Below are 115,343 nucleotides of genomic sequence, written 5' to 3'. Positions count from 1 at the left end.
CCATCGCGGCGACGGCGTCGTGCGGCAGCGTGCGCAGCAGCTCCGGGTACTCGTGCGCGGCGAGGCCGTGGCTGCCCAGGACGTCGAGCTCGCCCGCGATCACGGCGTCCATCGAGACGTGCGCCCCGCCCGGCAGCAGGCCGATCTGCACGTGTCTGCCGCGACGTCGGAGCGCGCGGATCGCCGCGTCGGCCAGGCCCGGGTGGCCCGAGCACTCCAGCGCGACGTGCATGTCGGGCACGGCGGTGCCGGCGGTCCGCGCCGCCCCCAGCCGCGTCGCGAGCTCGAGGGCCTGCGGCGAGGCGTCGACGGCGGTCACCTCGGCGCCGGCCCGCGAGGCGATGATGACGGCCGACAGGCCGAGGCCGCCGCAGCCGTAGACGGCCACGCGCTCCCCCGCCACCACGCGCGCCCGCCGGTGCACGGCCCGCCACGCGGTGGCGTAGCGGCACCCGAGGGTCGCGGCGACGTCGAACGAGACCTCGTCGGGCAGCGCGACGAGGTTCGTGCGTGCGTGCCGGATCGCGACGAACTCGGCGAAGCTCCCGTCGTGCGTGAAGCCCGGCTGCTCCTGGTGCGGGCACACCTGGTGCTCACCCGCCGCACAGGTCGGGCAGGCGCCGCACGCGCAGACGAACGGCGCCGTGACGCGGCGACCGATCCAGGCGCGGTCGACGTCGGAACCCACCGCCACGACCGTGCCCGCGAACTCGTGGCCGGGGACGAAGGGGAGCGGGACGCCGTCGTCGTGCCCCTGCCAGGCGTGCCAGTCGCTTCGGCAGACGCCCGTGGCCTCGACCTGGACGACCGCCCCGTCCGGGGCCGGGTCGGGGCGCGGCACCTCCCGGACCTCACCGGGCCGGCCGAACTCCTCGATCACCAGTGCGCGCACACGACAGGTGTATCAGCACGGGGCCACACTGGTGGGATGAGCCCGTCATCCAGCACCGAGGTCACGCACCGCACCGAGCGCAACCGCTACGAGATCAGCGTCGACGGCACGTTCGCCGGCATCGCCGCCTACGAGGTGGTCGACGGCGTGACCGTCTTCTCCCACACCGTCATCCAGGACGCGTTCGAGGGCCAGGGGCTCGCGGGCACGCTCGTGGACGAGGCGATCGCCGACGTCGTCGCCCGCGGCGGCACGTTCGCCGCCACCTGCTCCTACGTGGAGCACTGGCTGACCAAGCACCACCAGCACGACGACGCGCTCGTGGACGTGCCGCAGCCCTGAGTCGCACCGTCGTCAGAGCGAGAAGCCGCCCCGCGAGACACCGGCAGGTGTCTCGCGGGGCGGCTTCACCGCCCTCCGCGGGTCAGTCGAGACCGGTGGTGCGACGGCGTCGCACCACGAGCCCTGCACCGGTCCCGAGCAGGACCAGCGCGCCGATGGCCACGGGGAGGATGCCGGCTCCGGTGGTCGCGAGGCCCCCGCCCCTGCCACCACCCGTGCCGCCGCCGTTGCCGTTTCCGCCACCGGTTCCGCCGCCGGGTGCCGCGACGATCTCGAACGTCACCTCGCGGACGACGACCTGACCGTTGCTCCGCGTCTGCGTCGCCTGCACGGTGTGCGTGCCGACGGGCAGGGCGGTCGTGGCGAACCGGAGCTCGAACGTGCCGTCCGCGAGCGGGAGCACGGTGCCGAGCTGGAGGGGCGTCGAGAACGCGACGAGCGCGACCTCGGTGCCCGGCTCCCAGGAGGTGCCGCGGACCGTGTTGGTCTCCTGGGCACCACGCGTCTGACGAGCGTTCGCGATCGTCAGGGCCGGGGCCACGACGTCGACCGCGACGACGGTCGAACCGCCGGTCTCGTCCGTCACGACGACCTCGTACTCACCCGCCGGGACGTCCGTCCCGATGGGAAGGTCGACCTCGAACGTGCAGTCCTCGCCGGTCACGACGGTGACGGGAGCGCCGACGGCGACGCCGTCCTTCGTCTGCAGCTGGACCGTCACGGTCACGCCGGGGGGCCAGCACTCGCCGGTCACGGGTACTGATCCACCCGGGACGCCCGGCCCGTCCACGACGACCTCGCGGTCGACGTAGGTGAAGGGCAGTGGCTGGCTCGTGCCGTCCTCGGTCGTGACCGTGACGCCGACCGCCCCGGCCTCCTCGACCGCCGGCGTGAGGAACGTCAGGCTCGTACCGTCCTCCGCCACCTGCAGCGGGTCGACGTCGATGCCACCGATCGTCACGACGCTGCCCGCCGCGAAGTCGGAGCCGGTGACGGTCACCTCGGTGCCGCCCTCGACCGGGCCGAAGCCCGGCGTGAGGCCGGCGGCCGTGGGGCCGTCGTCGTTGCCGTCGTCCTCGAGGTAGGTGAACGTCTGCGGGGCGCTCTCGCCACCCGACGTCGTCACCGTGACGTCGACCGGACCCGGCTCGCCACCGGGCGTTGTGAAGACGATCGTGGTGCCGTCCTCGCTGACGTCAGTCGGCGTGACCTCGTCATCACCGATGGTGACCACACTCGCGGGCGAGAAGCCCGTACCGGTGACCGTCACGTCCGTGCCGCCGGCGGCCGGGCCCTCGACGGGGTCCAGGCCGGTGATGACGGGCACGACCGGGGCGTCGACGTAGGTAAACGTGAGCGGCTCGGTCGAACCGTCGTCCGTCGTGACGACGACGTCCACCGGACCGGCTGCGTGCTCCGGAGTGGTGAAGGTCAGGGACAGGCCGTCGAGGGCCACCTCGGCGTCGACCTCGACACCGTCGATCGTGACGACCGACTCGGGCGTGAAGTCCGTCCCGACGACGGTGACGATCGTGCCACCGGCGACCGGACCGAACTCCGGCGAGAGGGACTCCGCCGTCGGCGCCTCACCGTTGTAGGTGAAGCCCAGCGGGCCGGACGTGCCGCCCGCCGTCGTCACGGTGACATCCACGAGCCCCGGAGCGTGCGGGGGCGTCACGAACAGGACCACCGTGCCGGCCGCGACGATCGGGGTGACCTCGACCCCCCCGATGACCACCGTGGTGCCGGAGGCCGCACCGAGCCCGAACCCGAGCTCGGAACCCGTGATCTGCACGAGCGTGCCGCCCGCGGACGGACCCTCGATCGGATCGATCGTCAGCGCCACCGGCGCAGCGACGTAGGTGAACGTGAGCGGCTCCGTGGAACCACCCGGCGTCGTCACCACGACATCCACCGGACCGGCTGCGTGCTCCGGAGTGGTGAAGGTCAGCTCGGTGCCCTCATCATTCACCGTCGCGGGAACCTCAACACCGTCGATCGTGACGACCGAGTCGGGAGTGAAGTTCTCACCCACGACCGTCACCACGGTGCCACCCGTGACCGGACCGGCAACCGGAGACAGCGACTCCGCCGACGGGGCGTCGACGTAGGTGAAGACCAGCGGCTCCGTGGATCCACCCGACGTCGTGACCACGACATCCACCGGACCGGCTGCGTGCTCCGGAGTGGTGAAGGTGACCTCTGTGCCCTCGTCGTTCACCGTCGCGGGAACCTCGACGCCATCGATTGTGACGACCGAGTCCGGAGTGAAGTTCTCACCCACGACCGTCACCGACGTGCCACCAGCCACCGGACCGGAGACCGGAGACAGGCTCTCGGCAACCGGGGCGTCGACGTAGGTGAACGTGAGCGGCTCGGTCGCACCACCCGGCGTCGTGACGACCACGTCCACCGGACCGGCCTCGTGGGCCGGAGTGGTGAAGGTGATCTCAGTGCCGTCGTCGTTGACCGTCGCGGGAACCGTGACGCCATCGATCGTGACGACCGAGTCGGGGGTGAAGTTCTCACCCACGATCGTCACCACGGTGCCACCCGCGACCGGGCCGGCAACCGGGGACAGGCTGTCCGCAGTGGGCGCGTCGACGTAGGTGAAGACCAGCGGCTCCGTAGAACCACCCGGCGTCGTGACCACGACATCCACCGGACCGGCCTCGTGGGCCGGGGTGGTGAAGGTGACCTCGGTGCCCTCGTCGTTCACCGTCGCGGGAACCTCGACGCCATCGATCGTGACGACCGAGTCCGGAGTGAAGTTCTCACCCACGACCGTCACCGACGTACCGCCAGCCACCGGACCGGAGACCGGAGACAAGCTCTCGGCAACCGGGGCATCCACGTAGGTGAACACCAGCGGCTCCGTGGAACCACCCGGCGTCGTGACCACGACATCCACCGGACCGGCTGCGTGCTCCGGAGTGGTGAAGGTCAGCTCGGTGCCGTCATCGTTCACCGTCGCGGGAACCGTGACGCCATCGATCGTGACGACCGAGTCGGGAGTGAAGTTCTCACCCACGACCGTCACCACGGTGCCACCGGCAACAGGGCCGGCCACCGGCGAGAGCGACTCCGCCACGGGGGCGTCGACGTAGGTGAAGACCAGCGGCTCGGTCGAACCGCCCGGCGTGGTGACGATGACGTCCACCGGACCGGCCTCGTCGGCCGGGGTGGTGAAGGTGACCTCGGTGCCCTCGTCGTTCACCGTTGCGGGAACCTCGACGCCATCGATCGTGACGACCGAGTCGGGGGTGAAATTCTCACCCACGATCGTCACCACGGTGCCACCCGTGACCGGGCCAGCAACGGGCGAGAGCGACTCCGCCGACGGGGCATCCACGTAGGTGAACGTGAGCGGCTCGGTCGAACCACCCGGCGTCGTGACGACCACGTCCACCGGACCGGCCTCGTGGGCCGGGGTGGTGAAGGTGATCTCGGTGCCGTCATCGTTGACCGTCGCGGGGACGGTCTCGCCATCGATCGTGACGACCGAGTCGGGAGTGAAGTTCTCACCCACGACCGTCACCGACGTACCGCCAGCCACCGGACCGGCCACCGGCGAGAGCGACTCCGCCGACGGGGCGTCGACGTAGGTGAAGACCAGCGGCTCCGTAGAACCACCCGGGGTCGTGACCACGACGTCCACGGGACCGGCCTCGTGGGCCGGAGTGGTGAAGGTGACCTCGGTGCCCTCGTCGTTCACCGTCGCGGGGACGGTCTCGCCATCGATCGTGACGACCGAGTCGGGAGTGAAGTTCTCACCCACGACCGTCACCGACGTACCACCCGCGGTCGGGCCGGCAACCGGGGACAGGCTGTCCGCGGTCGGGGCGTCGACGTAGGTGAAGACGAGCGGCTCGGTCGAGCCACCCGGGGTCGTGACGACCACATCCACCGGACCGGCTGCGTGCTCCGGAGTGGTGAACGTCAGCTCAGTGCCGTCGTCGTTGACCGTGGCCGGAACCTCAACACCGTCGATCGTGACGACCGAGTCGGGGGTGAAGTTCTCACCCACGACCGTCACCGACGTACCACCAGCCACCGGACCGGAGACCGGAGACAAGCTCTCGGCAACCGGGGCATCCACGTAGGTGAACGTGAGCGGCTCGGTCGAACCACCCGGCGTCGTGACCACGACATCCACCGGACCGGCTGCGTGCTCCGGAGTGGTGAAGGTGACCTCGGTGCCCTCGTCGTTCACCGTCGCGAGGACGGTCTCGCCATCGATCGTGACGACCGAGTCCGGAGTGAAGTTCTCACCCACGACAGTCACCGACGTGCCACCAGCCACCGGACCGGAGACCGGAGACAAGCTCTCGGCAACCGGGGCATCCACGTAGGTGAAGATCAGCGGCTCGGTCGAACCACCCGGCGTGGTGACGATGACGTCCACCGGACCGGCTGCGTGCTCCGGAGTGGTGAAGGTCAGCTCGGTGCCGTCGTCGCTGACCGTGGCCGGAACCTCAACGCCATCGATCGTGACGACCGAGTCGGGAGTGAAGTTCTCACCCACGACCGTCACCACGGTGCCACCCGTGACCGGGCCAGCGACCGGGGACAGGCTGTCCGCGGTCGGGGCATCCACGTAGGTGAACACCAGCGGCTCCGTAGAACCACCCGGCGTCGTGACGATGACGTCCACCGGACCGGCTGCGTGCTCCGGAGTGGTGAAGGTGATCTCGGTGCCGTCGTCGCTGACCGTGGCCGGAACCTCAACGCCGTCGATCGTGACGACCGAGTCGGGGGTGAAGTTCTCACCCACGACCGTCACCACGGTGCCACCCGTGACCGGGCCAGCGACCGGGGACAGGCTGTCCGCGGTGGGGGCGTCGACGTAGGTGAACGTGAGCGGCTCGGTCGAGCCACCCGGCGTCGTGACCACGACATCCACCGGACCGGCCGCGTGCTCCGGAGTGGTGAAGGTCAGCTCAGTGCCGTCGTCGTTGACCGTCGCGGGAACCTCAACGCCATCGATCGTGACGACCGAGTCGGGGGTGAAGTTCTCACCCACGACCGTCACCGAGGTGCCACCCGCGGTCGGGCCGGCAACCGGGGACAGGCTGTCCGCGGTCGGGGCATCCACGTAGGTGAACACCAGCGGCTCCGTGGAACCACCCGGGGTCGTGACGACCACGTCCACCGGACCGGCTGCGTGCTCCGGGGTGGTGAAGGTGACCTCGGTGCCCTCGTCGTTGACCGTGGCCGGAACCTCAACGCCATCGATCGTGACGACCGAGTCGGGAGTGAAGTTCTCACCCACGACCGTCACCGACGTGCCACCCGCGGTCGGGCCGGCAACCGGGGACAGGCTGTCCGCGGTCGGGGCGTCGACAAAGGTGAAGACCAGCGGCTCGGTCGAGCCACCCGGGGTCGTGACGATGACGTCCACCGGACCGGCTCCGTGGGCCGGGGTGGTGAAGGTGACCTCGGTGCCCTCGTCGTTGACCGTGGCCGGAACCTCAACACCGTCGATCGTGACGACCGAGTCGGGAGTGAAGTTCTCACCCACGACCGTGACCGACGTGCCACCAGTCACCGGACCGGAGACCGGAGACAGCGACTCCGCCGACGGGACGTCCACGTAGGTGAACGTGAGCGGCTCGGTCGAACCGTCGTCCGTCGTGACGACGACGTCCACCGGACCGGCTGCGTGCTCCGGAGTGGTGAAGGTCAGGGACAGGCCGTCGAGGGCCACCTCGGCGTCGACCTCGACACCGTCGATCGTGACGACCGACTCGGGCGTGAAGTCCGTCCCGACGACGGTGACGATCGTGCCACCGGCGACCGGACCGAACTCCGGCGAGAGGGACTCCGCCGTCGGCGCCTCACCGTTGTAGGTGAAGCCCAGCGGGCCGGACGTGCCGCCCGCCGTCGTCACGGTGACATCCACGAGCCCCGGAGCGTGCGGGGGCGTCACGAACAGGACCACCGTGCCGGCCGCGACGATCGGGGTGACCTCGACCCCCCCGATGACCACCGTGGTGCCGGAGGCCGCACCGAGCCCGAACCCGAGCTCGGAACCCGTGATCTGCACGAGCGTGCCGCCCGCGGACGGACCCTCGATCGGATCGATCGTCAGCGCCACCGGCGCAGCGACGTAGGTGAACGTGAGCGGCTCGGACGTGCCGCCCACCGTCGTCACCGTGACGGGGACGGGACCGGCCGCGTGCGCCGGCGTGAGGAACTCCAGCGTGAGCCCGTCCTCGGCCACCGTGGTGGGAGCGACCTCGACGCCGTCGATCGTCACCACGGACTCCGGGGTGAACCCCTCACCCGTAATGGTGACGGTCGTGCCGCCGTCGGTCGGACCGGCCACGGGGGCCAGGCTCGCGGCGATCGGGGCGTCCACGTAGGTGAACGTCAGCGGCGCCGTCGAACCACCCGGCGTCGTGACGACGACGTCGACCGGTCCCGCGTCGTGGGCCGGCGTCGTGAACGCGACCTCGGTGCCGTCCTCGTTCACCGTGGCGGGCACCTCGACGCCGTCGATCGTGACGATCGAACCCTCGACGAAGTTCTCACCCGTGACGATCACGTCCGTGCCACCCGTCGCCGGACCGAGGTCGGGGTCGAGCGTCGCAGCGGTCGGGGCGTCCAGGTAGGTGTACGTCAGCGGGTCGGTCTCGCCACCGGGCGTGACGACCACGACGTCGACCGGGCCGGCGTCGTGCGCCGGCGTGAGGAAGACCAGCTCGGTGCCGGTCTCGTCGATCACGACAGGCACCTCGATGCCGTCGATCACGACGACGGTGCCGGGGACGAAGTTCTCGCCGACGACGGTGACCGGGGTCCCGCCCGCGACGGGGCCGGACTCGGGCGTCAGGCTCTCGGCCGTCGGCGCGTCCACGTAGGTGAAGACGAGCGGCTCGGTGCTGCCGCCCGCCGTCGTCACGACGACGTCGACCGGACCCGCGTCACCACCGGGGGTCGTGAAGGTGATCTCGGTGCCGTCCTCGTTCACGGTGCCGGCCACGACGTCGCCGTCGATCGTCACGACGGAGTCGTCCGTGAAGCTCGTCCCGACGATCGTGACGAGGGTGCCGCCCGCGACCGGTCCGGAGACCGGGCTGAGGGAGGCCGCCGTCGGCACGTCCACGTAGGTGAACACCAGCGGACCGGTGCTACCACCCGGGGTCGTCACGACGACGTCCACCGGCCCGGCGTCGTGCGCCGGGGTGGTGAAGGTCAGCTCGGTGCCCTCGTCGTTGACGTCGGAGGGGACCTCGACGCCGTCGATCGTCGCGATCGAGCCCGGGACGAAGCCCGTGCCGGTGACCGTGACGACCGTGCCACCGGCCACCGGACCCGCGACGGGGTCCAGCGACGCGGCCGTCGGCGCGTCCAGGTAGGTGAAGACCAGCGCGTCGGTCGACCCGCCGAGCGTCGTCACGACGACGTCGACCGGGCCGGCGTCGCCACCGGGGGTGGTGAAGGCGACCTCGGTGCCGGTCTCGTTGACGACACCCGAGACCTCGAGCCCGTCGATCGTCACGACCGAGTCGGGGGTGAACCCCGTGCCCGTCACGACGACGGCGGTGCCACCGGCCACCGGGCCGGAGACCGGCGCGAGCGAGGCGGCGGTCGGAGCGTCGAGGTAGGTGAAGACCAGGGCCGGGGTGCTCGTGCCGCCCGCGGTGGTGACGACGACGTCCACCGGACCGGCCGCGTGGGGCGGGGTGGTGAAGGTCAGCGAGGTGCCCTCGTCGTTCACGAACGACGGCACGACGTCCTCGTCGTCGATCGTGACGACCGACTCCGGCGTGAAGCCGGCGCCCGTGACGACGACCTCGGTGCCACCGGCGACAGGCCCTGCCGCAGGGGCCAGGGTGGCCGTCGTCGGGGCGTCGAGGTAGGTGAAGATCAGGGCCGGGGTGCTGGTGCCACCCGCGGTGGTGACCGTGACGTCCACCGGACCGGCCTCGTTCGGCGGGGTGGTGAACGTCAGAGAGTCGCCCTCGTCGTTCACGGTCGGGACGACGTCGACGCCGTCGATGGTCACGACGGTCTCGGGCGTGAACCCGTCACCGGCGATCGTGACGACGGTGCCGCCCGCGGTGGGGCCGGACGGCGGGGTGAGCGACGCCGTCGTCGGCGCGGCCACGTAGGTGTAGGTGAGCGGGGCGCTGGTCCCTGCCTCGTTGGTGACCGTGACGTCGACCGGTCCGACCGCGTGGGCCGGGGTGAGGTAGGACAGGGTGGCCGAGGACTCCACCGTGACGTCGGCGGCGGGGACGGGTGTCCCGTCGACCGTGACGGTGGTCGCACCGTCGACGAAGCTCGTGCCCGTGACGGTGACGGTCTGGCCGCCGGTGGTCGGACCCTCGCTGGGCGTGAGGGACAGGACGGTCGGCGCCACGAGCGGCAGGACCACGTTGGGTCCGACCTGGGCGCTGCCGAGGTCGACCTGGGCGAGGGCGCTGCCCAGCAGCGAGAGCCGCAGCGCGCTGACGCGGTGGACGCCGGCGACGGGCTGCTCCTGGACGTTGGCCTGGAGCGAGACGATCGTGTTCAACGCCTGCAGCGGGCCCGAGAGCGTGCCGATGACGCCGGTCACGGCGAGCGTCAGAGGTGACGTCGATCCGGTCACGGTGGCGACGACACCGGTCGTGGGGTTGAACAGGGCGGCGGTGATCGGGGCAGCCAGGGCGCCGAGGAGGGCGCTGACCGACACCGGGATGGTGAGGCCGGCGGCCTTGAGCGTGATCGTGGCGGGTGCGGTGCCGGCGATCACCTGGCCGAGGGTCCCGTTGACGTTGATGTTGATGCCGGTCCCGATGTCGACGATCGGGGTCGAGCAGGACGCGCCGCTGCCGACGAGGCACACGTTGCCCGTGATCGTCAGCGTGGCCGCGTTCAGCGTGGATGTCAGGAGCGTGCTGACCAGGGTCGGCACCTGATTCAGGAGGCCGCTGACCTGGCTCACCAGCGTGGCGAGCACCGGCCCCGAGAGGATCTCGGTGCCGGGCGCGAGGTTCGAGAGGCCGGAGCCGTCCGTCGCCGCGAGCAGAGCGTCGAGGTCGGCGGTGATCTGGCCCGTGCGCAGGTTGATGCTGACCGCGCTGCCGTCCTGGGTCAGCGGGGTGTCGAGGAACGTGTTGAGCGCGCCGGTGACGTTCGTCGAGACGGCGATGTTCAGGCCGGTGTTGCCCAGGAGCGGCGTCAGCGCCGCGTTCAGGCCCGCGAGGGCTCGCGCGAGGGAGCCGTTCGGTCCGGCGAGGCCGTTCACGACGCCGTCGACCGTGCTGGCCACGCCACCGGTTCCGGTGAGCGTCGTGGTCAGTCCGGCGATGGCCGGCACGGAGGCACGCAGCTCACCGCCGGCGATGGAGTAGTCGAGGCAGTGCTCGGGGTCGGCGAGCGAGTCGCACTCGGCGACGGGAGCGGTGCCGACGGCGTCGTCGAGGGCCGCGACGCCCGTGATCGCCTCGAGGTCGATCTGGAGATCGCCGACGACGGTGGAGAGCCCGCCGAGGAGCGGCTGGAGCCGGAGGCCGGCCGAGGCGGGGAAGTCGCCGCCACCACCGACGGACACGGCGCCGTCGTCGCTGACGGCCCCGGAGGCGGCGCGCGAGACGCCGAGGTCCGAGGCCTCGGCGTACTGGTTGACGGCCCCGAGAACGAGGACCTGACCGAGCGGCAGGAGGCCGACGCCGCCGGGCACCTGCACGTTGATCGCGCTCAGCGCGGTGACGTCGAGCCCGACCCGGTCCACGTCCGTGTCGGGTGACCCGGCGTTGCTCGCCGAGGCCCCGCCCAGTCCGGCGACGCTGCCGACCGGGACGGCGGACAGCAGGCTGCCCGAGAGGAACTGCGCCGAGGCGTTGGACGAGTCGCCGGGCCCGGCCATGGCCGAGGATCCGCCGACCAGCACGAGGGCCGCGGTGGCGACCGCCGCGGAGGCCACCCGGACGCCGTCGCGCCACCGCGACCGCCTCCCGGGTGGCACGTTGAGGGAGAGAGATCGCATTGTCCACCTTCGGGGGGTCCGTGTTTCGTCCACCGCTGCGCGAGGCACACGACAGGGCACGTTCGTGCCTGATCACGCGACACGTTAGCGACCGCTTTGCGTTTTCGCATCTATTCGTTTTGTGACCTGATTGTGACTCGTTTTTCCCTTGCGAAGCGGGTACATTGCGCCGCCCGCTACACATGTAGAGCCAGAGCGCGCCACGCGGCGCGGCCGGATCGGCGAAGATGCCGGGGTGACGAACCTCGACGCGCGACCCACCGAGCAGGACTGTCCCGCCGACGCCGCAGGCGCTCCGGTCCTGGAGAGGTACGAGGCGCGCACCGTGCCCCTCGGGGGCCTGCGGGCCGCCGTCGTCTCCCGGACGCTGCCGCACCGCGCCCTCTCGACGGTCGGAGCGTGGTGCTTCCTCGACGCGTTCACGCCCGGCGAGGTCCCGATGAACGTCCTACCGCACCCCCACATCGGGTTGCAGACGGTCACGTGGCCGTTGGCGGGGTCGATGCTGCACCGGGACTCGCTCGGATCCGAGCAGCTCCTCGTCCCCGGCGAGCTCAACATCATGACGAGCGGTGACGGCGTCGCCCACTCGGAGTTCATGGTCGATGACGCGGGTGCCCGAGGACTTCAGCTGTGGGTCGCCCTGCCGGACGCGTCGCGGTTCGTCCCCCGCGCCTTCGAGCACGTCGCGGACCTTCCGGTCCGCGAATTCGCCGGTGCTCGGGCCACGGTGTTCGTGGGCGATTACGACGGCGCCGTCTCGCGGGCGTCGATCCACTCGCCTCTACTCGGGCTGCAGATCGAGGTCGACCCTGGCGCCGACGTCGAGATCCCGCTGCGAGGAGACTTCGAGCACGCCGTGCAGATGATCGACGGTGCCGCTCGCGTCGCGGGCGAGGACCTGCCGCAGGGGCCGCTGCTCTACCTGGGCCGGGGCCGCGACAGCCTGCGCGTGGAGCACCTGGCTCCCGGGGACGACGGTCTCACCCGGCTCCTGCTGCTCGGCGGCGAGCCGCTGGGCGAGGACCTGCTGATGTGGTGGAACTTCGTGGGCCGCACCCACGAGGAGGTGGCCGCGGCCCGCGCCGACTGGGAGGACCGCGATCTCCGCGCGGCGCGCTTCGGCGTCGTGCCGGCGCACGGGGAGGACCGCATCCCCGCACCGGCCCTGCCGAACGTGCGACTCACCCCGCGACGGCGACGGCGATGACCGCCGCCGCGAGGCGGTCCGGACGTGCCCGGCGGGTCAGCTCGCGAGGAAGTCGATCAGCACGCGGTTGAACTCCTCGGCGTGACTGACGTTGCACCCGTGCGGCGCCCCGGCGATCACGTGCAGCTTGCTGGCGGGCAGGGCCTTGTGCGTCCGCGCGCCCGAGCCCTCGAACGGGACGGTGCCGTCGCCGTCGCCGTGCAGGACGAGGGTGGGCACCGACACGAGCGACTCGAGGTCCGTGCGGAAGTCGGTGGTGCCGAACGCCTCCATGCAGTGCAGCGCGGCGCGCTGGTCGGCCTGCGCGCACAGAGCGATCGCCTCCTGGCGCTGCGCCTCGGTGACCTTCAGCTCGCCGTCGACCGAGAAGAACTGGGTGGTGAAGTCGTCGAAGAACGCGTCGCGGTCGCTGCGGAGATCCTTGGCCATCTCCGCGGCGGCGCCCTTGGTCAGCGGGCCCTCGGGGTTGTCACCCGTCTGGAGCAGGTACGGCGGCACGGCCGCGGCCAGCACGACGCTGCGCAGCCGGTCGGCCCCGTGCTTGGCGACGTAGCGGACGACCTCGCCCCCACCCATGGAGAAGCCGACCAGCGTGACGTCCGTGAGCTCGAGCCCCTCGATCAGCGCGTGCAGGTCCTCGGCGAGCGTGTCGTAGGTGTAGCCGGTGAGCGGCTTGTCGCTGCGGCCGAAACCGCGCCGGTCGTAGGTGACGACCCGGTACCCGGCGGCCTGCAGGGCGGGGACCTGCTCGCTCCAGGACTCCCCCGACAGCGGCCAGCCGTGGATGAGCACCACGGCACGCCCCGGGCCGCCCGTGTCGTCGACGTGCAGCTGCGTGTCCTTGAACAGGCCGTGCTGGGCGGTGATCTCCATGGGGGACGACTCCTCGTCTGGGTGCTGCTCGGCAGGGATGGCCTTCGTCACCACGGTAGGCACGGGCCTCGAGGGATGACCAGGATCCTGATGCACCGCCGGGTCGCGGCGCGGTCCCCCCGCTCGGACACCGTCAGGCCAGGACGGCCGCCGCGACCAGCACGACGGGCACCGACAGGATGGTCGTCACGAGCACCGACTCCCGCGCCAGGACGACGCCGCGGTCGTAGCGGACGGCGTAGGTGAAGACGTTCTGCGCCGTCGGCAGGCCGGCGATCACGACCGCCGCCAGGAGCGCCTCCCCCGTCAGGCCGACGGCGGCGCCCAGTCCCCAGGCGAGGGCCGGCTGAACGAAGGACTTGAGCACGACGACGAGACCGAGCTGCGCTCGGACCGGCGAGCGGCCGGGCAGCGGCGACCCCCGCAACGAGATGCCGAACGCGAGCAGCATCGCCGGCACGGCGACGCCGCCGAGCGTCTCGATCGGGGCCATCACGATCGTCGGCGGCTCCCAGTGCGTGGCCGCGCTGACGACGCCGGCGACCGAGGCCAGCAGGATCGGGTTGCGCAGCGGTGCGAGCGCGTTGCGCAGCCGGCGCCCCTGACCCCGGTTCTCCAGCAGGTCCAGCACGATGAAGGACGCGGGCGCGAGCAGCACGAGCTGGAAGATCATCGTCGGCGCCGCGGCGGCCGCACCGCCGAGCGCGTAGACGGCGATCGGGATGCCCAGGTTGCCGGCGTTGACGTAGCCCGCGCTCAGGCCGCCGATGACGGTCTCGCCCGCGGGTCGACGCATCGCGAACCGAGCGACGAGGACGTACACGACGATCATCGCCGCCGACGTGCCGTAGGAGACGAGCGAGCGGGCGTCCACCAGGGCGCCGACGTCGGAGCGGGCCAGCGTCACGTACAGCAGGGCGGGCGCGCCGACGAAGAAGGACAGGCGGGACAGGACGGAGCTCGCGTCCTCCCCCAGCACGCCCGAGCGCCCCACGAGGTAGCCGACGGCGATGATCGCGCCGATCAGCGCGAACCCCGCGAGCACTCCCGTCACCCCTCGAACCTAGCGCGTCGGCCGACCCGGCCCCGCGGCTAGCCTGACCGCATGAGGCTTCCCCGGGTCGGCGCACCGCCCCCCTCCCGGGCCGAGGCGATCGCAGCGGCCGTCGACCACCTCGCGCGCGGAGGCCGGGCGACACCGCTGCGCACGGCTCGCGCGGAGCTGGCTCGCCTCGAGCCCTCGGCCGGCGAGTGGGCGTCGCACGTGGCCACGCTGCTCGGCCTCGCCCGCAGCGACGACGGGCCCACCGTCACCCTCGCGCAGCGAGCGCTCGGCGCTCTCGACGATGCCGGGCTCGTCCCCCTCCCCGACCTGCTGGACGCCAGCGCCGCGATCCTGCGCCGCCCCGCCAAGGGCACCGCGCGCACGGCGCTCGCGCGACTGGCGACGCTCGCGCGCCGCGACGACCTCGCCGGCGAGGACGTGGCCGCCGTCCTGCTGACCGCGTCGGCGGCGTTCGACCATCCGGCGATCGACGTCGCGGAGCGGGCGCTCGAGCTCGTCGGGAGCAAGGCCGGCGACGTCCCCGACGACGTGCGGGCGCACCTGGTGCAGCTCGCCGGCGCGCTCGATCCGGCGCTCCGCGCACGTGCGCGCACCCTGCTGGGCCCGGGGCCGCTCGAGGCGGTGGCGACAGCGGCCACCGGGCACGACACCGCGCCCACCGCACCTCGCGCCTCCTGGCCGGTGCAGGACGCAGCTCCCTCCGCGGTCGTCGACCTGCTGCGCGGCCGCGCCGGGACGCTGCTCGCGTGGGAGTCGGGGCTGGCCGCCGTCGTGCACCTGCGGGCCGCCGATCCCGGGGGCCTGCGCGACGCCGTCAGCGGGCTCGGGGGCCGCGACCTCGGGGGGACGCCCCAGGCGCGCGACCTCGCGCACCGCCTGCTGCGGACGATCCGGTCGACCGGCGACGGCGATCCCGGCCCGCTCGGCGCCGTCGTCTCCTTCCTGGCGCGACTCGTGCGCGGGGGCGACACCGCCGAGGACGACGTCGGCCCCGGCGGCCCGCCCGACTCGCCCCTGCCCCACCTGGCGCGCCTGGGCGAGGTCGGGCGGCTGCTGGGTTCCCACCCGGTCCCGCTGCTGCTGGCGACGCCGAGCCGGACCGACGGCACGATCGAGCTCGAGGTGCTCGTCGAACGCCTGGCGCGGGCCGCGCGGGAGAGCTGGGAACCGTGGCCGCTCGACCTCGAGCAGGCGCTGCTGCGGGTCACGGTTCCGCTCGAGGAGGCGGAGCTGCGGCACGCCGTCGCCGGCGCGCGCTCGCTCGGGACGCCGGCCGGGACTCGACTGGCCCACTGGCTCGAGGAGGGCGGGCTGGCGGAGCCGCGGTTCGCCGTCGTGCGCGTCGAGACCGGGTCCCGGACCCCTCGCGTCGGCGAGCCGTCCCGCCCGTGGTCGGCGGTGACGGCGGAGGCGCCCGCCGTCGTGCCGGGCACGCCGGGACCGCTGACGACGCCCCTGCTCCATCCCACGCTCGCGGGCGACCTCGACGGCCGCTACCGCTCGGGGACGCCGTCGGGCGACGTCGGGTGGCTCGCGCTCCTCCCGCTGCCGCACCACCCGGAGCTGCACGCCGCGTGGCTCCTCCCGCACGTCGCCCGCCACCGCGGCTCAGCCCTCGGCGAGACCCGAGGCGCCCTCACCTCCTTCGACGGGCGGGTGGGCGACGCCGTCGGGGCCGTGCTGGCCCATCAGCTCCTCGGCGTGCCGGACGCACGCGCCGCGGCGGTCGAGGTCGCTCTCCACCTCAGCGGGCGCGGGCAGCCGTGGGGCGCCGTCACGGGCGCTGCGCTCGCGAGGGTCGCGGTCGCACCGGAGGAGGTGCTGGCGCGCGCCGTCGATCCGCTCCGACGGATTGCGGCGGGCGGCGGGGCGCGAGAGGCCCTGGTCCTGCTCGTGACCTCGCTGCCGCCGCTGGCGCTGGCGGGCGTGCGCGGGTTGCCCGATCTCCTGGCGCTCGCATCGGCGCTCGTCGTCGAGCACGGTCTGCCCGAGCACGCGGGCCCCGAGCTGCCGGATGCGCTCGCCGCCATCGGCGAGGGCGACGCCCGCACCGCCCGAGAGGCTCAGCGTCTTCGTCGCCTGACGGTTCCCTACCGGCCCTGAGCGCCCCTAAAAGCGCTCGACGGTTCGATTGACAAACAGTTTCCTTGACGAACGACTCCGGACCGATCACCGTAGACGCAGGGCCTGCTGATCCAGGTTCACTCGTATTCGTAGAAGGAGCAACATCATGGGCATCATCGGTTGGATCGTCCTCGGACTCATCGCCGGCGCCATCGCCAAGGCCATCCTCAAGGACCGCGCCCCGGGCGGCATCCTCGCCACCCTGATCCTCGGTGTCGTCGGCGCCCTCGTCGGCGGCTTCCTCGGCCGGCTGCTGTTCGACGCCGACCTGCAGGAGTTCTTCAGCATCCAGACATGGGCGCTCGCCATCGGCGGCTCCCTCGTCGTCCTGCTGGTCTACGGCTTCGTCACGGGCCGCAGGGGCACGCGCCGCTGATCTCAGCGTCACGCATCACCCGCAGCAACGAACGGCGGCCACGCTCCCTCGGGAGCGTGGCCGCCGTTCGTCGTCCGACGCCGGACCTGGGCAGCGGGGGTCGCTACTCCGCGGCGTCGAAGCTGAGCGAGACCGAGTTCATGCAGAACCGGTCGCCCGTGGGCGTCTGCGGCGCGTCGTCGAAGACGTGCCCCAGGTGCGAGCCGCAGTTCGCGCAGCGCACCTCGGTGCGCAGCATCCCGTGGCTGCGATCCTCGATCAGCTCGACGGCGTCGCCCTCCTTCGGCGCGTAGAAGCTCGGCCAGCCGCAGTGGCTGTCGAACTTCGTCTCGGCGGTGAACAGCTCCGCCTTGCACGCGCGGCAGGAGTAGGTGCCCGAGCGCTTCTCGTCGAGGAGCTCACCGGTCCACGCCCGCTCCGTGCCCGCCTGCCGCAGCACCGCGTACTCCTGCGGCTCCAGCAGACTGCGCCACTCCTCGTCGCTCTTCCAGACCTGATACGTCACTGCCGACTCCTCTCCGATGGTCCTGCTCTGGTATCAACCATGCCCGCTGCTCCCCTGTTCCGGGGAGTCGGCGGCCGATCGGCGAGACTCGCGCCCACCGCTGGCAGGATGCAGCCATGACCCTCGCTGACGCCGTCGTCGACCTGGTGGGAACGTTCGGACGCACCGGTGACCGCGGCAGCCTCACGCTGACGGGGGAACCGTCGCCCGGCAGGACGGACCCCGGCACCTCGAGCGCGCTCGAGGACTTCCTGGCCACGGTCGACATCGAGCGCGGCACCGCGATCGGCGGGGTCCTGGCGCTCGAGCTCGCCGGCCGGGACGACCTGCCGCGCCTGCAGGAGGGTCGCGCCGTCGTCCACGTGCACGGCGAACCACGCGCCGACACCTCCTGGCCCGGGTCCTGGGTGGTCATCGCCCTGACCGGGGAGCACGGGGTCGCGGTCGACACCTCCTCACCGGAGTGCCCGGTGAGGGGAAGCGTCGCCGGGACCTACCTGCCCCTGGCCGACGCCCTCGAGGACTGGCTGCGCGGCGTCGCCGCCGTGATGCGGGTGGAGCGCGAGCACGGCGACCACGTGCGCGACGCCGACCTCAACCTCACCACCGCCTTCCTCGACGACGCTCGCGAGGCCCTGCTGCCGGTGCTCGGGGAGGACTGCCTCGACGGCTTCACCGAGCTCCACCTGGCCTGAGACCGGCAGATCCCGGGCAGACTGGGAGGGTGAAGCTGCTCCTCCCCGACGCCATGCCCCTCGACCTCGACCTGCCGGAGGGCGTGGAGACGGTCCTCTACTCCGTCCGTGACCCGCTCCCGGACGAGCACCACGACGCCGACGCGATCGTGCTGTGGAGCATCTCGCCCCGTTGGCTGAAGCGAGCGGCGACCGATCTGCACGCGGTGCGCTGGGCCCAGACCCTGACGGCCGGGACCGACGTCGTCGAGCAGGCGGGCTTCGCCGACGACGTCGTCCTCACGTCCGGCACCGGTCTGCACGACGGGCCCGTCGCCGAGCACGCGCTCGCGCTCATCCTCGCCGCCGCGCGACGCCTCGACATCGCCGCCGAGGCCGTCCGCACGCACCGCTGGGCGCGCGAGCTGACCGTCGACCAGCCGCTCGACAACGCCGAGCGGTTCACGATGATCGACGGCGCCCGCGTGGTCGTCTGGGGCTTCGGCGGCATCGGGCAGCGGCTCGCCGCCCACCTGCGCGCTCTCGGCGCCGACGTCGTGGGCGTTGCGCAGAGCGCCGGCGAGCGCGCCGGGTTCCCCGTCGTGACGCCGTCGTCACTGCCCGACGTGCTGCCCGGGGCCGACGTCCTGGTCAACATCCTCCCGGCCACGTCGGCGACGGCGGGTGTCGTCGACGCCGAGACCCTCGCGCTGCTGCCGCGCAAGGCCTGGTTCGTGAACGTCGGCCGCGGCGCAACGGTCGACGAGGACGCGCTGCGCACCGCGCTGTGGGACGGCCTCATCGCCGGCGCCGCGCTCGACGTGACGGCCACCGAACCGCTGCCCGAGCAGGACCCGCTCTGGGACGCGCCCAACCTCATCCTCACGCCGCACTCGGCCGGCGGACGCCCGCTGGGGTCGGAGGAGCTGATCCAGGCGAACGTCGCAGCGCTGCTCGCGGGCGAGGAGCTGCGCAACGTCGTCGCCCGCTGAGGGAGCCGCCGCTCCCCCGCGGTCACGGCGTGCGGCGGCCCGTCCCGGCGGCCCGACGGCCGGGACCGGTGCGACGGCGTCGTCCGGGACCGGGTTCCGGCGCCTCCTCGAGCGTGGCGACCACGAGCGCGTTGCCGTCGCCGCCCCGCAGCTGCCGGACGCTGTCGGGGATCTTCTTCGGCTCCCGACCCTCGAGGGCCACGGCGGGGATGATCTGCGCGAGGTCGTCCGGCGCCATCGGGTGACCGGCCGTGACGAGGTGCTCCGCCGGCGTGAGCGTGCGGATAGCCACCGTGTGGACCTCCTCGGGGAACTCCGCCGCGAACTCGGAGTAGATGGCCGGGTCGTGCTGGCCGTCGTCGCCCACGAGCGTCCACCGCAGCTCCGGGAACTCCTCGCGCAGGCGGCGCAGCTGGGTGCGCTTGTGCTCGACGCCGGAGCGGAACCAGCGCTGCGTGGACGGCCCCCAGTCGGTCATGATCAGGGCGCCCGACGGGAAGCCGTTGCGCTGCAGGAACTCGCGGATGACCGGGGCGTAGTTCCACGCACCGGTCGAGAGGTAGACGAGGAACCCCTGGTTCTCGCGCTCGAGGAACGTGGCCATGCCGGGGACGGCCCGGCGCTGCCCCTCGTGCATCACGAAGGTGTTCCAGAACGCCTGCACGGGCGAGGGCAGGAGCGTGATCATGGCGGTGTCGTCGATGTCGCTGACCAGGCCGCGGCCGATCGAGGGGTCGACGACGTCGACGCGTCCACGACCCGCCTCGGCCCCGCCGGGAACCTCGACGTAGACCTCGTGCCGGCCGGGCGTGAGGTCCACGGGCAGCTGGACGTCGATGTAGCCGCCGGGCTCGGTGCGCACGCGGTGGACGACGTCCCCGATCCGCACCCGGACCGGGAGGTCCGGCGCCGAGACGGAGATGTACCGGCGCCAGCCGCGCGAGCGGCCCTCGGCGCTGCGACGCGACGTCGGCGGCATCACCAGCACGCGGCAGAAGAGTCGGATCCAGCCCGGCTGGCCGTCGACGGCGGCGCGACCGTAGCTGTCGAACACCAGCGGGGTCGGGCGCCAGCCGCGGCGGGACACGAGGTTCGCCGCGCGCTTCTCGAGCTTGCGCTCGATCGCGGCGGCGATGGTCGGTCCACGTGAGGTGTCTGCTCCCATGCCTCTACCCTGCCCGATCCTGGTCGCCGCTCGGCACACGGATCGATCCGTGGCGCGGCGGGGTCCCGTCCGGCGGTCCGGGTGTCCCGTCGGACTCGCTGGACGGCACACCTGTCGACGGGACGGCCGTACCGCCCAGAATCCGGTGGAACGACGACGGCGGCGGCGGACCCTCGGGTCCGCCGCCGCCGTCGCTGTGGTGCTGTGGTGCTGTGGTGCTGTGGTGCTGTGGTGCTGTGGTGCTGAGCAGCCTCGTCAGTGCCGGATCAGCGCTGCGTCATCGGCACGAAGCCCGCGCCGCCGCCCGAGCTGGTGCTGTACGTGACGGGGGCCGACCCGCGGCCGCCGCCGCGCGCGCTGCCGCCGCGAGCGCCGGAACCACGCACGCCGTCACCGCGGGACTCGCCCTTCGGGCCCTTGGCCGCGGAGCGCTGCCCGCGGCGCGTCTGCTGGTTGGCGGCCGCGCCGCCGCGCCCGCCCTCGGCGCCACCGCGGCCCTCGGAGCCGCCCCGACCACGGCCACCGCCGCCACCGGAGACGGCCGCCGCGGGGCGCTCGGAGCGCTGCTCGCCACGACCGGCAGCCTGACGACCGGGACCGTTCGAACCGGCGGCAGCCGGCGCACCGGCGCCGCCACGGCCGCGACCGCGACCCCGGCCGCCGGGCGCACCCGCGCCACCGGCGGGCGCGCCGCCGGAGGCCTTGCGGCGGACCGGCTGGGGCTCGGGCTTGGTCGCGGCACCCGCGGGCATCGCGCTTGCGTCGACGCGGTCGGCGAGCTCGCCGACCAGGTCGCGCACGGCGGCGTCGGTCGCGCGGACACGCTGCGGCGTCGCGGTGATCTTGGCGGCGCGCGTCAGCTGACGCACGTCGCCGCGCTGCTCGGGCAGGACGAGGGTGACGACGTCGCCACCCGCGCCGGCGCGGGCCGTGCGGCCTGAACGGTGCAGGTAGGCCTTGTGCTCGGCGGGCGGGTCGACGTGCACGACGAGGTCGACGTCGTCGACGTGGATGCCGCGCGCCGCGATGTCGGTGGCCACCATGACGCGCACGTCACCGGAGTGGAACGCGGCGAGGTTGCGCTCGCGCGCACCCTGCGACAGGTTGCCGTGCAGGTCGGTCGCGGGGATGCCGACCGAGGTCAGGCGACGCGCCATCTGGCGGGCCTGGTGCTTGGTGCGCATGAAGAGGAGACGACGGCCGCGGCCGGCGGCGAGCGCCTCCACGACGTCCTTCTTCTCCTCCGCGTTGCCGACCTCGAAGAGGTGGTGGGTCAGCGCGGCGACCGGCGAGCTGGCCGGATCGACCGAGTGCGTGACCGGCTTGTCGAGGAAGCGCTTGACGAGCACGTCCACGCCGTTGTCGAGCGTGGCCGAGAAGAGCAGACGCTGCCCGACGGCGGGCGTGGCGCGCATGATGCGCGTGACACCGGGCAGGAAGCCGAGGTCGGCCATGTGGTCGGCCTCGTCGAGCACGGTGATCTCGACGGCGTCGAGCATGACGTGCTTCTGACCCATGAGGTCCTCGAGGCGGCCGGGGCACGCGACGAGGATGTCGATGCCGCCGCGGAGCGCGGAGACCTGCTTGCCCTGGGCCACGCCGCCGAAGATCGTCGTGACGCTCAGGCCCATGGCCTTGGCGAGCGGCTGCAGCGTGTCGGTGATCTGGTTGGCGAGCTCGCGCGTCGGTGCGAGCACGAGGGCTCGCGGACGGCTCGGGGCCGCGTGACGGCCCTTCGCGATGCGCGTGATCAGCGGCAGCGCGAAGGCGAGGGTCTTGCCGGAGCCCGTGCGGCCGCGGCCGAGCACGTCGCGACCGGCGAGCGAGTCGGGAAGCGTCGCGACCTGGATCGGGAACGGGGAGGTGATGTCGCGCGCCTCGAGGGCGGCGATGATCGGCTGCGGGATGCCGAGATCGGCGAAGGAGGGCGCAGCGGAAGGAGTAGAAGACACGTGGGTCCAGTTCTTGTTCTGCGGAACGAGGCGCCTGGGGCGCCCACGTCTCGCGGCCGGGGCCGCGGAAGGATGCGATCGCCCCTGCGTCCCGGGCGCTCCGACCAGCTGGGTGCTGGGGCGGGCCCACGGGGAGGGCGGAAGATCTCGCGGCACGACGCACCGGAATGGGCGCATCGTCGTGACCATGGTCCCACACGGCCGCCCGCCGGGCGCGCTGAGGTGACCGGCGTCACCCGCGCGCGCCGCCGAGATGCGTCGAACCCCGTCGCCGGAGCCCGTCGCGAGGGGGCGACGGGACCGAGCCGGCACGGCGCGGCAGCGGCAGCGGTACCGTCGTGCGAATCACGCTGCCGGTCGCGTCCTGACCGCGGCCACGTTCGAGAATGTCCGAACGTGGTAGTTTGTGATCGAAATCCGAACGAGCTGACGACGCCCCCGAGGGGCACGAGGGAGTCCAGAACCATGGCGTGGATGGTCACCGGCGGAGCGGGCTACATCGGATCGCACGTGGTGCGGGCCTTCGGCGAGGCGGGCATCGACGTCGTCGTCGTGGACGATCTCTCGAGCGGGCACCGGGACTACGTGCCCGCGGGCGTCCCCCTGGTGGAGGCGACCCTGCTCGACACCGCGGCCGTCACCGCGGCGCTGCGCGAGCACGCCGTCACCGGCGTGGTGCACCTGGCCGGCTTCAAGTATGCCGGGGTCTCCGTCAAGCGGCCCCTGCACACCTACACGCAGAACGTCACCGCCACGATCAGCCTGCTCGAGGCCATGGTCGAGGCCGAGGTGCGCAACCTCGTCTTCTCCTCCTCCGCGGCGACCTACGGCACGCCCCGCGTCGACCTCGTCACCGAGACCACCCCGACGACCCCGGAGTCGCCCTACGGCGAGTCCAAGCTGATCGGCGAGTGGCTGATCGCCGACGCCGGTCGCGCGCACGGCCTGAGCCACACCTCGCTGCGCTACTTCAACGTCGTCGGCTCGGGCACCACGCAGCTGGCGGACACCTCCCCGCACAACCTCTTCCCGCTCGTCGTCCAGGCGCTCGCCGAGGGTCGGACACCGCGCATCAACGGCGACGACTACGCGACGCCGGACGGGACGAACGTGCGCGACTACGTGCACGTGGTCGACCTCGCGACGTCGCACGTCGCGGCCGCGCAGGCGCTCGAGGCGGGCCGGGAGCTCGAGCGGGTCTACAACCTCGGCAGCGGTGACGGCCTGTCGGTGAAGCAGATCATGGACGCGTTCGCCGTCGCGACGGGTCGCGACTTCACGCCGGAGATCGGCCCGCGCCGCGCCGGTGACCCCGACCGGATCGTCGCCGACGGCACCCTGGCCGCGCGCGACATCGACTGGGCCATGCGGCACTCGGTCACCGACATGGTGACCTCGGCGTGGGAGGCCCGCCCCCAGCGCTGAGGAGTTCGCGAGGCACTTTCGGGCATTCGCGAGGTACTTTCCGGGCGCTCAGGCGTGCGTCGCGACCTCGGGGTGCTCGCGGCTGTGCGATGCGGGCTCGATCTGCAGCGTCGAGTGCTCGACGTCGAAGTGACCGCTCAGGCACTCCTGCACCCGATCGAGCACCGCGCAGTAGCCCTGCGAGGTCGCGACGTCGTCGGACACCACGACGTGCGCCGTCAGGACCGGCACGCCGGACGTGATCGTCCACGCGTGCAGGTCGTGGATCTCGACGACGCCGGGCACGCCCGCCAGGTGCACGCGCACCTGGTCGACGGCGAGCTCGGCCGGCGCGCCCTCGAGCAGCACGCGCGCCACGTCGCGCAGCAGCGACAGCGCGCGCGGGATGATCAACACCCCGATCGCGATGGAGGCGACGGCGTCGGCCCGCTGCCAGCCCGTCGTCGTGATGACGACGGCCGCGACGATCACCGCGACGGAACCGAGCAGGTCGCCCAGCACCTCGAGGTAGGCGCCGCGCACGTTGAGACTCTCGTCCTTGCCCTCCGACAGCAGCCGCAGCGCGACGAGGTTGGCGATCAGCCCGAGGACGCCGACGGCGAGCATCAGCGGCCCCCCGACCTCGGCGGGTTCGCCGAGCCGACGCACCCCCTCGACGATCACGACCGTCCCGACCACGGAGAGCACGACGCCGTTCACGAGGGCCGCCAGGACCTCGGCGCGCTGCCATCCGAAGGTCCAGCGGTCGGTCGCGGGGCGGGCGGCGAGCCACGTGGCGATCAGCGCGATCGTCAGCCCCGCGGCGTCCGAGAGCATGTGCCCGGCGTCGGCCAGGAGCGCGAGCGAGCCGGTGACGGCGGCCGCCACGATCTGGACGACCATGACGCCGACCGTGATCGCGAGCGCCGCGACGAGCCGGCCGCGGTGGCGCTGACCGGCGGTCGCGTGCGCGTGGTCGTGTCCCATCTCAGGCCCCCGCGGGAGTGTCGAGCACCTCGTGCGTGTGGACGACGGCGTGCAGCCCGTCGTCGAGCAGCTCCTCCGCGCGGTGGACGAGCGCGATCAGCGCCGACGTGGTGAGCCGGTAGAACGTCGCCCGCCCCTCGGCGCGCGGCGCGACCAGGCCCGACTCGCGCAGCACGCCCAGGTGGGCCGACGTCGTGGACTGCGCCAGCCCCACCCTGGCGACCAGGTCGGTCACCCGGAGCTCCCCGTCGGCCAGCGCGTGCACGATCGTGAGCCGGGCGGGATCGGCGAGCGCCCGGAACACGGCCGCGACCGCGGCGTGGTCGTGGCGGTCCGAGGTCGGGGCGCAGTGGCCGTCGGCGCCGTCGCGAGTCATCGTCATGTGGCGATGATAGCGCCCGACGGCGATCCGGCGTCGATCCGACGTCAGGGAGCCCCGGTCGGGGTCGCGACGACGTAGGCCTCGACGGCGTCGACCAGCGCCAGCGCGAGGACCGCCTGCCCCGCGGGGTCGGTCAGGGCCGCGGCGTCGCCGTCGTGACGCATGTTGCCCAGCTCGACGATCACGGCGGGCTTGGCCGAGAGGTTGAGCGTGGCGTAGTCGTCCGAGGCGCGCATCGCTCCCTCGACGTAGGTGGCGGGGTCGATCCCGGCCGTCTCGAGCCCGACCCGCACCGCCTCGCCGAGGCGGAGCGAGTCGTCGTGGACGGGGCTGTCGACGGCGGGCAGCAGCACGTGGAAGCCGTGCGCCGTGGCGGGCCCCCCGTCCGCGTGGATGCTCAGGAGCAGGTCGGCGCGGTCGTTGCCGGTGCTCCCCCGCACGTCGATGCAGGGCCCCCAGTCGTCGTCGCTGTTGGTCTCGCGCGTCAGGACCACCTCGGCACCGCGGGCGCGCAGGTCCGCGACGACGAGCGCCGACACGTCCCAGGTCACGGTGGCCTCGGGGACACCGTCGTCGGTCGCCGTGCCCGTGGTGTTGCAGGCCTTGGTGCCGCCGTTGCCCGCGTCGACGAGCGCGTTGATCTCGCGCGGGAAGTTCCGGTTGCCGAGCTGGTGGCCGGGGTCGACGACGATCACGAGGCCCGCCAGCGGGAGCGGCACCGCCTCCGGGGCGGCCGGGACGGCGGGCGCGGCGGGGGTCGGCGTGGCGGTGGCCGGCGTGGTGTCAGAGGCCGTCGCCGAGGGAGACGGATCGGCGGCGGGGGCTCCGCCGTCGGGCGGCGTGCACCCGGCCAGGAGCCCGAGGGTCAGCAGGAGGATCGCGCCGGCGCGGGACGCGCTCGGCACGTCAGTCCCAGCCCAGCTCGTGCAGACGCTCGTCGCTGATCCCGAAGTGGTGGGCGATCTCGTGCACCACCGTGACCGCCACCTCCTCCGCGACGTGCTCGGCGTCCTCGCAGACGGCGAGCGTGGGCAGGCGGAAGATCGTGATGCGGTCGGGCAGCGAACCGGCGGCCCACCAGCCGTCGCGCTCGGTCAGCGGCGTGCCGTCGTAGAGGCCGAGGAGATCCTGCGGCTCCTCCGCCGGCGGCAGGTCCTCCACCAGCACCACCACGTTCTCCATGAGGTCCGCGAGCTCCTGCGGCACGAGGTCGAGCCCCTCCCCCACGCAGACCTCGAAGTCCTCGAGGGTCATCTCCACCGCCATCAGGGCCCCTCGACCTCGGCCCAGCGGGCGGCAGCCGCCGTCGCCGCCTCCTCGAGCCGCTCGCGGTGGTTCGCCCACTGCTTCACCTCGAGCTCCGGCAGGTTCCCGTCCCCGCTGCCGGCCCGGCCGTCGATGAGCTCGCGCACGATGTCGGCGTGACCCGCGTGCCGCGAGACCTCGAACCCCACGTGCACGAGGATCTGGCGCAGCGTGACGGCGCCGCGCTCTCCCCACCACGGCACGTGACCGGCGGCGTCGAGACCCAGCTCGGCGATCGTCGCCTCGGCGATCCGCACGGACTCGGCGTGCAGCTCGAGGATCGAGGCGCGGGACTCCTCCTCGGTCGCCCACATGTCGGCGTTGACGGGCGCGTCGTCCGCCATCCACGGGAGGGTGGGCGAGGGTCGACCGAACACGGCACCGAAGTAGTCGATCTCGACGCTCGCGACGTGCTTGACGAGGCCGAGCAGGTTGGTGCCGGTCCCCGTCATCGGCCACCTGATCTGCTCCTGGGAGAGACCGTCGAGCGTGGCGAGCAGCTCACGCCTGGCCTTGCGCAGGTAGCGGTTCAGGAGCTCCTTCTCGACCGCCTCGTCGCGGACCGCGTCGTTGTCGCCCATACCGCCAACCTAACCCGCCCGGACCGCGCCGTTGCAACGTTCCGGGCCCCGGCGGCCGACGATTTGGGGGATCGAACCGGCGTCACGTATGCTGCTTTCGGTTCTGGGGCACTCAGGTGTCACGGGCGCTCAGCAGGACAGGGCCCCCATCGTCTAGCGGCCCAGGACTCCGCCCTTTCACGGCGGCAGCACGGGTTCGAATCCCGTTGGGGGTACGGATTCGCAGCAGTGAAAATGAAGTGGTACGGTCTCGTTCGGAAGTTTCACACGAGGCCCCGTAGCGCAGTTGGTTAGCGCGCCGCCCTGTCACGGCGGAGGTCGCGGGTTCAAGTCCCGTCGGGGTCGCAGAACGATCAGCCGGTCACCCAGGTGACCGGCTGATCTTTCACCAGGGCTCTGTAGCTCAGTTGGTAGAGCGCACGACTGAAAATCGTGAGGTCACGGGATCGACGCCCGTCGGAGCCACCCAGGACCGCGGTCCGACACGCAAGCCCCGCACGAAGCCGTTCCGGTTTCGGGAGCGGGGCTTCGTCGTCCCCCGGGTCAACCGGCCGGCCGCGTGCGTGATGGGATGGGTCCGTGACAGACGCCGCCCCCTCCGCACCCGCACCCGCCGCCACGTTCACTGCCGCCGACGCCGTCGAGCTCGCGGTCGTCGAACGGTCGGGCTTCGTGGAGTCCCGCCACCTGGGCTCTGCCGTCGTCCTCGGCCCGGACGGCGCCGTGCTCCGCGCCCTCGGCGACGTCACGACGCCGGTGCTGCCGCGCTCCACGCTCAAGCCCGTGCAGGCCGCCGCGGCGATCACCCTGGGGGCCGAGCTCGTCGGCGTCCAGGCCGCGCTGGCGACGGCGTCGCACTCGGGGACCGATCGGCACGTCGCCGTCGTGGAGCAGATGCTCGCGAGCGGCGACCTCGGCGCCGACGACCTGCGGTGCCCGGTCGCCACCCCGTCGGACTCCGCGACCCGGACCGCGATGACCCTGCGCGGCGAGGCACCCTCCCGCCTCCGGATGAACTGCTCCGGCAAGCACGCCACGATGCTGCTGGCGTGCCGCGCCCAGGGCTGGAGCACGCACGACTACCTGGACCCCTCCCATCCTCTGCAGCGCGCGATCGTGGACCTGGTCGAGCGGATCGCCGGGGAGCCCGTGGCCGCGACCGCCGTCGACGGCTGCGGGGCCCCCGTGCACGCGATCTCGCTGACGGGCCTCGCCCGCACGATCCGCTGGGCGACCATCGCCTCCACGTCCTCCGACGACCCCGACGAGCGCGCCGTCGCCGCGGTGATCGCGGCCGTGCACACCGACCCGTGGGCCATCGACGGCCCGGGACGCGAGAACACCGAGGTCATCGCCTCGCTCGGCACGTTCGCCAAGGGCGGGGCCGAAGGCGTCATGGTGATGGCGGCGCCGAGCGGTCACGTCGTCGCGCTGAAGATCCTCGACGGCGGAGCGCGCGCCACGAGCGTCGCCGCCCTCGCGCTGCTGGTCGCGGAGGGCGCACTGGACGCCGACGCCGTGGCAGAGCTCACGACGCTGCCCACGGACCTGCGTGGCGGCGACGCCGTCGTGGGCCGCCTCCGCGCGACCGTCTGACCGCCGAGGGGTCAGACGCGCGACCAGGGGCCGCGCCGCGCGTACCCGGCGACGTCGATCCCCCGCAGCTCCGCGTACTCGCGCAGCGGGCCGGTGACGAGGACGTCGGTCTGCCGCAGCCCCGCGACGTCCCGCGCGCCGAGCAGCGCCATCAGATCGGCGATCTCGACCAGCCACTCCTCCACGAGCGCGACCAGCGCGTCCACGCCCGCCGTCGTCAGCACGTGCAGGAACTGCCCGGCCACCCCGACGGCGTCTGCTCCGAGAGCGAGCGCCCGCACCACGTCCAGCGGGTGGCGCACGCCGCCCGACGCCAGCAGCGCCACCCGACCGGCCTCGCCGCCCCCGGCCACCGGCCCGATCGCACCCACGCCCTCGAGCCCGGCCGCCTCCAGCAGCGACGCCACCGACGACTGTCCCCAGCCGGCCAGGTAGTGCCGTCCGGAGTCGGTCCGCCGCGCCGACTCGATGGCGCTGAAGTCCGTGCCGCCCCGCCCGGCCAGGTCCACGCCCGCGACGCCCGCGTCGCGCAGCGCGGCCACGGTCCCGCGCGAGAGCCCGGCCCCGACCTCCTTGACGATCACCGGTACCTCGAGGGCGTCGACGATCGCGGCGATGTTGCCCTCCCAGCGCGTGAAGTCGCGGTCGCCCTCGGGCATCGCGGTCTCCTGCGCGGCGTTCACGTGCACCTGCAGCGCGTCGGCGCCCATGATCTCGACGATCCGCGCGGCGTCCGCCCCGGTGACGTTCGCGTTCGTGTTCGCCATCACGAACCCCTGCGGGTTCTCGCGCCGCAGCACGGTGAAGCTGTCCGCGACCTCGGGCTGGCGCAGCACGATCCCCATGGAGCCGCACGCGACCGGCAGCCCGGTCTCGCGCGCCACGATCCCGAGACCGCGATTGATCTCGGCGGCCTTCGCGGTCCCCCCGGTCATCCCGGTCACGTACAGCGGCACCGGCCAGCCGAACGCGGGTGAGGCGACGTCGACCGTGTCGCGCGCACCGCCCGCGAGCGCGTGGTGGACGAACCGCACGTGGTCGTAGTCGCGCGCCGCCTGCGGCGCGTGCTGCTCCATCGCCAGCCGGATGTGGTCGTCCTTGCGCTGCGCCGTCGTCTCGCCGCTCGTCTCGCTGGTCACGTCAACGATTGTCCCCCGCGCGTGCCGCGTCGTGCGCGGCGAGAGTCGTTCCCGCCGCGAGCCCCACGTCCAGCGGCGTCACCCCCGCCCCGCGCCACGCCCGATCCAGCGCCGCGCGCTCCTCCGGCGTCCGCACCAGCGCGACACCGCAGTCGCCCCCGCCGGCACCCGACGACTTCGCGGCCAGCCCGAGGTCGTCGGCCGCCTCGACGAGCGCGGTCAGCACCGGCGTCTCGATGGGCACGCCGACGGCGTCGCTCAGCGCCAGCAGGTTCGCGCGCGTCGCGCGGACGGCGTCGCTCGCCGCGGCGTGGTCGTCGCGCTCGACGGCGGTGGCCAGGTCGCCCGCGGAGCGCGTCGACGCCGTCACGAACCAGGCGGGCAGGCGCCCGTTCGCGCGGACCGCGGCCACGAGCGAGACGGTCGAGGCGGGCCGTCCCGACCAGCCGACGGCCACCTCGAACGACGGCGTGGGCAGCGCCCGAGCGCGCAGACCGGGCCAAGGAGCGGCCACGAGGGCGGCCACGCGATCGGGGCCGACGCGATCGGGGATCGCGCGATCGGCGGCGTCGCCCCCGTCACCGCCCGCCACCTGCTCGCGCACCCACGCGCGGTCCGGTGAGGAGTAGGCGGTCCACCCGCCGACCAGGCACGTGGCCACGTCCGCGCCGGACGCCCGCGGGTTCACCCGCAGCGTCGCCACGAGCGCCGCGCGCAGCAGCTCCTCGCGCGTCAGGCCCAGCCCGTGCCACGCGTCGAGCGCGACGACGGCGGCCGCGGTGACCGCCGCCGAGGACCCCAGCCCGTACTTGCGCGGTCCGCTGCCGTCGACGTCGGCGTCCTCGAGGTCGCTGAGCGTCCGCACCCGGAACGGCGGCCGCGGGCGCTCGTGCGCGCGCGCCAGGTCGTCCATCACGTCGCGCGCTGCGGCGACGTACGCCCAGCCGCGTCCCGGGAGCTCCTGCGGCTGCGGCGCGGGTCTGGCGGTGAAGGTGAGGCGGCGGTCGACGGCGACCAGCACCGCGTCCTGCCCCGGCTCGACGATCCCGTACTCCCCCGCGACGAACAGCTTGCCCGGCGCGTGCGCCAGCTGCTCGCCCGCTGCCGGGCCCTGCTCGATCTCGTGCGGGACGCTCACGACGGCATCATCGCGTCACCGCGAGGCCCGGCCCGGGGCGCGCGGGGATGACGCGGCGGCGGCCCGAGTCGGCCAGCACCCGCGCGACGGCGTCGAGGTCCTCGCGCGCGCACAGCACCTTGACGTTCGGGCCGGCGTCCATGGTCGCCCAGGCGCCGGTGCCGGCCGCCCGGAGCCCGAGGACCGCGTCGAGCACCTCGAGCGAGGCGGGCGCGAGGTAGCGGACCGCGGGCCGCGCGGCCAGCATCGTCGCGTGCATGCGCATCGCGCTGGCCTCGGCGAGGTCGCCCAGGCGCTCGAGGTCGCCCGCGGCGATCGCGGCCTCAGCCTCGCGCACGTCGACCTCGGTGTGCTGCACCCACGCGGGGAAGTACGGCGAGGTCGCCACCGTGCGCGCCATCGCCTCGCGGCTGCCGATGCTCTTGGGGCCCGCGTCCAGCACGACGACGGCCATCGCCACGTCCAGCCCCGCGGCGGCGGGTACGGGCTCGGCGAAGGAGGTGAGGTCGCCGCGCTCGGGGTCCTCCAGGTCGCCCGCGTGCCACACGACGAAGTCGCCGAAGACCGAGCGGGACGCCGACCCGGAGCCCCGGCGCGCCAGCCGGGAGAGGTCGCGCGGCGTCAGGTCGAGGCCGTAGGCGGCTGCCGTCGCACCGGCGAGCGCCGCGAACCCGGAGGCCGAGCTCGCGAGGCCCGCACCGGTGGGCACGGTGTTGGCCGAGGAGATGCGGGCGCCGCGGCGGGCGACGTCGGGGTCGACGTCGTCGCGCCCGCGCACGAGGTCGACGAACCGCTGCACCTTGGTCAGCGCCGCCCCGGTCAGCGCCTCGCCGTCGAGCGCGACGTCGACATCCGCACCGTCGGTGAGGTCGACCGTGGTCGTGGTGTGGAACGCGTCGAGCGTCAGCGAGAGGGACGACGTCGCGGGCAGCATCCGCTCGGCGTCACGCTTGCCCCAGTACTTCACCAGCGCGATGTTGGCGTGCGCGGTGGCGGTGGCCGTGGTCACGATGCTCCTCGGGTCGGTTCCGCGGGCGTCGGCCCGAGCGGGTGGTGCCAGACGGCGACGGCGCCCGCCGCCCGCAGCGCGGCGTCGACCCGGTCGGCACCGGCCTCGTCGGCCACGAGCGCGATGACGCACCCGCCCTGCCCGCCGCCGGTGAGCTTGGCCCCCAGCGCGCCGGCCGCCGTCGCGGCGTCCACGAGGACGTCGAGCTCGGGGCTGGAGACGCCGAGCTCGCGCAGCATGCCCTGCGCCGTCGTCATCTTCGCCCCGACCTGCGCCGGCCGGTCGGCGGCGAGGTCGAGGGCAGCGCCGTGCGCCAGGGCGCCGAGCCCGGCGACGAGCGCGGCACCGCGCACGGGCCGGCGCTCGAGGAACTCCGCGACGCACCCGACGGCGGTCCGCGTGCGTCCCGCCATCCCCGAGTCGGCGACCACCAGCACGGCGGTCATGCGGGTGGCGAGCCGACGCGCGACGCCGGCCTCGAACCAGACCGGCTGGGAGGCGGACGTCGCATGCGCGTCGAGGCCCGACGGCGACCCGTGCGCCACGCGCTCACCGACGTCCACCAGGGCCAGGTAGGTCGCCTCGTCCAGGGTCCGACCGGCGTGGTCGGCGAGCGCGCGCACCAGGGCCCCGGCGACGGCGGCGCTCGAGCCGAGCCCGCGCGCGTGCGGCACGTCGCCCACCACGGTGATCTCGAGGTCGCGGTGCGGCAGCCCGAGATGGTCGAGCGTGGCGTGCACCACGGCGCGGGGCGCGCTCATGAGGTCGGGGGCCGCCGCGAGGGATCCGGTGTACAGGGAGCTGACGACGGTCAGCTCACCCTCGCGCGGCCGGGCCGTGGCGTGGACGCCGAGCGCATCGATCGGCAGCGCGATCGCGGGTTCGCCGTGGACCACGGCGTGCTCACCGAACAGGATCACCTTGGCGTGGGCGACGCCGCGTCCTGTCCTGAGCACGGCGCAACGCTACCCCGCGTGCGCCCTCGCGAGCGCGGCGAGCAGCCGGTCCACGGACGACGTCAGACCCCACCGCTCCGCGAGCGCGTCGAGGGTCTCGGGGTCCTGCGGCTGCGCGGGCAGGGCGCTGTCGTGCGCGGGGAGCTCGGCGTCGCGCAGCACGTGCACGACGGTCGGGGCGACGGCGAGGTAGCCCAGCGCCGCGACGATCTTGCCCCGCACCGACGGCGACATCCGCCGCTCCGAGGCGTCCTGCGCCGCGGCGACGACGGCGTCGAGCGACCCGTAGGTGCCGAGCAGCCCGGCCGCGGTCTTCTCGCCGACGCCCGCGACGCCGGGCAGCCCGTCGGAAGGATCGCCCCGGAGCGCGGCCATCGCGGCGTAGGCGTCGCCGTCCACGACGCCGTACTTCTCGGCGAGCCGGGCGGTGTCGATCGTCTCGAGGTTGCGCATGCCGCGCCCGGTGTACAGGACGCGCACGGGGGTGCCGGACGGGCTGGTGGCCGGCTCGTCGACGAGCTGGAAGAGGTCGCGGTCACCCGTGACGATCTCGACGGCATCCACCGACCCCGAGGCGACCGCGCGCGTGGCGAGCGTGCCGATGACGTCGTCGGCCTCGCACCCCGGAGCGCCCACCCTGGCGATGCCGACGGCGGCGAGCACCTCGGCGATGACGCCCACCTGAGGCACCAGCGCGTCGGGCACCTCCTCGGCGCCGCCGGCGCCCGCGGCTCCCGGCGCGACCCGGTGCGCCTTGTAGGAGGGGATGGCCTCGACCCGGAACGCCGGGCGCCAGTCGTCGTCCCAGCACGCGACCACGTGCGAGGGGTGACGACTGCCCACGAGGGTCGCGACGGCGTCGAGGAAACCCCGCACAGCACCGACGGGCGAGCCGTCGGGCGCGTTGACCTCACCCTTCACGCCGTAGAACGAGCGGAAGTACATGGACGCGGCGTCCAGGAGCAGCAGTGCCGGCATGGCGCCGAGTGTGCCACCGACCGCCGACAGGCGTCTCGCCACCGGCACCCCGGCGCACCCGGTGACACCGTTTCGCCCGTGCAGGCGCAACAATGGGGGCACGACGCGCCGGTCCGTCCGGCGCCGTCCGGACGAGACGTGTCAGTCAACTGTCAGCCACACCAGGAGGAATCATGGCGAGCGGATCCCCGCTGCAGCCCACCCTCGGCGAGCTCATCGCCTCCCTGTCCCTGCAGCTCACCACCCTGGTCAAGGGTGAGGTCGAGCTCGCGAAGGCCCAGGTGGCCGAGAAGGGCAAGAGCATGGGCCTGGGGATCGGCCTGTTCGTGGGCGCCGGTCTCTTCGGTTTCTTCGCGTTCGCGGTCCTCATCGCGACGGCGGTCCTCGGCATCGCGACCGCGCTGCCGGCCTGGCTCTCCGCACTGATCGTCGGCGTCGCCCTGCTGCTGTTCGCGGGCCTGCTCGCGTTCGTCGGCAAGAAGTCGCTCGACAAGGCCAAGGAGGTCAAGCCCGAGCCGGTGGCGAACCTCAAGCAGGACATCGAGATCGTGAAGGACGGGTTCACCTCATGAGCGACATCCAGCCCCGCCGCGACGGCACCCCCGAGGTCCACGACGCCGGGTTCGAGCCCGACGCGCCGACCACGCCCCCCGGCCCGACGATCGAGATCGAGCAGGAGCCGCGCAAGCGCACCGTCGCCGAGATCGAGGCCGACAACGCCCGCGCCCGCGCCGAGCTGACCCGCACGGTCGACGAGCTCGCCGACCGCGTCGACCCCCGCGCCCACGTGGCGGCCGCCAAGGACCGAGCCTCCGAGGCCGCGTCCGAGGTGGCGGAGGTCGCCAAGGCCAAGGCCGCCGTGGCGCAGGACGTGGCCACCGGCTTCGTCGACGACGTCAAGAAGCGCGACCCGAAGGCCCTCGCGATCGCCGCGGGCGCCGTCGCGGCCCTCGTCGCGATCGTTCTCATCTCGGTCCGCAAGAAGTAGCGTCTCGACCAGCGAACACTCTGGTGGCGCGCGGCAGGGGCCCTCGGCGCTTCCTGCCGCGCGCGCCGTGTAATCTTGTCCACGGCATACAAACAGTCACCGGTTCGACTACGTCTCGACGATGTCGCCCGGCACCCAAGTGGAGGGGGTCGAGTCCATGGGACGCGGCCGTCAAAAGGCGAAGCAGACCAAGGTTGCCCGGCAGCTGAAGTACTACAGCCCGGACACCGACTACCGAGCGCTCGAGAAGGAGCTCGGTCACGGCCCGAGCCTCTTCGGTTCGAGCCCGAGCCCGAGCGCCGTCGATATCGACGACGACGAGGACGAGCCGGACGACGAGTGGCAGCCCGCCCCTCGTAGCTGAGCAGCGTCGGCCCCGGCCGACATCGCCAGCAGGCTCGCACGACTGCACCGCCGGACCACACTGTGACCGGCGGTCTCGTCGTACCCGGAGCGCCTCGCCCCGCTCAGCTCGTGCGGTAGTCCCCGTGCATCAGCACCGCTCCCCCGCGCACACCCTTGGTGCCGCTGACGAGCGCGTGGTGCGTGACGTCGTCGGGCGTCTCCACGCGGACCCGGCCGAGTTCCCACGCGTCGACACCGGCCACCGCCAGCCGCGCCGTCGCCGCCGCCACCTGCTCGGCGGGCAGGACGGCCACCATGCCGACGCCGAGGTTCAGCGTGCCCTCCAGCGCCGAGACGGGGGAACCCGCACCGCGTGCCAGCAGCTGGAACACCGGCGGCACCACCCAGGAGTCGCGCGAGACGTCCGCCACCAGCCCGGGCGGCAGGACGCGCGCCAGGTTGGATGCGAGCCCGCCCCCGGTGACGTGCGTGAACGCGTGCAGCTCGAGGTTGTCCGCCAGGTCGAGGCACGGCCGCGTGTACAGGCGCGTGGGCTCGAGCAGCTCCTCGCCGAGCATGCGGCCGAGGTCGGCGACGTGCTCGTCGAGGTCCCAGCCCGTCGTCGCCAGCACGTGACGGACCAGGGAGTAGCCGTTGGCGTGGAGGCCGGAGGAGGCGAGGGCGAGCAGGACGTCGCCGTCGCGCACGCGGTCGGGGCCGAGCACCCGGTCGGCCTCGACGACGCCGGTCGCGGCGCCCGCGACGTCGTACTCGTCCGGCTCGAGCAGACCGGGGTGCTCGGCGGTCTCGCCGCCGACCAGCGCGGTTCCGGTCTCCTCGCAGCCGCGCGCGATGCCGGCCACGATGGCGGCGATGCGCTCGGGCACGACACGGCCGCACGCGATGTAGTCGGTCATGAACAGGGGCCTCGCCCCCGTGACGACGATGTCGTCCACGACCATCCCCACGAGGTCGATCCCGATCGTGTCGTGCTTGTCGAGCCGCTGCGCGAGCGCGACCTTCGTGCCGACGCCGTCGGTCGAGGTCGCCAGGAGCGGCTTGCGGTAGGTCAGGAGGTCCGAGGCGTCCCAGAGACCGGCGAACCCGCCCACGCCCCCGAGCACCCGAGCACCCTGCGTGCGGGCGACCGCCGCCTTCATCAGCTCGACGGCGCGGTCCCCCGCCTCGACGTCGACTCCGGCCTGGCTGTACAGATCGCTCACGCGGACAACCTACCGGTCGAGGTGGGTGGGCACCCTCGCCGTCGTCAATCCGGGTTGACAGATGTCGAGGGATGGCGTCATCCTTTGTTGACACTCACGCGAGGAGACCACCGTGACGCGCACCGCCGTCGACACCCACGCCCCCGACCCCGGCCCCCTGGGCGAGCTGCGAGCGATCACCGCCGAGCGCGCCGCGCTCGAGCGGCGGGAGGAGGTCGCCGTGCGTCGCGCACGCTCGCAGGGCTACTCCTGGGCCGCGATCTCGCTCATGCTCGGGACGAGCAGGCAGGCCGCCCACAAGAAGTTCGGCCGCCGCACCTGAGTCGGACCGGCGGTCGCGCGGGACGGGTCCGCCGGCACGACCGGGACGTGGGAGAATCGCACGACACGATCCCCCCACCCCCTGGAGCAGCGCTTCCATGTGCGGCATCGTGGGAGCCGTCTCGAACGAGCCGGCCTCCCAACTCATCTACGACAGCCTGTCCCTCCTGCAGCACCGCGGGCAGGACTCCACCGGCATCGCGACGGCGGAGGGCAGCGTCTTCCACATCGTCAAGGCCAAGGGCCAGGTGCGCGAGGCGTACCGGACCCGGGACATGCGCAGGCTCCTCGGCACCATGGGCCTGGGGCACGTGCGCTACGCCACGCAGGGCAAGGCCTCCAGCGAGGAGGAGTCCCAGCCGTTCTACGTGAACGCGCCCTACGGGATCATGCTCGTGCACAACGGCAACCTCACGAACACGCGGCAGCTGCGCGAGGACCTGTTCGGCGTCGACCGGCGCCACATGAACACCCACTCCGACACCGAGCTGCTGCTCAACGTGCTGGCCACCGAGCTGCAGCAGGTGATGAGCGGCGTCCACCTCGACACGGACCAGATCTTCACGGCCGTCGAGCGCGTGCACGAGCGCATCGAGGGCTCCTACGCCGTCATCGCGATGATCGCGGGCTACGGGCTGCTCGCGTTCCGCGACCCCAACGGCATCCGCCCCCTCACGCTCGGGCGTCGCGAGTCGACGCTCACGGGTGAGGACTGGATCGTGGCCTCGGAGTCGCTCGTGCCGGAGTCGCACGGGTACGAGGTGCTGCGCGAGGTCGCCCCCGGCGAGGCCGTGTTCATCACGATGGGCGGCGAGATGAGCTCGCGCCAGTGCCACCCGAACCCGCAGCTGATCCCGTGCGCGTTCGAGTACGTCTACCTGGCGCGCCCGGACTCCACGATGAACGGCATCTCGGTCTACGACGCGCGGCTGCGGCTCGGCGACCACCTCGCCACCACGGTGGCGCGCTACACGCCCAGCGGTGCGATCGACGTCGTGATGCCGATCCCGGACTCGGCCCGCCCGGCCGCGATGCAGGTCGCGCGCCGCCTCGGCCTGGAGTACCGCGAGGGCTTCTACAAGAACCGGTACGTGGGCCGCACGTTCATCATGCCGGGGCAGAGCGAGCGCAAGAAGTCCGTGCGCGAGAAGCTCAACGCGATGGGCTCGGAGTTCCGCGGCAAGAGCATCCTCATCGTGGACGACTCGATCGTGCGCGGCACCACGTCGCGCCAGATCGTCGAGATGGCGCGCCAGGCCGGGGCCGCCAGGGTCACGTTCGCCTCGGCCGCTCCCCCGGTCCGCTACCCGCACGTCTACGGCATCAACATGCCCACGCGCAGCGAGCTGATCGCGCACGGCCGCACGATCCCCGAGGCCAACACCGCGCTCGGCGCCGACTACCTGGTCTACCAGGAGGTCGAGGACATGAAGGCCGCGATCCTCGAGGGCCAGACCGCCGTCACCGACCTGGAGATGAGCTGCTTCGACGGCCGCTACGTCGCCGGTCGGGTGGACGAGGAGTACCTGGAGTGGGTCGAGAAGACCATCAGCTCCTGACGCTCGCCTCCTCTCCCCTCCACCCTCGCCGAGCAAGCCTCAGGGGTCGTTGTCACGTCGACAACGACACCCCTGAGGCTTGCTCGGCGAGGCGGAGGGGGGCCGAGGGGGGCGCTCAGTGCAGCTGCTTCTGCCAGGCGCCCTCGTAGGCCACCGCGACGAACCCGAGCTCCTCGTTGATGTCGAGCATCGGCCGGTTCTCCTCGGCGTTGTACGTCATCACGCGCGGTGAGCGCGGTGCGATCTCCCGCCAGCGCAGCAGGTTCTCGCACTTCACAAGCATGCCCAGCCGGTGCCCGCGGTGCTCCTTGAGCACGAGCGTGTCCTCCTGGTGGCTCGCGCCCGTCCGGTCGACGCCGATGACCAGCTCGTTGAACGCGCACAGCTCCCCGGTCGCCACGTGCTGCGCCGCGACGACGTGCAGGATGCGCCCCACCGAGGTGTACCGCGCGTCGTGGACGGCGATGCGCTCGGCGTCCCAGATCTCCTCCGGGACCTCGAGCTCGGCGGCCGGCACGTCCGTCGCCATCCGCGACTTCAACCAGGCGTAGCCCGCGACGTGCTCGGGCGGCGTCGGCGCGAACCAGCTCACCGTGCGGTAGTCGGTCGACCGCTCCCTCGCCTGCGCGAGCAGCCGCTCCACGCCGTCGGTCGGCGCCGTCAGGTCGAGGACGCTGTTGCGCTCGATCTGCTCCAGCACGAACCCGTGCCCGACCAGGAACCGGACGTTGTGCGCCTCCGACGGCACGCTCCCGAACCCGGTCGGGGCGGGCAGCCGCGGACCGGGCACCTCGGGGTGCTCGACGTAGGTCTGCAGCATGGTCCGACCGTGCTCCCTGGCGGTCCGCTCGACGAGGGCGAGCGCCGTCGTCCCGATGCCCCGGCCCCACACGTCGGGGTGGAGGTCGATGAAGAACAGCGCCAGCGTCTGCGCACCCTCGAGCGGGAGGTCGACGCCGACGCGTCCGACCGGGACACCGTCCAGCAGCAGCAGCCACATGCGCCGGATCTCCCACGGCTGCGGCGCGTAGTGCGGCAGCAGCTCGGCGGCGGGGAAGCAGTGGTCGTCGTGCCCCGAGACGAGTCGGTGGATCTCGTTGCGGACGTCGACCATCGCCAGGAAGTCGGCGGCGTGCGGGTCGGCGTCGTCGAGCGAGGTCGGGAAGGTGAGCGGGCGCAGCTCGAGACCCGCGACGGCGGGGTGGTCGGTGCGGGCGGTGCTGGACATGGCTCGAGGCTAGGGAGCCTCGGCACCGACGGGCCAGCGAATTACCCGCGGCCCGCTCAGGCGACCTCGAGCGCGATCGTCCGGGCCTCTGGATCGGTCGCGACCACCCGCACGTCCACCCGCGTCCCGAGCACCAGCGCGTCCGCGGGACCCACGATGCGCGAGCGCACCGCCGGCTCCGAGATCAGCACGGTCGCGCGCGCCTGCCCCTGCTGACCCTCCTCGCGCGACGGCGATGACTCCACCACGACGGCCTCCAGCACGTCGCCCTCTCGACCCGCGAGCAGCACCGCCTCGATGAGGTCGACGCTGCCCTTCTCGTACGCGTTCGCGCGCTGCGAGGCCGCGGCCATCTCGGCGGGCAGCGCGTCGAGCGCCCCCAGCACCCAGTCGGGCACGGGCGTCCCCGCGAGGTGCGCCAGCGCGACCTCGGTGGCGTAGCGGTCCACGAGGCGGCGCAGCGGCGCCGTCACGTGCGCGTACTCCGCGGCGATCGCACTGTGGGACGCGCCCGCGGGCACGCCGGGGCTTGCCGTCGTGCCGAAGGCGGCGTAGCCCGCACCGCGGAACAGCCGGGTCGCCTCGGTCGCGAACGCGGCGTGGGTCGGCTCCGTGGAGTCGAGCCCAGCGGCGAACATGCCGTAGGACATCCGCCGCGGCCAGGTCAGCCCGAGCGCGTGCGCGACGCGCCGCAGCCGCGCGACGTCGCTGTCGCGCGCGGGTGCGAGCGTCCGCCAGATGCCGACGCCCGCCTCGCGGTGCAGGCGCGCGGCGGCGATCCCGGTCAGCAGTGAGAGCTGCGCGTTGTGCTCGTCGCTCGGCAGCCCGGCGCGGTAGGTGAGCGTGTAGCCGCCGGCGTCGGTGCGCGCGACCTCCTGGTCGGGGACGTCGAGCGTCGCCCCCCCGCGCTCGATCTGCGCGTCCGCCCGGAGCTGCCCGATCACGGGGAGCAGCTGCAGCATCGTGTCCGCCGTTCCCGCGTCCAGGTCGACCTGCAGCTGGGCGTAGTTCAGCTTGGCGCGCGAGCGCACCCAGGAACGACGCACGTCGACGTCGGTCACGGCGCCGTCGGCATCGAGACCGATGCGCCACAGGGCGGCCGGGCGGTCGACGTCGGGCAGCAGACTGCCGGCGCCCTCGGACAGCACGGGCGGGTGCAGACCGTGGCGCCCGTCGGGGCCGTAGTAGGTCAGCCCGCGGCGGTGCGTCTCGGCGTCGAGCGCGCCCCCCGGCGTGACGAACGCGGCGACGTCGGCGATCGCGTAGTGCACCACGTAGCCGCTGCCGCTGCGCGCCAGGTGGAACGCCTGGTCGAGGTCCAGGGACGACGGCGGATCGAGGGTCACGAGCGGGAGGTCGCGAGCGTCGGCGCGCGGCGGGGAACCGGGCGGGTCGAGCGGTCCGCGGCGGGCCGCCTCCTCGGCCTCGGCGAGGGCCGGCGGCGGGTAGGAGGTCGGGATCTCGAGCTCGGTGCGCAGCCGCTCCAGCCCGACGGCGACGGCGTCGCCCGCCGCGCCCGCGCGCATCGCGCGCCTAGCCACGGATCACTCGCACCTGCGGGCGGGGGCCGCGCGTCGTCGTCGTCATGCCACGAAGTTACGTGACGGGACCGACAGCGTGGGTCACGGGACCGCTCAGGAGCGGGGGCCGCGCTCCATGCGTCGCACGCTGCGACGGTCGAACCAGGTCGCGACGGTGTAGCTGGCGAGCGCGAAGAACGCGCCGAGGCCGATCAGCAGCAGCCAGAACATGCCCCACGAGTCCAGCGCGCGCCCGGCGAGGGCCTCGGGCGGAAGGGTGGAGTCGCGCACGAAGCTGAGCAGCCCGGCGACGAAGGCCGCCAGGAACAGTCCGGCGAAGAGGAAGGCGCCGAACCGGGGGGCGCGGCGGACGCGCGAGCGGTCGGCGAGTCCGGCGACGGCGGCGCTCTCGGAGACGATCTCGCGCTCGGGCTCGGGTGTGGCCGGCTCGGACGTGGCCGGCTCGGCGGGTGCGGCCTCGGCCGCGTCGACCACAGGTGTCGCCTCCACGCGCTCCACCTCGACGGCGGGCGTCGCGGGCTCGTCGAGCCCGCCGTCCGGTGTCGTGCGGGGCTCGTTGGTCACCCCGCCAATTTACCCCGCACGCCCCCGCTTCCCCTCATCGCTCCCGCGTGCTCAGCGTCACTGGTTCACGGGCGCAGCTGGGTCACCGGCGCAGGCGCAGGTACGGCAGGAACTCGGTCAGGTCGGAGCGGGTGCCGGAGGCCTGGACCCCGCCGTCGTCGATGGGGCGGTGGAGCACGTCGAGCCACCCGGTCCGGCCCGTCGCGAGTGCGAGCCAGGTGTGCGGTCGGCACTCCACCACGTTCGGGGGCGTGCCGCGCGTGTGCCGGGGGCCGCCGATCGCCTGCACCGCACCCGCCGGGGGCACGCGCACCTCGACCGAGTGCCCGGGGTGCAGTGCCTCGAGCTCCTCCAGCGAGTATCGGACGGCCGTCAGCAGCACGGCGCGCGACGTCGCATCGCCCTTCTGCGCCCACTCCTGCACCGCCGCCTGCCCCTCGAGGGGGTCGATCCGCCGTCGTGCCACGATCCCATCCTCCCCCGGAAAGCCCCCACCCCCACCCGGCCGAGCAAGCCTCACGGGTCGTGATCGACGCGACAGCGACCCGTGAGGCTTGCTCGGCGCGGTGGGGGCGACCATTCTCAGCCCAGGGCGAGGACCTCCCGGACCTCCGTGTCGCACAGCGCGAGCGCAGCCGCGCGCGAGGCCTCGGCCGTGCGGCCACCGCGCGCCGCCACCGCGATCGCCTCGCACTCCGCCAGCGTGTGCTTCGAGAGCGCGAACCGCACCCCGGGCACCGCCGCGGGCGACATCGAGAGCGAGGTGATGCCGAGGCCGGTCAGGACCAGCGCCATCAGCGGGTCCGAGGCCGACTCGCCGCAGACGCCGGCGGGCTTCGCGGCCTCGCCGGCGGCCCAGGAGACCGCCGCGACGAGCTCCAGCACCGCGGGCTGCCACGGGTCCAGCAGGTCGACCAGACCACCCAGCAGCCGGTCTGCCGCCATCGTGTACTGCGCCAGGTCGTTGGTCCCCAGCGAGACGAAGTCGACGACCGAGAACACGTCGCGCGCCCGCAGCGCGGCCGCCGGCACCTCGATCATCACACCGACCTTGGCGATCCCGGCCTCGCGGGCGAGCGCCGCGAAGTCCGCCGCCTCGTCCACGCTCGCGATCATCGGCGCCATCACCCACGGCTCGATCCCGGTGCGACGCGACGCCTCCGCGAGCGCTGACAGCTGGTCCGCCATCAGCTCGGGCGCCGTGCGCACGAGGCGGTAGCCCCGGACGCCGAGGGCCGGGTTCTCCTCGTCGGTGCGCGTCACGAACGCCAGGGGTTTGTCGGCCCCGGCGTCGAGCGTGCGCACCACGACCTTGCGACCGCCGAGCGCCTTCAGCGCGCGCTCGTAGGTGTCGGCCTGCTCCTCGCGGGTGGGCGCCGTCGTCCGCCCGAGGAAGAGCACCTCGGTGCGAAACAGTCCCACGCCCTCGACGGCGGCGTCGGTGAGCCGTTCGGCGTCCTCCGCCGTGCCGATGTTGGCGAGCAGCTGCACGCGGTGACCGTCCGCCGTCGCGCCGTCGCCGTGGTCGCTGGCGAGACGCTCGAGCGCCTCGCCGCGCGCCTCGGCCCTGGCGCGGACGTCGTCGTCGGGATCGATCGTGACCGTGCCGGCCGCGGCGTCGACGGCGACGACCTGGCCGTCCACGAGGTCGGCGGCACCGCTCACCCGCACGATGCACGGGATGCCGAGCTGGCCGGCGATGATCGCCGTGTGGCCGGTCGGGCCGCCCTGCTCGATCACGATCGCCAGCACCTTCGCCAGGTCCAGCGCGGCCGTGTCGGCCGGCGCCAGATCCTGGGCGACGACGACGCTCGGCACCGCGAGCGCCGGCACGCCGGGCTCGGGCAGGCCCGTGAGACGCGAGATGACGCGATCGCGCACGGAGCGCAGATCGGTCACGCGTTCCGCGAGGTAGCCCCCCGCAGCCGTGAACAGGTCGATGTACTCCTTGGTGGCGTGGTCGACGGCGAACGCCGGGTCCTGCCCCTGGAGCACGCGTGCCTTGACCTCGCCGATGAGCTCGGGGTCCCCGGCCATCGCCGCGGTCGCGTCGAGCACCTCGCCCATCGTGGTGCCAGCCGCCTCCTCGGCCCTCGCGTTCAGGGCCTCGGCGACGGCCTTGTACGCCTGCGCGACCTTCTCCACGGCCTCGGAGCGACCGGCCTCGCTGTCAGGACCGGCCGCCTCGAGCGGGGTGGGCGGCGCCGGGTGGGCGCGCGCCACCGGGCCGACGACCGCACCGCGGCCGACGCCCGACCCGGAGAGCACGTTCACTCGGCGTCCAGGTCCGTCTCGAGCAGCGTCTGCAGCTCGTCGAGGACGGCCTCGTCCTCGGCGGCGATCGTGACGGTGGCGCCGCCCTTCACACCGAGCGCCATGACGCGGAGGATGCTTCCGGCGTCGACCGGCGCACCGCCCTCGGCGGCGATCGTGGCGCCCTTGCCTGCGGCCGCCTGGGTGAACAGCTTTGCCGGTCGTGCGTGGAGACCCTGCGCGGATGCCACGACCACGGTGCGCTCTGCCATCTGTCGACTCCTTCGTCACTTCGGTTCTGCCCCGGGGGGCCTGATGGGGGTGGGACCTGTCTACGACGACCCTTCCGGGTCGGTCAACCGTGGCACGCACCCCCGGTGGGCGCCACGGTGCTGGGGACGCGGACCGTTCAGTCCACGAGGGTTCCGAGCGAGCTCTGCAGCTCCTGCCGATCGAGCAGCCTGGCGGCCGAGAGGTCGACGTCGTGCGGCGTCGGCACCTGCGACCCCGGCAGCTGGACGGCCGCGGCGCCGTACGCGAGAGCGGTGGTGAGCGCGGCCTCGCGGCCGCGGTCGCGGGCGCTGAGGTAGCCGGCGAGGAAGCAGTCTCCCGCGCCGACCGAGGAGCGGACCTCGGCGGCACGGGAGGTGCCGACCAGGACCCCGTTGTCATCGACGAGCACCGCGCCCGCTCCCCCGAGCGAGATGACCACGGTCCCGACGCCGCGCGCCCGGAGCTCGCGGGCGGCGTCGACCGCCTCGCCGACCGTGCTCACGGGGCGGCCGACCACCTCGGCGAGCTCCTCAGCGTTGGGCTTGATGAGATCGGGGCCCGCGGCGATCGCCGCCGTCAGCGCGGGGCCGGACGTGTCGACGACGACGTGCATCCCCGCCTCGCGCAGCGTCCGGGTCGTGCGGGCGTAGACGTCGTCCCCGACACCCGGCGGGAGCGAGCCGCACAGCACGACCCAGTCGCCCGGCGTCGTGATCTCGAGCAGCCGCGCGACGACCGCCTCGAGCTCCTCGGGGAGAAGGGCCTCGCCCGTGGCGTTGAGCTTGGTGGTGGTGCCGTCCGGCTCGGCGACGGTGATGTTGGAGCGCGTCTCGCCGTGGACCGGTACCGCGACGTGCGCGACGTCGTCCTGGTCGAGGAGCTCGGCGAGGCGGCGGCCGTCGGCGCCCCCGAGCGGCAGCAGCGCCACGGAGTCGAACCCGTTCGCGAGCAGCGCCCGCGTCACGTTGACGCCCTTGCCGCCGGGGTGGATGCCGGAGCCGGTGGCCCGCACGACGCGGCCGCGCTCGAGGCGGGCGATCTCCACCGTGCGGTCGACCGAGGGGTTCAGGGTCACCGTGACGATCATGGTCGGACGCTCCGTCGCGCTCAGCCCCCCGAGGTCGGGGTGCACTTATGGGGACACCCTTTGTTTACTCCCGGTTGTGTGGGTATGTCAAGCACAGGGGGTCCGATTGTGTTGTTTTGAACGCCGGGTCGGTGCGGTGATCAACCGCCGTTGCGCTCGGCGAACCGTCGCTGCTGCCGTTTCTCGATGGATCGACGGCGCCAGTCGCGGCCGTCGTCGGCCGCGAGCCGCGCGTCGGCCCGGCGCTCGGCGTAGGCGGCCTCGCGGTGCTGGGCGCGGTAGGACTCGAAGCGTCGGCGCGGGAGCGATCCGTCCTCGATGGCCGCGACGACGGCGCAACCCGGTTCCCGCTCGTGCGCGCAGTCGGTGAAGCGGCAGTCCCGGGTGAGCTCCTCGACGTCGGCGAAGGTCGCGCCGACGGCGTCCGGATTCGCCACGAGCCCCACGGCGCGCAGGCCCGGGGTGTCGATGAGCCAGGCGGCTCCGCCGTCGGGCAGCCGGAGCCGGAGCAGCTCGCGGTGAGTGGTGGTGTGACGACCCTTGCCGTCACCGCGCCGCTCACCGGTGGCCATCGCCTCGTTACCCAGGAGCGCGTTCACGAGCGTCGACTTGCCCGCCCCCGAGCGGCCGACCACCACGAGGCTCGATCCGGGCTCGACGTGGGCGAGCAGCTCCGCGAGCCCCTCCCCCGTGGCTGCGGACAGCGCCACCACGACGACGCCGGGCGCGGCCCGCCCCACGTCGGTGCGCCAGTCCTCGACGTCGTGGACCAGGTCGGTCTTCGTCAGCACGACGACGGGTCGCGCCCCCGCGCGCCACGCCAGGGTCACGAGCCGCTCGACACGCCCGACGGACGGTGCGGGGTCGAGCGGTTCCACGACGAGCACGACGTCGACGTTCGCGGCCACCACCTGCGGGCGGGACGTGCGGTCGACGGAGTCGCGCACGAGCTCGCTGGTCCGGGGGGCGAGGACGAGCTGGGTGGGGACGGTGGTGGGTCCGCCGCCGGTGGCGATCAACCGGTCTCCGACGGCGGGCGCGACCTCCACGCCGCCGGCCGCCCGCAGGAGCCCTCCGGGCCGGAGCGGCAGCGCGATCGGCGCACCGGAGGACCCGTCGGTGCCGTCGCCGCCGTCCGGCAGCGCCAGGACGCGCGTCCGGTCCACGCGGGAGATCCGCCAGGAGTCGATGGTCACACCCCCGACGCTAGGAACCCCGTCCACCCATTTCCCACAGCCGCCCTGGATGACCTCGGTGTGCACCCCTGGCCGCACCGCCATCTCGCTGTGCACCCCTGGCCGCACCGCGACCTCGCTGTGCACTCCGGGCCGCCGAACCATCTCCGTCGCGGCCCACTCCGCACAGCGAGACAGCATCGGCAGCAGGCCGCAGCCCAGTGCAGGGGTGTCCCCCTCACCGGGACCTGTCCCCAGATCAGTTCCGGTGTCGCGCACTCCCCCATCGGTCCCCGACGGCCGGCGCGCGCCTGCCCAGACCGGCTACCACCGTTCCATGCCTCGTCAACCGTCTTCACTCCCGCCATCGCTCTCCCGGCCAGGCTTCAGCACCGCTGAAGCCATGGCATCAGGCGTCTCTCGCCGTCGCCTCCGACACCCGGGCCTCGGGACCCCGTTCGCAGGCGTCCGTGCACCCGCGGGAACCGCACCCGCCGACGACGTCGTCGCCCGCGTGAAGGCGCTCGGGTGCGTGCTCGATGGACGCCACGCCGTCGCGGGGATCACTGCTCTCGCCGTGCTGGGCATCGACCACCCGCCCCGCTTCCGCCGTCACACCACGATCTACCTCGCCGTCTCGGACCAGCGCGCCCGCGTACGACGGCCCGGGGTGGTGACCTGGGTCGCCAACTCTTACGGGACCGTGACTCAGGTCCACGATCTGCGGGTCACCGCGCCGCCCACCACGTTCCTGCACCTCGCGCGACTGCTCTCGATGGAGGAGCTGGTCATGGTCGGGGATGCGATGACCCGACGGCAAGATCCACCGACAACTCTTGAGCTGATCACCGCCCACGTGAGCCGATCTCCGCGCTGCGTCGGCCTGCGAGCCGCCCGCGAGGCGTTGCTCCACATCAGACCGGCAACGGACTCCGTTCCCGAGACGCAGCTGCGCCGTCTCATCTTGAACGCCGGGCTTCCGGAGCCCTTGGTCAATCACCCCGCGCACGCCACGGACGGGCAGTACCTCGCTCGCCCCGACCTCAGCTACCCCGAGCTCAAGATCGCGATCGAGTACCTCGGCGACGTCCACCGCACCGACCCGCGCACCTGGCGCATCGACATCGAGCGCCACCAGCGGCTCCGCGATGCGGGTTGGATCGTTCTCGAGGCGTCAGCCGACACCGTGGCCGATCCGGGGACATTCATCCACCGCCTCCGCCGTGCCGTTGCCGCCCGCTCCTTGCACTGAGCATCGCGAGGGGACCCGTTCCCTTCTCCTGGTCCTGCAATGAGCCTTCCCTGTGCACCGCTTGTCGGTTCACCTTGGTGTCAACGACCACGGGCGCACTGCCAACGGGTCGGGCGACCATCCCCGCACAGCGAGCCGTCGATACGGCGGCTCGCTGTGCTGTTCATGACCAGGTGCCCGGACACCCGCTCGCGCTTCATCCGGGCACACCGTCGGGAGCCGATCGGGGTGCGCGCACGGCCGCCCCGCGATCCCTGTGCACCAACGGCCGCCTCCCCGTGCTCGCCGTACACGAATGGCCGCCACATTCAGGCGGTCACGACCAGGCGTGCACACCGAGGTTGCATCCGGGCCAACCGTGCACAGCGAGGGCGCGGCGGCGGGGGCCTGCGCGGGCGCCGCGGGCTCAGCGGTCGCGCTCGGCCACCTCGCGGACCGCCGCCGCGACCGTCTCGTGCACCTCCGGGTGGAAGACGCTCGGGATGACGTACGTCGGGTTCAGCTCCTCCGGCGTCACGACGGCCGCGAGCGCCTTCGCGGCCGCCAGCAGCATGTCGTCGGTGACCTTGTTGGAGCGCGCGTCGAGCAGACCGCGGAAGACCCCGGGGAACGCGAGCACGTTGTTGATCTGGTTGGCGTAGTCGCTCCGGCCGGACGCGACGACGGCGGCGTGGCGCGCCGCGATCGCCGGGTCGATCTCGGCCACCGGGTTCGCCAGCGCGAACACGATCGAGTCGGGCGCCATCGCCTGCACGTCGGCCTCGGTGAGGATGTTCGGCGCCGAGACGCCCACGAACACGTCGGCGCCGACGATCGCGTCGGACAGCTTCCCGGTGAGCCCGCGCGGGTTCGTCTTCTCGGCGATCTCCTGCACGGAGGCGTGCATGCCCTCCCGCGAGACGTGGATGATCCCGTCGATGTCCACCACCGTGACGTCCCGGACGCCCGCGGCCTGCATCATCCGCAGCACGGCCGACCCCGCGGCGCCCGCGCCCGACAGCACCACCCGCACGTCCTCGACCTTCTTGCCCACGACCGTGAGCGCGTTCAGGAGCGCCGCCGTCGCGACGATGCCGGTGCCGTGCTGGTCGTCGTGGAAGACCGGGATGTCGAGCTCGGCCCGCAGTCGCGCCTCGATCTCGAAGCAGCGCGGCGCCGAGATGTCCTCGAGGTTGATGCCGGCGAACACCGGCGCGACGTTCTTCACCGTCGCGATGATCTCCTCGACGTCCTGCGTGTCGAGCACGAGCGGGAACGCGTCGATCCCCGCGAAGCGCTTGAAGAGCGCGGCCTTGCCCTCCATCACGGGCAGCGCGCCGAGCGGGCCGATGTTGCCCAGGCCCAGGACGGCGGACCCGTCGGAGACGACGGCGATCGTGTTGCGCTTGATCGTCAGGCGCCGCGCGTCCTCGGGGTGGTCGGCGATCTGCTGGCTGACGCGCGCGACCCCGGGGGTGTAGACCAGGGAGAGGTCGTCACGGTGCCGGATCGGCACGCGCGACTCGATCGTCAGCTTGCCGCCCAGGTGGGCAAGGAACACGCGGTCGGACACCGGCCCGACCGTGACGCCGGGCATCTCGCGCAGCGTCTGGACGATGCGCTCGCGGTCCTGGTCGCCACCGGTCGCGACCGTGAGGTCGATCTGCAGGTGGTCGGCGCCCGAGCCCGACACGTCGACCGCCGTCACGACGCCGCCCTGGCCCTCCACGGCCGAGGTCAGCGTGCTGACGGTCGCCGCGTTAGGCGGCACCTCCAGCCGGATGGTGATCGAGTTGCTCACGCTGGGTGTGCTCACGGTGCGTCCTTGCCTGCCGGAAGTGGTGTGCCCAGGACGTTACTCGCCCCGACGGCGATACCCGCGCAGCGCCACCGTGTCACCTCGGCGGACGCGTCACACCTCGCCGGGGATCCCCCGGCGCACCACGATCCGCGTCCAGCCGCCGACGAAGATGCGCGCACCCTCCTCGAGCTCCTGGCGTGCACCGACCGTGATCGGCGACGACGGCAACGGCTCGCCGACGGGGCTGAGGTAGGTGCCGTTGGCGGACTGCAGGTCCTCGACCCACCAGCGAAGGCCGTCGGTGCTCAGCTGGCACTGGCGTCGCGAGACGCCGGTGTCGGTGCCGCAGTCGACGTCGGGGTGGATGCCGCGGGAGCGCGAGGGCCGCCCGACCAGCACGCTGCGCGAGCGCAGCGGCACGACCAGCGGCATCCCGACCGACGGGATCGGGTCCTCGGGACCCTGCGCCGCGTACCAGTCGGGGTCGATCCAGACCTCGGCGACCCACTCGTCGGGTCCGGGGACCGACGGCGTCGGCAACCCCGTGGCGGGGGTCGCCTCGGGATCGGCGGCCTCGTTCGCGGCGGGGTCGACAGCGGGGTCGACGGCCGGGTCGGCCGCGCCCTCGCCCTCTGCTCCGGTGCCCTCGGACTCACCCTCGGCACCCTCGCCCGACTCCCCCGCACCCGCGGCGGGTTCGACGGCGACGGCGACGGGCGCCTCGAGCGGGTCCAGGTCGAGCGCGGACCCCGGCTGCTGGGGCGGTGCGGGCAGCACCTGCGCCGACCCGGAACCGGCCCCCGGCGCGGGCGTCGCCTGCGATCCGGGCGCCGCGAACCGCGAGGAGGAGGACGGCGCCGTCCCCGTCGTGAAGTCGTAGCCGCAGTTCTCGCAGAACAGCGCGCCCGCCGGCGCGGGTGCCTGGCAGTGCGGGCAGGTCGTCGGCTCGGAGCCCGTGCCCGAGGAGGCGCCGGACTCGCCCGATCCGGACGGCGAACCCGCCGCCCCCGCACCCGGAGCCGCCATCGGCGCACCGCAGATGTCGCAGTAGTCGGTCGCCTGCGAGGTGTGGCCCTCGGGGCAGACGGCGCTCACTTGCGCACCCGCGTCGTCTTGGTCGAGGCGGTGTCGAGCGCCATCTCGTCCAGCTTGGACGTGTCGCGCTTGAGGCGCACCGTGCCGCGCTCGGGGTTGTCGATCTCCACCACGCGACGCAGTCGCGAGGTCGCCTCGTCGTTGCCGGTCTGCTGCGCGAGCTGGACGGCGCGACCGAGCTTGACGGTCGCCGTCGCCTCGTCACCGGCGGACTTGGCCGCGAGACCCTCCTGGATGACGGCGGCCAGCTCGGCCTGGCCGGTGTAGTGCGCGACCTCCGGGCTGATCCGGGCGGTGAGGTTGGCGTCGCCGGACCACTGCGCCTTGACGAGGCCGGACGCGTGCACCTGGCCGTCCACCGTGAACTGGACGCGCGCGACGAGCTGCTCGGCGCCCACCGGCTTCGAACCGACGCGCACGGCCACGTGGTACTCGCGCTCCTCGTTGCCCCACGAACCGGTCGGGAAGCCGCCGGTGAGCGGGTTGACGTCGATGCGGCGCGCGGTGAGGTCCTCGAGCGTCGGCGCGACCTGGCGCACGAAGAGCAGCTGCGCACCCTGCGGGATCCACACCCGCAGCTGCGCGTCGGCGACGCCGCGGTTCACGGACGTGCGGATCATCTGCTCGAAGTCGGCGGCGATCTGGGACGGGTCGGCGATGAGGCCGACGGTGCCGAGCAGCGCCGTCGAGATCTCGCGGACCTCCTCGACGATCCAGCGGTCGCCCACGCCGCGCGCGTCGACCTGGAAGTTGCCCTGCACGCGGCGGATCGCGCGCGAGAGGTTGCCCGTCGGCTCCGACTCGTTCTTGCCGTCGGTCAGCAGGATGGCGTGCTTGCGGACGCCGGCCGGCAGCGTCGCGAAGATCTCGTCGGCCAGGAGCAGCCACGAGCTCATCGCGGTGCCGCCCGACGGCGTCACGCGCGCGATCGCGCGCTTGGCCTCGGCACGTGCGCCGGGTTCCATCTGGACGATCTTGACCGGCGCGTTCGGGTAGGGGAACACGCGGTTGGCGACGTGGCTGCCCTGCACGATCGCGAAGAACGTCCCGTCGGGGATCGCGTCGACGGCAACGGCGGCCGCGTGCTTGGCGGCCTCCATGTTGCGCCCGGTCATCGAGCCCGAGGAGTCGAAGATGATGATCTCCGCCGCGCCGGAACCGGACTGACCGGCGCCGACAGCGCCCGCCTCGACGCCGCTCGCCCGCACCGAGACGATGGCGTGGACGTCGGTCGCGCCCTCCGGCAGGAACTCGTTCGAGAACACCTCTGCTGTGAACGTGGCCACGAAACCCTCCGAGATCTGATTGACGAGCAAGTTCTAGGTTAGCCGTGCCGCACCGGGTCGAGCCGGGCGAGGGCGACGGTGATGTTGTCGCGGCCACCCTGGGCGTTGGCCCAGGTGACGAGCTCGGCCGAGATGGCCGTCGGGTCCGTCCCGACGTCGGCCACCACCGTGCGCAGCAGGCTCGCGAGGTCCGCGGCCGGGGAGCAGTAGTTCCACAGCCCGTCCGAGCACACCAGCACCCAGCCGGCGCCGTGCGCGACCATCGCGTCGCTCCGGACCGTCAGGTCGGGGGCGTCCGCGCCGAGCCAGCGCGTGATGGCGTGCGCGTGGCGCGCGCGCTCGGCCTCGAAGCGGGGCATGCCCTGCTCGATCGCCTCCTGCGCCCAGGAGTGGTCGACCGAGAGCTGGCGGGGGGCGCCGTCGTCGGGCAGCCAGTAGGCGCGCGAGTCCCCGAGCCACGCCGTCACGACCAGCGGCCCGTCGATCGCGGCGGCCACGAAGGTGCACGACGGCGGGTTCTCCTGCTCCGTCCGGTCCGCCGGCGTCGTGGCCACGACGGCCTCGTTGCCCACGACGGCGGCCCGCCCCAGCAGGCCCGACAGCTCGCGGATCTGCTCGGCGCTGGGGGCGGCCGCGTTGCGGATGCCGTCGAGGATGACGGTCGACGCGGCGCGCGCCGCGGCCAGCGAGGCGACGTCGGAGTCGGGGGCCGAGGAGACGCCGTCGCACACGACGATGACCGCGACGTCGCCCTCGGGGTCGAGCACGCCGAGCGACATCGCGTCCTCGTTCTTGGTGTGCACGACGCCGCGGTCGCACGTCCCGCCCACCCACGCGGCGGGCGACTCGCGGTAGTGGTCGCGCTCGGACGCGGCGGGCTCGCCGCACAGCTCGCAGTAGCCGTCGCGCGCGATCGACCCGCCGCAGCGCGCGCACGGACGCTCCTGGCCGATGGGCGCCGTCGGCGCCTCCGGGGATGCGAGCGGCTGGGCGGGCAGCCCGGTCGGAGCGGTGGCCGGATCCGACGGGGCGACGGCCGAGGGAGCCGCCACCTCGGCGCCCACCCCGGGCTCGAAGTCGGTCACCAGCACGGCCGGTGCGAGAAGCGTGCCGTCCTCGTCGTCCGGCGGGCGGAGCGGCTCGAACGGGTCCATGTGCGCACCCCAGGAGGGGGTGGTCGCGACGGTGGGCGCCGCGGGAGCGGCCGGCTCGGGTGCTGCGACGGGCTCGACCGGCGCGACGGGTGCGGGCGGCGCCACAGGCTCGCCCGGTGCGACAGGTTCGGCCGGTGAGACGGGCTCGGAAGCGGCCGGACGGAACTCCATCCCGCACGACTCGCAGAACCGCGCCGCCGCGTCGACGTGGTGCCCGCACGCGGGACACGTGAGCTTCGGGGAGCCCGTCGGGGAGCCGCTCGCGGGGTCGGTCTCGGGGCTGGTCTCGGAACCGGTCATGTCGTCGTCCTCGGTCGTACGGCGTTGGCGCGGTCGACGAGGTCGATCCGCTCGTCCTCGCCACGGGCGAGCCTGGCCCGGGTCCGGTAGGCGGCCTCGAGCGCGAGCCGCAGCGGCTGCTCCTTGGCGACCACGCCGCCGACCGACCCGCTCACGCGAGCGTTCTTGAGCACCTGCGTGAGCGCAGCGGTGTAGACGGCGATCTCCAGGTCGCTGCGGAGCGAGGGCTCGACGGGCACGCCCTTGATGCTGGTCAGGGCGTCGTCGAGACCGGTCAGCGTGGTCGAGGTGTTGACCAGCACGCCCGCGCGGCGCACGCGCGCCACGGGGTAGGACGCGCGGGTGGGCGCGACGAGCGCGAGGGCGTGCAGCGTGCCCTCGGCGTCGGAACGCTGGGCGCGGATGCGGGCGAGACCGAACGCGGACGGCGCGGTGTAGTTCGCGTCGGAGCGCGCGCACACCACGTACATCTGCTCGGCGACGTCGAGCTCGCCCGACAGCTCGCACGTGGTCGCGAGCGCCAGCTTGGGCGCGAGCTCACCCGGCACCTGTCCGTAGACGGCGTTGAAGCTCGCCCGCGCGGCGACGACGTCGCCCATCGCCAACTCGCGCAGACCGGCGAGCCAGACGGCCCGCCACTCCCACGCGTCGGCGTTGAGCAGGGCCGTGATCCCCTCCTGCGCCAGCTCGAACCGCCCGGCCGCGATGGCGGCGTGGATGCGGGCCAGCCGCACCTCGACCGTGTCCTGCGCGGCGCCCTGCAGCGCGTTGAGCCGACCGACGGGGTCGTTGATGCCCGCGAGCCAGTTGGCCATCGGGTCGGACGGGTCGACCTTGAGCGTCGGCAGCTCGTCCCACCCGAGCGGGGCACCCGTGGAGTCGGCCATCGGGGCCTCGAAGTGCGCCGAGGCGGAGGAGTGCAGCGCGGGGCTGCCCGGACCCCGGTTGGTGGCCACGACCTCGCGCAGCACGCCGAGGATCTGGGTGCGCATCTCGTCGACGCTGGCGAACCGGTCGGCGGGGTCGGGGGCGCACGCCTTGACCACGAGACGGTAGAAGGAGTCGTACTCCTGGAACACCGGGGTGTCGCCCACGGGCGGCAGCGCCGCCACGTAGGTGGAGGTGTTGCCCCGGAAGTCGAGCACCATCGTGACGAGCGTGCGCCCGATCGTGTAGATGTCCGACGCGATGCTCGGACCCTCGGTCGGCACCTCGGGCGCCTGGTAGCCGACGGTCCCGAAGATCGCGGAGGCGTCGTCGTTGATGCGGCGGACCCCGCCGAGGTCGATCAGCTTGAGGCTCTCGCCCTGCTGGATCATGTTGTCGGGCTTGAAGTCGCAGTAGAGCAGGTTGTGGTCGTGCAGGTAGGAGAACGCGGGCAGGATCTCCAGCACGTACGCGAGCGCCTGGTCCACCGGCAGCGGGTCGACGACGCCGCTGTTCGCCGCTCGCCGATCGGTGAGGATCTCCTTGAGCGACTTCCCGCCGACGTACTCCATGACGGTGTAGCCGGCGCCCTCGTGCAGCGCGAAGTTGTAGATCTCGACGATCAGCGGGTGCTCCACCTCGGCGAGGAACTCCCGCTCGGCGATCGCGGCCTCGTAGGCGTCCTTGTCACCGGAGTTCAGCAGCCCCTTCAGGACCACCCACCGGCCGGAGACGTTCTGGTCGCGCGCGAGGTAGATCCACCCGAGACCGCCGTGCGCGAGCGCCCCGACGACCTCGTACTGACCGCCGACGACGTCGCCCGGTCCGAGCGTCGGGTCGAAGTTGAACTGGCTCCCGCACGCGGGGCAGAACCCCTGGGTACGGCCGACGACGCCGTCACGCGTGCGCCCGACGGCCGCCCCGCACGAGGGGCAGAACCGCTTGGACTCGGCGAGCTGCGGCGTCGCCATGATCGCCTGCAGCGGGTCGGCGACCGGGGTCGGCGGGACCACCGTGAGGCCCGCCCCGATGCGGTGGCCCCGCAGCCGGGTGGAGGACGTGCCGGTGCGGCGCTGCGTGCGCGATCCGCGCGCCGACCCGATGGCCGCCGTCTCCAGGCGCGAGGACGAGGTGCGGGTGGAGACGCGGCTCGAGGCCGGGGACAGGTGGGCGGGGGGTGACGCGGGGTTGGGCGCCAGCCCGGTCCCCTGCGCGAACCGGGGTCCCCCGCCGGCGGGGGCGGGCGCCGTCGCCACGCCCGCGGGCAGCGGTGCGGCCCCGGCGGGCGACCCGCACACGTTGCAGTAGCCGTCCTCGATCTGGCCGGTGCAGCCCGGCTGCGTGCAGGTCGTGGTGCTCACGAGGATCCCTTCGTCGCGCCGGACGCGCGGCGCCGGTGCGGCAGCTCCTGCGTCAGGCTCTCGTACAGGTCGACCAGGTCGGCGGCGAGCGCGACGTCGCACGGCGTCGTCTCGACGGCGTCGCCCGTCTCGCGCTGCGCGGCGACGACCGTCGCCGACGCCGAGCGCCCGTTGCGCCGCGCGCGGTCGGTCGCGCTGGTGAGGCGGAACCGCAGCGACGCCCGCGTGCGCAGCGGCGTGGAGTAGGCGTCCTCGACGGCGTCCATCGCGCGCGCGACGAGCTCGAGCCGCGTCAGGTAGGCGGCGAGGGCCTCGCGGTCCTGCGGCACCTCACCGAGCCGGGAGACGTCCGGCACGGCCAGGATCGGGGGGTGGAGCACCTCGCGGCGGCAGCGGGCGGCGAGCTCGGCCAGCACGTCGGACCTGGCGGCCAGCCGTTCCAGGAGCGACGTCGCGCGCGAGGCGTCGCGATCGTGCTCGTGGCGGCGGGCCGCGGCCACGATCGAGTCGCGCTCGGCCCGCGCCGAGGCGCTCTCGAGCTCGGCGAGCGGTCCGGAGACGTCGGCGCCGCGGGCCGCGTCGGCCGTCACCCGGTCGAGCCGCGTCACGAGTGCGTCGACGGCGGCCGGACCGCCCGAACCGTCGGCGGCGGGCCCGAGGTTCTCGCGCCGCAGCATGTCCCCGCTGCGGACGAGGCTCGCGCGCACGGTCCGCAGCCGGGCCACGGTGTCGGCCTGGTTCGGGTCGAAGGACAGCCGCACCCGCAGCTGCGAGATGAGCGCGTCGCACAGCCGCGTGGCCTCGACCAGCGAGACCTGCGTGCTCGGGTCGGCGCCGACACCCGGCACCTGCGCGCCGTCCAGCCGCCCCCAGATCACGCGGGACATGCGTTCGCGCGCGACGGCGTCGGCTCGTCCGGAGTCCCAGAGCTGGCGCAGCTGCTCGGTGCCGGTGCTGACCGACTGCCACATGCTCATCGCGAGCACGACGTCGCCCGTGAACGTCTGCGCGTTGGCGGCGCGCTGCGCCGCGGTGTCGAGCCGGCCGAGCTCGGCGCGGCGCTCGGTCAGCCACGTCGCGAGGTGGGACTGGTACGTCAGGAGCGCCTCGGCCGGGATCGCCTCGCCGAGACGCCCCGGTGCGACCGGTGCGGCCTGGGCCGTCGCCACCACTAGGACCGCCCGTACTCGGGCGACGGCGGCACCGCGTCCGCACCGAGCACACCGAGCCAGCGGTCGTAGGAGGCCTGCCAGCGGCCGTCGGCCACGCGCTGCGCGAGGACCGCGTTGACGAGCTGGACCAGGTCGACGTCGTCGGCCTGCAGCCCGAGGCCGTACGGCTCCGTGCTGATCGCCTCGCCGACGACCTTGGCGTACGGGTCCTGCGCGGCGAATCCCGCGAGGATCGTGTCGTCACCCGTGATCGCCTCGACCTGCGACTGCTGGAAGAGCGCGAGGCACGCGGTGTGGGTGCGGGCCGGAACGACCTCGACCGGGTACTCCTCGAGCCGGGTGAGCGTGGTGGTGCCCTCCGGTGCGCACACGCGCTGGCCGGACAGGTCGTCCAGACCGGTGGCCGCCGACTCCGCCGAGACCAGGACCTTCTGACCGGCGTCGTAGTACTCCGCGGAGAACGCGATGGTCTCCCACCGCGTGCACGTCATCGAGAAGGTGCGGGCGACGACGTCGACCTCACCGTTCTCGAGCACGCCGACGCGCTGCCCGGAGGTGATGACGCGGAACTGGATGCGGTCCGGGCTGCCGAAGATCGCCGTCGACACGTCGCGCAGGACGTCGACGTCGAAGCCCTCGATCTCGCCGGTCAGCGGGTTGCGCGAGCCCATCAGCAGCGTGTCCGCGGAGATCCCGGCGATCAGGGACCCGCGCTCGTAGATCTCGGCCATCGTGCTCCCGGCCGGGAACTGGCCCGGCTCGGGCAGCACCTCGAGCGGGTCGTACGACGTCGTGGCGTCCTCGCACGTGGCCTGCGCGGGCGGCGCGCTCGTGGCGGGCGCGTCCGTCTCCGTCTCGACGGCGGCGCTCTCGCGCCCGAGGTCGTCCAGCCCGCTCGGACCGCCGCACGCGGCGAGGGTGACGGCGGCCAGCACTGCCGCGACGGCGGTCCTGGCCCGGGTCCTGCTCGAGACGTTCGCGGTCACCGGTACTCCTCGAGTCGCTTGTTGATACCTCGCCAGGAGAGCACGGCGCACACGAGTCCGGCGGCCACCAGGGCCCAGCCCGCCACGACGACGCCGGTGCCCGCCGAGCGGAACCCGTCGCGCGCCTGCGCCGAGCTCTGCTCGACCTCCGCCGTCGCGGTCTCGACGAACGTGACGTACAGCGCGGTCGGGTCGCCGGGCTCGGTGCTCGTGGCCAGGGCGACGGCGCCGTCCCAGTCACCCTGGTCGTCGAGCTCGCGCACGAGGTCGTGCCCGCCGACCCAGGACTCCAGGTCGCTCGCGCTCGAGGCGCCTCGCACGGTCGGACGGTCGTACTGCGCCTGCGCCTGCGCGATCCGCTCGTCGAACGTCTCCTCCTGCGCCGCGCCCGATCCGCGCTGGATGAGACCGAAGGACTCGGCCGTCCGGGCCTCCCCCGCGAGCGAGAGGGCCTGCGAGACCGCGAGGGTCTGGGCGTAGGGACCCTCGCGCGTCTCGGTCACCGCCTCGTTGCTGGTGTTGACCGCGAGCACGCACGCGAGCCACGCCACCAGCGCGAGCGCCGTGCCCACGAGGATCGCGGGGTTGATCGTTCGACGGGTCTTCCGCGCGAGCCAGATCTGGATGCCGACGAGGACCGCGGCGCCGGCGACGACGATCCACAGCAGCCCCGCCGTCCCCGCGCGGGAGTTGAGGTCGGTCGCGGTCGACTCGGCGTTGGCGATGATCGCGGCGTCGATGGGCGGCAGGATCTGCTCGGCCAGCAGCGCTGAGGCGGTGTCGAGGTAGGCCGCGCCGACCGGGAAACCCTGCCGGTTGTTGGCACGCGCCTGCTCGACGAGACCCGCGTAGGTGGTCAGCGAGGCGAGGGCCGGACCGAGCGTGTTGTCAGGGTCGACGGAGGAGTCCGCCAGCGCGGCCAGGCGCGTGGCGCCGTCGGCCAGGTAGGCGTCGTAGGCCTCGCGCTGCGACGTGGGCTCGAGCCCGCCGACGAGGAACGCGTTGCTCGCGGTGCCGTTGGCCGCGACCAGGTCGGCCCGCGCGCTCTGCAGCTCGAGGATCGAGGAGACGCGGTCGACGACGCCGGAGGACGTCGCCGTCGTGAGCGTCGCGACGAGCACGCCCGCCAGCGAGACGAGGAGCGAGGCGAGCACGGCCAGGACGATCGCGATCCGGAGCCGGCCGGGCGTGCGGCGCATGCGCGCGCGCAGGCCGGCGCGGCCCGGACGGGTCGCGGGCGACGGCTGCGCGGCCGGGGTGCGGGCGCCACCGGGGGCCGGGTTCGGCGCGGGCGGGACGGAGCCGGGGCGCCGCGGGACGGTGACGGTGCGGCCGCCGGCCGTGGGGGTCGAGCTCATCGGGACGACTCCTCGGTGGTCGCGGCGGGGTCGGGTTCTGGATCGTCGGGGACCTCGGTGACGGCGTCGTCCTCCCCGTCCGGCGCGAGCAGCGCGAGCGTGTCGTCGATGTCCTGCCCGCTCGGATCCACGAGGTCCTGCGGCAGCAGCTCGCGCAGCTCCTCGATCGTGGGGGCCTCGACGTCGCGCAGGCGCCACGCGTGCCGCGCGATGGCGGCGTCCAGCAGGTTGCGGACGTAGCGGCCGTTGCCGAAGCCGGAGTGGCGCGGCTGCACGCTCGTGATCTCCTCGACCCGATCGAGGCACTCGGGCGTCGGGGCGAAGTCGGCGCCGTCGGCCATCAACGTGAAGATCGCGCGCAGCTCGGCGTCGGTGTAGTCCTCGAACGAGATCGTCGTGGAGAAGCGCGACTCGAGGCCGGGGTTGGTCTCGATGAAGTCCTTCATCGGTCCGGGATAGCCGGCCACGATCACGACGAGGTCGTCGCGGTGGTCCTCCATGTCCTTGACCAGCGTGTTCACGGCCTCGGCGCCGTAGGCGTCCGGACCGTTGACCCCCTGGGAGAGCGAGTACGCCTCGTCGATGAACAGCACGCCGCCGAGCGCGGAGGCCACGACCTCCGACGTCCTGGCCGCGGTCTGGCCGAGGTAGCCGGCCACGAGCTCGGAGCGGTCGACCTCCACGAGGTGCCCCTTGGTGAGCAGGCCGAGTGCGCGGTAGATGCCGGACACGAGGCGCGCGACCGTGGTCTTGCCGGTTCCGGGGTTGCCGACGAACACCAGGTGACGCGTCATCGTCGGGCGCGTCAGCCCCGCCTCGGTCCGCAGCTTCTCGATGCGCAGCATCTCGACCTGACGCTTGACCTGCGACTTCGCCCGGTCGAGCCCGACGAGGTCGTCGAGCGTGGTCATCAGCTCCGCGAGAGTGGGGAGCTCATCCGCCTCCTCTGCCTCGGCCTCGACGGCAGTGGCGGTCTCGGCGTCGCCGGCCGCGGCACCCGCAGCAGCAGGGGTCCCGGCGGCGGGGGCTCCCGCGGCGGGAGTCCCGGGCACGGGCGCGCCGCCGCGCAGCGCGTCGAGGATCTCCCCGACGGCGGGCAGCCCGTCCAGGCCCCGGTTCAGGCTGGGCTGGGGAAGCAGCCCGCGGAGGTCCAGCGGCGACGGGTCAGACTGCCCCGACCCCACCGGGCCCGAGGCAGCGCCGGCGGCCGCCGCCGGGAGGCTCGGCGCGACGGGTGCCCCGCGCTGGGCCGCTGCCACCTCGTACGCGGCCTGCGCCACGAGCGAGGTCGGCGTCCCCAGCTCGACGGCGGCCGCCGCGGCGACCTCCGCGAGCGCGTCGGCGTAGGCCCTCGAGCGCTGCTGCTCGATCTTCCCCGACCCCACGAGCCGCAGCGCGACGAGCGTGTCGGTCGGCGCCGTGCGCCACCGTCGTCCGGCCGCCGCGGCGGCGAAGAACTCGGTGGTGCGCTCGCGCTCGAACGCGCGGAGCCAGTCCGCGGCCGCGGAACCGCCACCCGACTCGGTGACGGCGGCAGCCAGGACGGAGGCCTCCTCGCGCACGACGTCGGCCGTCAGCCCGGCGTCCGTCCCGGCGTCGACCAGACGGTCGACGGCGTCACGCAGGGCGGTGGTGCTGCGCGCGGTCACGGAGCCTCCAGTCGGCCGGGTTCGTGACCCGGCTGGGGTGGGACGCCGGCGGTGTCGCTGCCGAGGGCGAGCGAGGACGTCTGGAACTTGGAGGCGAGGAACTCGCCGTGGGCGATGAGGGCGTTCGCGTCGGAGCGCGAGACGGCGTCGGAGATCTTGCCGAGGGTGGCGGCGAGCAGGTCGAGCTGGTCGCACAGCAGCATCAGCGACGTCTTGCCGTTCGCGACCACCCGTCGGTCGGCGAAGTCACGCGGCAGCCGGAGGTAGGTGTCGACGGCCTCGGGCAGGTAGCTGGTGGCCGACTGGACCACCGTGTGCGCCTCGAGGCTCGCGACCCCCATCCGGTCCAGGCGCGGCACCATCTCCGCGATCCGGACCGTGATGCGGTGCACGCGCGAGGAGACGGCCGGACCGACCCGCCCGCTCACCCGGTCCTCCACGGACTGCACCGCCGCGAGGATCTCCGCCGAGGTCGGCGGAGCCGGGACGTCGGGCCGCTGCTCCGCCGTCGCCTCGTTGGCCCGACCGGCGAACCGGCCGATGACGCCGTCGAACCACCCCACGCGGACCTCGCCTACAGACGCCCGAGGTCGAGCGAACCGTTCGACACACCGATGTTCTCGGGGCTCTCGGCACGACGAGCGCGGTCGACGTAGGACTGGGCCTTGGTGGTCTCCACCTGCAGCACGCCGATGGTCTTGCTCATCGAGTCGAGCGCCTGGATCTTGAACGTGGAGATGGAGTCGAGCGTGGCGTAGATGTTCTCGAACGCGGACTGCAGCTGCTCGATGCCGACCGACGCGCTGGCCGCCTGCTCCTGGATCTGGGCCGAGTTGCTCGCGAGCATCCGCGAGGTCGACTCGATCAGGCCGGAGGTCGTGCTGTTGAGCGCGGTGATCTGGTCGAGCACGAGCTTCTGGTTCGCGAGCGCCTGCGCGACGACCACGGCCGTGCGCAGCGCGGAGACCGTCGTCGTCGTGGCGCGGTCGACACCCTTGATGAGCTCCTGGTTGTTCTTCAGGATGATGTCCATCGCGAGGTAGCCCTGGATGGAGACGGCGAGCTGCGTCAGCAGGTCCTGGTGCTTCTGGCGCACGTAGAACAGGACGTCCTCGCGCAGCGCCGTGGCCCGGTCGGGGTCCGTCGCCTCGATCTCGGCGATGGCGGCGGCGACGCCGACGTCGAGCTGCTCGGCGACGTAGATGTACTGGTTGAGCCGCGTCATGGTCTCCCAGAGCTGCCGCTTCTCGAGGTTGAGGGCGGCGTTGTCCTTCCGCAGCTCGTCCTGGCCCGAGTACAGCGAGCGGATGATCGCGTCGATCTGCTTCTGGGCGCTCTCGTACTGGCGGAAGTAGTCGCCGATCTTGTCGCCGAACGGCAGGATCCCGAGGAGCTTGCGGCCGAAGGACTTCTCGCTGGGGTCGAGCTCGTCGACCACCCGGCGCAGGTCGAGCAGCGACTTGCTGACCGAGGAGGACTCGGCGATGCCGCCCTCGCGGATCTCCTTGACCGGGGCCTGGAGCAGCCGGTTGGAGACCTCGGCGGCCTTGCGGATCTCGGCGTCGCCCATGGTGCGGATGTCGTCGGCCTTGGCGGAGAACTCCGGCGAGCGCGTGGTCGCGCTGGAGAGCTGGGCGAGGTAGGAGCCGACCTTGGCGTCCAGCGACGGGACGACCGCGGGATCGATCCGGGGAGCCATGGCGGGCGCCTGGGTGGCGGTCACCGTCTGGACGGGCCCGGGGGCGGTCAGCGTGAGGGACTCGACGGCGACGGGCGGCTCGAGGGGTGCTGCTTCGGAGGTCATCGCGATCCTTCGTCGGGTAGCGGCGGGCGACGCGACCAATCTACGCCAGCAGAGGCTTCCGGCGGGGGTCGCCGGGACGGGGAGCGGTCCCCCGCGGGAAAGACCAGGGTCAACCCTGAGCCCGTCGGACCCCGCGCCCCCCGACGGTGGTAGAGATGACCCGTGCCCACCGCCCGCCGCTCGCCGGATCCCGCCTCCACCCCCGCCTCCCGCGCCCCGCGCGACGCTCGCTGGCCCGCCTTCGCCGTCTGCCTCGGCGCCGGGTTCATGACCCTGCTCGACGTCACGATCGTCAACGTCGCGCTGCCGTCGATCGAGTCGTCGCTCGGCGCCGGACCGAGCGAGCTGCAGTGGATCCTGGCCGGGTACACCCTCGCGTTCGGCCTCGCGCTCGTGCCCGCCGGTCGGCTCGGTGACGTCTACGGGCGGCGCAACCTCTTCCTCATCGGCCTCGCGGCGTTCGTCGTCACGTCGGCGGCGTGCGGGCTCGTGAGCTCCGGCCCGGCGCTGGCCGGGGTCCGCTTCGCCCAGGGCATCGCGGCCGGCGTCCTGAACCCCCAGGTCATCGGGTTCATCCAGGACCTGTTCAAGGGCCCGGAGCGCGGCAAGGCGTTCGGCTACTTCGGCGCCACCATCGGCGTCTCGACGGCGATCGGCCCGCTCGCGGGCGGCGGCCTCCTCGCGCTCTTCGGCGAGGGCGAGGGCTGGCGGGCGGTGTTCCTCGTCAACGTGCCGATCGGCCTCATCCTGCTGCCGCTGGCGTGGAAGCTCCTGCCGCGGCCGGAGAAGCGCGCAGACGCCCCGGCGCGGGGGGCGCGGCTCGACGTCGTCGGCTCGCTCCTGCTCGCCGCGGCGGTGGTCGCGTTCATGTGGCCCTTCGTGTCCTCGACGTCGGAGGGCGCCGAGGGCTCGGCGGGCGCCGATCGCGCGTGGTGGGTGATCGCCGTCGGCGCCGCCCTCGTCGCGGTGCTCGTGTGGTGGGAGCGGCGCGTGAAGGCCCGCGGCGGGCTGCCGCTGATCCCGGGGAACCTGCTGCGCGTGCCGTCCTTCACGTTCGGCGTGGGGGTCTCCACGCTCTACTTCCTCGGCTTCACGGGCATCTGGCTGGCCTCGACGCTCTGGTTGCAGTCGGGGCTCGGGCTCTCGCCGCTGCAGGCCGGCCTGGTCCTGACCCCGTTCTCCATCACCGGCGCGATCGCCGCCACGCTCGGCGGGCGATGGATCACGCGCTTCGGACGACCGCTCGTGGTGATCGGCATCGTGATCACGGTGGTCGCGCTCGCCGCGCTCGACCTGCTCATCGGGGTGGTGCCCGAACCCGGTGTCGCGTGGGTCGCGGCCGGCCTGCTGATGGTCGCCGGTTTCGGCAACGGATTCGTCATCTCGCCCAACCAGACCCTCACGCTGGCGAAGGTCCCGCCCGGCGACGCCGGGGCCGCTGCCGGATCGCTGCAGACCATGCAGCGCATCGGCGCCGCCGTCGGTGTCAGCGCGAACTCCGCGGCGTTCTTCGCCGTGCTCTCCTCGACCGGGAGCTACACGGACGCGTTCGCGATGTCGCTGCGCGTCGTCGTCGCGATCATGCTGCTCGGGCTGGTGGTGGCGATCATCGACACGCGCCGCCGGTCGGCGCAGCACGAGTCCGCGACGACCTGACGCGCGCCTCGGCCGGGCGTCGCGCGCCGCCGATCAGGCCGCGTCGGGCCTGGACCTGCGACGCGCCTTGAGCGCCTCCAGCACCGTCTTGACGATGAGGAACGCCAGGAAGGCCACGAACAGGATGTTCGCGAGCTGCGGCGAGATCGCCCCGGCGGTCAGGGACCCCAGCGTCACGGTGACGCAGGCCGCCACCCCGGTCATGAGCCCGGACTTCACGTCGACGTTGCTGCGACGCACGTTGCCGATGGTCCCGGACAGCGCCGTCGGGATCATCATCAGGAGCGACGTGCCCTTGGCGATGAGGTCGCTGTAGCCGAACAGCAGGATCATCGCCGGCACCACGATCACGCCGCCGCCGACGCCGAGCAGTCCGCTCAGCACGCCCGTCACCAGGCCGACCGCGACGAGGCCGAGGGCCAGCGGCCAGGTCAGCTCGACGGCGTCACCGCGGACGGGCACGGTGAGCACGAGCTGGACCGCCACCACCACGAGGAACACCACGAAGGCCCAGCGGAGCACCTGCTGCGAGAGTCGTGCCAGGAGCCACGTGCCGATCTGGGCCCCGACGACGGTGCCGATGGCGAGGATCCCCGCCGTCGGCCAGTGGACGTTCCCGTTGATCCCGTAGGAGATGACGCCGACGATCGACGTCGGCACGATCGCCAGCAGGGACGTGCCGGCCGCGAGGCGGCGGTCGAACGCCAGGAACGCCACGAGGGCGGGCACGATCACCGTGCCACCGCCGACCCCGAAGAGTCCGGAGAGGAAGCCGGCGCCGAGGCCGATGAGGGCGAGGGTCAGGAGGCGGGAGCGCGTCACGGCGCCCATGATCCTCCTTCCGATGGCATGCTCGAACGACGCGACGAGGGAGCGAGACGATGGCAGAGCGGCCGACCGGCGAGCCCGGCGAGCCCGCGAGCGAGTTCGAGCTCGAGGGTGCGGACGACGACGCCTGGCGTGCCGCATCGCCTCCGGTCGCGCGTGTCGACGGCGATGACCTCGACGATCCCGACGACGACGACCTGTCACCCGCCGGCGGTCCTCGGCCGCACCGCACCCGCCGCACCGTCCTCGGGGCCGTCGCGGCGCTCCTCGCGCTCGGCGTCGTCTCCGGCGTCCTGGTCCACGGCCAGGAGCGCGAGCGCCGCACGCCCGAGGCCGCCGTCCTGGACTACGTCGAGCTGATCGAGTCGGGTGACGTCGAGGCCGCCTCCGCGCTCGTGCCGGTTCCTGGCGACGACGAGGCGGTGATCGCCCCGCTGCCGCCGCCGGGCGCCACCACGGACCGGAGCGTCACGGTCGACCTCGGGCAGCGCCTGCGCAACGCGGACCTGCTCACCAACGACTCCTACGCCGGCATCACGGGGATCGAGGACGTCGTCGTCGAACCGCTCGCTCCCGGGGCCGCCCCCGCGGTCGGCGAGACCGTGGAGGTGTCCGTCACCTACACGGTCCGGGACTTCCCCGCGAGCACGGTGCTGCGGGTCGAGCGCCTGCCCGACGCGTTCCCGGCGCTGCCCGCGTGGCGCGTGCTGGACTCCCTCACGGTGCCGACCATCGTGCGGCAGGACGATCCGGGCGTCGGCACCGTGGAGATCGCCGGCGTGCCGGCCGTCACGAGCGGGGAGCCCGCCATCGGCTACCAGGAGTACGCCACGATGCTCTACCCGGGCGTGTACCCCGTGACGTACGACGGGCACGAGTACCTGTCCGCGAGCGAGCTCGAGCTGCGGGTCGCCGCGACGCGCGAACCCGTGCCGGCCGCCGGTGTCACCCCGACCACGGCCTTCCTCAACGTGGCGCCGACGGGCGCCGCCTACGACCTCACGCTGGAGCGTGCGCGGGAGTTCCTGGACGCGTGCGAGGCGCGCCCCCCGGCGGTCGACATCGCCACGTGCCCGCAGGCCTACCGCGACTCCTACGCCTCCGGCGAGGAGGCGATCTACGTCGCCGGCTTCACCCGGTCCTCGATGCACGTCGCCGGACTTCCCCGCGAGGACGGGTCGCTGCAGCCGGTGCTGAACGGCTTCGTGGAGGGCACCGTGGTGATCTCGACCCCGGACGGCGGCCGAAACCTGGCGTTCAATCTCGTGGTGGTGCTGACGCTCGACGACGACGGTGTCGAGGCCGAGGTGACGGCCGGCTCGAACGGCTGACGCCTCGGATGGCATGCTCGAACCGGGACGACGAGGGGGACCCGTGACACAGCGACCGACGGACGAGTTCAGCGATCCGAGCGCGGAGGACGACGGCGACGTCCGACCCCGGCGCGGGACCGACCCAAGCGCCGCGGGACCTCCCGCGTGGGACGGCGAACCGGCGGACGTCGAGAGCGACGACGACCCCACGCCCCCGCCGCCACCCGGACGTCGTCGCCGTCGCACGTTCCTCGCCGGCGCGGCCGGGCTCGTCGTCCTCACGCTCGGCACCGGTGCGCTGCTGCACGCGCAGGAGCGCGAGCGCCGGACGCCCGAGGCCGCTGTGCTCGAGTACGTGCAGCTCGTCGAGGCGGGTGACGTCGAGGCGGCCACCGACCTCGTGCCCGTGCCCGGCACCAGCACGCCCGCGGACGCCACCGGTCCGACGTCGGACGCGGCGAGCCCCGGCGGGGACCGACCGGTGACCGTCGAGGTCCCCTCCCCGCCTGAGCTCCTCGTGACGCCCGAGCTCCTCACCGACGCCTTCTACGCCACCCACCCCGGTCTCACAGACGCGTCGGTCGAGCTCGTCGACCCGGACGCGGACCCCGCGGTGGGCGACGTCGTCGAGGTGCGTGTGTCCTACGAGGTCCAGGAGCGCCCTGCCACCACGGCTCTCCGGGTGGAACGCCTCGCGGACACCTTCCCCGCCCTCCCCTCCTACCGGGTGGTCGACTCCCTCGCGCTGCCCGCCGTCGTCGACGTCCTGGACTTCCGGCTCGGTCAGGCGCGCATCGCCGACGTGCCCGTGGCGGCCAGCAGCAGCGTGGGCTCGGGCGAGACCCAGGTGGCGACGATGCTCTACCCGGGCGAGTACCCCGTGGCCTTCGACGGCGGCGCCCACCTGGAGTCCGACGAGGTCACGATGCGCGTCGCGGGGCCGACGGGGGCGCGGGGGGCCGATGCGCGTCCCGTCTCCCGCGCGTTCCTCCAGGTGCAGCCCAGCTTCGCCGCCCTCGAGAGGGCCCAGCAGGAGGCCAACGCGTTCCTGACCGCGTGCGCCGACGGGTCCGCGCCTCGGATCGCAGAGTGCCCCGAGTCGTTCCTCGTCGTCACCGACGGCGGTGAGCCGCCGTCGTTCACGGACGCCTTCACCGCGGTGGACCTGTCCATCTACGCGACGCAGAGCGCTGCCGGCCGGGCGCCGCTCGTCCAGGCGTCGCTGGAGAAGACGGTCGTCGTCACGGACCCGGACGGGACGAGGGAGGAGCCGGTCCGCCTCGTCGTGAACCTGCAGCCGGACGACGGCGAGGCCCCGGCGGACGTCTACGCGGGGATCGTTCTGGGCTGAGCCGTGCCGCGGCCGTGCCCGCGGTGGTGGGATGCTCGGGCCACGAGCGGCGGAGGGGGCACGATGAGGCAACGACCGGCGGACGAGTTCAGCGATCCGAGCGCGGACGATGACGGCGCGCCCGGCTCAGCGTCCGCCGCGTTCGGGCGCAGCGATCGGCGGAACGAGCCGGACGCCTGGACCGAGGAGCTCGACGGCGCCGATCCCGACGACACCGACCCTGACCCGGCGTCGACACCCTCACCGCGCCGCCGCCGTCGTCGCCTCCTCCTGGCGACCGGCGGACTCGCCGTTCTGATCGCCGCCACGGGCATCCTGCTGCACGCGCAGGAGCGCGAGCGGCGCACGCCCGAGGCCGCCGTGCTCGATTACGTCCAGCTGATCGAGTCCGGCGACGTCGAGGCCGCCACGGACCTGGTCCCCGTCCTCGGGTACCCGGCGGACCCGGAACTGGAGGAGTCCGCCGCTCCGACCATCGACGACACCGATCGGCGTCCCCCGGTCGTCCCCCTCGAACGTCTCGAGAATCCCGCGCTGCTGACGAACGCGTTCTACGCCGACAACCCCGGCATCACCGACGTCACGGTCGAGCGCGCCGAGGACCAGACCGACGACCCGGGCGTCGGCGAGAGCGTCGAGGTCGCCGTCTCCTACTCGGTCGACGACGGCGCGGCGAACGCCGTGCTCCGCGTCGAGCGCGAGCCCGACTCGATCCTCGGTCTCCCCGTCTGGCGCGTCGAGGACGCCCTCACCGTCCCCCTGGTCGTCACCCTGCCCGACGGCGGCCTCGGCAGCGCCTACGTCGGCGGCACCCGGGTGGCCGTGAGCGGCGAGCGCGGCGTCCCGCTGTACAGCTCGATGGTCTACCCCGGCGTCTACACGGTCTCCTTCGACGGCGGCAGCTACCTCGCGGCCGGCGACGTCGAGCGGCGGATCGCCAGCCCGCCCCCGGGCGTCGACCCCGCGACCGCCTACATCGCCGCGTCGTTGAGCGTCGTCCCGACGTCGGCGGCGAACGACGCGATCCTCCAGGAGGTCATGAGCTTCCTGGGCCGGTGCGGGACGACCGCCCAGGGCCTCGACCTGTGCCCCGAGCCCTACCGCTCGGGACGTGCCACGGGCGACGTCGCGACTGTCTCCCTCTCCGAGGGGCCGTCCACCTTCGGCGTCTACAGTTACTGGACGGGGGACGAGACGGTGCAGATGATCTCCGGGTCGATGGAGGGGTCCGTGACCTTCCCGGGTGAGGACGGCCCGGTCACGGAACCGTTCTCCCTCATGTACGACTTCGCGATCGACGACGTCGAACCGCGCGCCCAGATCCGCTCCTACGAGCCGGACCTCTAGCCCCCAGCACCCGCCGAGAACGTCACAGCTCGCGGTATCGACGCCGATACCGCGAGCTGTGACGTTCTCGCCGGGGTGGGACCCGGCCCTCAGCCGAAGTGGCGCGCCAGCGTCCCGGTGCTCGCTGCCCGCAGCTCGTCCAGGCCGAGCTCCAGCCCGTCGATCTCCAGCACGCCGTCCTCGGTGGTCTCGCCGATGCGCACCAGCGGGAACCCGCGCGCGGAGCACAGGTCGGCGAGCGCCACCTCGCTGCCGCGCGGCACGGCGACGATCGCGCGCGCCGTCGACTCGGAGAACAGCGCCGTGGCGAGGTCGACGCCGTCGCGCGTCAGCAGCGCCGTCAGGTCGATCCGGGCCCCGACGCCGAAGCGCAGCGCAGCGTCCACGAGCGACTGCCCGAGCCCACCCTTGGACAGGTCGTGCGCGGCCAGCACGAGGTCGTCGCGAGACGCGTTGACCAGGATGGCCGCGAGCGCCTTCTCGGCCGCCAGGTCGAGCTGCGGCGGCAGACCACCGAGGTGGCCGTGCACGACGTCGGCCCACACGGACCCGTCGAGCTCGGCGCGCGTGGTGCCGAGCAGCACGATCGTCTCGCCCGCCCCGCGCCAGCCCGACGGCGTGGCGTGCGCGACATCGTCCAGCACTCCCAGGACGCCGACGACGGGCGTGGGGTTGATCGAGGAGTCGATGCGGCCCGGCTCGCCCGTGCCGTTGTACAGCGAGACGTTGCCGCCGGTCACGGGTACGCCGAGGACCTGGCACGCGTCCGCGAGACCGGTGATGGCCTCGACCAGCTGCCACATGGAGTCGGGGTCCTCGGGGCTGCCGAAGTTGAGGCAGTCGGTGACGGCGAGGGGCCGCGCACCCGTCGTCGCCACGTTGCGGTAGGCCTCGGCCAGCGCGTGCTGCGCGCCCGTGTACGGGTCGAGCTTCGCGAACCGGCCGTTGGCGTCCGTCGCGATGGCGACGCCGAGCCCCGTGCTCTCGTCGACGCGGATCACGCCGGCGTCGTCGGGCATCGCCAGGGCGGTGTTGCCCTGCACGTACCGGTCGTACTGGTCGGTGATCCACGACGCCGACGCGAGGTTCGGGCTCGCGACCAGCGTCAGGAGCTGCTCGCGCACCTCCTCGGGCGAGGTCGGCAGCGCCAGTCCGGCGGCCGTCACGCCGTCGGCGTTGAGCGCGTCCTGCCACGCCGGACGCGCGAACGGGCGGTCGTAGACCGGGCCCTCGTGCGCGACGGTGCGCGGGTCGACGTCCACGATCCGGTGGCCGAAGTGGTCGATCGTGAGGCGGCCGGAGTCGTTGACCTCGCCGATGACGGCGGTCTCCACGTCCCACTTCGCCGTGACGGCGAGGAACGCCTCGAGCTTCGCGGGCGTCACCACCGCCATCATCCGCTCCTGCGACTCCGACATCAGGATCTCCCCCGCGGTGAGCGAGGGGTCGCGCAGCAGCACGGACTCGAGGTCCACGTGCATGCCGCCGTCACCGTTGGAGGCGAGCTCCGACGTCGCGCACGAGATGCCGGCGGCGCCCAGGTCCTGGATGCCCTCGACCAGCCCTGCGTGGAACAGCTCGAGGCAGCACTCGATGAGCACCTTCTCCATGAAGGGGTCGCCGACCTGCACGCTCGGGCGCTTGGTGGGCACGCCGCCCTCGAAGGTCTCGCTCGCGAGGATCGAGGCGCCGCCGATGCCGTCGCCGCCCGTGCGCGCGCCGAACAGGACGACCTTGTTCCCCACGCCGGTCGCGCTGGCCAGGTGGATGTCCTCGTGCCGCAGGACGCCGACGCAGAGCGCGTTGACCAGCGGGTTGCCCTGGTAGCAGGGGTCGAACTCGGTCTCCCCGCCGATGTTCGGCAGGCCGAGGGAGTTGCCGTAGCCGCCGACCCCGCCCACCACGCCGTGCACGACGCGCGCCGTGTCGGGGTGGTCGATCGCCCCGAAGCGCAGCTGGTCCATGATCGCCACGGGGCGCGCGCCCATCGAGATGATGTCGCGCACGATGCCGCCGACGCCCGTCGCGGCGCCCTGGTACGGCTCGACGTAGCTCGGGTGGTTGTGCGACTCGACCTTGAACGTCACGGCCCAGCCGCCGCCGATGTCGACGACGCCGGCGTTCTCGCCGATGCCCACCAGCAGGTGCTCGCGCATCGCCTCGGTCGTCTTGTCGCCGAACTGGCGCAGGTGCTTCTTGCTCGACTTGTAGGAGCAGTGCTCCGACCACATCACGGAGTACATCGCCAGCTCGGCGGCCGTGGGGCGCCGACCCAGGATCGTCACGATGTCGGCGTACTCGTTGTCCTTCAGCCCGAGCGAGCGGTACGGCAGCTCCAGGTCGGGGGTCGTCGCGGCGCCTTCGACGGTGTCGGGCGTACCGGAGGGATGGTTCTCGGAGGTCGTCGCAGCGGTGCTCATGAGGTCCTGTCGCGGGGCGGTGCGGGAACGACCCCCAGCGTAGCCGCGGGGCCGCACGCGGATCGTCGGGTCCCGGCATGCGGCCCGCACACCCGAACTGCGGCGGCTCCACGCCCGCGGCTACCATCGAGCGACACCTGACCGTGGAGGAATCACGCATGTCTGACGCACCGCCGTCCGTCGTCGGAACGATCCGACCCGACGGCTCCTCGGAGGTCGTCGTCGACGGCGTCGCCGAGCCCGTCACGCCGCCCGGTACCGGGCTGCTCGACGCCCGCGCCGCCGTGACCGGCTACGTCGCGCGTCGCGCCGCCGCCGTCGGGCCCGTGGTGATGGAGGTGACCGACCCCGAGGTGCGTGTGCAGCTCATGGTCCACCCGGACGGCACGGTCTCCTACCTCGCCGTCGCCGACTCGGCCGAGTCGCCCGAGGGCGCCGCGGACGACGGCGCTGCCCCCGTCCCGCCGCAGGCCTCCGCCGCGGAGGGTGCCGGCACCCACGTGGACCCGTTCGGCAGCGCCGGTGGCGCGGCGCAGGCGTCCGACGACGAGCCGTCGATCGACGAGACCCGTGTCGCCCCGCTGCGCGATCCCGCCAGGGTGCGACGCCGGGACTACGCCGCGGCGCGCGAGGCCCAGTCCTCGCGCGGCGAGGATCTCGACGACGTCACCCTTCCGCCCTCCGCGGCCCCCGCCCCCTCGGGTCTCGCGTTCGCGCCCCCGAGCGCACCGCCCGCCGCTCCGGCGACGACGCCCACCTCGCCGGCGCCGGCCCCGCCCCGGGGCGAGCTGGTCGACCACGCCCCGTTCGCCGCGCCCGCGCTCACGCCGGACGAGGGCGACGGCGACTCCGCCGAACCGGCCGAATCGGCCGAATCGGCCGCGGCCGAGCACCCGGAGGCCCCGGCCGTCGCCGTGCCCGCCGAGACCCCGGCCGAGGAGACCCCGGTCGTCGCGGCCGACTCCCCCGCCCCGGCGTGGAACCTCGCACCGCACGCGGGTTCCCCGTGGCCCGGCCAGCCCCTCGGGCAGGGTCCGACGGCGCCGCAGCAGCCTGTCGTCCAGCCCAACGCCCAGCCCACCGAGCAGGACGCTCCGGCACCCCAGCCCTACGGCCAGCCGCAGCAGCAGTACGGGCAGGCCCCGCAGCAGTATGCCCAGCCCCCGCAGCCGTACGGCCAGGCACCGCAGCAGCAGGGCCAGCCCCAGGAGCCGGCGAGCCGCCGCGAGGCGCGCTCGTCCTTCCTGCAGACGGGCGAGCACGAGGCCCCGGCCACCCAGGGCTTCCGCGGGGCGCTGCAGCGCCTCGGCATCAAGGTCTCCCCGTCGGAGGCGGAGCGCGGCCAGCGCACCGACGAGGCCGCCGTCGCGCAGCACTGGCCCGGCACCCGCACGATCGCCGTGGTCAACGGCAAGGGCGGGGCGGGCAAGACCCCGACGACGGCGATGCTTGCGGCCGTCTTCGCCCGGCAGGGCGGCGGCGGCGTGCTCGCGTGGGACAACAACGAGACCCGCGGCACGCTCGGCTGGCGCACCGAGCAGGGTTCGCACGAGTCCACGGTGCGCGATCTGCTCCCCCGCACCGACGACCTGCTCGCGCCCAGCGCCCGGGCCGCCGAGGTCGCCTCCTACGTGCACCACCAGACGCGCGACAAGTACGACGTGCTGCGTTCGGCGCCCCACCTGCTCTCGGCGCACCAGCGCATCAGCGGTGACGACTTCGACGCGGTGCACGACGTCGCCTCGAAGTACTTCCGCATGCTGCTGATCGACTCGGGCAACGACGAGGCTGCCGAGCACTGGCTGCGGATGGTCGACCACGCCCACCAGCTGGTCGTCCCGCTGCGCGCCGAGGACGAGCACGCCGAGGCGGCCGCGCTGCTGCTGGAGGAGCTCGCCGCGCGCGACGAGCGCTCGTCGGGGCTGGCGAGCGGCGCCGTGGTGGTGGTGTCGGAGGCGCGCACCGACGCGAGCGCCAAGGCCCAGACGATCGCGAGCGGCTTCCGCACGATGGTGCGTTCCGCCGTCGTCGTGCCGTACGACCCCGCGATGGTCGGCGGCGTGCTGCGGTTCGACGCGCTGAGGTCAGCCACGCAGCGCGCCTGGCTGCGCGCCGCCGCGGAGGTCGCGCGCGGCCTCTGAGCCGAGGCGACCCCGACTCAGCTCGCGCGCGCCTGCTCCTCGGCCTCGACGGCCTCGTTCCACGCGCGCTTGCCCTCGCGCCACTGCTCGTCGTTCGCGCCGAGGCGCCAGTAGCCGGAGATCGACAGCTTCTCGCGCGTGAGGCCGCGGTCGAACCGCAGGTGGCTGCGCAGCGCCTTCACCCAGCCGGCCTCGCCGTGCACGAAGACGTGGACGTCGCCGTCGGGCAGCTCGAGCGCGCGCACGGCGGCCTCGATCGCCTCGCCGATGCCGGTCTCGGCGCACGCGGCGTGGATCCACCGCACGCGGACCGCGGCATCGGTGGTCAGCGGGATCTCGTGGCCGGAGTCCTCGACACCGAGGACGACGTCGGCGCTCGCCCCCACGGGCAGCCGCTCGAGCGCGACGGCGATCGCCGGCAGCGCGCTCGCGTCGCCCACGAGCAGGTGGTGGTCGGCATCGAGATCGGGTGAGTAGCCGCCGCCGGGGCCGTACACCAGGACGTTCGAGGTGGGGCCGTGCGGGACGACGTCGCGCGCCCACGGACCGGCCACCCCGTCGTCACCGTGCACCACGAAGTCCATCGTCAGGCGGTCGCCCGCGGGGTCGAACCGGCGGATCGTGTACGTGCGTCGGACCGGCCACTCGTGCGCCGGACGCGTCGCGCGGACCTGCTCGACGTCGTAGGGCAGGTCGAGCACGACACCCCGCGGGGGAAGCTCGAGCTTCACGTACGCGTCCGCGCAGTCGTTCATCGGGAAGTCCGCGAGCGAGCCGCCGTCGGGTGCGGAGAACGTCAGCCGCACGAGGTGCGGCGTGAGCCACTCCCGCGCGACGACCTGCAGCTGCGTCACCACTCCGCGTCCCACCGGGACCTCCTCCACTAGGTGAGGTAACCCTAACTCAGGACGCGGAGGGCGACGGCGCCGGCTGCGTCACACCTCTCCGTCAGACCGGCTGCGCGACCTTCGGGCCCGTGGACCCGTCCTTCGTCGCCGCCAGGTGCTTCTCGTTCACCGGGGCCCGGCCGCTCGCCCGCTGGCGCCGCACGTGCGCCATGGCCTCGGCCTGGCGCTGCGCCTCCACGCCGGTGGCGATCTCGGCGCGCAGGTGCTCGGGTCCGTAGCCGAACGCCTCGACGAGGTCGAGACCGTGCGGCCGCAGCCGCGTCAGGAGCCGCTCGACGTAGGACGTCACGGTGCGTGCGCGCTGCGCCGAGAGGCGCCCGTTGATCAGGTACCAGGCGAGGTTCTTCTCGATGGTCGTCAGCGCGAACAGGTCCCGCAGCCACACCACGACCTTGCGGGTGTCGGCGTCACGGATGCCGTCGATGGCGGCGGTGAAGGACTCCCACTGCAGCAGCTCGCCGTGCGCGCGGGCTGCCTCGACCAGCTCGGCCTGATCGGCGTCGAACGCCGCGGCCCGCTCGGCGGGGCTGCCCTTGAGCGACGGCTTCAGCCGCAGGGCGATCTCCTCGACCATCGTCTCGACGCGGTCCTCGAGCAGCTCGCGCTGCATCGCCGGGTCGCGCAGCTCCTCGGCGGAGCGGGCACGAGAACCCCAGTCGCGGATCGACTGCGAGGCACGGCGCAGCGGCGTGCGGTGCAGCGCCATGTCGCCCGCGCGCTCGGCGACCCACCGGGCCTGGCCGGCGACGTCCATCTTCGCCGTCGAGCGCCCGTAGTCCGTCAGGAGGCGCTTGCCCACGAGCTGCAGCAGCACCGTGTTGTCGCCCTCGAACGTGGCGTAGACGTCCATGTCGGCGCGCAGCCCGACGAGACGGTTCTCGGACAGGAAGCCCTGCCCGCCGCACGCCTCGCGCGAGGTCTGCAGCGTCTCGAGCGCGAGCCACGTCGACAGCGGCTTCGCCGCCGCGGCCAGCGTCTCGAGGTCCTGCCGGTCCTCGTCGGTGTCGTGCTCGCCGTCGAAGACGCCGTGGAAGCGCTCGAGCAGGTCGTTGTGCAGGAACTGCGCCGCGTACGTGCGGGCGATCAGCGGCAGGAGGCGACGGCGGTGCGTGCCGTAGTCGGCCAGCACCGTCTCGGTCTCGGTGTCGGCGCCGGTGAACTGGCGCCGCTCCTCGGCGTAGCGCCACGCGATCGCGAGCGCCATCTTCGCGACGACGACGCTCGCGCCGTCGAGCGAGACGCGCCCCTGGACGAGGGTCGAGAGCATGGTGAAGAACCGGCGGCCGGGGGACGCGATGGGCGAGGTGTACTCGCCGTCCTCGGCCACGCTGCCGTAGCGGTCGAGCAGGTGGGTGCGGGGCACGCGCACGTGGTCGAACGCGAGCCGACCGTTGTCGATGCCGTTCAGACCACCCTTGTGGCCGTCGTCCTGGCTCGTGATGCCGGGCATCATCGGGAAGGCGCCCGACTCGGTGCGAGCGGCGGCGGCGTCGCGGATCGGGACGTAGAACGCGTGCACGCCGTGGTTCACGCCGTGCGTGACGAGCTGCGCGAAGACGACGGCGGCCGTCCCGTGCTGAGCGGCGTTGCCGAGGTAGTCCTTCCACGCGGCCCGGTAGGGCGTGTGGATCTCGAACTCCTGCGTGGCCGGGTCGTAGGTCGCCGTGGTCGCGATGGAGGCGACGTCGCTGCCGTGGCCCGTCTCCGTCATCGCGAAGGCGCCGGGGACGGCCAGGCTCATGATGTCGGGGAGGAACGCGCGGTGGTTGTGCTCGGTGCCGAGGTGGAGAACGGCGGAGCCGAACAGGCCCCACTGCACGCCCGCCTTGATCTGCAGGGAGGGGTCGGCGACGATCAGCTCCTCGAAGCCGGCGATGTTGCCGCCGGGGTCGTCCGCGCCACCGAGCGCGGTCGGGAAGGCGCGCTGCACCTCGCCGGCGTCGGCCAGCTTCTGCAGCCCGGCGAGGACGTGCTCGCGGTGGTCCGCCATCGACCAGCCCGGCACGTTCACCAGGTCGGGGTCGGTGCACAGCTCACGCGTGTGACGGCGTCGATCGGCCCAGCGGCCGTCGAGCAGGTCGGCGATCTGGGCGACGGCGAGCGGGCGGGTGCCCGCGTTCTCGACGGCCATGGTGGACTCCTTCGTCTGTCGGGCTCAGCTGGTGGGGGAGGTGGAGCGGGAAGCGGTGGGTCGGGAAGGGGTGGAGGCGGGGGTGCCCGCGCAGATCCAGTCGGCCAGGGTGTCGGCGAGCTCGTCGAGGTCGGCGGCGTCCGCGCCGTCGTCGGTGGCCCGGTCGGCCGCGGCGGCCTCGAGCTCGATCCGCTCCGCGAGCCACACCTCGGCGGCACCGCGGACGAAGCCGATGACCCCGGCGGCCCACATCCGTGCGCCGTCGCGGTTCCCGCCCCGCTCCTCGAGGACGTCCCCGAGCACGGGGACCAGGAGGGCGGCGGCGTCGTCGGCCAGGGTGCTGAGCGGCCCGGCGGTGCCCGCGGCCTCACCGCCGCGCGTGACGAACGCGTAGACCGACGGCGAGCTGGAGATCATGCCGAGGTAGACGCCGACCATCGCGCGAACGACCTCGTGCGGTCCGTGCGCGCGGTGGGAGACCTCCGACAGCGCCGCTCCCATGTCCTGCATGACCGCCTCGCCGACGGCTGTCTGCAGACCGCTGCGATCGTTGAAGTAGCGGTAGACGATCGACTTGGACGTGCCGATGGCGGTGGCGATCTCGTCCATCGACAGCTCCGGACCGCCGTGGTGGACGGCACGCCGCGCGGCGTGCGTCAGGTCGTCGCGCCGGGCCGCGCGGTGGGTGTCCCAGCGGCGCGAGCGGCCGTCGGACCGCTCCTCCCCGGCCGGGAGGTCGACCTCGCTCACCACGTCCTGCGCGACACGACTCATGAAACTCAGAGTATCAGGTACTTTGCGTCCCGGGCAGTGAGTCCTGCCACCTCTGCCGGGTCTCGTCGCGCACGGTAGCGTCGGGCGGTGGCCATCTCCGCACCGTCCAGCACCCCGATCCCCCTGAAGTGGGTCGGCCCCCTTCGCATCACGAGCACCGCCCTCGGCGGGACCGAGGAGATCAGCGTCCCGCTCGCCACGTACGAGACGCCGCTGTGGCCGTCCGTGGGGCGCGGCGCGCGCGTCTCGACGCTCGTCGAGGGCGGGATCCGCGCCGTCGTCGTCGACGAGCGGATGTCGCGCTCGATCCTCCTGGAGGCCGACGACGCCGCGACCGCCTTCGCCGCGTGGCAGCGGATCGACGGCTCCCGCGAGGAGCTGCAGTCCGTCGTCTCGACGACGAGCCGGTTCGCGCGCCTCATCGACCTGCACGTGCAGATCGTCGGCGACCTGCTGTTCGTCCGTTTCGAGCTGACCACGGGCGACGCCTCGGGCCACAACATGGTGACGCTCGCGGCCGACCGACTGATGGACCACATCCTGGCGACCGTTCCGGGGGTCCGCTACGGCTCCATCTCGGGCAACTACTGCATCGACAAGAAGCCCTCGGCGGTCAACGGCATCCTCGGTCGCGGCAAGAACGTCGTCACCGAGATCCTCATCCCGCGCGAGATCGTCGAGCGCCGGCTGCGCACCACGGCCGCCGGCGTCGAGAAGCTCAACGTCCGCAAGAACCTCCTCGGTTCGCTGCTCGCGGGTTCGATCCGCTCGGCCAACGCGCACTACGCCAACATGCTGCTCGGCTTCTACCTGGCCACGGGCCAGGACGCGGCCAACATCGTCGAGGGCTCGCAGGGCATCACGCGCGCCGAGGACCGCGACGGCGACCTGTACTTCTCGTGCACCCTGCCCAACGTCATCGTCGGGTCGGTCGGCAACGGCAAGGGCCTGCCCGAGGTCGAGGAGGCCCTCACCCGCCTGGGCTGCCGAGAGGACCGCGCACCGGGCGAGAACGGCCGTCGGCTCGCCGTCCTCGCGGCCGCGAGCGTGCTGTGCGGCGAGCTCTCGCTGCTGGCCGCACAGACCAACCCGGGCGAGCTCATGCGCTCCCACGTGGTCCTCGAGCGCGGCGCCGCTCGTGGAGATCAGGTGCAGGGTGAGTCTGACTGATCACGCCAAGTCGTTAACTTGGTGAGAGAAGGTCCATAATCGGCTGTGGGCATCCCTCGGTGCCCGTCGTCCGACAGCGTCGCCAGGGACACCCCCAGCGCGGCACCGGACGAGCACACGCGAAGGAGTCCCGCCACGATGGTTCGACACGAGTCGGAGATGCCGATCTCCATCGGTATCCACGACCTCGCCCTGGCGACCTCGCAGCACAGCCTCGCCCTGAGCGACCTGGCGGACCACTACGGCATCGACCCCGCCAAGTTCAGCGTCGGCATCGGCCAGGACGTCATGAGCGTGCTGGCCGGCGACGAAGACGTCGTGACCATGGCGGCCGACGCCACGGCCCGCATCCTCGAGCGCAACGGCACCGAGGGCATCCGCACGCTGCTGTTCGCCACCGAGAGCGGCATCGACCAGAGCAAGTCGGCCGGCGTCTACGTGCACAAGCTCGTCGGACTGCCCCCGACGGTTCGCGTGGTCGAGCTCAAGCAGGCCTGCTACTCCGCGACGGCGGCGCTGCAGTTCGCCGTCGGGCTCATCGCCCGCGACCCCTCGCAGAAGGTGCTCGTCGTGGCCAGTGACGTCGCACGCTACGACCTCGGCTCCTCGGGCGAGTCGACCCAGGGCGCCGCGGCCGCCGCGATGCTCGTGCAGGCCGACCCCGCGCTCCTCGTGGTGGAGAACCCCGCCGGGGTGTACACCGAGGACGTCATGGACTTCTGGCGCCCCAACTACCGCAGCACCGCGCTGGTGGACGGGAAGGGCTCGATCAAGGCCTACCTCAACGCCATCGGCGGCGCGTGGGAGGACTACCTCGCTCAGGGCGGCGCCCCGTTCGAGGACATCGCCTCGATCTGCTACCACCAGCCCTTCACGAAGATGGCGACGAAGGCCCACCGCCACCTCGCGACGATGGCCGGCGGCAGCCCGACGCCCGCCGAGGTCGCCGAGGAGCTCGACGAGACGATGCGCTACAACCGCCTCATCGGGAACTCCTACACCGCGTCGGTCTACGTCGCGCTCGCCTCGCTCCTGGACCACCACGAGGGCGACCTCACCGGCTCCCGCATCGGTCTGGCCAGCTACGGCTCGGGCTCGGTGGCGGAGTTCTTCGCCGGCGTCGTCCAGCCGGGCTACCGCGAGCACCTGCGGGGCGAGGAGCACCGATCGATGATCGAACGCCGCACCCCGCTGGACCACACCGCGTACGAGGTCCTGCACAAGACGACGCTCCCCGAGGACGGCCGCGAGTACCGCACGGCCCGCGAGTCGACCGGACCGTTCCGGTTCGCCGGCATGCGCGACCACCAGCGCCTGTACGAGTCCGCCTAGAGGTACATGCCCGGCGCGTCGACCTCCTTCACGACGCCGATCGCCGGCACGTCCTGCGGCAGCAGGGTCCGCACGTCCTGCGTGCTCGGATCCGCCATCGCGACGATCCGGACCGCCTGCCGCGCCGTGGCCTCCTCGAACACGTTGCGCATGAAGCGGCCGTTGCCGAAGTTCTTCGGGCGCACCCGGGGGACCAGGCCGCGCACCGCCTGCTCGATCCCCCACGCGAGCGTGTAGCCCGCCTGCGTGGCCACGAGCCGGAAGATCGCCCACAGGTCGTCGTCGGCGTAGTCGTCGAACGCGAGGCTCGTGGGGAACCGTGACGCCAGGCCGGGGTTGGCGTCGACGAACCGCGCCATCTCCTGCGGGTAGCCGGCCGCGACGACGACGAGGTCCTGGCGCAGGTCCTCCATCAGCTTCACGAGCGTCGCGACGGCCTCGTGCCCGAAGTCGCGCTGGGAGTCGCGCGGCACCAGCGAGTACGCCTCGTCGATGAACAGCACCCCGCCCAGCGCGCGTTCGACGACGGCGCGCACCTTCGGCGCGGTCTGGCCGATGTACTCCCCGATGAGGTCGGCCCGCCCGACCTCCACCAGGTGGCCGCGCGAGAGCAGCCCCTGCTGCGCATAGATCCGCGCCAGGATGCGGGCCACCGTGGTCTTGGCCGTCCCGGGGTTGCCGAGGAACAGCAGGTGCCGCGACCGCTCGCTCGGCGGCATCCCCGCGCGCTGCCGCAGGATCTCGGCACGGGCCTCGGCCTGCAGCCGCACCACCTGCTCCTTGATCGGTCCCAGGCCGATGAGGGCCTCGAGGTCCTGCAGCGGCTCCCCGATCTCGACCTCCTCGGGAGCGACGACGACGCCGTCGCCCTCCTCGCCGTCGCGCAGCGCGAGCGGGCGACCGTCCTGCGACGTGATGGTCCCCGTCCCCCCGGCTCCCGCGTCGGTGCCGGCGAACGTCGTCGCCACGACGTGCGTGCGCAGCTGCGCGAGCAGCGGGTTGACCCCGCGGCGCACCGTGTAGAGCTCCTCCACGTCCTCGGCGTAGTGCAGCGCGTTCAGCACCGGCGCGACGGTTGCGGGGATGTCGGGCAGCGCCGGGAGGTAGCCGGCGATCACGCTCCCGAGCGCCATGAAGTGGCGCACGAGCGTGAACTCGCCCGCCTGCATCGCCCGCACCAGGAAGGCGCGCGTGGCGGAGTTGGACTGCGCGGCCTGGAACCCGGCCCGGCGGGCGTCCCACTCGCGCTGCACCGCGTCGGCCGACTCGGCGCCGATCGCCGCCGCCAGCAGCGGCGGCACGGTGACGCCGGCGGCGAGGCACGAGTCGGCCAGGAAGCCGGCTGCGGAGTACTCGCGCGACGCCGCCTGGACCAGGAGGTCGGTCAGCGCGGCGAACGAGGGGTAGGCCCAGGCGACGACGTCGACCGGACCGCCCAGCTCGGGCAGGACCGAGTAGACGGCGTCGGGCAGCGCGTTGCGCCAGTGCTGGCGCACCTGGTCCATCGACCCGGTGAGGTGGAGCTCGAGGAGGTCGCCGCCGTCGTCGAGGATCCCGTCGAGGACGCCGACGAGCGCCGCGCGGCGCTCGTCGAGCTGCGGCACCCCCGCGAAGACCTCGAGCACGGCGCGCTGGGTCTCGAGCGCGACCCGGCGGTCCCAGCCGTCGCTCACGGCCCACGAGAGCAGCACGGTGGGCCACGCCGTCGCGGCACCCGTGTAGCGCCACAGGGTCTGCGGGTCGAGCATCTTGCCCGGCCGCAGGCGGCGCGCGGTCATCTCGCCGGGGAAGCGCGAGTGCGGCCCCGCGAACATCGGCACGGGTCCGGCCAGCCAGGCCGCCGCGTCCCACACCGTCGGGAGCACGCGCGAGGTGTGCGGGAGATACGTGGCGCTGTCGGCCAGCGTGGAACCGATCCGCTCGTCGGCGGCGATCGCGTCGATCGCGGCCAGCGCCGTGTCGAACCAGCCGTCCGGCACGATCCACGGCGGCACTCCCCCGACGACGTCGAGGTGGTCGGCCGTCCCCAGGAGCGGCTCGAACGGTTCGGGGAGGTGCAGTCGCACGGGGCGTCCTGTCGTCTCGGGGCTGGTGCGGGGGGGGCGGGCGGTGCCGGGCGGGGGCGGGTGGCGTTGGGCAGCCATGCGCAGGATATCGAGGCCGCCCGCACCACCACGGCCCGGAAGTATCCGGTACGTTGAGTTCTAGAAACTTTGGTTCCGGTCCCCGAGCGCGAGAGGTCAGCGATGACCAGCACGACCCCCACCCCGTCCGCCACGTCGCCCGACACGTCTGCGGTCGTGCGCCCCTCCGGCACGGCCGTCGTCGTCGGCGGCAACCGCACCCCGTTCGCCAAGGCCGGCGGCCACTACGCCGGCGCGAGCAACCTCGACATGCTGACGACGGTGCTCGACGGCCTCGTCGCGCGCCTCGGCCTGGCGGGCGAGCGCATCGGCGAGGTCCGCGCCGGCGCCGTCCTGAACCACTCCAAGGACTTCAACCTCGCCCGCGAGGCCGTGCTCGGCACCACGCTGGCGCCCACCACGCCGGCCGTCACGGTGCAGCGCGCGTGCGCCACGAGCATCGAGGCCGCGTGGGACCTGGCGAACAAGATCACCCTGGGGCAGATCTCCTCCGGCATCGCGGGCGGTGCCGACTCCACCTCCGACGCCCCGATCGTCGTGTCCGAGCGGCTGCGCCACACGCTCCTGAAGCTGAACCGCGCCCGCACGGTCCCCGACCGGCTCAAGCTCGTCGGGCAGCTGCGCCCCGCCGACCTCGCGCCCGTCGCGCCGAACGTCAACGAGCCGCGCACCGGTCTGTCGATGGGCGAGCACCAGGCGCTCACCAACCTGCAGTGGCAGGTCACGCGCGAGGCGCAGGACGCCGTGGCGCTCGCCTCGCACACGCAGCTCGCCCGGGCGTGGGAGGACGGGCTGTTCGACGACCTCGTCACCCCCTTCCGCGGTCTGACGCGCGACGCCGCGCTGCGCGCCGACACCACGGCCGAGGCGCTGGCCAAGCTGCGGACCGTGTTCGGCAACGACCACCCCGAGCCGACGATGACCGCCGGCAACTCCACCCCGCTGTCGGACGGCGCCGCCGCCGTGCTGCTCGCCTCCCCCGCGTGGGCCGCCGAGCACGGGCTGCCCGCCCTGGCGCGCGTGGTCGACGCCGAGGCCGCCGCCGTCGACTTCGTGCACGGGCAGGAGGGCCTGCTGATGGGCGGCGCCTACGCCGTCCCCCGCCTGCTGGCGCGTCAGGGCCTCGGCCTGGACGACATCGACCTCGTCGAGATCCACGAGGCCTTCGCCGGGGTCGTCGTCGCGACGACGACCGCCTGGGCCGACACGACCTTCTGCTCCGAGAAGCTCGGCCTCCCGGCCCTCGGCACGCTCGACACCGACAAGCTCAACGTCGCCGGCTCCTCGCTCGCGGCCGGGCACCCGTTCGCGGCCACCGGCGCCCGCATCGTGGCCACGCTCGCGACGCTCCTCGCCCGCCGCAAGGCGGCGCTGATCGCCGACGGCGGCAGCCCCGACACCCCCGTGCGCGGCCTCATCTCGGTGTGCGCCGCCGGTGGCCAGGCCGTCGCGATGCTCCTGGAGGCCTGACCCGTGCCCAGCCCCACGCTCCCGGCGCCCCTGCGCGGCGTCACCAAGCAGCTCAACCGCTCGATCACGCAGGCGCTCGGCCTGACCGAGGCGGTCACGCTGCGCCGGACCGACCCGACGTCCGTGGACGCTCCCCTGACCGCGGGCCCCGTCCTGGTCATCGGGCAGGGCGAGGACGCCGACGCCGTCGCGCACCACCTGCACGACGCCCACCTCGACGTGCGCCGCAACCTGGCCGCGCCCACGCAGCAGCGGTGGGGCGCCGTCGTCGTCGTGCTGACGGATCTCGACGCCCCGGGTGAGGAGGCCGAGCGCGTGCTGGCGCTCGGCGCCACGCTGCGCGAGCTCGCGCGCTGCGCCCGCGTCGTGACGATCTCGCGCGCGGTCGGCGAGGGTGACGCCCCCGCGACCGCGGCGGCGCGCGCCGGCGTCTCCGGGCTGGTCCGCTCGCTCGGCAAGGAGCTGCGCCAGGGCGCGACGGCCAACGGGATCGAGCTCGCCGCCGGCGTGGCCGTCACCGACCCCGCCGCACTCGGCACGCTGCGCTTCCTGCTCTCCGCCCGCTCGGCGTTCGTCGACGGGCAGCTGCTGCCGGTCACCGGCCCGGGCCGCGCCCCCGCGGACTGGACCCGTCCGCTGGTGGGGAGCGTCGTCGTCGTGACGGGAGCCGCCCGCGGCATCGGTGCCGAGACGGTGCGCGTGCTGGCGCGCGACGGCGCGCACGTGCTCGGCGTGGACGTCCCGGCGGCGGGCGAGGCCCTGGCGCACGTGATGAACGAGGTCGGTGGCGTCGCGCTCCAGCTCGACATCACGAGCCCCGACGCCGGTGAGCGGCTCCTCGAGCGCGTCGCGCGCGGTCCCTTCAACGGCCGGCTCGACGTCCTCGTCCACAACGCCGGGATCCTGCGCGACAAGCTGCTGGCCAACATGAGGCCCGAGCAGTGGGAGCCGGTGATCGCGGTGAACCTCGCCGCCCAGGTCGCCGTCACCACCGCCGTGGCGCAGGCACACCCGGGCCTGGTGCAGGTCTCGCTCGCCTCGACCAGCGGGATCGCGGGCAACCGCGGCCAGACGAACTACGGCTTCTCCAAGGCGGGCGTCATCGGCGCGACGCAGGCGTGGGCCCCGGTGCTCGCCGCCGGCGGGGGCCGGGCCAACGCCGTCGCCCCCGGCTTCATCGAGACCGAGATGACCGCGTCGATCCCGACGATGCAGCGCGAGATCAGCCGCCGCGTCTCCTCGCTCGGCCAGGGCGGCAAGCCGGTCGACGTCGCGGAGGCCGTGGCGTTCCTCGCCTCGCCCCAGGCGGGCGGCATCAACGGGGCCGTGCTGCGGGTGTGCGGGCAGAACCTGGTCGGGCGATGAGCCGCGACGGCGAGTGGATCGGCGACTGGCTCGACGAGCCGGGCGCCGAGACCGCCGAGCGTGCGAGCGCGGCCAGCGACGCCGTCCCCGAGCGGATCGAGACCCTCGCCGCGGTGCCGAACCCGGGCGCGGTCTACCTCGGGGCGCTGGGACGTGCGGGCAGGGCGATCGTGACGACCTCGTCCCTGACGACCTCGTTGCCCGACGTCGCGCTGCGCGCCGACCTCACGCTCGACCGCGAGCGCCTGGACGCCTACGCCCACCTCGTGGGCGAGCGGGCGCTGGACACGGCGCCCCCCGGCTTCGTGCACGTCAGCGTGTTCGGGCTGCAGCTGGCCCTCATGGGGCGCGGCGACTTCCCGCTGCCGATGCTCGGGATGGTGCACGTCGCCAACCGCATCGAGCAGCTCCGCCCGGCCGGTGTCGGCGAGACGCTGACGGCGACGACGTGGGCGCGCCGACTGGTCTCGCGACCGGTGGGCGACGGGATGGGGACGCAGGTCGACCTCGTCACCGAGGTCCGGGCCGGCGGCGAGCTGGTCTGGCAGGGCGTCTCGACCTACCTCGCGCGCAGCACGCAGATCAGCGGGCTGACCGTGCTGGACCGCCCGGAGCACCCCGAGTTCGTCGCGCCGACGCCGACCGGGGGCTGGGACACGACGCTACGCCTCAGCAAGGACTACGCCGCCGTCTCCGGCGACCGCAACCCGATCCACACCTCGCGCCTGGCCGCCCGCGGCTTCGGCTACCGCTCGACCATCGCGCACGGCATGGACACCGCGGCCCGCGCGCTGGCGGCGCTCGGGCCTCGCCGCGGTGACGCGTTCACGTGGTCGGTGGAGTTCGCGGCGCCCGTGCTGGTGCCGGGGCGGGTGGCCGTCGGCGTGGAGCGGCGCGACGACGTCGACCCCGCCGACGGCGGGACGCGCGCGGGCTACGCGCTGACGGTGTGGGACCCGAGACGCGGGCGGCTGCACGTGGCCTCGACGCTCGCCCACGCCTGAGAGTCCCTCCCTCCCCCGCCACAGCCGCCCGAGAACGTCTCGGCTCGCGCTACCGGTACCTGGACCGCGAGCAGGGACGTTCTCGTGCGGACCGAACCGGCGTCCGCCAGGATGGCCGCATGAGCGAGATCGCGCCGGACACGAAGGACTGGACCTGGGTGCTGCACGAGCCGTGCCCCGAGTGCGAGCTGGACGCCTCGACGGTGGCGGTCGCCGACGTCGGCGACCTCGTGCGGGCGAGCGTGCCGCGCTGGACCGAGGCACTGTCCTGCCCGGACGCCCGCGAGCGGCCGGACGCCGGCACGTGGTCGGTGCTCGAGTACGGCGCCCACGTCCGCGACGTGTTCCGCGTCTTCGACGGGCGGCTGGCGCTGGTCCTCGAGCAGGACACCCCCACGTTCGCCAACTGGGACCAGGACGCCACCGCGCTTGCCGACCGCTACGACCAGCAGGACCCCGCCGTCGTGGCGGAGGAGCTCGCGGTCGCCGCCGGCACGATCGCCGTCCGGTTCGACGGCGTCCCGGAGTCCGCGCACCCGCGCCGCGGACGTCGCTCGAACGGGTCGGAGTTCACGGTCACGACCCTGGCGCAGTACTTCTGGCACGACGTCGAGCACCACCTCCGCGACGTCGGCGCCTGAGACCGCGCGGCACGCCACCCCACCCGACGCCCGGCGTGCCATGCTCGCGCGCCACGGCCGTCGGCCGCAGAACTGTGACCGGACAGGCCGAAGGCCCCCTCGGAACAGCAGTCCGAGGGGGCCTTCGTCCGTGACCGAGCGACTCCGCCTGGGCGGATCCACTGCCGCGTCGACCCGCGGCGTGACGCGTCCTCCTCCGGCGCGCGTGCCTCTCGGCCCGCACCGCCCGGCGTCGAACACCCCTGCGGTCAGGTGGCGGGTGTCAGCGGGAACCGCGGACGTGTCGCCGTCCGCTGCTCCGCCGATCGCTCGGCGGGACTCCTACGACCTGTCGGCCACCCGGGGGACCCGCGTCAGCCACGACGGCGAACCGTCCCGACCTCTGCCGCGCCACCCGACCCCTCGGCCTCGGTGGCCTCCCCGTCTCCGGTTCCGCCTCCTCGTGCCCTCGGAGTGGGTCGAGCGTGCTCCCTCCCGGCGGCGCACACAAGGCCAGCCGTCAACCAATAGTTGTCCACCGCGCGCCCCCAGGTCGGTGCACAGGCTCGGGGGCGCAGCGCCGTCGTCATCCACAGGCCTGTGGACGAGATCGGTGGAAAACCGGCCGTCGACGTCTCAGATGTCGGACGTCGAGCGTCGCAGGGTCGCAGGGATCTCGGACAGCTTGGCGAGGACGTCCTCGCGCACGACGCGCCGGAGCACCTTGCCGATGATGGAGCGCGGCAGCTCGGTCACCACCACGAGCTCGCGCGGCACGGCGTAGGAGGCGACGTGCTCGCCCGCCCAGGCCCGGACCTCGGCGAGCGAGATAGACGGCACCGTGCCGTCGAGCACGATCGCCGCGACGACCTTCTCCCCGAGATCGCCCGCGGGTGTCCCGACGACGGCGACGTCCGCCACCCCCGGCATCTCGCGCAGCCGGTCCTCGACCTGTGACGGGTAGACCTTGAAGCCGCCCGTCACGATCATCTCCTTGATGCGATCGACCAGGGTCACGAAACCCTGCTCGTCACGGACCACGACGTCGCCGGTGCGCAGCCAGCCGTCGGGGAGCAGCTGCTGGGCGGTCTCCTCCGGCCGGTTCCAGTACCCGGAGAACACCTGCGGCCCGCGCAGCAGCAGCTCGCCGCGTTGACCGGGCTCGACGTCCTGCAACGTCTCGGCGTCGACGATGCGCACCTCGGTGTCGGGGAAGGGGAGCCCGAGGGCACCCGCCCGGCGGTCGGCCGAGACCGGGTTGCCGAGCGCGACCGGAGAGGTCTCGGTCATCCCGTAGCCCTCGATCGCGTAGCCGCCGGTCGCCTCCTCCCACGCGCGCGCGGTGGCCTCGGGCAGCGCCATCGCCCCGCTGAAGGCGAACCGGAAGGAGGTGAGGTCGACGCCGGCCTCGCGTGCCGCCGTCGTGAAGCGATCGATCATCGGCGGGACGGCGGGCAGGAACGTGCCGGGACGCCGCTTCTGCGCCGCCACGAGGGCGGCCGGGTCGAACCTGGGGAAGATCACGAGCGTCGCGCCGGTGCGGATGCCGTAGCCGAGGCAGAGCGTCAGCCCGAACGCGTGGAAGAACGGCAGGGCGCCGTAGAGCGTCTCGGTGCCGCCGACCGTGCGCGTCCACACCTCGCACTGGACGGCGTTGGCGACGAGGTTGCGGTGCGTGAGGACCGCGCCCTTGGGCGTCCCCGTCGTGCCGCCGGTGTACTGCAGGAGGGCGACGGCGTCGCTCGCCGGGTAGGGGTGCGACGCCGGGAGTGCGGCGCCGTCCTTGCGGACGAGCCGCTCCCAGCGCAGCGCGCCGGCGGGAACCTCCGAGCGCAGCGCCTCGCGCGTCGCGCGCGCGGCGCGCACGGGCAGGCGCAGCGCGAGACGCGAGGTCCACGGCAGGTCGAGCGCGACGTTGACGGCCACGACGGTCTCGAGCGCGGTGCCGCGCCGGGCGCCGAGGGCCGCCCGCGCGACCTTCTCCCAGACGATCGCGAGGCGCGCTCCGGAGTCGGCGATCTGGTGGCGCAGCTGCGGCGCCGTGTAGGTCGGGTTGTGCTCGACGACGACGGCGCCGATGCGCAGCACCGCCGAGAACGCCACGACGTGCGCGGTGCAGTTCGGCAGCGCGATGGCGACCCGGTCCCCCGGCACGACGCCGAGGTCGAGCAGCGCCTGCGCGGCGCGCGCCACCTGGGCGTCGAGCTCGGCGTACGTCAGAGTCTGACGAAGGAAGTCGACGGCGATCCGGTCGGGCCACGCCGAGGCGGCGGCCGTGAGCCCGTGCGGCAGCGACTCGTCGGGGATGACCACGCTCGTGGGCAGCGGGAGGGCGGTGTCGTCGCTGCTCTCGTGAGTGCTGTCAGGACCGGGGCGGGACACGGGAGCGTTCACCACGCCACCGTAACTTACGCAACCGTAGGTTCCCTGGGACTTCCCTTGTGCCGCTCCTCACCGCGGCCCACGGGCGGTCCCGGCCGCGAGAGCGGGCCAGCCGCTACGCCGTCGCGAGGAGCGAGGTCAGCGCCGAGGTGAAGAAGCGCAGACCATCGGTACCGCTGCGCAGGCCGGCGGCGCCGTCGGGACCGAAGCCGGCCTCGACCGCGTGCTCGGGGTGCGGCATCAGCCCGACGACGTTCCCGCGGGCGTTCGAGATGCCCGCGATGTCGCGGCGCGAACCGTTCGGGTTCCCGCCCACGTAGCGGAAGACGACGCGGCCCTCACCCTCGAGCTCGTCGAGCGTGCGCTCGTCGGCGACGTACTGCCCGTCCTGGTTCTTCAGCGGGATCGTGATCTCCTCGCCCGCCGCGAACTCGTTCGTCCAGGCCGTGCCGGCGTTCTCCACGCGCAGCACCTGGTCGCGGCAGATGAACGTCAGCCGCTCGTTCTTGATCATCGAGCCCGGCAGCAGGTGCGACTCGGTCAGCATCTGGAAGCCGTTGCAGATGCCGAGCACCGGGAGGCCGCCCTTCGCGGCGTCGACCAGCGACGTCATCACGGGCGCGAACCGGGCGATCGCGCCGGCGCGCAGGTAGTCGCCGTAGGAGAAGCCGCCGGGCAGGACGACGGCGTCGACCCCGCCGAGGTCGGCGTCACCGTGCCAGAGCGGCACGGGGGTGGCACCCGCGACACGGACGGCGCGCTGCGCGTCGCGGTCGTCGAGCGTGCCGGGGAAGGTGACGACGCCGATGCGCGCGCCGGCCGCTCCGCTGACGGACATCAGGCGGGGATCTGCGTGGTGGAGGTGGCGTCGACGGCAGCGTCGGTGTTGTCAGCCTCGACCTTGACGACGTCCTCGATGACCGGGTTGGACAGCAGCGTCTCGGCAGCGCGGCGCACGTCGGCCAGCACCTCGTCGGTGACGGGGCCGTCGACCGTGATCTCGAACCGCTTGCCCTGACGGACCTGGCTGATGCCGGTGAAGCCCAGACGGGGCAGAGCGCCGTTCACGGCCTTCCCCTGCGGGTCCAGGATCTCCGGCTTGGGCATGACCTCGACGACGACGCGTCCCATGGCAAGGCTCCGTACTTGGTTCGGGGTGCAGGGGGTGAACGGCTCGGGGCGGGCCGCCGGTTCGGGCGGTGCACGCTCCCCCACGAGTCTACCGGGGGTGCGAGGATGAGCGCATGGAGCAGGCAGGACACCCCGACACCGCGAGCAGCGCGCCCGTACCCGGCGCGATCCCGCCGCCGCCGACGCGTCCCGCCTTCCCCGCGGCCGCCCCCGAGCCGGGGATCGAGGCGGCCTCGGCCGCCACCCGTCCGGCTCCGCTGCCCTCGCCCGCCGAGCAGGCCGTGGCTTCCGCGCCCGAGCCGTCGTCGGCGCCCGTCGAACCGCCGCCGTCGGCGTGGGCGCGACCGGTCGCGCCGCCGACTCCCGTGCCGGCCCCGGACGAGGCCACGGCCACGGCCGAGCGTCCGGTCTTCACGGAGCCCGATCTCGACCAGACCCACGTCGCCCGTTCGTTCATGGTTCCGTCCGAGCCGGTCGAACCCAACGAGCCCGAGCCGGTCGAGCCCTCCGAGCCCGGGCAGCCCGTCGAGCCGGAGCAGCCCTCCGACCCCACCGCGGCCCCTGCGGATCCGCACCGCACGACGCTCGTCGCCGCCGTCGCGCACGCCCTGCGCTCCGCGGTCGACGCCGCGGGACGCCCCTGGGACAGCGCCCACCTCGAGTGGTCGCAGGCCGGGACGCAGCACTCCGGTCGCACCTACCTCCGCTCCCCCGAGGGCGAGGTGGTCCGCCTCGGGCTGCCCGACGCCGCCGTCGCCGCGCTCGCGGAGCTCCGCGTCCAGGACGCCACGCCCGACGCCGGCACCTGGTTCTCCGCGCACCTCACGCTGACACCGGGCGAGGGCGTGGAGCCCGACCTCACCGTCGAGCGCACCGAGCGCCCGTACTGGAACTCCCCCGCCCTCGGGATGGTGCTGCCCGCCGGCACCGCGGCTCCCGCGCCGGCCGTGCCGAGCGACGAGCAGTGGCTCGCCGACCTGACGGCCTTCCCGCGCAGCACCGAGCACGTTCCCGCCTGGCTGCAGTCCTCGACCGCCGGCCCCGGCGCCGCCAGTGCCGCGCTCCGGCAGCGCCTGACCGAGGCGCAGTACCCGGCCGACGCCGTCGTCCTGCCCACGGACGCTCCCTCGGCCCCCGGCTCGGCCCCGCTGGAGGGTGCGCTCGAGCTGCGGCAGACGGGTGCGCACCGGTTCAGCGTCGGGGTGCGCGACTACGGCGTCTTCGAGCCGTTCCACACCGCGGGCACCGAGCGCGAGGCGGCCGACTGGCTGTGGAACCTGCTCGTCGCGCCGCTGCCTGCGGCGACGCCGGTCGCCGCGCAGGACCTGCAGTACCGCGGCCACGCCTACCAGGGCGCCTACGCGCAGATCTTCGCGCAGCTCGCCGGCGGGGGTGGCGCGCTGCTCACGACGCTGCCGCCCGGCGTCGCGCTCGACCGGCTCGGCTCGCTCGACGGGATCTTCCTGTTCCCGTGGGCGACGCCGATCCCGAACCGCTCGCTGCCGCCGACCGCGAGCGGTCCGAGCACCCGGCTGTACCAGTTCGTCACGACGGCGCCGCTGCACGTCGAGGCCGAGATCGTGCCGCCGTGGTTCGGGCAGCCCGGCGGGTCGCTGCGTTTCCGGATCGCGGCCGACGGCGTCGGCGTGCGCCAGCTCGTCACCGCACGCGCGCTGATGGAGGTCCGCGTCGCGTCCTGAGCGACGGGGCAGGGGCCGGCGCGGCGTCGACAGGTGCGAGCGGAGCTCAGCCGCTCAGCCGAACGTGAGCCCGGTGAGCCGCTCGTAGGCGTCCACGTAGCGCTCGCGCGTCCGCTCGACGACGTCGGCCGGCAGCGCGGGCGGCGGAGTGTCCCCCGCACGGTCCCAGCCCGAGGCCTCCGACGTCAGCCAGTCGCGCACGAACTGCTTGTCGAAGCTCGGCTGCGCTCCCCCGGGAGCCCACAGCGACGCGTCCCAGAACCGCGAGGAGTCGGGGGTCAGGACCTCGTCGCCGAGGATGATCGAGCTCGCTCCGAGCGTCGGATCCGCGCCGAACTCGACCTTGGTGTCCGCCAGCACGATGCCGCGCGACGTCGCGATCTCCTCCGCCCGCCGGTACACGGCCAGCGTGGTGCTCCGCAGCGCGGCGGCGACGTCGGGCCCGACCATCTCGGCCACGCGTTCGTAGGTGACGTTCTCGTCGTGCTCGCCGACGGCGGCCTTCGCGGCCGGCGTGAAGATCGCCTCGGGCAGCCGCGAACCGTCGACGAGGCCGTCGGGCAGCGCGACGCCGCACACGGTCCGGCTCGCGCGGTACTCCACCAGTCCCGACCCCGTGAGGTAGCCGCGCGCCACGCACTCCACCGGGTACATGTCCAGGCGTCGGCAGATCATCGCGCGACCGGCGACCTCGGCGGGCACGTCCAGGGAGACCATGTGGTTGTCCACGACGTCGGCCAGCTGCTCGAACCACCACGCGCTCAGCGCCGTCAGCACGGCGCCCTTGTCCGGGATCGGCGTGCTGAGCACGTGGTCGTAGGCGCTGATCCGGTCGCTCGCGACCACGAGGACGACGTCGTCGCCCCAGACCGGGTGCCCGGGCTCGGGCGCGTAGAGCTCACGCACCTTGCCGGCGACGAGGAAGCGCCAGCCGGGGACGGCGGCGGGGGCTGAGGGGTCGCGGGGGGCGCTGGGGGCGGTCACGCGCGTCAGTCTTCCAGAGCCTCGCGCCCCGCACGCCGCGCGATCAGCACGGACGCGACCGCCGCCGTCAGCGCGACGGCGAAGCCGCCGAGGAACTGCCGCGTGCCACCCGCCCAGGCGAGGGCACCGAAGCCGAGCCCGGCGATCGCCGTCGCGCTCGCTCCTCCGATCGCGTCGGAGATCGACAGTGCCGAGGAGTTCGCGCCCTGGTCGGCGCGCGTGGAGTAGGCGAGCACGAGCGTCGTGATGCGCGGGAAGGACGTGCCCATGCCGAGGCCGGCGACGAGCCAGCCCGCGCCGGCGACCCACGGGCCGAGGTCGAACGCCGCCGTCGCGATCTGCACCGCGACGCCCGACATCACCATCGTCGCCCCGGCCTGGAGGATGCGCCTCGGGGCGACGTGGGTGAGGCGGGCCTGCAGGTTCGACCCGGTCGCCCACGACAGCGCGCCCACCGTGAGGATGAGGCCGGCGTTGGACGAGCTCAGCCCGTACTCGGTCTGCAGCATCAGCGGCAGGTAGACCTCGGTGCCGAAGTACGCGGCGGCGATCGTGCCGCGCAGCAGGATGGTCGCGGGCAGGCCGGCGGCCGCAAGGAGCGTGCCGCGGGGCAGCAGCGGCCGCGCGGAGACCAGGACGACGACCACGGCGCCCACCGCCACCAGCCACGTCCACGGCGGGGTCGCGAGCTCGGCGGACGTTCCCAGGGTGAGCAGCCCCGCCGTCACGAGCACGGCGAGCAGGACGGCGACGCCGGAGCCGACGACCCGGCGGGCGGGTGCGGTCGCCGAGCCGCCCGCTCCGGCGTCGGCCTCGTCCACCGGCTGATCGACGACGGGCACGCCGGGCACGCCGCCGTCGGCCCGGAACATCGCCCGCAGCGCCGACGTCATCGACACCAGCGCGAGCAGCACGAGCGCGGCGACCCCGAGGAAGACCCAGTGCCAGCTCAACCGGTCGGCCACGACCCCCGCGACGAACGGACCGACCATCGACGGGATCACCCACGCGGCGGCGAACGCGCCGAAGACGCGCGGGTGGAGCGGCGGCGGGTAGAGGCGCGCGACCACGACGTAGAGGCAGACCGTCAGGGCGCCGCCGCCGAGCCCCTGGAGGAAGCGGCCGACGATGAAGACCTCCATCGCGCCGGCGAACCCGGCGACCAGGAGACCGGCGAGGAACGTGCCGATCGCCGTGACGAGCGGGAGCCCTGGACCGCTGCGGTCGGACCAGCGACCGGCGACGACCATCCCGACGATGCTGGCGGCGAGCGTCGCGGAGAACGCGACGGAGTACAGCGCCTGCCCGTCGAGGTCGCGGCTGACCGCGGGCATGATCGTGGTGACGGCCATCGCCTCGAACGCGGCCAGCAGCACCATCGCGAGGGCGCCGACGGTCGTCCAGCGCAGCCGCGGGTCCAGGAGGGTGGTGGGTGGGGCCGTCGTCGTCGCGGTCACGTTCGCCTTCCAGCCATGCCGACCAGTATCCGCCCGCGTGCGCGCCCGCGTGCCCGAGGGGCAGACACGGTCTGCGCGCCACGGCTCGGCGCGGCAGAATGGCCGCATGACAAACGTTGGCGTGGCAGACATCGGCGTGACCGGGCTCGCGGTCATGGGAAGCAACCTCGCGCGGAACTTCGCGCGCAACGGGTACACCGTGGCGGTGCACAACCGCTCGAACTCCAAGACGCAGGCCCTCATCGAGGCGCACGGGAGCGACGGCGAGTTCGTCCCCAGCGAGTCCACGGCGGACTTCGTCGCCTCGCTCAAGGCGCCCCGCACGGTCATCATCATGGTCAAGGCCGGCGGCCCGACCGACGCGGTCATCGAGGACCTCGCGGCGCACATGGAGCCGGGCGACATCATCGTCGACGGCGGCAACGCCCACTTCCCCGACACGATCCGCCGCGAGAAGTCGCTCCGCGACCGCGGCTTCCACTTCGTCGGCACCGGCGTCTCCGGCGGTGAGGAGGGCGCGCTGAACGGGCCCTCGATCATGCCCGGCGGCACCCGCGAGGCGTACGAGACGCTCGGCCCGATGCTCGAGAAGATCTCGGCCAAGGTCGACGGCGTCCCGTGCAGCACCTACATCGGCCCGGACGGCGCGGGTCACTACGTCAAGATGGTCCACAACGGCATCGAGTACGCCGACATGCAGCTGATCGCCGAGGCCTACGACCTCCTGCGGTCCGCGCTCGGGCTGTCGGCCGCGCAGGTCGGGAAGATCTTCGAGGAGTGGAACACCGGCGACCTCGAGTCCTACCTCATCGAGATCACGGCCGACGTGCTCCAGCACGTGGACGCCGAGACCGGCAAGGCGTTCGTCGACGTCGTGCTCGACCAGGCCGAGCAGAAGGGCACCGGTCGCTGGACCGTGCAGTCCGCGCTCGACCTCGGCGTGCCGATCACGGGCATCGCGGAGGCGACGTTCGCCCGTGCGCTGTCCGGCTCCGTGCCGCAGCGCGAGGCCGCGCGCGCCGCCGACCTCGCCGCCGAGACGGCCGGCTGGGACGTCAAGGACGCGGCCGCCTTCATCGAGGACGTCCGTCGCGCGCTCTACGCCTCCAAGGTCGTGGCCTACAGCCAGGGCTTCGACCAGATCGCGGCCGCCTCGCTCGAGAACGACTGGAACATCGACCGCGGTGCGTGCGCCCGGATCTGGCGCGGCGGCTGCATCATCCGCGCCCGCTTCCTCAACCGCATCACCGAGGCCTACGAGCGTGACGCCGAGCTGGCGCTGCTCATCTCCGACCCGTACTTCGCCTCCGCGGTGGGCGACGGCGTCTCCTCCTGGCGCCGCGTCGTCGCCGGCGCCGCGCTGAACGGCATCCCGGTCCCGGCGTTCTCCAGCTCGCTCGCCTACTACGACGGCGTCCGCGCCGAGCGTCTGCCGGCCGCGCTGATCCAGGCGCAGCGCGACTTCTTCGGCGCGCACACCTACCAGCGGGTCGACAAGGGCGGTGTCTACCACACCGAGTGGAGCGCCGACCGGAGCGAGACCCAGCAGAGCTGAGCCCCGGGGCCGGTCCCGCTCGCCGAGAACGCCCGGTGCGGCTCGAACCCCACGGTCGAGCAGCACCGGGCGTTCTCGCGCGCGGGCCTGGCTACCCCGGACGGGACCGAGCAGGGGCAGACTGGGCCGGTGAGCATCCCCGTCGGCGAGATCGAGGTCCCCGGCCGGGTGCGCGGGCTGGCCGAGGGCGACCCCCTCGATGCCGTGTGGACCAACGCGATCGGCGGGCTGACCTTCCGTGCGACCGGCCGCACCGCCGACAGCCACGGCGACCGATTCCTCAAGTGGGGGCCGCGCCACCTCGAGACCTCGATGGCCGACGAGGCCGACCGCCTCGCGTGGGCGGCTCCGTTCATCCCGGTGCCGGAGGTTCTCGAGCACGGCTCCGACGCCACGCACGAGTGGCTCGTGACCCGCGCCCTGCCGGGGCGCTCCGCCGTCGACCCGCGGTGGATCGCCGATCCGGAGACGGCGGTGCGCGCCGTCGGGCAGGGTCTGCGGGCGCTGCACGACGCGCTCCCCGTCGACGGCTGTCCCTTCGACTGGGGCGTGCCGGCGCGGATCGCGAACGCCCGCCGGCGCGGCGTCGTGGTCCCCGCGACGATGCACGAGGCACCTCCGATCGATCGCCTGGTGGTGTGCCACGGCGACGCGTGCGTCCCCAACACCCTGATCGACGACGCCGGGGCCTGGGTCGGGCACGTCGACCTCGGCGCGCTCGGGGTCGCCGACCGGTGGGCCGACCTCGCCGTCGCGGCGATGAGCACGGAGTGGAACTACGGACCCGGATGGGCCGACGCGCTCGTGGCGGCGTACGGCGTCGAGCCCGATCCCGTGCGCGCCGCCTACTACCGCGACCTGTGGAACGCGACGTGACCATGGCCTGCGTGTGAGCGTTCACCTACGCTGAGGCCATGACACTGGCGTCCCCCCTGACCTCCGGCCGCATCGCGGTCACCGGCTCCTCCGGCAAGCTCGGCGGCTACACCGTCGCCGACCTCGCGGCGGCCGGCTACGACGTCGTCGCGCTCGACGTCGCCCCCGCCCCGGCCGCGGTGCGCGACGTCGCCGTCGCCGCCCTCACCGTCGACCTGACCGATCTCGGCCAGGTGGTCGACGCACTCGAGGGGTGCGACGGCGTCGTGCACCTCGCGAACATCCCCGCCCCGGGACTGCGGCCCGAGGGCGTCACGTTCACGACCAACGTCGCGATGAACCAGGCCGTGCTCTCCGCGGCGCGCACGCACGCGCTGAGGCGCGTGGTCTGGGCCTCGAGCGAGACCACGCTCGGGCTGCCGCTGGACACCCCGCCCTGGTACGCGCCGATCGACGAGGCCCACTTCCCGCGGCCGGAGAGCACCTACGCGCTGTCAAAGGTCGTGACCGAGCAGATGGCGGCGACCTACGCGCGTTGGACGGGCGTCAGCCACGTCGGGCTGCGGTTCTCCAACGTCATGACGACGCAGGACTACCGCGACCTGTTCCCGCCGTCGTGGGACGAGCCCCTGGCGCGGAAGTGGAACCTGTGGAGCTACATCGACGCGCGTGACGCCGCCGCCGCGTGCCGGGCGGGGCTCGTCGCGTCCGAGGAGGCGCTGGGCGGGGCGGGCAGCGCGCCGAACGTCATCATCGCCGCGGCGGACACGTGCATGCGTCGCGACTCCGCCGACCTGCTGGCGGAGGTGTTCCCCGGCGTCGAGCTGCGACGCGAGGTGTCCGGGACCGGGACGCTGTTCGACATCTCGGCGGCCGAGCGCATCCTCGACTGGCGCCCGGAGCACTCCTGGCGCGACACGCTCGAGCCCCGCGCCTGACGCCGCTCGCACCCCCACCGGTTCGCCGAGAATGCCGGTGACTGCTCTGTCCGAGCGATAGAGCAGTCATCTGCAGGGTCGACGGAGGGGGAGCTCGCTGAGAATGCGCGTGACTGCCCTGTCGGCGGGATAGAGCACTCATACGCATTGTCGGCGGGGAGTCGGCCCGCCGGCCGGACGGGGCGGCGGGCACTCAGAGGCGGTCGATCGACGCCATCAGCTCCTGGCGCAGCGCCGCCGGCGCCCCGATCTCCTCCAGGTACTGCGCCGAGCGGCTCAGCTCGCGCTGCCACGCCACCGGATCGACCTCGACGAGCTGGTCGAGCGTCGACTCGCTCAGGCCGAGGCCCGACACGTCCAGGTCGTCGGGCGTGGGGACGCGCCCGATCGCCGTCGCCCGGCCGCCCGCCGTCCCGGCCACCCGCCCGGCGATCCACGCCAGCACGCGCGCGTTCTCCCCGAAACCGGGCCACAGGAAGCGTCCGGAGGCGTCCTTGCGGAACCAGTTGACGCCGAAGATCTGCGGTGCGCCCTCGCCGAGCCGCTCCCCGACGGCGAGCCAGTGCGCCAGGTAGTCGGCAAGCGCGTAGCCGGTGAAGGGCAGCATCGCGAACGGGTCGCGACGCAGCTCCCCCAGCGTCCCCTCGGCCGCGGCCGTGCGCTCCGAGGCCACCGTCGCCCCCATCAGCACGCCCTGCGTCCACGAACCGGCGTGGCTCACGAGCGGCACGGTCGAGGGGCGGCGGCCGCCGAACAGGATCGCGTCGAGCGCGACGCCCTCGGGGTCCTCCCAGTCGGGCGCCATCGTCGGGCACTGCGCGGCCGCCACGGTGAAGCGCGCGTTCGGGTGCGCGGCGGGACGACCCGCCGCCGGCGTCCAGTCCTCGCCGCGCCAGTCGATCAGGTGCGCCGGAGCCTGCTCGGTCATGCCCTCCCACCACACGTCGCCGTCGTCGGTCAGCGCCACGTTCGTGAAGACGACGCCGGAGCGCATCGTCTCCATCGCGACCGGGTTGGTCGCCCACCCCGTCCCCGGGGCGACGCCGAAGAAGCCCGCCTCCGGGTTGATCGCGCGCAGGCGGGTCACGCCGTCCTCGCCGGTCCGGGGCGCCATCCAGACGATGTCGTCGCCGAGCGTCTCCACGCTCCAGCCCGGCAGCGTCGGCTGCAGCATCGCGAGGTTGGTCTTGCCGCACGCGGAGGGGAACGCGGCCGCGAGGTGCAGCCGCCGTCCCTCGGGCGAGGTGGCCCGGATGAGCAGCATGTGCTCGGCCAGCCAGCCCTCGTCGCGCGCGATCACGGAGGCGATCCGCAGCGCGAAGCACTTCTTGCCCAGCAGCGCGTTCCCGCCGTAGCCAGAGCCGAAGCTCCAGATCTCGCGGCTCTCGGGGAAGTGCACGATGTACTTCTCGTCGTTGCACGGCCACGCCACGTCGACCTCGTCCGGCCCGAGCGGCGCACCCACGCTGTGGATCGCGGGCACCCAGGCCGCGCCGTCGTCGATCCGCCCCAGGGCGCCCTCGCCCATCCGCGTCATGATGCGCATGCTCACGACGACGTAGGGCGAGTCCGTGATCTCGATCCCGAAGCGCGCCAGCGGGGAGTCCAGCGGACCCATCGCGAACGGCGCGACGTACATCGTGCGGCCGCGCATCGCCCCGGCGAACAGGCCGGCGAGCATGGTGCGCATCTGGGCCGGGTCGCGCCAGTTGTTGGTCGGCCCGGCGGCCTCCCGCGTGGCGGAGCAGATGAACGTGCGGCCCTCGACCCGCGCCACGTCGCTCGGCGACGAGCGCGCGAGGTAGGAGTCCGGGCGCAGCTCGGGGTTGAGCGGGAGCAGGGTGCCGGCGTCGACCATCTCGGCCAGCAGCGCGGCGTTCTCGGCGTCGCTGCCGTCGATCCAGACGATCCGGTCCGGCTCGGTCAGCGCGGCGGTGCGCTCGACCCACGCGAGGACGTCGGCGCGCGTCGACGGCGTGCCGTGGACGGGACGGGCGTGCGGCGCAGCCTCGCCGGTGTCAGTGCCGGTGCCGGCGGTGGCGGAGGTGGCGCTCGGGGGGACGATGGTTGCGGTCATGGGACCAGCGTGGGCCCACCCGTGCAAGATTTGCAGGCCCGCCCTTGTGCAACTACGGCGAAAGTTGCCCTATCGTCAACTCATGGCACCCCAGGCGCGTCGCACGTCCTACATCGACGTCGGTGAGACCCCCGAGGCGGAGGCGACGGCGTCGGACGCCTTCACCCTCGGTCGCCGCCTGCGCCACTTCCGAACCGCGGCCGGGCTGACCCTCGCGCAGCTCGCGGAGACGGCGGGGACGACGACGGCGCAGCTCTCCCACATCGAGAACGGGCGCCGCGAACCGCGGCTGTCGCTGCTGCAGCAGCTCGCGCGCGCCGTGGGCGTGCCGGCGGCTCAGCTGATCGCCGACGAACCGCCCCCCGACCGCCGGGCCCAGCTCGAGATCGCCCTGGAGCACGCGCAGCGCGCCGCGCTCTACCGCGAGCTCGGTGCACCGGTGGTCCGTCCGAGCCGCACCCTGCCTCTCGCGGTGCTGGAGTCGCTGACCGCGCTGCACGGCGAGCTCGCCCGGCGCGCCCGGGAGGCCGTGGCGACGCCGGAGGCCGCCCGCCGGGCCACCACCGATCTGCGGCTGACGATGCAGCGGCTCGACAGCTACGTGCCGGACCTCGAGGACCTCGCCGAGGCGGCGATCCGCGAAGCGGGCTACGAGCAGGGCGCCGTGACGCACCGGACCGTCGCGCGGATGGCGGAGAGTCTCGGCTTCGACATCATCCACGTGCCCGACCTGCCGCACTCCACGCGCACCGTCACCGACCTCGCCAACGGCCGCATCTACCTCCCGCCCGCGTCGATCCCCGGCGGCCACGGCCTGCGCTCCCTCGCGCTCCAGGCGATGGCGCACCGCATCCTCGGCCACGGGCGGCCGGAGTCGTACGCCGAGTTCCTGCGCCAGCGACTCGAGATCACCTACTTCGCCGCGGCCGCGCTGGTCCCGCGCGGCGCGGCCGTACCGTTCCTCGAGGCAGCCAAGGCCCGCAAGGACCTCGCGATCGAGGACTTCCGCGACGCGTTCGGGATCACCCACCAGTTCGCCTCGCAGCGGTTCATCAACCTCGCCACCAGCCAGCTCGGCATCCCCGTGCACCTGGTGTGGGTCGACGGCGACGGCACCCTCGTGCGCGGCGGTGAGAACGACGGCATCGCCTTCCCCGAGGACGCGACCGGCGCGATCGAGGGACAGAGCGTCTGCCGGTTCTGGGCAGCCCGGCAGGTGCTCGCCCAGCGCGACCGCACCACCGAGTACCACCAGTACACCGACACCCCGACCGGCACGTACTTCGAGGCGAGCCAGACCGGATCCGTGGGTGGCGCGGGGGCCGGCTCCCGGTTCTCCATCACGGTGGGGGTCCCGTTCAACCAGGCCAAGTGGTTCCGGGGTCGCGAGACCACCGTCCGCACGCAGTCGCGCTGCCCCGACGCCTCGTGCTGCCGACGCCCCGCCGTCGACCTCGCCGCGCGCTGGGAGGACCACGCGTGGCCGAGCGCCCAGGTGCACGCGCAGGTGCTGCGGCCCCTGCCGTCCGGCAGCTTCCCCGGGGTCGACGACGCCGAGGTGTACGCGTTCCTGGAGCGGCACGCGCCGACCTCGTAGGACCTCGGGCTAGGCGTCCTCGACCGAGCTTGGCTCGGCCCCGACCCGCTCGAGCGCCAGGGCGACGTCCTCCGCGAGCCGGAGCAGGCGCACGACCTGCGCGCGCGTGCCCTCGCCGGGGAACGCGACGACGACGCTCTCCCCGTCCGCCTGGACCACCACCCCGCCGGGGACGTCGGCGTGCAGGACGTGCGCGAGCGCCGTCGTCACCGCCTCCTCCTGACCCGGCGGCGTGGCGAGCAGCCACGGGAGCCCGAGGGGCGAGCGGACGAGGGCGAGGTCGGGCCGTCGCCGCAGGAGTCCGGGGAACGGACCGGTGGCGTCCTGACCGCCGAGCACCAGCAGCAGGGGCGGCGCCGCACGGCGGTGGGCCAGGCGGACCGTCTGGCTGCGCCAGTCGACCCGGTCGCCTCCGACCGGGCTGAGGTACTCGCCGGAGCGCGTCGAGATCAGGAGCGTGCGGCCGTCGTGAGTGCCGAGCAGCACGTGGGTCGCCTCGACGGGTGCCAGGAAGCCCGGCGGCTCGAGGCCGTCGGGCGGCATCGGGCTCGGGCCGGGTGCGTACCGCCAGCCGCGCTCGAGCGCCCAGGAGCGGCGGTCCACACCGACGTCGGTGTCGAGCGCGACCGACCGACGGTCGCCGCCCCGCAGCACCGCGGCGCGCGCCATCCGCAGGCCGCCGACGACGACGGCCAGCAGGACCGCGATCGCGAGCAGCAGCAGGCTGGGGTCGACCATCCCTAGGCCTGCGGACCGGGGACGGTGACCTCGCCGCGCTCGGCGCGCAGCGCGATGTCGGTGCGGACCTGGCCGCCCTCGAGCGAGATCCGGCCGGCCGCGTCGTAGGCCACGGCCCTGGCCTCCGCGAGGGTCGCACCGGTGCCGACGACCGAGAGCACGCGGCCACCGGCGGCGACGAGGTGACCGTCGTCGTCGAGCGCCGTCCCGGCGTGCAGCACCCACGCGCCGTCGACGGCCTCGGCGTCCTCGACGCCGGTGATCGCGCCGCCGGTGCGGGCCTGCTCCGGGTAGCCGGGGGTGGCGAGCACGACGGTCACGGCGGCGTCGTCGGTCCAGTGCAGGCCGCCGAGCTCCTCGAGCGAGCCGGTGGCCGCCGCGTGCAGCGCCCGGTCCAGCGGGGTGGCGAGACGCGCGAGGACGACCTGCGTCTCGGGGTCGCCGAAGCGCGCGTTGAACTCGATGACGCGCAGCCCGCGGCTCGTGAGCGCGAGGCCGCAGTAGAGCAGTCCGACGAACGGGGTCCCGCGGCGCGCGAGCTCGGCGACGGTGGGGCGCGCCACCCGCTCCAGCACCTGCTCGGTGAGGTCGTCCGGGGCCCACGCGAGCGGCGTGTACGCGCCCATGCCGCCGGTGTTGGGTCCCGCGTCGCCGTCGAAGATCCGCTTGAAGTCCTGCGCGGGGGCGAGCGGGAGGACGTCGACGCCGTCGCTCAGGCAGAAGAGGGAGACCTCGGGGCCGTCGAGGAACTCCTCGATCACCACCTGGTTGACGACGTGCGCCCCGACCGCCTTCGCGAGGCAGTCGGCGGCGTGCGCGAGGGCGGCCTCGCGGTCGTCGGTGACCACGACGCCCTTGCCGGCCGCGAGCCCGTCGTCCTTGACGACGTAGGGCGGGCCGAAGGCGTCGAGCGCGTCGGCCACCTCGGCCTGCGTCGTGCAGACGTGGGCGAGCGCCGTGGGCACCTCGGCCGCGGCCATGACGTCCTTGGCGAAGGCCTTGGAGCCCTCGAGCCGGGCGGCCGCGGCATCGGGCCCGAACACGGGGATGCCGACGGCGCGCACCGCGTCCGCGACGCCCGCGACCAGCGGCGCCTCGGGTCCGACGACGACCAGCTCGGCGTCGATCTCCCGGGCGAGGGCGGCGACGGCGGCCGGGTCGTTCGCGTCGACGGCGCGGTTCTCGCCGCAGGCGGCTGTGCCGGGGTTGCCCGGTGCGATCACGAGATCGGCCCCCGCCAGCGCGAGGTGACGGGCGAGGGCGTGCTCACGGGCGCCGGAGCCGACGACGAGGATCTTCACGGTGCCCGAGCCTATCGGCGGGTGGCGGCGCGCGCCGCCGGGGCCGCCACCCGGACGCCGCGGACGCCACCGCCGGCGGCGGGTCAGCCCACCAGCGCCTGGATCGGGCCCCGCACGAAGTACAGGACGAACATCACCGCGGCGACCCACATCAGCGCGTGCACCTGGCGGCCCTTGCCCAGCAGCACCTTGATCAGCACGAACGTGACGAACCCGGCGCCGAGGCCGACCGTGATCGAGTACGTGAACGGCATCAGCGCGATGACCAGGAACGCCGGGATCGCGACCTCGAGGTTCTTCCAGTCGATGCCCGTGATCTGGGTCATCATCAGGAAGCCGACGACCACGAGCGCGGGTGCGGCGGCCTCGGCCGGGACCATCAGCACGAGCGGCGAGAGGAACGTCGCGAGCAGGAACGCGGCGCCGGTGACCACCGAGGCCAGGCCGGTGCGAGCGCCGTCGGCCACGCCGGCGGAGGACTCGATGTAGGCGGTGTTGGAGCTGACCGAACCCGCGCCACCCGCGACCGCGCCGAGCGAGTCGACCACGAGGATCTGCTTGGTGCGGGGCGGGTTGCCCTGCGCGTCGAGCAGTCCGGCGGCGCCGCCGATGGCGACCATCGTGCCCATCGTGTCGAAGAAGTCCGCGAGCAGCAGCGTGAAGACGAGCAGCACCACGGTGATGAACGTGAGCTTCTCGAACGAGCCGAGCAGCGACACCTGACCCACCAGCGAGAAGTCGGGCGCCGCGACGGGCGACCCCGGCCACACCGGCACGTTGCTCGCCCACCCGGTCCCCTCGGCACCGCCCTGCACGTGGCCGAACGTCTCGATGAGGAACGCGAGCACCGTCGTCGCCACGATCGAGATCAGCAGCGCGCCGCGCGTCTGCTTGATCCACAGCACGATCGAGACGATGAGGCCGACGACGAACACCAGCAGCGGCCAGCTCGCGATCGACCCGCCGATCCCGAGCTCGACCGGCGTCCCGGCCCCGGTGCGGACGAAGCCGGCGTTGACGACGCCGATGAACGCGATGAACAGGCCGATGCCGACGCTGATGGAGACCTTGAGCTCGGCCGGCACCGCGTTGAACACCGCCTGCCGCACCCCGGTCAGCACCAGCACGAGGATCAGCAGCCCCTCGAGCACGACGATGCCCATCGCGTCCGCCCACGTCATGCCCGGCATCAGCGCGATGCCGTAGGCCACGACGGCGTTCAGACCGAGGCCCGCCGCCATCGCGATCGGCATCTTCGAGACCACGCCCATGGCGATCGACAGGAGCCCGGCGACGAGCGCCGTCGTCGCCGCGATCTTGACCTGCGCCGACGCCGCGTCCCCGCCGCCGAGGAACGCGCCGGTCCCGTCGGTGCCGCCGAGGATGATCGGGTTCAGCACGATGATGTAGCTCATCGCCACGAACGTCACGATGCCGCCGCGGATCTCGCGACCGACGGTCGACCCGCGCTCGCTGATGAGGAAGTAGCGGTCGAGCACGCCGACGACGCCGGAGGCAGGGGACACGGGCGCCGGACGCGGCGCGGTGGTGGACATGGGCAGCATGGTGGCAGGTCGTTCCGCTCCCGCGCTCGCCGCGTACGACCCGTGGACGACGGCCGGACGAACCGCCCGCGCCGGGCCGACGTCGCCCGCCCGTAACGACGCGGTAAAACCTTCCTGAGACGCCTGGTCGCGCTCGTTCGAACGTGTCTACGCTCACCCTCGTCACGGCAACGGAGCGACGCGCTCCCGGCCGTCGCCCCTCGGAGCAGGGAGCGACCCATGGCCACGAGCGAGACGAGCGGCACCGTCGACAGCGCCAACACCGTCGACACGGTCCCATCCCTGGCGCGGCTGTTCCCCCTGGGCCTGCAGCACGTGCTCGCGATGTACGCGGGCGCCGTCGCCGTGCCGCTCATCGTGGGTGGGGCGATCGGGCTGAGCCCGGAGGAGATGGCGTTCCTCATCAGCGCCGACCTGTTCGTCGCGGGCCTGGCGACCATCGTGCAGTCGATCGGGTTCTGGCGGTTCGGGGTGCGGCTGCCGCTCATGCAGGGCGTCACGTTCGCCGCCGTCGGGCCGATGATCGCGATCGGGAACGGGGACGGCGGCATCACCGCGATCTTCGGCGCGACCATCGCGTGCGGCGTCTTCATGATCCTGCTGGCGCCGTTCTTCTCGCGCCTGCTGCGGTTCTTCCCGCCGATCGTCACCGGCACCGTGATCACGATCATCGGGCTGTCCCTGATGGACGTGGCCGCCGGCTGGATCGTGGACGGTGCGCAGGACGGCGCGCCGCCCGTGAACGTCGCGTTCGCGGCCGGCACGCTGGTGCTGATCCTCGCCGTGGAGCGGTTCGCTCCCCCGGCGATCCAGCGCGTGTCCGTCCTGACCGGCCTCGTGCTCGGCACGATCGCCGCGCTGCTCGTCCCGGGGATGGTCGACTTCTCGGCCGTCGGCGACGCGAGCTGGTTCGCCGTCGTGACGCCGTTTCACTTCGGGGTGCCGACGTTCCAGGTGGCCGCGATCGTCTCGATGCTCATCGTCGGCATCGTGATCATGACCGAGACGACCGGCGACATGATCGCCGTCGGCGAGATCGTCGAGAAGCCGGTCACGCCCCGCTCGCTCGCCGACGGCCTGCGCGCCGACGGTCTGGGAACCGTCCTGGGCGGCATCTTCAACACGTTCCCGTACACGGCGTTCGCGCAGAACGTCGGGCTGGTCTCGCTGACCGGCGTGCGCTCGCGCTACGTCGCGACCATGGCCGGCGGCATCCTCGTCGTCCTCGGTCTGCTGCCGAAGGTCGCGGCCGGGGTCGAGGGCGTGCCGCGGGCCGTGCTCGGCGGCGCCGGCATCGCGCTCTTCGGGATGGTCGCGGCGTCGGGCATCCGCACGCTCGGCAAGGTCGCGTTCACCAACCGCACGATCCTCGTCGTGGCGATCTCGATCGGCGTCGCGCTGCTCCCCACCGTGTCACCCACGATCTACGACCAGTTCCCGACGTGGTTCACCCTCATCTTCGACTCGGGCATCTCGGCCGGCGCCATCACGGCGATCCTGCTCAACATCCTGCTCGGCTCGCCCGCGGCGCAGGCCGACCCCTCGGCGCACGGCCCCGACGGGCGCGACCTCGCGGCCGCCCCGACGTCCGCACCGACCGCGGCGGCCGCGGGCGCCGGGGGCGCCGGGGTGAACGGCTCAGCACCCGTCCCGAGCGTCGACGCCCCCGCCGAGCGCTGACGAGATCAGCACCCCGCCGCCGAGGTTGACGGGGCTGCCCGCGATGTTGCCGACGATCCCGCGGATGATGCCGGCGCCGTCCTGCGTGCGCAGGCTGTCGTACCAGGCCTGCGTCACGGCCGGGTCGAACGCGTGCGTCTCGTCACCGCGACGGCGCGCTCGCAGCACGAGGTCCCCGGCACGCTCGCTGCGCACCGCCTGGTAGCGCAGGAGCGTGTCCTCGACCCCCTCGGTGTTCGTGGCGAACAGGATGCCGAGCGCGAACGCGTCCTCGAGCGCCGAGCACGCGCCCTGACCGATGTCGGGCGAGGTGTTGTGGGCGGCGTCCCCGAGGATCGCGACCCGGCCGCGCACCCACGTGTGGAACGGGTCGATGTCCCAGATCTCCACGCGGTTGAGCGAGGACGCCGGGTCGATCGCCTCCAGGAGCGTCCGCACCCCCGGCGCGTCCCACCCGTCGAACGCCTCCAGGAGCGGCTGCTTGCCCTCGGTGCGGTCGTAGGGCAGACCGGCCGGCTGCGGCACGTCGAACCAGAAGTAGAACCGGTCCCCCGCCACGGGCATGACCGCGCACCGCTTGCCCTCACCGACGTAGGTCGTCCACTCCGTCAGCGGCCCGATCCGGGCATCGGCCGGGACGAGCCCGTTGTAGTTGGTGTACCCGCAGTAGCTCCGCTCGATCGGCGCCCCACCCTGGTTCACCCAGTCCCGCGTGAGCGAGCGCGCGCCGTCGGCGCCCAGCAGGAGGTCACCGATGTCGCTCGTCCCGTCGGCGAAGTGCGCGGTCACGCGCTCGCCGTCGTCCTCGAGCCCCACGACCTCCTTGCCGAGGTGGATGCGCTCCGTGCCGAACGTCCGCATCAGGAGCTCCTGGAGGTCGGCGCGCGCCACCGGGTACGGCCGCTGCCCCGTCGCCGACGCCACCGGGTCAAGCGGGAACCGGCACCACGTCTCGCCGTCCGCGCCGTCGCGGTAGGACATCGTCTCCATGCGTCCGCCGAGCGCGGCGACCTCCCGCGACAGTCCGAGCCAGTTGAGCACCTTGACGCCGTTGGACCACAGCGAGAGCGCGGCCCCGACGGGTCGGTTCTCACGCATCCGGTCGTAGATCACGACCTCGTGACCCAGCCGCTGCAGCGCGATGCCCGCACTGGTGCCCCCGATGCCCGCGCCCACCACGATGATCTTCACCCGGCTCACGCTAGGGACGACGTGTCACGGGACCGTTTCGGTGGTGGTTCGGGGCTGTTCCGCCTCGGCGCTCGCCCGCTCGGCGTCAGCTGCCGCGGTAGGTGCTGTACGCGAACGGGCTGAGCAGCAGCGGCACGTGGTGGTGGCGCAGCGAGCCGTCCGGGGCGTCGGCGACGGCGAACGTCACGGCCACCTCGGGGTAGAACGTCTCGACGTCGCGGCGGGCGAAGTAGGCACCGGTCGCGAACGTCAGCACGTAGGTGCCCACCGGCAGCCGCTCCGGTCCGAGCGCGGCGCGGCCGTCGGTGTCGGTCTTCGCGCGGGCGATCTCCTCGCCCCCGGCGGCCCAGAGGACGGCGAGGACGGCGACGGCGGGGGTCCCCGCCGAGGCGTCCAGCACGTGGGTGGTCAGGTGGGTGGTGGCCGGCGCGGTGCTCATGCGTCCTCCTCGATGCTCGACGCGAGCCGGAGCTCCGCGATCTGGGCGAGCTGGTCCAGGGCCTCGGCGGCCTCGGTCGCGTCGTCGTTGGCGAGCCGGCGGCGCGCCTGCTCCAGCATCTCGTGCGGCGAGCGCCCCGCCGCACGGATGAGGAACACGCGGCCGAACCGGTCCTCGTAGGCAGCGTTGGCGGCCGCGATCGCCTCCGTGACGTCCTGCTCGGCGCCGGCCATCGCGGACTGCTCGCTGCGCGAGGCGTCGGCCTCGGCGCCGGATCCGCGCGGCCGTTCACCGATGCGCGGGTGGTGCGCGAGCGCCGCGTCGAGGTCCGGCGCGCGCCAGGTCGCCGCGAGCGCCGCCGCTCGCTCGGTCAGCGCCGCTCGCGAACCGTAGGGCCGGCCGGCCACGACGGCGTCCACCCAGGCGGGCACCGCCGCCCAGACACCCACGACCTCGGCCGCGCGCTCCGCCGTCAGCTCGTCGAACTCCTCGATGTGCACGCGGCCACGGTAGCCGCCGCCCGTGACGGCCCCGTGTCGGCAGCACGTCGGGGTTGGTCGGCGACGGGTCGGTGACGTGTCCGTCGGAGACGAGGCGGTAACCCGGGGGAAACCCGACCTTCCTACAGTCGCGGGATGACAGCCCCGCGATCCGTCGCAGCTCAGCGCGTGCACCTCGGCGGCCCGCCGCGCCCGGCCACGATCCACCTCGAGGGCGGCCGCATCGCCGCGATCGAGGAGTTCGACGGCGGTGCCGACGTCGTCCTGCCGCCCGAGCACGTGCTCCTGCCCGGTCTCGTGGACAGCCACGTGCACCTCGACGAGCCCGGCCGCACCGAGTGGGAGGGCTTCGCCACCGGCACGGCCGCAGCCGCGGCGGGCGGCGTCACCACCGTCGTCGACATGCCGCTCAACAGCGTGCCGGTGACGACGACGCCCGACGCGCTGGCGGCCAAGCGCGCCGCGACGGCGGGCAAGCTCGCCGTCGACGTCGCCTACTGGGGCGGCGCCGTGCCCGAGAACCTGGGCGCGCTGCGCGAGCTGGCCGCCGCCGGCGTCGTCGGCTTCAAGTGCTTCCTCGCACCCTCGGGCATCGACGAGTTCGGACACCTCGAACCCGCGCAGCTCGAGGCGGCGCTCACCGAGATCGCGGGGTTCGACGGCCTCCTCATCGTGCACGCAGAGGATCCCGGGCACCTGCACCCCGGCGGTCCGCTCGGTGTGCGCTACTCCGACTTCCTCGCGTCGCGGCCGCCGGCGAGCGAGGCCGTCGCCGTGGCCGGGGTCATCGAGGCCGCGCGCCGCACCGGGGCCCGCGCGCACGTCGTGCACCTGTCCGACGGCGGCACGCTGCCCGCCGTCCGCGCCGCGCGGGCGGAGGGCGTGCGGCTGACCGTGGAGACCTGTCCGCACTACCTGACGCTGCGGGCCGAGGACGTGCCGGACGCGTCACCGGCGTTCAAGTGCTGCCCGCCCATCCGCGACCAGGCGAACCAGGACCTCCTGTGGGAGGGCGTGCTCGACGGCACGATCGACGCTGTCGTCAGCGACCACTCCCCCTCGACGCTCGCGCTGAAGGAGCAGGGCGGGGGCGACCTCGGGCTCGCGTGGGGCGGCATCTCGGGCGTGCAGACGGGCCTGTCGGCGCTCTGGACGCAGGCTCGCGTGCGCGGAGTGGCCCTGGAGGACCTCCTCCCGCTGCTCACCACGGGGCCCGCGCGGATCGCCGGCCTCGAGGCTGCCGGACGCATCGCGGTCGGCGCCCCGGCCCACCTCGTCGCGTTCGCGCCCGAGACCCGCTGGGAGGTCGACGCGGCGACCCTGGAGTACCGCACGAAGCTGAGCCCGTGGCACGGCCAGGTGCTCGACGGGGTCGTCGAGCAGACGTGGGTCCACGGCGTCCCGGTGTGGCGGCGCGGCGACGGCGTGCTGGCGCGCGCCGGACGCGAGATCCTCGCCGGCGGCACCGCGTGAGCACGGAGCGAGGGGTGGGTCCCGTGCTGCAGCCCGGGACGGGTGAGCGCCCCGGCGACCACTACCTCCCCGCGGCCCCGACCACCGTCCTGTGGGGCCGGCTCCCGTGCGCGGCGGACGACCCCGTGCTGCGCATCGCCTCGGGCGAGAGCGTCACGTTCGACACCGTCAGCCACGAGGGGCTGCTGCCGGACCAGGGCTCCGACCCCGTCGCGTACTTCGCCGGTCACGGGGTGCCGCGCGAGGAGGTGCTGGACGACGCCGTCGCCATCACCGCGCACCTCGCGCGCGACCCGGAGCACGACGGCCCGCACGTGGTCACCGGGCCCGTGCACGTCGAGGGCGCCCTGCCCGGCGACCTCCTGCGCCTGAGCGTCGAGCGCCTCGTGCCGCGCGTGCCCTACGGCGTCATCTCCAACCGGCACGGGCGCGGCGCGCTGCCCGGCGAGCTCCCGCGCGATCCCGACACGGCCGCCGTCAGCGTCTTCACGCCCGTGCAGGTGCGCGACGGCGTACCCGTCGGGGCCCTGCCGCTCGTCGACGGCGGCCCGCGCGTCGTGACGTTCCCGCTCGCCCCGTTCCTCGGGATCATGGGCGTGGCGACGGCGGGCGACGAGCGCCACCACTCCGTGCCGCCCGGACCCCACGGCGGGAACATCGACATCAACCTGCTCGTCGAGGGCACGTCGCTGCTCCTGCCCGTCCAGGTGCCGGGTGCCCTGGCGTACGTGGGCGACCCGCACTTCGCGCAGGGCGACGGCGAGGTCGCGCTGACGGCGCTGGAGGCATCCCTGCGCGCGACCGTCCGCCTCGAGGTGATCCCCGCGGCTCAGGCGCGCGAGGCCTACGGGGAGCTGACCGGACCCCTGGTGGAGACGTCGGAGCACCTCGTGCCCACCGGGATGGACGCCGACCTGGCCGAGGCGCTGCGCTGCTGCGTGCGCGCCGCGATCGCGCTGCTGCGCGCCCGCTACGGCATGGCCGAGCACCTGGCCTACGCCTACCTCTCGGCCGCGACCGACTTCGACGTCTCGCAGGTCGTCGACCTCGTGTGCGGGGTGCACGCGCGCATCCGCAAGGCAGACTTCGAGGGCTCGAGCACCGCCGACGCCGACGCCGGCGTCGCCACCGCACCACCGCAGGAGAGGCAGGGTCCGTGACCGCATCGATGCCACCCGATCTGCTGGCGGCCTTCGAGGACTACGAGCGAGCCATCGCCGCCGACGACCTCGAGGCGCTCGACGCCGCCTTCGCGCCCGGACCGGCGACGATGCGCGCCGACGCCGCGGGCCTCCTCGTGGGCCACGACGTCATCAGCTCCTTCCGCAGCACGCGCGGCGGCGTGCCGGAGCGCGTGATCGAGCGCGTCGAGCACCGTCGGCTCGGACCGGACGCCGCCCTCGTCGTGGCCCTCTCGCGATACGCGATCGGCGGGACGGGGACGCAGACCCAGCTCTGGGAGCGGATCGAGGGCCGCTGGCTCATCACCGCCGCGCACGTCACACCGCGCGCCCAGGCCCTGGACCGCTCGATCTGGCGCAGCGTCGGCGACCCGCTGTGGCAGGGCTCGTGGGACGGCCCGCTCGCGGGCCGGACCGTCGCGGTCAAGGACCTCTTCGCGCTCAAGGGCTACCGGATCGGTGCCGGGAACCCGACCTACCTCGAGACCGCGCGCGTCGAGCCCGCCAGCGCACCCGCCGTCGTCGACCTCCTGCGCGCGGGCGCGTCGCTGCGCGGCATCGCCCGCACGGACGAGCTCGCCTACTCGGTCGCCGGGGACAACCCCCACCACGGCACCCCGCCGAACGGTGCGCTCCCGGGCGCGCTGCCCGGCGGCTCCTCGAGCGGCCCGGCCTCCGCCGTCGCCACGGGCCAGGCCGACATCGGCCTGGCGACCGACACCGCGGGCTCGGTCAGGGTGCCCGCGTCCTACCAGGGGCTGTGGGGCCTGCGGACCACGCACGGGCTCGTCCCGCGCCAGGGCCTGCTGCCGCTCGCGCAGTCGTTCGACACCGTCGGCTGGCTGACGCGCGACGGCCACACGCTGCAGCGGATCGCCGACTGGTGCCTCAGCTACGACGGCTCAGAATCGACGGAGAGCGTCTACGGAGAGTCGGGCGTCGAGCTGCCGTGGCGCCTCGCCGTGCCGCAGGAGGTGCTGGCGGCCGCCGACCCCGCCACGGCCGAGGCCTTCGAGGCGCTCCTGGCCGCCGTCCAGGAGCTGCCGGACGCCCCGCCGGTCGATCTGGTCAGCATCGGCGACCTCGCGGGCTACGCCGACCCCTTCCGCCTCGTGCAGGGCGCCGAGGCCTGGCGCAACCACGGGGAGTGGGTGCGCGCGCACCCGCACGCGCTCGGCGCCGCCGTCGCCGAGCGGATGCGCGCCGCCGCCGAGGTGACCGCCGCGGTCGAGGCGCAGGCGCGCACCGACCTCGCCGACCGCGCCGACCACCTCCGCGGCCTCGTGGCCGGGACCGTGCTGATCGCCCCGACGGTGCCCGGCCCCGCGCCGTCGCGCACCGCCACGGGCGACGGGGTCGCCGACGTGCGCACGCGCACGCTGCGGATGACGACGCCGGCCTCGGTCGCCGGCCTGCCCACCGTCTCGCTGCCGCTGCTGACGCTGCCGAGCGAGCTCGGACCGGCGCCGGTCGGGGTCTGCCTGACCTCGCGCGCCGGGACCGACATCGCCCTCGTGCGCCTGGCTCGGCGGCTGGCCGACCTGCTCCACCCCTCGTCCGTCCCGGCCCCGCCGCGACCCCCGCACCACGGAAGGAGCCGGTCGTGACCGTGCTGACCGACGTCCCCGGACCGATCGACCCGCCCCACCGCCTGCTGATGGGCCCGGGCCCGGTCGACGCCTACCCCGGCGTGCTGCGCGCGATGTCCGCCCGGCTGGTCGGGCAGTACGACCCGTTCATGACCGAGGCGATGACGCAGACGCAGGCCCTCTTCCGGAACGTCTGGTCGTCGACGGCGGACGCGTGCGTCCTCGTGGACGGCACCTCGCGCGCGGGCATCGAGGCCGCGGTCCTCTCGCTCGTGCGCCCCGGTGAGCGCGTGCTCGTGCCGATCTTCGGCCGCTTCGGGCACCTGCTGGCCGAGATCGCCGAACGCGCCATGGCGGAGGTGCACACGATCGAGACGGCGTGGGGTCAGGTGTTCGCGCCGTCGGCGATCGAGGAGGCGATCACGCGCGTGCGCCCGACGCTGCTCGCGCTGGTGCAGGGCGACACCTCGACCACGATGCTGCAGCCGCTGGAGGAGATCGGCGAGATCTGCCGGCGGCACGGCGTGCTGTTCTACTCCGACGCCACGGCCTCGCTCGGCGGCAACCCGTTCGAGGCGGACGCGTGGGGCCTGGACGCCGCGACGGCCGGCCTGCAGAAGTGCCTCGGCGGCCCGTCGGGCTCCTCGCCGCTCGTGATGTCGGACCGCGCGGTGGAGGTGGTGCGCAGCCGTGCCCGTATCGAGGCGGGCATCCGCGAGGAGGGGGACCCGGTCGCCGTCGACTTCATCCGCTCCAACTACCTCGACGTCGGCATGATCCTGGACTACTGGGGGCCGCGTCGGCTGAACCACCACACCGAGGCGACGTCCATGCTCTACGCGGCGCGCGAGTGCGCGCGCGTCATCGCGCTCGAGGGTCGCGACGCCGTCATCGCGCGCCACGCGCTCGCCGGCGAGGCGATGCTGGCCGGTGTCCGGGCGCTGGGGCTGACCGTGTTCGGGGACGTCGCGCACAAGATGAGCAACGTCGTCGCCGTCGAGATCCCCGACGGCGTCCCCGGCGACGTCGCGCGCGCCGCGCTGCTGACGGACTTCGGCATCGAGATCGGCACGTCGTTCGGACCGCTGCACGGGCGGGTCTGGCGGATCGGGACGATGGGCTACAACGCCCGCCAGGACGCCGTCGTGACCACGCTCGCCGCGCTCGAGCAGGTGCTGCGACGCTTCGGCTTCGCCGCCCCGGCGGGCGGGGGCGTCGAGGCCGCGACCGACACCTACCGGGGAGCCGCGTGAGCTGGCGGACCCTGCTGGAGATCTCCCCGGAGCTGCTCGCGACGGCCGCGCGGCGAGCCATGACGCGCTGCGACGAGCTGGCGCGCGTGACCGCGACCCCCGGCACGATCGAGCGCGTCCATCTCTCGCCCGAGCACGCGCGCGTGAACCGACTGGTGGCCGAGTGGATGCGCGAGCTGGGGATGACCACGCGGCAGGACGCGGCGGGCAACCAGATCGGCCGGCTCGCGCCGCGCCCGCGCGCCACGGTGATCGCGGGCGACCCCGGCCCGTCCGCGAGCGAGCGGGCGCTGCGCGACGAGACGCCGGCGCTGCTGCTGGGGTCGCACCTGGACACGGTGCTGGACGCGGGGAGGTACGACGGCGTCGTCGGTGTGCTGATGGCGCTGGAGGTCGTGCGGCTGCTGCGCGTGGTGGTCGACGGCGCGGGCGGGCCCCGCGCGTCCTCGCCGTTCCCGTTCGCGCTCGAGGTGATCGCGTTCTCCGACGAGGAGGGCACCCGGTTCGGCAAGGCGCTGCTCGGGTCGAGCGCCGTGGCGGGTCTGTGGCGGCCGGAGTGGTGGTCGCTGACCGACGCGGGCGGCACCACGCTGCGGCAGGCCGCGCTCGAGTTCGGCCTCGACCCCGGCCGGATCGGCGAGGCGGCACGGCGGCCGGAGGAGCTGGTGGGCTACCTCGAGGCGCACATCGAGCAGGGGCCGGAGCTGGACCGGCGGGGCGAGTCGCTCGCCGTCGTCTCCTCGATCGCGAGCGCCCGGCGGTTCCAGGTCGTGGTCGACGGCGAGGCCCGCCACGCGGGTGGGACGCCGTACGACATGCGGCACGACGCGCTGCTGGGCGCGAGCGAGGCTGCGCTCGCGGTGGAGCGGATCTGCCGTGCGGAGCACCACATCGTCGGCACGGTCGGGCAGTTCGAGGCGTTCCCCGGGGCGGTCAACGTGGTGCCGGGCCAGGTGCGGTTCTCGCTCGACCTGCGCGGTGAGCTCGACGACGACCGCGACCGCGTGTGGGACGCGCTCGGGCGCGAGCTCGACACGATCATGGGCGGCCGCGGGCTGCGCTGGGCCTGGCGCGAGATCCACAGCGCGGCGGCCGTGATGTGCGCGCCGCTGCTGCAGGACGTCGTCGGGGCGGGCATCACCACGACGCTGGCGCGCGGGGCCGACGCTCCCGCCCGAATCTTCAGCCGCGCCGGCCACGACGCGATGGCGATCGGTGCGCTGACCGACGTCGGCATGCTGTTCCTGCGCAACCCCGACGGCGTGAGCCACCACCCGGCCGAGTCGGTCGCCACGGGCGACGTGGCCCTGGGCATCCGGGCGCTGACGGAGGCCGTGGTGCGTCTGGGCGCCGAGCACCGCCCCTGACACACCTCGAGCCCACCGCCAGCCGCAACCCGTTACGCGCAGGAAACCGGAGTGCTCCGGAGCCGGAAACGTCGTGGTTCTACGGTCAG

The 115,343-nt window shown here is 73.6% G+C and carries 91 protein-coding genes and 3 tRNA genes (1 of these 94 only partly in view); 39 read left to right on the top strand and 55 right to left on the bottom strand.

Features of this window, described 5'->3' with window-relative positions; genetic code table 11:
• Positions 1-892: the 5' portion of an alcohol dehydrogenase catalytic domain-containing protein gene (locus SERN_RS08270; RefSeq protein WP_135849609.1), read on the bottom strand. The gene continues 95 nt to the left of window position 1, outside the view; 892 of the gene's 987 nt are visible here — the first part of the coding sequence; its start codon is at positions 890-892; its stop codon lies off the left edge, out of view.
• Between the two features lie 36 nt (positions 893-928).
• On the opposite strand from SERN_RS08270, the gene SERN_RS08265 reads away from it, so the two are divergent.
• The gene (locus SERN_RS08265; RefSeq protein ID WP_135849608.1) at positions 929-1,234 is read left to right on the top strand and encodes a GNAT family N-acetyltransferase; all 306 of its coding nucleotides are present in this window, start codon (positions 929-931) and stop codon (positions 1,232-1,234) included.
• An 82-nt stretch (positions 1,235-1,316) separates the two neighbouring features.
• Here the strand turns inward: SERN_RS08265 and SERN_RS08260 are convergent, their stop codons facing one another.
• Positions 1,317-11,150, bottom strand: coding sequence for an IPT/TIG domain-containing protein (locus SERN_RS08260; protein WP_158292613.1), 9,834 nt, complete (start codon positions 11,148-11,150; stop codon positions 1,317-1,319).
• Positions 11,151-11,448: 298 nt separating this feature from the next.
• Here SERN_RS08260 and SERN_RS08255 point away from each other — a divergent pair, with 298 nt between their 5' ends.
• Complete coding sequence (locus tag SERN_RS08255) at positions 11,449-12,423, top strand: pirin family protein (RefSeq protein ID WP_135849606.1); 975 nt, start codon at positions 11,449-11,451, stop codon at positions 12,421-12,423.
• Positions 12,424-12,459: 36 nt separating this feature from the next.
• Here the strand turns inward: SERN_RS08255 and SERN_RS08250 are convergent, their stop codons facing one another.
• Positions 12,460-13,296, bottom strand: coding sequence for an alpha/beta fold hydrolase (locus SERN_RS08250; protein WP_135849605.1), 837 nt, complete (start codon positions 13,294-13,296; stop codon positions 12,460-12,462).
• A 133-nt stretch (positions 13,297-13,429) separates the two neighbouring features.
• Positions 13,430-14,350 carry an AEC family transporter gene (locus tag SERN_RS08245; RefSeq protein WP_135849604.1) on the bottom strand — a complete coding sequence of 307 codons (921 nt, stop codon included), beginning with the start codon at positions 14,348-14,350 and terminating at the stop codon, positions 13,430-13,432.
• Positions 14,351-14,401: 51 nt separating this feature from the next.
• Here SERN_RS08245 and SERN_RS08240 point away from each other — a divergent pair, with 51 nt between their 5' ends.
• Positions 14,402-16,465, top strand: coding sequence for a hypothetical protein (locus tag SERN_RS08240; protein WP_135849603.1), 2,064 nt, complete (start codon positions 14,402-14,404; stop codon positions 16,463-16,465).
• Between the two features lie 127 nt (positions 16,466-16,592).
• On the top strand, positions 16,593-16,862 hold the full coding sequence (locus tag SERN_RS08235) for a GlsB/YeaQ/YmgE family stress response membrane protein (RefSeq protein ID WP_135849602.1): 270 nt from the start codon (positions 16,593-16,595) through the stop codon (positions 16,860-16,862).
• Positions 16,863-16,965: 103 nt separating this feature from the next.
• Here the strand turns inward: SERN_RS08235 and msrB are convergent, their stop codons facing one another.
• Positions 16,966-17,367: a peptide-methionine (R)-S-oxide reductase MsrB gene (gene msrB, locus SERN_RS08230; RefSeq protein ID WP_135849601.1), complete on the bottom strand. Its 402-nt coding sequence runs from the start codon at positions 17,365-17,367 to the stop codon at positions 16,966-16,968.
• A 116-nt stretch (positions 17,368-17,483) separates the two neighbouring features.
• Here msrB and SERN_RS08225 point away from each other — a divergent pair, with 116 nt between their 5' ends.
• Together SERN_RS08225 and SERN_RS08220 are read left to right on the top strand one after the other, a co-directional pair.
• On the top strand, positions 17,484-18,062 hold the full coding sequence (locus tag SERN_RS08225) for a hypothetical protein (RefSeq protein ID WP_135849600.1): 579 nt from the start codon (positions 17,484-17,486) through the stop codon (positions 18,060-18,062).
• Between the two features lie 29 nt (positions 18,063-18,091).
• On the top strand, positions 18,092-19,033 hold the full coding sequence (locus SERN_RS08220) for an NAD(P)-dependent oxidoreductase (protein WP_135849599.1): 942 nt from the start codon (positions 18,092-18,094) through the stop codon (positions 19,031-19,033).
• Positions 19,034-19,055: 22 nt separating this feature from the next.
• On the opposite strand, the gene SERN_RS08215 is transcribed toward SERN_RS08220, so the two are convergent.
• The gene (locus SERN_RS08215; protein ID WP_135849598.1) at positions 19,056-20,198 is read right to left on the bottom strand and encodes an App1 family protein; all 1,143 of its coding nucleotides are present in this window, start codon (positions 20,196-20,198) and stop codon (positions 19,056-19,058) included.
• 266 nt (positions 20,199-20,464) lie between these two features.
• Complete coding sequence (locus SERN_RS08210; RefSeq protein WP_233251552.1) at positions 20,465-22,150, bottom strand: DEAD/DEAH box helicase; 1,686 nt, start codon at positions 22,148-22,150, stop codon at positions 20,465-20,467.
• A 465-nt stretch (positions 22,151-22,615) separates the two neighbouring features.
• Here SERN_RS08210 and galE point away from each other — a divergent pair, with 465 nt between their 5' ends.
• The gene (gene galE / locus SERN_RS08205) at positions 22,616-23,575 is read left to right on the top strand and encodes a UDP-glucose 4-epimerase GalE (RefSeq protein WP_135849596.1); all 960 of its coding nucleotides are present in this window, start codon (positions 22,616-22,618) and stop codon (positions 23,573-23,575) included.
• Between the two features lie 48 nt (positions 23,576-23,623).
• On the opposite strand, the gene SERN_RS08200 is transcribed toward galE, so the two are convergent.
• Genes SERN_RS08200 through SERN_RS08180 form a run of 5 tightly spaced genes read right to left on the bottom strand, consistent with a single transcriptional unit; the run spans position 23,624 to position 26,809 of the window.
• Entirely contained in the window at positions 23,624-24,541 is a 918-nt protein-coding gene (locus SERN_RS08200) for a cation diffusion facilitator family transporter (RefSeq protein WP_135849595.1), read from the bottom strand.
• A 1-nt stretch (position 24,542) separates the two neighbouring features.
• Positions 24,543-24,923, bottom strand: coding sequence for an ArsR/SmtB family transcription factor (locus tag SERN_RS08195; RefSeq protein WP_233251551.1), 381 nt, complete (start codon positions 24,921-24,923; stop codon positions 24,543-24,545).
• A gap of 44 nt (positions 24,924-24,967) precedes the next feature.
• Positions 24,968-25,828: an N-acetylmuramoyl-L-alanine amidase gene (locus SERN_RS08190; RefSeq protein ID WP_135849594.1), complete on the bottom strand. Its 861-nt coding sequence runs from the start codon at positions 25,826-25,828 to the stop codon at positions 24,968-24,970.
• 1 nt (position 25,829) lies between these two features.
• Positions 25,830-26,189, bottom strand: coding sequence for a metallopeptidase family protein (locus SERN_RS08185; RefSeq protein ID WP_233251550.1), 360 nt, complete (start codon positions 26,187-26,189; stop codon positions 25,830-25,832).
• A complete protein-coding gene (locus SERN_RS08180) occupies positions 26,189-26,809 on the bottom strand; it encodes a DinB family protein (RefSeq protein ID WP_135849593.1) in 621 nt (206 codons plus the stop codon). Before SERN_RS08180 ends, SERN_RS08185 begins: the two co-directional genes overlap by 1 nt.
• 142 nt (positions 26,810-26,951) lie before the next feature.
• Between SERN_RS08180 and SERN_RS08175 the strand changes: the two genes are divergently transcribed.
• From SERN_RS08175 to SERN_RS08160, 4 genes are all read left to right on the top strand, one after another.
• A tRNA-Glu gene (locus tag SERN_RS08175) sits at positions 26,952-27,024 on the top strand.
• 56 nt (positions 27,025-27,080) lie between these two features.
• Positions 27,081-27,154 (top strand) — tRNA-Asp (locus SERN_RS08170).
• Between the two features lie 47 nt (positions 27,155-27,201).
• Positions 27,202-27,274: transfer RNA gene (locus SERN_RS08165), tRNA-Phe, on the top strand.
• Between the two features lie 114 nt (positions 27,275-27,388).
• On the top strand, positions 27,389-28,405 hold the full coding sequence (locus SERN_RS08160; protein WP_135849592.1) for an asparaginase: 1,017 nt from the start codon (positions 27,389-27,391) through the stop codon (positions 28,403-28,405).
• Positions 28,406-28,416: 11 nt separating this feature from the next.
• Here the strand turns inward: SERN_RS08160 and fni are convergent, their stop codons facing one another.
• From fni to SERN_RS08135, 5 genes are read right to left on the bottom strand one after another with little or no spacing between them, the layout of a single operon-like run.
• On the bottom strand, positions 28,417-29,544 hold the full coding sequence (gene fni, locus SERN_RS08155; protein ID WP_199241547.1) for a type 2 isopentenyl-diphosphate Delta-isomerase: 1,128 nt from the start codon (positions 29,542-29,544) through the stop codon (positions 28,417-28,419).
• 1 nt (position 29,545) lies between these two features.
• Positions 29,546-30,682 carry a phosphomevalonate kinase gene (locus tag SERN_RS08150; protein ID WP_135849591.1) on the bottom strand — a complete coding sequence of 379 codons (1,137 nt, stop codon included), beginning with the start codon at positions 30,680-30,682 and terminating at the stop codon, positions 29,546-29,548.
• Positions 30,683-30,689: 7 nt separating this feature from the next.
• The gene (mvaD, locus tag SERN_RS08145) at positions 30,690-31,691 is read right to left on the bottom strand and encodes a diphosphomevalonate decarboxylase (RefSeq protein WP_135849590.1); all 1,002 of its coding nucleotides are present in this window, start codon (positions 31,689-31,691) and stop codon (positions 30,690-30,692) included.
• Positions 31,688-32,647, bottom strand: coding sequence for a mevalonate kinase (mvk, locus tag SERN_RS08140; RefSeq protein ID WP_135849589.1), 960 nt, complete (start codon positions 32,645-32,647; stop codon positions 31,688-31,690). The genes mvaD and mvk overlap by 4 nt, the downstream gene beginning before the upstream one ends.
• Before the next feature lie 9 nt (positions 32,648-32,656).
• On the bottom strand, positions 32,657-33,625 hold the full coding sequence (locus SERN_RS08135; RefSeq protein ID WP_135849588.1) for a 5'-3' exonuclease: 969 nt from the start codon (positions 33,623-33,625) through the stop codon (positions 32,657-32,659).
• A 173-nt stretch (positions 33,626-33,798) separates the two neighbouring features.
• Between SERN_RS08135 and SERN_RS08130 the strand changes: the two genes are divergently transcribed.
• From SERN_RS08130 to SERN_RS08120, 3 genes are all read left to right on the top strand, one after another.
• On the top strand, positions 33,799-34,197 hold the full coding sequence (locus SERN_RS08130; protein ID WP_135849587.1) for a phage holin family protein: 399 nt from the start codon (positions 33,799-33,801) through the stop codon (positions 34,195-34,197).
• On the top strand, positions 34,194-34,613 hold the full coding sequence (locus tag SERN_RS08125) for a DUF3618 domain-containing protein (RefSeq protein ID WP_135849586.1): 420 nt from the start codon (positions 34,194-34,196) through the stop codon (positions 34,611-34,613). Before SERN_RS08130 ends, SERN_RS08125 begins: the two co-directional genes overlap by 4 nt.
• Positions 34,614-34,770: 157 nt before the next feature.
• Entirely contained in the window at positions 34,771-34,977 is a 207-nt protein-coding gene (locus tag SERN_RS08120; protein WP_135849585.1) for a DUF3073 domain-containing protein, read from the top strand.
• Between the two features lie 103 nt (positions 34,978-35,080).
• Here the strand turns inward: SERN_RS08120 and purM are convergent, their stop codons facing one another.
• Entirely contained in the window at positions 35,081-36,181 is a 1,101-nt protein-coding gene (gene purM / locus SERN_RS08115) for a phosphoribosylformylglycinamidine cyclo-ligase (protein WP_135849584.1), read from the bottom strand.
• 112 nt (positions 36,182-36,293) lie between these two features.
• On the opposite strand from purM, the gene SERN_RS08110 reads away from it, so the two are divergent.
• Complete coding sequence (locus tag SERN_RS08110) at positions 36,294-36,503, top strand: hypothetical protein (RefSeq protein ID WP_135849583.1); 210 nt, start codon at positions 36,294-36,296, stop codon at positions 36,501-36,503.
• 97 nt (positions 36,504-36,600) lie between these two features.
• Complete coding sequence (gene purF / locus SERN_RS08105) at positions 36,601-38,061, top strand: amidophosphoribosyltransferase (protein ID WP_135849582.1); 1,461 nt, start codon at positions 36,601-36,603, stop codon at positions 38,059-38,061.
• A 115-nt stretch (positions 38,062-38,176) separates the two neighbouring features.
• Here the strand turns inward: purF and SERN_RS08100 are convergent, their stop codons facing one another.
• The 8 genes from SERN_RS08100 to rsgA all read right to left on the bottom strand — a co-directional run bounded on the left by SERN_RS08100 (position 38,177) and on the right by rsgA (position 46,203).
• Positions 38,177-39,289 (bottom strand): GNAT family N-acetyltransferase, encoded by a 1,113-nt coding sequence (locus SERN_RS08100; protein ID WP_135849581.1) that lies wholly within the window; start codon positions 39,287-39,289, stop codon positions 38,177-38,179.
• Positions 39,290-39,345: 56 nt separating this feature from the next.
• The gene (locus SERN_RS08095) at positions 39,346-40,830 is read right to left on the bottom strand and encodes an RNB domain-containing ribonuclease (protein ID WP_135849580.1); all 1,485 of its coding nucleotides are present in this window, start codon (positions 40,828-40,830) and stop codon (positions 39,346-39,348) included.
• Between the two features lie 93 nt (positions 40,831-40,923).
• A complete protein-coding gene (locus SERN_RS08090) occupies positions 40,924-41,394 on the bottom strand; it encodes a hypothetical protein (RefSeq protein WP_135849579.1) in 471 nt (156 codons plus the stop codon).
• An 82-nt stretch (positions 41,395-41,476) separates the two neighbouring features.
• A complete protein-coding gene (locus SERN_RS08085; protein ID WP_135849835.1) occupies positions 41,477-41,863 on the bottom strand; it encodes a sterol carrier family protein in 387 nt (128 codons plus the stop codon).
• 113 nt (positions 41,864-41,976) lie between these two features.
• Positions 41,977-43,662: a phosphoenolpyruvate--protein phosphotransferase gene (gene ptsP, locus SERN_RS08080; protein ID WP_135849578.1), complete on the bottom strand. Its 1,686-nt coding sequence runs from the start codon at positions 43,660-43,662 to the stop codon at positions 41,977-41,979.
• A gap of 2 nt (positions 43,663-43,664) precedes the next feature.
• Positions 43,665-43,919, bottom strand: a complete 255-nt coding sequence (locus SERN_RS08075; RefSeq protein ID WP_135849577.1) for an HPr family phosphocarrier protein — start codon at positions 43,917-43,919, stop codon at positions 43,665-43,667.
• A gap of 137 nt (positions 43,920-44,056) precedes the next feature.
• Positions 44,057-45,007 (bottom strand): 1-phosphofructokinase, encoded by a 951-nt coding sequence (gene pfkB, locus SERN_RS08070; RefSeq protein WP_135849576.1) that lies wholly within the window; start codon positions 45,005-45,007, stop codon positions 44,057-44,059.
• 140 nt (positions 45,008-45,147) lie between these two features.
• Positions 45,148-46,203: a ribosome small subunit-dependent GTPase A gene (rsgA, locus tag SERN_RS08065; RefSeq protein ID WP_233251549.1), complete on the bottom strand. Its 1,056-nt coding sequence runs from the start codon at positions 46,201-46,203 to the stop codon at positions 45,148-45,150.
• A 649-nt stretch (positions 46,204-46,852) separates the two neighbouring features.
• Here rsgA and SERN_RS08060 point away from each other — a divergent pair.
• Entirely contained in the window at positions 46,853-47,434 is a 582-nt protein-coding gene (locus SERN_RS08060; RefSeq protein ID WP_135849574.1) for a hypothetical protein, read from the top strand.
• Between the two features lie 406 nt (positions 47,435-47,840).
• Here SERN_RS08060 and SERN_RS08055 read toward each other — a convergent pair whose 3' ends face one another.
• From SERN_RS08055 to SERN_RS08005, 11 genes are all read right to left on the bottom strand, one after another.
• The gene (locus SERN_RS08055; RefSeq protein ID WP_135849573.1) at positions 47,841-49,229 is read right to left on the bottom strand and encodes an NAD-dependent malic enzyme; all 1,389 of its coding nucleotides are present in this window, start codon (positions 49,227-49,229) and stop codon (positions 47,841-47,843) included.
• A gap of 96 nt (positions 49,230-49,325) precedes the next feature.
• Positions 49,326-50,309: an FHA domain-containing protein gene (locus tag SERN_RS08050; protein WP_135849572.1), complete on the bottom strand. Its 984-nt coding sequence runs from the start codon at positions 50,307-50,309 to the stop codon at positions 49,326-49,328.
• Complete coding sequence (locus SERN_RS08045; RefSeq protein ID WP_135849571.1) at positions 50,306-51,595, bottom strand: VWA domain-containing protein; 1,290 nt, start codon at positions 51,593-51,595, stop codon at positions 50,306-50,308. The genes SERN_RS08050 and SERN_RS08045 overlap by 4 nt, the downstream gene beginning before the upstream one ends.
• A 38-nt stretch (positions 51,596-51,633) precedes the next feature.
• Positions 51,634-53,049: a protein phosphatase 2C domain-containing protein gene (locus SERN_RS08040; RefSeq protein WP_233251548.1), complete on the bottom strand. Its 1,416-nt coding sequence runs from the start codon at positions 53,047-53,049 to the stop codon at positions 51,634-51,636.
• Complete coding sequence (locus SERN_RS08035) at positions 53,046-55,337, bottom strand: serine/threonine-protein kinase (RefSeq protein WP_135849570.1); 2,292 nt, start codon at positions 55,335-55,337, stop codon at positions 53,046-53,048. The genes SERN_RS08040 and SERN_RS08035 overlap by 4 nt, the downstream gene beginning before the upstream one ends.
• Positions 55,334-56,506: a hypothetical protein gene (locus SERN_RS08030; protein WP_135849569.1), complete on the bottom strand. Its 1,173-nt coding sequence runs from the start codon at positions 56,504-56,506 to the stop codon at positions 55,334-55,336. Before SERN_RS08030 ends, SERN_RS08035 begins: the two co-directional genes overlap by 4 nt.
• Before the next feature lie 2 nt (positions 56,507-56,508).
• Positions 56,509-57,495 carry a glutamate ABC transporter substrate-binding protein gene (locus SERN_RS08025; RefSeq protein ID WP_199241546.1) on the bottom strand — a complete coding sequence of 329 codons (987 nt, stop codon included), beginning with the start codon at positions 57,493-57,495 and terminating at the stop codon, positions 56,509-56,511.
• On the bottom strand, positions 57,492-58,853 hold the full coding sequence (locus SERN_RS08020) for a hypothetical protein (RefSeq protein ID WP_135849568.1): 1,362 nt from the start codon (positions 58,851-58,853) through the stop codon (positions 57,492-57,494). Before SERN_RS08020 ends, SERN_RS08025 begins: the two co-directional genes overlap by 4 nt.
• Complete coding sequence (locus SERN_RS15785; protein WP_233251547.1) at positions 58,850-60,502, bottom strand: AAA family ATPase; 1,653 nt, start codon at positions 60,500-60,502, stop codon at positions 58,850-58,852. The genes SERN_RS08020 and SERN_RS15785 overlap by 4 nt, the downstream gene beginning before the upstream one ends.
• Positions 60,499-61,065 (bottom strand): hypothetical protein, encoded by a 567-nt coding sequence (locus SERN_RS08010; RefSeq protein ID WP_199241545.1) that lies wholly within the window; start codon positions 61,063-61,065, stop codon positions 60,499-60,501. Before SERN_RS08010 ends, SERN_RS15785 begins: the two co-directional genes overlap by 4 nt.
• Before the next feature lie 11 nt (positions 61,066-61,076).
• Positions 61,077-62,306 (bottom strand): toxic anion resistance protein, encoded by a 1,230-nt coding sequence (locus SERN_RS08005; protein WP_135849567.1) that lies wholly within the window; start codon positions 62,304-62,306, stop codon positions 61,077-61,079.
• A gap of 162 nt (positions 62,307-62,468) precedes the next feature.
• Here SERN_RS08005 and SERN_RS08000 point away from each other — a divergent pair, with 162 nt between their 5' ends.
• Complete coding sequence (locus tag SERN_RS08000; RefSeq protein ID WP_233251546.1) at positions 62,469-63,962, top strand: MFS transporter; 1,494 nt, start codon at positions 62,469-62,471, stop codon at positions 63,960-63,962.
• Positions 63,963-63,995: 33 nt separating this feature from the next.
• Here SERN_RS08000 and SERN_RS07995 read toward each other — a convergent pair whose 3' ends face one another.
• Positions 63,996-64,793, bottom strand: coding sequence for a sulfite exporter TauE/SafE family protein (locus tag SERN_RS07995; RefSeq protein ID WP_135849566.1), 798 nt, complete (start codon positions 64,791-64,793; stop codon positions 63,996-63,998).
• A gap of 50 nt (positions 64,794-64,843) precedes the next feature.
• Between SERN_RS07995 and SERN_RS07990 the strand changes: the two genes are divergently transcribed.
• From SERN_RS07990 to SERN_RS07980, 3 genes are all read left to right on the top strand, one after another.
• On the top strand, positions 64,844-66,121 hold the full coding sequence (locus tag SERN_RS07990) for a hypothetical protein (RefSeq protein WP_135849565.1): 1,278 nt from the start codon (positions 64,844-64,846) through the stop codon (positions 66,119-66,121).
• Positions 66,122-66,164: 43 nt separating this feature from the next.
• Positions 66,165-67,454 carry a hypothetical protein gene (locus SERN_RS07985; RefSeq protein WP_135849564.1) on the top strand — a complete coding sequence of 430 codons (1,290 nt, stop codon included), beginning with the start codon at positions 66,165-66,167 and terminating at the stop codon, positions 67,452-67,454.
• 63 nt (positions 67,455-67,517) lie between these two features.
• Positions 67,518-68,801: a hypothetical protein gene (locus SERN_RS07980; RefSeq protein ID WP_135849563.1), complete on the top strand. Its 1,284-nt coding sequence runs from the start codon at positions 67,518-67,520 to the stop codon at positions 68,799-68,801.
• An 89-nt stretch (positions 68,802-68,890) separates the two neighbouring features.
• Here the strand turns inward: SERN_RS07980 and purL are convergent, their stop codons facing one another.
• Positions 68,891-71,221, bottom strand: coding sequence for a phosphoribosylformylglycinamidine synthase subunit PurL (gene purL / locus SERN_RS07975; protein ID WP_135849562.1), 2,331 nt, complete (start codon positions 71,219-71,221; stop codon positions 68,891-68,893).
• 158 nt (positions 71,222-71,379) lie between these two features.
• On the opposite strand from purL, the gene SERN_RS15970 reads away from it, so the two are divergent.
• Positions 71,380-73,362 carry an AAA family ATPase gene (locus SERN_RS15970; RefSeq protein WP_135849561.1) on the top strand — a complete coding sequence of 661 codons (1,983 nt, stop codon included), beginning with the start codon at positions 71,380-71,382 and terminating at the stop codon, positions 73,360-73,362.
• Between the two features lie 17 nt (positions 73,363-73,379).
• Here the strand turns inward: SERN_RS15970 and SERN_RS07965 are convergent, their stop codons facing one another.
• The 3 genes from SERN_RS07965 to SERN_RS15555 all read right to left on the bottom strand — a co-directional run bounded on the left by SERN_RS07965 (position 73,380) and on the right by SERN_RS15555 (position 77,175).
• A complete protein-coding gene (locus SERN_RS07965; protein WP_233251544.1) occupies positions 73,380-74,231 on the bottom strand; it encodes a siderophore-interacting protein in 852 nt (283 codons plus the stop codon).
• Between the two features lie 79 nt (positions 74,232-74,310).
• Positions 74,311-76,401, bottom strand: a complete 2,091-nt coding sequence (locus SERN_RS07960; protein WP_199241544.1) for an acyl-CoA dehydrogenase family protein — start codon at positions 76,399-76,401, stop codon at positions 74,311-74,313.
• 24 nt (positions 76,402-76,425) lie between these two features.
• The gene (locus SERN_RS15555) at positions 76,426-77,175 is read right to left on the bottom strand and encodes a TetR/AcrR family transcriptional regulator (protein ID WP_199241543.1); all 750 of its coding nucleotides are present in this window, start codon (positions 77,173-77,175) and stop codon (positions 76,426-76,428) included.
• 87 nt (positions 77,176-77,262) lie between these two features.
• Here SERN_RS15555 and SERN_RS07955 point away from each other — a divergent pair, with 87 nt between their 5' ends.
• Together SERN_RS07955 and SERN_RS07950 are read left to right on the top strand one after the other, a co-directional pair.
• The gene (locus SERN_RS07955) at positions 77,263-78,345 is read left to right on the top strand and encodes a hydroxymethylglutaryl-CoA reductase (protein ID WP_233251543.1); all 1,083 of its coding nucleotides are present in this window, start codon (positions 77,263-77,265) and stop codon (positions 78,343-78,345) included.
• Positions 78,346-78,504: 159 nt separating this feature from the next.
• Positions 78,505-79,677 (top strand): hydroxymethylglutaryl-CoA synthase, encoded by a 1,173-nt coding sequence (locus tag SERN_RS07950; RefSeq protein WP_135849559.1) that lies wholly within the window; start codon positions 78,505-78,507, stop codon positions 79,675-79,677.
• Here SERN_RS07950 and SERN_RS07945 read toward each other — a convergent pair.
• A complete protein-coding gene (locus SERN_RS07945) occupies positions 79,674-81,743 on the bottom strand; it encodes an AAA family ATPase (protein ID WP_233251542.1) in 2,070 nt (689 codons plus the stop codon). The two genes, SERN_RS07950 and SERN_RS07945, sit on opposite strands and share 4 nt — an antisense overlap.
• Positions 81,744-81,923: 180 nt before the next feature.
• On the opposite strand from SERN_RS07945, the gene SERN_RS07940 reads away from it, so the two are divergent.
• The 4 genes from SERN_RS07940 to SERN_RS07925 all read left to right on the top strand — a co-directional run bounded on the left by SERN_RS07940 (position 81,924) and on the right by SERN_RS07925 (position 86,301).
• Positions 81,924-83,291 carry an acetyl-CoA C-acetyltransferase gene (locus SERN_RS07940; protein WP_135849557.1) on the top strand — a complete coding sequence of 456 codons (1,368 nt, stop codon included), beginning with the start codon at positions 81,924-81,926 and terminating at the stop codon, positions 83,289-83,291.
• Positions 83,292-83,294: 3 nt separating this feature from the next.
• Entirely contained in the window at positions 83,295-84,656 is a 1,362-nt protein-coding gene (locus tag SERN_RS07935) for a 3-oxoacyl-ACP reductase (RefSeq protein ID WP_233251541.1), read from the top strand.
• Entirely contained in the window at positions 84,653-85,660 is a 1,008-nt protein-coding gene (locus SERN_RS07930; protein WP_135849556.1) for a MaoC/PaaZ C-terminal domain-containing protein, read from the top strand. Before SERN_RS07935 ends, SERN_RS07930 begins: the two co-directional genes overlap by 4 nt.
• Before the next feature lie 119 nt (positions 85,661-85,779).
• A complete protein-coding gene (locus SERN_RS07925; protein WP_135849555.1) occupies positions 85,780-86,301 on the top strand; it encodes a DinB family protein in 522 nt (173 codons plus the stop codon).
• A 615-nt stretch (positions 86,302-86,916) separates the two neighbouring features.
• Here the strand turns inward: SERN_RS07925 and SERN_RS07920 are convergent.
• The 3 genes from SERN_RS07920 to purS form a co-directional block, all read right to left on the bottom strand.
• On the bottom strand, positions 86,917-88,674 hold the full coding sequence (locus SERN_RS07920; RefSeq protein WP_233251540.1) for an AMP-binding protein: 1,758 nt from the start codon (positions 88,672-88,674) through the stop codon (positions 86,917-86,919).
• A gap of 103 nt (positions 88,675-88,777) precedes the next feature.
• Complete coding sequence (gene purQ / locus SERN_RS07915) at positions 88,778-89,500, bottom strand: phosphoribosylformylglycinamidine synthase subunit PurQ (RefSeq protein WP_135849554.1); 723 nt, start codon at positions 89,498-89,500, stop codon at positions 88,778-88,780.
• Positions 89,500-89,793: a phosphoribosylformylglycinamidine synthase subunit PurS gene (gene purS, locus SERN_RS07910; RefSeq protein WP_135849553.1), complete on the bottom strand. Its 294-nt coding sequence runs from the start codon at positions 89,791-89,793 to the stop codon at positions 89,500-89,502. The genes purQ and purS overlap by 1 nt, the downstream gene beginning before the upstream one ends.
• A 113-nt stretch (positions 89,794-89,906) precedes the next feature.
• On the opposite strand from purS, the gene SERN_RS07905 reads away from it, so the two are divergent.
• Entirely contained in the window at positions 89,907-91,493 is a 1,587-nt protein-coding gene (locus tag SERN_RS07905) for a TNT domain-containing protein (RefSeq protein WP_135849552.1), read from the top strand.
• A 54-nt stretch (positions 91,494-91,547) separates the two neighbouring features.
• On the opposite strand, the gene SERN_RS07900 is transcribed toward SERN_RS07905, so the two are convergent.
• Both SERN_RS07900 and SERN_RS07895 read right to left on the bottom strand, forming a co-directional pair.
• The gene (locus SERN_RS07900; protein ID WP_199241542.1) at positions 91,548-92,477 is read right to left on the bottom strand and encodes a phosphoribosylaminoimidazolesuccinocarboxamide synthase; all 930 of its coding nucleotides are present in this window, start codon (positions 92,475-92,477) and stop codon (positions 91,548-91,550) included.
• A 5-nt stretch (positions 92,478-92,482) separates the two neighbouring features.
• Positions 92,483-93,934: an MFS transporter gene (locus SERN_RS07895; protein WP_199241541.1), complete on the bottom strand. Its 1,452-nt coding sequence runs from the start codon at positions 93,932-93,934 to the stop codon at positions 92,483-92,485.
• A gap of 106 nt (positions 93,935-94,040) precedes the next feature.
• Here SERN_RS07895 and gndA point away from each other — a divergent pair, with 106 nt between their 5' ends.
• From gndA to SERN_RS07880, 3 genes are all read left to right on the top strand, one after another.
• Positions 94,041-95,489 carry an NADP-dependent phosphogluconate dehydrogenase gene (gene gndA / locus SERN_RS07890; RefSeq protein WP_135849550.1) on the top strand — a complete coding sequence of 483 codons (1,449 nt, stop codon included), beginning with the start codon at positions 94,041-94,043 and terminating at the stop codon, positions 95,487-95,489.
• Between the two features lie 129 nt (positions 95,490-95,618).
• Positions 95,619-96,365 (top strand): aminoglycoside 3'-phosphotransferase, encoded by a 747-nt coding sequence (locus SERN_RS07885; protein WP_135849549.1) that lies wholly within the window; start codon positions 95,619-95,621, stop codon positions 96,363-96,365.
• A 38-nt stretch (positions 96,366-96,403) separates the two neighbouring features.
• Complete coding sequence (locus SERN_RS07880) at positions 96,404-97,303, top strand: NAD-dependent epimerase/dehydratase family protein (protein WP_135849548.1); 900 nt, start codon at positions 96,404-96,406, stop codon at positions 97,301-97,303.
• A 193-nt stretch (positions 97,304-97,496) separates the two neighbouring features.
• Here SERN_RS07880 and SERN_RS07875 read toward each other — a convergent pair whose 3' ends face one another.
• Positions 97,497-99,380: a phosphoenolpyruvate carboxykinase (GTP) gene (locus tag SERN_RS07875; protein WP_135849547.1), complete on the bottom strand. Its 1,884-nt coding sequence runs from the start codon at positions 99,378-99,380 to the stop codon at positions 97,497-97,499.
• Between the two features lie 82 nt (positions 99,381-99,462).
• Here SERN_RS07875 and SERN_RS07870 point away from each other — a divergent pair, with 82 nt between their 5' ends.
• Positions 99,463-100,977 (top strand): helix-turn-helix domain-containing protein, encoded by a 1,515-nt coding sequence (locus tag SERN_RS07870; RefSeq protein ID WP_135849546.1) that lies wholly within the window; start codon positions 99,463-99,465, stop codon positions 100,975-100,977.
• A gap of 9 nt (positions 100,978-100,986) precedes the next feature.
• Here the strand turns inward: SERN_RS07870 and SERN_RS07865 are convergent, their stop codons facing one another.
• The 3 genes from SERN_RS07865 to SERN_RS07855 form a co-directional block, all read right to left on the bottom strand.
• Entirely contained in the window at positions 100,987-101,715 is a 729-nt protein-coding gene (locus SERN_RS07865) for a hypothetical protein (RefSeq protein WP_135849545.1), read from the bottom strand.
• A gap of 2 nt (positions 101,716-101,717) precedes the next feature.
• Entirely contained in the window at positions 101,718-103,016 is a 1,299-nt protein-coding gene (purD, locus tag SERN_RS07860; protein WP_135849544.1) for a phosphoribosylamine--glycine ligase, read from the bottom strand.
• An 83-nt stretch (positions 103,017-103,099) separates the two neighbouring features.
• Positions 103,100-104,572, bottom strand: a complete 1,473-nt coding sequence (locus tag SERN_RS07855; RefSeq protein WP_135849543.1) for an NCS2 family permease — start codon at positions 104,570-104,572, stop codon at positions 103,100-103,102.
• 228 nt (positions 104,573-104,800) lie between these two features.
• On the opposite strand from SERN_RS07855, the gene SERN_RS07850 reads away from it, so the two are divergent.
• Complete coding sequence (locus SERN_RS07850; protein WP_135849542.1) at positions 104,801-106,261, top strand: nucleobase:cation symporter-2 family protein; 1,461 nt, start codon at positions 104,801-104,803, stop codon at positions 106,259-106,261.
• Here the strand turns inward: SERN_RS07850 and hpxO are convergent.
• The 3 genes from hpxO to uraD all read right to left on the bottom strand — a co-directional run bounded on the left by hpxO (position 106,220) and on the right by uraD (position 108,391).
• Positions 106,220-107,452 (bottom strand): FAD-dependent urate hydroxylase HpxO, encoded by a 1,233-nt coding sequence (gene hpxO, locus SERN_RS07845; protein ID WP_135849541.1) that lies wholly within the window; start codon positions 107,450-107,452, stop codon positions 106,220-106,222. The two genes, SERN_RS07850 and hpxO, sit on opposite strands and share 42 nt — an antisense overlap.
• Before the next feature lie 85 nt (positions 107,453-107,537).
• Positions 107,538-107,891 carry a hydroxyisourate hydrolase gene (uraH, locus tag SERN_RS07840; RefSeq protein ID WP_135849540.1) on the bottom strand — a complete coding sequence of 118 codons (354 nt, stop codon included), beginning with the start codon at positions 107,889-107,891 and terminating at the stop codon, positions 107,538-107,540.
• Entirely contained in the window at positions 107,888-108,391 is a 504-nt protein-coding gene (uraD, locus tag SERN_RS07835; protein ID WP_135849539.1) for a 2-oxo-4-hydroxy-4-carboxy-5-ureidoimidazoline decarboxylase, read from the bottom strand. The genes uraH and uraD overlap by 4 nt, the downstream gene beginning before the upstream one ends.
• 135 nt (positions 108,392-108,526) lie before the next feature.
• Between uraD and allB the strand changes: the two genes are divergently transcribed.
• From allB to SERN_RS07810, 5 genes are read left to right on the top strand one after another with little or no spacing between them, the layout of a single operon-like run.
• Positions 108,527-109,864 (top strand): allantoinase AllB, encoded by a 1,338-nt coding sequence (gene allB / locus SERN_RS07830; RefSeq protein ID WP_135849538.1) that lies wholly within the window; start codon positions 108,527-108,529, stop codon positions 109,862-109,864.
• Complete coding sequence (locus tag SERN_RS07825; protein WP_233251539.1) at positions 109,861-111,024, top strand: acetamidase/formamidase family protein; 1,164 nt, start codon at positions 109,861-109,863, stop codon at positions 111,022-111,024. Before allB ends, SERN_RS07825 begins: the two co-directional genes overlap by 4 nt.
• Positions 111,021-112,652, top strand: a complete 1,632-nt coding sequence (locus SERN_RS07820) for an AtzH-like domain-containing protein (protein WP_233251538.1) — start codon at positions 111,021-111,023, stop codon at positions 112,650-112,652. Before SERN_RS07825 ends, SERN_RS07820 begins: the two co-directional genes overlap by 4 nt.
• Before the next feature lie 50 nt (positions 112,653-112,702).
• Entirely contained in the window at positions 112,703-113,887 is a 1,185-nt protein-coding gene (locus SERN_RS07815; protein WP_135849824.1) for a pyridoxal-phosphate-dependent aminotransferase family protein, read from the top strand.
• Positions 113,884-115,254, top strand: a complete 1,371-nt coding sequence (locus SERN_RS07810) for a Zn-dependent hydrolase (protein ID WP_135849537.1) — start codon at positions 113,884-113,886, stop codon at positions 115,252-115,254. Before SERN_RS07815 ends, SERN_RS07810 begins: the two co-directional genes overlap by 4 nt.
• The last annotated feature ends 89 nt before the right edge of the window (positions 115,255-115,343 follow it).

Origin of the sequence: Serinibacter arcticus, from assembly GCF_004786095.1 — a bacterium.
Lineage (GTDB): Bacteria > Actinomycetota > Actinomycetes > Actinomycetales > Beutenbergiaceae > Litorihabitans > Litorihabitans arcticus.
This window is presented reverse-complemented; position numbering and strand designations above follow the sequence as displayed.

Bases quoted from the DNA above. Each gene is read 5' to 3' on its own strand.
- SERN_RS07870 (WP_135849546.1), top strand. From the start codon at position 99,463: ATGGCACCCCAGGCGCGTCGCACGTCCTACATCGACGTCGGTGAGACC.
- SERN_RS07940 (WP_135849557.1), top strand. From the start codon at position 81,924: ATGACCAGCACGACCCCCACCCCGTCCGCCACGTCGCCCGACACGTCT.
- SERN_RS07855 (WP_135849543.1), bottom strand. From the start codon at position 104,572: ATGTCCACCACCGCGCCGCGTCCGGCGCCCGTGTCCCCTGCCTCCGGC.
- SERN_RS08265 (WP_135849608.1), top strand. From the start codon at position 929: ATGAGCCCGTCATCCAGCACCGAGGTCACGCACCGCACCGAGCGCAAC.
- SERN_RS08225 (WP_135849600.1), top strand. From the start codon at position 17,484: ATGACCCTCGCTGACGCCGTCGTCGACCTGGTGGGAACGTTCGGACGC.
- SERN_RS08215 (WP_135849598.1), bottom strand. From the start codon at position 20,198: ATGGGAGCAGACACCTCACGTGGACCGACCATCGCCGCCGCGATCGAG.
- allB (WP_135849538.1), top strand. From the start codon at position 108,527: ATGACAGCCCCGCGATCCGTCGCAGCTCAGCGCGTGCACCTCGGCGGC.
- SERN_RS07865 (WP_135849545.1), bottom strand. From the start codon at position 101,715: ATGGTCGACCCCAGCCTGCTGCTGCTCGCGATCGCGGTCCTGCTGGCC.
- pfkB (WP_135849576.1), bottom strand. From the start codon at position 45,007: ATGATCGTCACGGTGACCCTGAACCCCTCGGTCGACCGCACGGTGGAG.
- purL (WP_135849562.1), bottom strand. From the start codon at position 71,221: ATGAGCACCGCTGCGACGACCTCCGAGAACCATCCCTCCGGTACGCCC.
- SERN_RS15555 (WP_199241543.1), bottom strand. From the start codon at position 77,175: ATGAGTCGTGTCGCGCAGGACGTGGTGAGCGAGGTCGACCTCCCGGCC.
- SERN_RS08240 (WP_135849603.1), top strand. From the start codon at position 14,402: ATGAGGCTTCCCCGGGTCGGCGCACCGCCCCCCTCCCGGGCCGAGGCG.
- SERN_RS08005 (WP_135849567.1), bottom strand. From the start codon at position 62,306: ATGACCTCCGAAGCAGCACCCCTCGAGCCGCCCGTCGCCGTCGAGTCC.
- SERN_RS07880 (WP_135849548.1), top strand. From the start codon at position 96,404: ATGACACTGGCGTCCCCCCTGACCTCCGGCCGCATCGCGGTCACCGGC.
- SERN_RS07925 (WP_135849555.1), top strand. From the start codon at position 85,780: ATGAGCGAGATCGCGCCGGACACGAAGGACTGGACCTGGGTGCTGCAC.
- SERN_RS08100 (WP_135849581.1), bottom strand. From the start codon at position 39,289: ATGTCCAGCACCGCCCGCACCGACCACCCCGCCGTCGCGGGTCTCGAG.
- uraH (WP_135849540.1), bottom strand. From the start codon at position 107,891: ATGAGCACCGCGCCGGCCACCACCCACCTGACCACCCACGTGCTGGAC.
- SERN_RS07995 (WP_135849566.1), bottom strand. From the start codon at position 64,793: ATGGGCGCCGTGACGCGCTCCCGCCTCCTGACCCTCGCCCTCATCGGC.
- purF (WP_135849582.1), top strand. From the start codon at position 36,601: ATGTGCGGCATCGTGGGAGCCGTCTCGAACGAGCCGGCCTCCCAACTC.
- SERN_RS07905 (WP_135849552.1), top strand. From the start codon at position 89,907: ATGGAGCAGGCAGGACACCCCGACACCGCGAGCAGCGCGCCCGTACCC.
- SERN_RS08040 (WP_233251548.1), bottom strand. From the start codon at position 53,049: ATGACCGGTTCCGAGACCAGCCCCGAGACCGACCCCGCGAGCGGCTCC.
- SERN_RS08120 (WP_135849585.1), top strand. From the start codon at position 34,771: ATGGGACGCGGCCGTCAAAAGGCGAAGCAGACCAAGGTTGCCCGGCAG.
- SERN_RS08200 (WP_135849595.1), bottom strand. From the start codon at position 24,541: ATGGGACACGACCACGCGCACGCGACCGCCGGTCAGCGCCACCGCGGC.
- SERN_RS15970 (WP_135849561.1), top strand. From the start codon at position 71,380: ATGTCTGACGCACCGCCGTCCGTCGTCGGAACGATCCGACCCGACGGC.
- SERN_RS08125 (WP_135849586.1), top strand. From the start codon at position 34,194: ATGAGCGACATCCAGCCCCGCCGCGACGGCACCCCCGAGGTCCACGAC.
- SERN_RS07850 (WP_135849542.1), top strand. From the start codon at position 104,801: ATGGCCACGAGCGAGACGAGCGGCACCGTCGACAGCGCCAACACCGTC.
- purS (WP_135849553.1), bottom strand. From the start codon at position 89,793: ATGGGACGCGTCGTCGTCGAGGTCATGCCCAAGCCGGAGATCCTGGAC.
- SERN_RS07815 (WP_135849824.1), top strand. From the start codon at position 112,703: ATGGGCCCGGGCCCGGTCGACGCCTACCCCGGCGTGCTGCGCGCGATG.
- SERN_RS07950 (WP_135849559.1), top strand. From the start codon at position 78,505: ATGCCGATCTCCATCGGTATCCACGACCTCGCCCTGGCGACCTCGCAG.
- SERN_RS07960 (WP_199241544.1), bottom strand. From the start codon at position 76,401: ATGGCCGTCGAGAACGCGGGCACCCGCCCGCTCGCCGTCGCCCAGATC.
- SERN_RS07980 (WP_135849563.1), top strand. From the start codon at position 67,518: ATGAGGCAACGACCGGCGGACGAGTTCAGCGATCCGAGCGCGGACGAT.
- SERN_RS07930 (WP_135849556.1), top strand. From the start codon at position 84,653: ATGAGCCGCGACGGCGAGTGGATCGGCGACTGGCTCGACGAGCCGGGC.
- SERN_RS08180 (WP_135849593.1), bottom strand. From the start codon at position 26,809: ATGGGCGACAACGACGCGGTCCGCGACGAGGCGGTCGAGAAGGAGCTC.
- SERN_RS08130 (WP_135849587.1), top strand. From the start codon at position 33,799: ATGGCGAGCGGATCCCCGCTGCAGCCCACCCTCGGCGAGCTCATCGCC.
- SERN_RS08135 (WP_135849588.1), bottom strand. From the start codon at position 33,625: ATGCCGGCACTGCTGCTCCTGGACGCCGCGTCCATGTACTTCCGCTCG.
- SERN_RS08250 (WP_135849605.1), bottom strand. From the start codon at position 13,296: ATGGAGATCACCGCCCAGCACGGCCTGTTCAAGGACACGCAGCTGCAC.
- SERN_RS08075 (WP_135849577.1), bottom strand. From the start codon at position 43,919: ATGGCAGAGCGCACCGTGGTCGTGGCATCCGCGCAGGGTCTCCACGCA.
- SERN_RS08020 (WP_135849568.1), bottom strand. From the start codon at position 58,853: ATGAGCTCGACCCCCACGGCCGGCGGCCGCACCGTCACCGTCCCGCGG.
- SERN_RS08195 (WP_233251551.1), bottom strand. From the start codon at position 24,923: ATGACGATGACTCGCGACGGCGCCGACGGCCACTGCGCCCCGACCTCG.
- gndA (WP_135849550.1), top strand. From the start codon at position 94,041: ATGACAAACGTTGGCGTGGCAGACATCGGCGTGACCGGGCTCGCGGTC.
- SERN_RS08185 (WP_233251550.1), bottom strand. From the start codon at position 26,189: ATGGCGGTGGAGATGACCCTCGAGGACTTCGAGGTCTGCGTGGGGGAG.
- SERN_RS07875 (WP_135849547.1), bottom strand. From the start codon at position 99,380: ATGACCGCAACCATCGTCCCCCCGAGCGCCACCTCCGCCACCGCCGGC.
- galE (WP_135849596.1), top strand. From the start codon at position 22,616: ATGGCGTGGATGGTCACCGGCGGAGCGGGCTACATCGGATCGCACGTG.
- SERN_RS08235 (WP_135849602.1), top strand. From the start codon at position 16,593: ATGGGCATCATCGGTTGGATCGTCCTCGGACTCATCGCCGGCGCCATC.
- SERN_RS07990 (WP_135849565.1), top strand. From the start codon at position 64,844: ATGGCAGAGCGGCCGACCGGCGAGCCCGGCGAGCCCGCGAGCGAGTTC.
- purQ (WP_135849554.1), bottom strand. From the start codon at position 89,500: ATGTCCGTCAGCGGAGCGGCCGGCGCGCGCATCGGCGTCGTCACCTTC.